This is a genomic window from Polaromonas sp. P2_G11, assembly GCF_056403595.1.
In genome coordinates, this window is the sequence record NZ_JBFUFE010000003.1 from 113,231 (window position 1) to 225,714 (window position 112,484).

The following is a 112,484-nucleotide window of genomic DNA, read 5'->3' on the forward strand; positions in this document are numbered from 1 at the left end:
CTGTCGATGCTGATGCTGGCGCCGCTGGTGATTCCCGGCGTCATCCTGGGTATTTCGATCCTGGCCTTTGCCAGCCGCCTGGCGCAGTTTGCCGACGACTGGTGGGGGCTGGAGCTGGATTTCCTGCGACCAGGGCTTCCGCTGGTGGTGCTGGGCCAGTTTTCCTACATCGTGTCCATCGCCACGCTCATCATTTCGGCCCGCCTGAAACGTTTTGACATCACCCTGGAAGAAGCCGCCTACAACCTGGGCGCCTCCCGCGCCGCGGTCTTCGCCACCATCACCCTGCCTTACCTGAAACCCGCGCTGATCGGCGCTGCAGCGATCTCGTTTTTGATGTCCTTCGAGAACTTCAACACCACGCTGATGCTGGTCGGCTCGGACGCGCCGTTGACCGTCATGATGTACGGCCGCATGCGCGAGGGCGCCACGCCGGTGCTCAATGCCGTCAGCCTGTTCCTGATGCTGGCCTCGGCGGCCCTGGCGCTGACCCTGCTGCGCAAGCCCGCCGACAGCCCTGGCGCCTGAAGCGCCTGAAACAGTCCAGGCCGCCCCAAAATCGGGCTCGAATCGAGCCCAGACTGCGCAGTAACAGGCGCTTTACAAAGCCCCCTACGCCTATACCCAAATCACGTGCACGGATGCACAAATCGTGATACGGTGCAACTGTAAATACGGGGCCTGAAGCAGGTTTTCACGCCCGGTGGTATCAGCCCGGTTTTGACATTGACCTCACAGGTGAACGGATGCGCAGGCCAGCCCTTTACAGCAGTTCAAACCGTCCGGCGCAGGGCGCGGGTGATGCCCAGACGCAACCGCCCGAGCAGGCTGCCGGCCCAGACGGCGCCATTCCAGCCCCCGCACCTTCCCGCTTCCCCCGCGCCTCCCGCCTGGCCAAACGGCTTGCCCAAAACCAGCTTTACCTGCTCTGGTCGGTCGTCGGCCTGCTGGCCCTGCTGCTGGCCATCAGCTTTGCCTCCCCGCTGCGGCCTGCGGCCCGCAAGCTGACGCAGGAAGACATCAACGCGGCCGTCCTCAAAACGCTGGAGACCACAGTCCTGCCCTCCCCCGGCACCCGGGCTTATGACACCATCATCCCCTCCGTCGTGCGCATCGTGGGGCTGGGTAAAGACAAGGACGGCAAGGAAGATGGCGAGCGCAGCGTGGGCACCGGCGTGGTCATCGTCGACAAGGGCATCATCCTGACCAACCTGCACGTGGTGCAGGGCGCAACAACCATCAAGGTCACATTCGCAGACGGCCTCGAATCCACCGCCAGCATCACCGGCGTGCAGCCCGAGAACGACCTGGCCGTGCTGCAGGCCCACAAGATCCCCGACGACCTGATTGCCGCCACCATGCGCTCCACCGCCGACCTGGCCCCCGGCGACCAGGTCATGGCCGTGGGCTACCCCTTCGGCATAGGCCCCTCGGCCTCGCAGGGCGTGATCTCCGGCCTCAAGCGCAACTTCCGCTCGCCCGAAGGCAAACAGATGATGAGCAACCTGATCCAGTTCGACGCCGCCGCCAACCCCGGCAACTCCGGCGGGCCGCTGGTCACCATGGACGGCGAAGTGGTCGGCATCGTGACCGCCATCTTCAACCCCAACCAGCAACGCACGTTTGTCGGCATCGGTTTTGCGGTGCCGATTGAAAACGCGGCCTCGGCCGCCGGCATGCCCCCCTTCTGAAGACTTTAAGGACATCGACGCATGGAACAGCACACGCCCGAACATTCCGCCACCGGCCATGACGCCACCGCGCTGCTGATGGAGCAGATCCTGTATGAAGTCAAACGCGTGGTGGTGGGGCAAGACCGCTTTCTTGAACGCGTCATGGTCGCCATCCTGGCGCAGGGCCATTTGCTGGTGGAAGGCGTTCCCGGCCTGGCCAAGACGCTGACCATCAAGACGCTGGCCAACACTGTGCAGGGCAACTTCAAGCGCATCCAGTTCACACCCGACCTGGTACCGGCCGATCTGGTGGGCACACGCATCTACAACCAGAAAACCGGCGAGTTCACCACCTCGCTCGGGCCGGTGTTTACCAACCTGTTGCTGGCCGATGAAATCAACCGCGCGCCCGCCAAGGTGCAGAGCGCGCTGCTGGAAGTGATGCAGGAGCGCCAGGTCACGATTGCCGGCATCACCCACAAGGTGCCCGAACCCTTCCTCGTCATGGCCACGCAAAACCCGATTGAAACCGAAGGCACCTACCCGCTACCCGAAGCGCAGGTCGACCGCTTCATGATGAAGGTGCTGGTGGACTACCCGACCGACGAAGAAGAATTCGTCATCGTCCAGCGCGTCACCGGCCCGGCCGTCGCCGTAAGCGCTGTCGCCACCACCGAACAGCTGGCCGCGCTGCAGGCCGAATGCCGCCGCATCTACGTCGACCCCTCGCTGGTGCAGTACGCCGTGCGCCTGGTCTCGGCCACACGTAACCCGACCAAGCATGGCCTCAAGGATTTGCAGCGCTTCATCACCTTCGGTGCCAGCCCGCGCGCCACCATCAACCTGACTGAAGGCGCCCGCGCGCTGGCCATGTTGCGCGGACGCAGCTACGCCCTGCCCGAAGACATGACCGACCTGGTGCCCGACGTGCTGCGCCACCGGCTGGTGCTGTCCTACGAGGCGCTGTCTGAAGGGTTGTCGGCCGACGGCCTCGTCGCGAAGATCATGGCCAAAATCCCGCCTCCAGCAAAACCACTAGAGCATGAAAAACTCGCCGCCTAGAAATGTGAGCCCCCACGCTCCGCCGCTTCGCGGGTCGCTGCCCCCCGAGGGGGCCGCCCGCCTGCGGCCCGGCAAAGCCGGTTCCGCGGCTCATGCTGGTTTCGGAGGATCGCCATGAGCGCACCTTCATCCAACGCAGAGCAGTTGCTGCGCCGGCTGGAGTGGACCGTGCTGCGCCGGCTCGACGGCCTGCTGCAGGGCGACTACCGCACCTTGCTGCGCGGCACCGGCATGGACCTGGCCGACCTGCGTGAATACCAGCACCACGACGACGTGCGTCACATCGACTGGAACGTCACTGCCCGGCTCGAGCAACCCCATGTGCGCGTGTTTACCGAAGACCGCGAAATGAGCGCCTGGTTCCTGCTGGACCTGAGCCCCTCGATGGACTTTGGCTCCAGCGAGCTGCGCAAGCGCAATGTGTCCGCTGAATTTGTCGCCGTGCTGGCCCGCATGCTGACGCGCCACGGCAACCGCGTGGGCGCCATGCTCTATGGCTCCGGCGTTGATGCCGTGATTCCCGCACGCGGCGGCCGCCACCACGTGCTGCATTTGCTGCACACCCTGCAGGCCCGGCCCGAAACCACAGACCTCGGCCCTACACGCCTGCACGAGTTGCTCGAGTCCGCGGCCAGCTTCATACGCAGGCGCTCCACCGTGTTTGTGGTGTCCGACTTCATCAGCGAACCCGGCTGGGAAAAGCCGCTGGGCCAACTCGCCCGCCGGCATGAAGTGGTCGCCGTGCGCCTGCTCGACCCGCTGGAGCTGGACTTGCCCGACCTGGGCCTCATTCCCATCCGCGACGTCGAAACCGGCGAGCAACTGCTGGTCGATACCCACGACGCGGGCTTTCGCAAACGCTTTGCACGCATCGCCGCCCAGCGCGAGGCCGAGCTGCGCCAGTCGCTGGCGCGTGCCGGCGTGGACACGCTGGAGCTTTCCACCGACGACAACCTGGTTGACGCCATCCTGCGGTTTACCGAGCTCCGCAAACGGCGCAGCCGTACATCAGGCGCCAACGCAGCAGGCGGCAAGCTGCCGGCCCACCTGAAACACGCCGCCTGAAGAAGCCGCCAAGGAACATCCATGAACTTCAGCTGGTTGACCTCTTTCATGTCAAAGCTTCCCCTGCCGACTTTCCTCTGGCCGGAATTTTTGTGGCTGCTGCTGGCCATTCCCCTGCTGGTGGCCGTGTATGTGTGGCTGCTGCGCCGCAAGAAAAAAATGGCGCTGCGCTACGCCAGCCTCTCCATCGTGCGCGAAGCCATGGGCCGCGGCCAAAGCTTTCGCCGGCATGTTCCGCCCCTGCTGTTTCTGCTATCCGTCGCCGCCATGCTGGTGGCGGCGTCACGCCCCTTTGCCGTGATCAGCCTTCCCTCGCAGCGCGAAACCATCATCCTCGCCATGGACGTCTCAGGCAGCATGCGCGCCACCGACGTGCAGCCCAACCGCCTGGTCGCCGCCCAGAACGCTGCCAAGGCTTTCCTGGCCGACCTGCCGCGCAATGTACGCGTCGGCATCGTCGCGTTTGCCGGCACCGCTGCCGTCGTGCAACAGCCTACCCTCAGCCGCGAAGACCTGACGGCAGCCATTGACAAATTCCAGCTGCAGCGCGGCACCGCCATCGGCAACGGCATTGTCGTGTCGCTGGCCGAACTGTTCCCCGACGCAGGCATCGACATCGCCTCCATGCAGTACGGAAGGGAAAAGCCCCGCGGCACATCGCTGGACCAGGCCCTGAACCCCGACAAGAACGCGAAGAAAGAATTCACCCCCGTCGCTCCCGGCTCCTATACCTCGGCCGCCATCATCCTGCTGACCGACGGCCAGCGCACCACGGGTGTGGATTCCATCGACGCCGCCAAGCTCGCAGCAGACCGCGGCGTTCGCATCTACACCGTCGGGGTGGGCACGGTGGATGGCGAAACGATTGGCTTTGAAGGCTGGTCCATGCGCGTCAAGCTCGACGAGGAAACCCTCAAAGGCATTGCCCGGGCAACACAGGCCGAGTACTTTTACGCAGGTACGGCGGCCGACCTGAAGAAGGTGTATGAAACCCTCAGTTCGCGCCTGGCGATTGAGAAAAAGGAAACCGAGGTCTCGGGGTTGCTGGCGCTGTTTGCCGCCGTGCTGGCACTAGTGTCTGCCAGCTTGTCGCTGCTGTGGTTTAACCGGATTCTTTGAAGGCTCCGGGCGTTCCCTCGGAGGGGAAACAGGGAAGCGGCGCCACTTGCATCTGACGTGCAAGCGAGCCACCGCATCCAGGACTTAACTTACCTCTTCGGTTTGGTGACCTCATGCCCTATCACACCGCCGACCGCGGCGCCGCCTACAGTCCCCAAGGCACTGCCACCCGTAAGAGCCGCGCCAGCCACACCGCCTACACCGGCGCCGATGGCGGTGTTTTTCTCCTGAGTCGTCATGCCGCTACAGCCCGCCAGGCCGGCAAGCACTACCGCACAAAGTGCAGTTTGTTTGATTCCAATCATTTCAGTCTCCTTGAGAACGTTAATGAAAGTGAAGAGAAAATGCCGCTTGATCACGCCGCCAACTCCTCTTCACGTGAATGAATCGCACACGGTTACCGGCTGCACGCCGGGGTGGCTTTTCATTGCTGGTGTCTTCATGCTAGGAGGCTGCGGGTTCGGTGGTGTAGGACGAACTCCCGATATCGGTACGTACTACGCCCGGTACCTCCGGAGGAAATTTCGCATGCAAATCACGTCCGGACCACTTCTCAAGCCTGAACAGGAGCGCACGCGCAGCGGGACGCAAACGCGCGTCATCCCATCAAGCGTCTCAGCCCCGGCGCGCCGCCTCTATCGCGGCGACGTCAATCTTTTTCATGGTCATCATCGCGTCGAACACGCGCTTGGCCACCTTGGGATCGGGGTCGGCTATACCGTCAGTGAGCGCGCGCGGAGTGATCTGCCATGACAGGCCCCACTTGTCCTTGCACCAGCCGCATTCGCTTTCCTGCCCGCCATTGCTGACGATCGCGTTCCACAAACGGTCGGTTTCGGCCTGATCATCGGTGGCAATCTGAAAAGAGAATGACTCGTTATGCTTGAAGAGCGGGCCACCGTTCAGCCCGATGCAGGGAATGCCGGCGACGGTGAACTCGACCGTGAGCACGTCACCCTGCTTGCCGTCGGGGTAGTCACCCGGTGCATAAAAGAGTTTGCCGACAGTGCTGTCGGGGAATGTTTTGGCATAGAAGTTTGCGGCCTCGACGGCACCACCGTCGTACCACAGACAGATCGTGTTCTTGCTGGTCTTTTTGCTGGCCATGTCGTGTCTCCTGAAAGGTTGGGTATTCGGCACCCGGCGCCCGCCACGGTGCAAAGAACCCCCATGGTATCCATCCTGCATACCTGATTTGTCGGATGGGACTGATGCCCTTGTAGGGATACGCCGATGCCCCAATGACAGCTGTGTGTTTGCCTATGCTCGTTCATATTGAGGAGGCGGTTGGCAGACTGGCCGCCTAGAATCAGTTTGCAGGCTCAGGCCCTTCCTTTCTTATCAAACTGAAACCCAAAGAATTCTTCATGCGTTACGCAGTCATCCTGTCAACATTGCTTCTTTGCTCCGCCTGCAGCAAAACATCGTCCCCACCCGCCGCCGTCATCCCGCCCAGAGTGCCCGCCACCACACCCGCCGCTACCACTGCCAATGCCACTGCGCTCGTATTACCCGACACAAAAGAGGCGACGCAAGCATTCCTTCTGATGATGGAGATGCAAGAGTACAAAACCGCTGAACTCAAGCTCGGCACCTGCATCCCGGCTGTTGATGCCAAGTACTCAGGTCAAATCGCCTGCACGGTGTCACTAAAAATTGGGGCTGGAAGTTCTGAAACCCAGGCAGATTTTTACCGTCGTGGTAATAAATGGGTGGCCCAACCGAGCAGCTCGCAAGATAGGTTGCCGTTTCCGGATCCCAAGCTTTGAACGTGATGACTAACAGTGTCGCTCTGCGGCCGAGTCTGGCCGCCGGCCATCTTCAACGCCACGCCTCAAGATGAAAATTTGCGCCGAATGTCAGTCGCCTGCCCCAGATGCACTTCTGGCGTGTTCCGCCTGTGGCTGCGGCATCTTCGTTGAACCAGATGCCCCGAACACCGAGAAGCGTGCTGATTCAGATTTCGTCGTGCTGCTTAAATGGTCGCTCGGCTACTTGCTATCTGCGGTGCTGTTGGGCGTGGTCACATCCATTTTGGCGAACATGCTGTTACGCAGCGGTCTCAGAGCGGCGGCAGAGGGAATGGTCACATCGCCCATCATGTTAATTCCTGTTCTCACGATACTGTTCTTTGCGTTCTATTCAAGTCGCTATCACAACCCCATCGCCCGGGCCGGCGCGCTGTACCTGGCAATCTCGGTTCTTGGACTCGGTGTGCACTTGCTAAGCTCCGGGCGCCCGGCCGAGTACATTGCCGCCGCGGCAAGCACCCTTTTCTTTGGACTGATTGGCACTGCCATCGCCTTCTTCTTCAGGCGGAAGGAGCCATAAGGCAAAACCCGCGCTCCCACCACCCCAGGCACAAACCGCCTATTGCACGTGGCATTCCCGCCGCAGTAAGGCCAGCGCGTCGTGTAGCGCATGAGCGGCATCGCTTTGCAGCGTGGCCTGCGCCTCTTCTACAAAGTCATCCCACAAGCTAGCGTAGGCGTCCTGGTGCTGCACCGGCGCGTGGTCCACGATGTACTCGTGGGCCAGCGCGGGCTTGAACCCGGATTTGCGGATCTTGCGCAGCAGGGTCGCGGCGCTTTTCTCGGTCAGCAGGGTCTTGGGCGCGGAGCCGGCGGCCACGCACAGGAACAGGGTCAACAGCGAACCATCGTCCGCATTGCCGCCGGTCACCTTGCTCCACACAGCGGATGCCTGACGGTCATGGTGATCGACCTCGTTCAGGCCGTCTTCAACCCAGAAATACCGGCCCATGAAGGCCGGGCTGCGGTCAAACAGCTGGCGCGGCGGCAAGGTCGCGTCGAGTATTTTTGGCGCGTCGGCCATCACGGACTGACGCACTGCCTCCACCACATCCCGCAGGTGGGCAGGCAGCTTTTTCGGAACGGCGAGCGGTAGCGCCGCCGGATCAGCCTCGTGTTTTTTGCGCAAGGCGGCAATCATCTTCTCGAACGCGACCCAGTCGGGCATCTCGGTGCGGCCCGTCGCCAGCACCAGCAAGGCGGTGCGAATCACCGCTTCGGCATCCTTGCCCGCGTCTTCGAGTTCGGCGGCGTCCATGCCCAGCTCTCCGGCAAGCCAGATGGCCGAATCCACAACCTGCGCCACATGGCTGCGCCTGGCAAGTTCGGCCTGGTAGTCGGCCAGGTTGCGCAGCGACCATTTGGCCAGCAGCGGAATGTGCCCGTCGGTGAAGCCGCCGCGTTCATTCATGCCGAAGTGGCTGTTTTGCGGCATGGCGATCAGGGCTTTGAGCATGTCCGAGCCACCCTTGGAGCGCGACAGCAGCGAGAAATCGCGCAGCGATTCAGCCGCTTGGTGGAGGTCCCCCTGGCAGGAATGTTCGAGGTACAGGCTGATCAGGTTCACCATGCGGTCACGGGCTTTTTCAAGGTCCGGGCGCAGGAACTCATTGCCGAAATAACGCGCAATCTGCACCATGCCCTTGGGGCCTTCGACCCGCATGGCTTCGATTTTTTCGGCATCGATGATGCCGTGCTGCACGCCGTATTGCAGTGCCTTTTCAAAAAAGGCGCGCGTATCGTAGAGCGAGATGACGGAAGGCGACGACATGGGCGTTTGCAAATTCAGATCGCCGATTCCTCGTCGGACTCACGCGCCGTCGGCGTGGCCTTGCCGCGATCGGTGTCGCCGGTCTCAACCTTGCCGTCGTCGTCCTGCACATCGTCCTCATTCTCTTCATTCTCCTCATCGGAAGCCGCCTTGTGCGCACTGCCCTTGGCGCGCAGCACCATCAGCGTTTCAATGAACAGGTCAGGTAGTTCGTAACGCAGCAGCCAGGCGAGCTGCATCCAGTCCTGGTCGGCGATCTCATCCAGCTGGACACGTGGCCTTTCGTAGGCCGAGGCCAGCAGCGCGGACTGGGACAGCATCTTGCCGTACTCGTCGGCCAGCTCAAAGCTGCCGCTGCGCGCAAAGGCCTCGACGCGGCTCCACTGGTCGGAAAAGTAATCAGCGAGGGCTTCGCTGCCACCGTCCAGGTCGCCAATCGCGGTGAGAAATTCCAGCGGGTCAGCGTCCTCCCGGAAGATCACCGCATTGACCATGCCACGCAGGTGCGTGCGGGTCAGGTCCTTGTAGAGCTTTTCAATCACCACGGCACGGGCAAACTGCGCGGGCGTGACCAGCAGGCTGACCACCGACTCCTTGGAGTTGTCGTACTCGCGAATGACGGCCAGGACGTCCTTGGGCGGCAACTGCTCCAGCACCACCATCAGCGCTGCATCACCTTCGGCGTCGGCCAGCCCGACCAGTGCAGCCTCGGCGCCGACGATGTCGCCGGCCGCAATCAGGCTTTGGGTTTTTTCGATCAGGGCGAGATGTGTTGTCATCAGTGTTTTACCTTCCAGGTCATGCTTGCTTGCGTCAGTCTTTGGCGTCAAAGCCCTGCTGGACCAGCCAGTCGGAACCTGCCTCGTGGCGTGCCCGGGCATCGGCGCTTTGCTCACGATCGTCATCGCCCTCAAACATCACCAGGGCGCCGTCACCGTTCTCATCACTGTCTTCGTCGTCATCGCCGTCACCATCTGCTTCGGCGCTCACGATGGACGCGGCCACCGGCAGACCGGCCATGTATTCCAGCCCCGCCGTCAGCGTCAGGAATTTCTCCCCGCCGGGCGCCTGCAGAACGATGTGCGCCAGGTCCTGAGCCCAGGGCGCCAGCACAAAGCCATCCGCCAGGCTGGCCCAGGCCGGAAAGCCGTCGGTCTCGACATCGTGGGTGAGCAGGTGTTCCATCACGTTTTTTTCCGTGAAATCAAACCCCTGGTGAAACACCACCGCCACCATCTCGGGGCTGGTGTCCATCATCTGGACCAGAAAGGCCATCTCCTGGCGTTTGCCGGCCAGGCGCTGGTGCAGCACGTCACGCCCCTCGGAGTCGAATCGCAGGTCGTCCATCTCGGACTGGTAGGCCGAACGCAGGTCGAGGAAATAGGGGGAGACACTCATGCTGCCGGGTTTTTCATGGGGTGTTCTTCTTTCGGTCAGCGAGGGTCACAGCAGTGGGTTGAAATAATCGGCCCAGATCACACGCGCCGTGTCTATCGGGCTGTCGAGCAGGTTGCGACGGCGGTTGTCGTCATAGGCCTGGCGCTTGTCCGCATCCGACAGCACCTCATAGGCCTGCTGCACCGCCCTGAAACGCTCAGGCGCCTCGGGGTTGGCATTTTTGTCCGGGTGCCAGAAGGAGGCTTTCTGGCGAAAGGCTTTTTTGACATCGGCCAGCGTTGCTGCGCTGTCCAGGCCGAGGGCGGTGTAGTGATCAGTCATGCAAAGGTGGCTGTGTCCTGGACCGCAGACAGGGAGCTGCACGGCATGTTGAAGACTCACGAAGTGAGGGGGAGTCGCCGGCGCGCGCGGCGGAGGGATCAAGGATTATGCCTGTCTGGCGGCGTGCAGGCTGGCGGCGGGAAAATGGCCTTGGTTCGCACTTGCCGCCAGCCCGATCAACATCTATTGCTTATCAATGCAGCCAGCCTCACCTTGGACGCGGCGATGCGGGCCCCGAGCTGCGTCGGATCGGGTATTCTCTGACGGCGCCGAGTCCAGCAACTAGTGTTCTTGTCGAGCGCTGGAATAACGACCACGCAATCCCCACCCGCAAGATGCCCCATACGCAGAAAAATTTTGTGAGGGAAGCTCTTTGAGCGACTATAGACCTGACATTGACGGGCTTCGCGCCATTGCAGTCCTGTCAGTCATCAGCTTTCACGCCTTCCCGACGTGGCTTGAAGGAGGCTTTGTAGGCGTTGACGTTTTTTTTGTCATCTCGGGATACCTGATCTCCCGCATCATCCTCACCTCCCTCCATACGGGGCAATTCAGCATCCTTGGTTTTTATCAACGGCGAGTGCTGCGAATTGTGCCGGCGCTGACGGTCGTCCTGATCGCCGTATTTGCCGTTGGCATAGCCCTGCTGTTGCCCTCCGACCTTCGAGACCTAGGCGCGCACACCCTTGGAGGAGCGGGATTCTTCTCAAACCTCCTGCTCTGGCGGGAGACAGGTTACTTTGACACCTCGTCATCGGCTAAGCCGCTCCTTCACCTTTGGTCGCTCGGCGTGGAAGAACAGTTCTATTTGCTGTGGCCCGTGTTACTTTGGACCGCTTACAAGCGCCGGGGCGGTGTTGTGGCACTCCTGGCCGCAGTCGGACTTGGGTCGTTTGTGCTCAGCGTCATGACGCTTGAATCTAATCCTGCGGCCGCGTTTTATTCGCCTGCAGCCCGGTTCTGGGAGTTGCTTGCCGGAGCAGCTCTCGCGCAATCCAGCTCAAAATCGAACGCTGGTCGCATTCAACGGTGGCAACGCATCGTCAGCGCAGATATGCTATCAACTCTTGGAGGGTTAACCCTTGCGCTGAGCATATTCTTTACTTCGGAGCTCCATGGATTTCCAGGTTGGTGGGCTATTCCTCCGGTTGTCGCGGCCTTTTTACTCATCGCGGCCGGGCCCGTAGCCTGGCTCAACCGAATGGTGCTTTCACAGCCACTATTAGTATGGATCGGCCGGATCAGCTTTCCGCTTTACCTCTGGCACTGGCCGCTCCTCGCATTTCCGCATATTCTTGGTGGCGCCAGCGCATCTATGACAACGCGCGTTGCGGCGGTTGCAGCTAGCTTTGTTCTTGCCTGGCTAACTTTTGCCTTTATTGAGCGCCCAGTCCGCTCGGCCAGAAGGCTTTCTCAACCACGTCTCGCCGGTTTTCTCCTTGCTCCGCTGATCCTGGCCGGCATGGGCGGCTTCCTTGCATTGCAAACGGAAGGCTTGGGCCAGCGTCCCTGGATTCAGTACTGGGCTCGTTTCGATAAGAGCATCGCGATGAGTCCGCAGGCTAAGGACTGCTTCGACCTTCCCTCAGCGCACACGGCAGAAACGTGGATGTGTACCTGGGGCAAATCCGGGCCAGTCTCGACATTCGTCATAGGCGACAGCCACGCGCTCAGCGTGCTGCCCGCGCTTGAGGCGCTATCGACAGAAAATCGTGAGCGGATCGCCTTTGCTGGCGCATCCGGTTGCCCACATTTGCTTGGCATCCAGTCGGTACGCGACAAGGAAGGTGCGGTAGATTGCTTGCTCTTGAACGAGCGCGCTTTCGACTATGTAGTGAAGAATGGCATCCCGGCCGTTTTTCTCTTTGCCAGATGGACTTACTACACCGGGGGCAAGACCCGGCCTTGGGACCTCAACTTTCTATCGACGAACATGCGCTTGCCTAACTCGAAAGCCATGTCACGCGAATCATTTGTCGTCGGGCTTAGTCAAACCGTGGAGCGCTACAAGCGTGCGGGTGTCAAGATTTTCATCTTCAAGGACGTACCACAACAGCTGGTCGATCCAAAGAAAGTGCTACGGCGATTACGCTACAACACTGATTCCATCAATGACGCGGCAGTTCCAACCGATACACATCTTGCAGATCAGCAGTGGGTAAACGCACAGATTGATCGAGAGGCGATGAATGGTGCTGAAGTTTTGTCATTCAACGACCTGCTATGCAATGCTGCTGTCTGCCCTCTGGTCGACCGCGAGATGTTCCGGTATTTTGACGACGACCACCTCAGCGTTCACGGTGCAATGCTTGTGCTGCCGCGTATCCGGCAAGCCTTGCAAGCTGACAGCTTAACGGCTCACCACGCGAAACTGAAGCCCGTCAAAGACTCGCTCGCCATACGAAGCCTACCAGCACCATCGCAGATTGATGCTGCAAATTCCCCCGTCAGATCGGGCAGACCTCGAAGCATCATGGAGTCCGTGGACCAACTACCCAACTAGCCTCGCAATCGACGCGGTCACTTGGCATCGATGCTGTCGCTCAACCCCACTCCGACAAACGCCCCGAGACCAACCTGAAACGCCGCCCGCAACGCGAAGCCAGCGTTTCATCATGCGTGACCAGCACAAAGGCTGTGCCGAAGTCGCGCGCCAATTGCAGCATCAGTTCAAACACGCCGTCGGCGGTTGAACGATCCAGGTTGCCGGTCGGCTCATCAGCCAGCACGCACGCAGGCTGCGTGACCAGCGCACGCGCAATCGCGACGCGCTGGCGTTCGCCGCCTGAGAGTTCTGCTGGGCGGTGATGGATGCGGTCTTGCAGGCCCACGGCGGCCAGCATCTTGGTGGCGACGCGCGCGCATTCCGCAGGGGACTCACGGCGGATCCACAGGGGCATGGCCACGTTGTCGAGCGCGCTGAATTCGGGCAGCAGGTGATGGAACTGGTAGACAAAACCCAAGTGCTTGTTGCGCAGATCGCCTTGTTGTTGGGGTGACAGCGACGACAGCATCTGGCCCTTGAGTTCAACCTGGCCGCTGGTGGGGGCGTCGAGCCCGCCCATCAAATGCAGCAACGTGCTTTTGCCGGAGCCTGAGGCGCCGACGATGGCCAGCGTTTCACCGGCGTGCACTTGCAGGTCTACGCCATGCAGCACGGTCAGGTCGATCAGGCCTTCGTGGAAGCGTTTGGTGAGGCCCTTGGCCTTGAGCACCACTTCGCCGTTCGCGTTGGTGCTTTGCAGCGTATTCGTCATGTCGTTCTTGAGTTCACTCATAACGGAGGGCCTCCGCGGGGTTCACGCGGCTGGCGCGCCAGCTGGGGTAGATGGTGGCCAGGAAAGACAGCACCAGGGAGATAACCACGATCGGCATGATGTCGGCGTATTGCGGTTCACTCGGCATGCGGCTGATGAGATAAATGTCTTTGGGCAAAAAGCTGGCGTTGAGCGCGCGTTCAATGGCCGGCACGATGACGTCGATGTTGAAGGCAATGCCCAGGCCCAGAACGAGGCCCGAGAGCGTGCCGATGACGCCGACCAGTGCGCCCTGCACCATAAAAATTTTCATGATGCTTTTGGGGCTGGCGCCCAGCGTGCGCAGGATGGCGATGTCGGCGCGCTTGTCGGTCACCGTCATCACCAGCGTGCTGACGAGGTTGAAGGCCGCGACTGCCACGATAAGCGTGAGGATGATGAACATCATGCGTTTTTCAAGCTGCACGGCGGCAAACCAGGTTTTGTTCTGGCGCGTCCAGTCGCGAATCAGCAAATCACCGCTCAGGCTTCTTGACAGCTCAAACGCGACTTCGCGCGCCTGGTGCAGGTCTTTCAGCTTGATGCGGATGCCGGTCGGCCCTTCGAGGCGGAAGATCCGCGCGGCGTCGTCCTGGTGCATCATGACCAGGGCCGAGTCGTATTCAAAATGGCCGGAATCAAAGGTGCCGACCACTGTCATTTGCTTCAGGCGCGGCACCACACCCGCCGGGGTGACCTGGCCGCTGGGCGCGATCAACGTGACGCTATCGCCCTCACGCACGCCCATGGCGCGGGCCAGCTCGCCGCCCAGCACCACGCCGAAATTGCCGGGCACCAGCTTGGCTAGCGTGGGGCCGGACGTCACGGCGAGGTCGGTGACCTGGCCTTCGAGTGCCGGGTCTATGCCGCGTACGACGGTGCCCTTCATGTCTTCGCCGCGCGCCAGCAGGGCTTGCGCGGCGATGAAGGTGGCGGCGCCGGTGACCTGCGGGTTGGCCTTGATTTCAGCCAGGGTTTTTTCCGGATTGGGCAAGGCAGCGCCGTTGGGGGCGAATACCTCGATGTGCGAGATCACACCCAGCATGCGGTCGCGCACTTCCTTCTGGAAGCCGTTCATCACGCTGAGCACGATGATGAGCGCGGCCACACCGAGCGCAATGCCCAGCATGGACACGCCTGAAATAAAAGAAATAAAGCCGTTGCGCCGGGTGGCGCGGCCGGCGCGGGTGTAGCGCCAGCCCACTATCAGCTCATAAGGAATTTGCATACTCAACCTGGTAGTCGTTGCGGGCCACGGGTGGCCAGCTCGAACGGATTCTTATAGGGTGCGATTTAAGCGCGCAAATTGAGCGCCCAAATTTGAACGCCAATTGTGGCATCCCGGACAATAGCCCCATGTCAGCCAATTCCCCCACTCCTTTCACAGGCCCGAAGCTGCTGATTCCCTTTGCGGCCTGCAGTACGGAAGCCTGGCTGCCCACCATGAAGGCGCTGCCAGTGCAAGGCATGCGCAACCTGAGCCAATTGCTCAAAGGCATGAAGTCAGTACACACTGATACGGCAGATGCACACACGCTGTCGCCGCCGCACGAGCGAGCCTTGGGCCAGGCGCTGGGCCTTGCCACTGCGGACACGCCTGACGGGTTGATTCCGTGGGCGGCGCTGGATGCTGCTCAGCACCTGCAGGCCGGCACCGGCAAGGCCTGGGCCTGGGTAACGCCCTGCCACTGGGCCATGGGCCGCGAGCATGCCACGCTGACTGACCCGGCTGCGCTGGGCCTGAATGAAACGGAATCCCGCACCTTGCTGGCGGCGATGCAGCCTTACTTTGATGGCGACGGCATCACGATGCACTATGTGCCGGCGCTGGGGCCGGCGCGCTGGCTGGCCGAAGGCGAGGTGTTTCGCAGCCTGCCCACCGCATCACTCGACCGGGTGATGGGCCGCAACGTCGACCCGTGGCTGCCCAAGCAGAACAAGGACGACGCCCAGGGCATAGCTCGCAAGATGAAGCTGTTGCAAAACGAAATGCAGATGCTGCTGTACACCCACGCGCTGAACGATGAACGCGCTGCGCGCCGCCAGTTGCCGGTCAATTCTTTCTGGCTGAGCGGCAGCGGCGCCCTGCCCGCTGGGTATGAACCTGCCAGCCAGGCGCCGACCGCACCACGCAGCCTGGCGCAAGCCGTTTTTGCTGATGACTGGCAGGCCTATGCCCAAGCCTGGGCCGCACTGGATGCCGGCGAGATGGCGCAGCTGCTGGCCCGCCAACGCGCAGGCGAGGCCGTGCGGCTGACGCTGTGTGGCGAGCGCGGCTGGCAGACGTTTGAAACGCACCAGGCCGGCCTGTTGGCCAAAATTTCGAACCTTTTGATGCCGCAGCCCTTATGGTACTTGCGCGAGCAGCTATAAAAAAGATAGTAGACACACATGAAAATACAGGTACGCGATGTGCCCCCACGCAGCGTCTGGGCGCTGCAGCAAGCTGGCATTCACCCGCTGCTGGCGCAGCTGTATGCCGCGCGCGGCGTGAACGCGGCAGACGAGCTGGACGACGGCCTGGCCCGGCTGCTACCGCCCGCTTCGCTGCACGGCGCCGCTGAGGCGGCGCGCCTGCTGGCCGACGCGATGGCGGCCGGCAAAAAGATTTGCGTGGTGGCCGACTACGACTGTGACGGCGCCACCGCCTGCGCTGTGGCGCTGCGTGGCCTCAAGCTGCTGGGTGCGCAGCATGTGAGCTACCTGGTGCCTGACCGCGTCACTGATGGCTACGGCCTCACGCCTCCGATTGCCGAGCGGGTGAAGGCCGCTGGCGCCGACGTGCTGGTGACGGTAGACAACGGCATCGCCAGCATCGACGGCGTGGCGCGTGCGCGCGCGCTGGGCATGCAGGTGCTGGTGACAGACCACCACCTGCCCGCGCTGAGAGACGGCGAAGTGGTGCTGCCCGAGGCCGACGTGATCGTCAACCCAAACCAGCCTGGCTGCACGTTTGAAAGCAAATCGATTGCCGGCGTGGGTGTGATGTTTTATGTGCTGCTGGCGCTGCGTGCCGAGTTGCGTGCGCGTGGTGTGTTTGACGCCGCCACACAACCGAAGCTCGACGCACTGCTGCCGCTGGTGGCCCTCGGCACCGTAGCCGACGTGGTGAAGCTGGACGCCAACAACCGCCGGCTGGTGGCGCAGGGCCTCAAGCGCATACGCACGGGCCATTTGCCCGCGGGCCTGGCCAGCTTGTTCAAGGCAGCGGGCCGGCAGGCGCCGGTAGCCACCACGTTTGACTTTGCCTTTGCGCTGGGCCCGCGCATCAATGCGGCAGGCCGACTCAGCGACATGACACTGGGCATTGAATGCCTGCTGACCGACGACCCGGCGCGCGGCGACGAGCTGGCGCAAATGCTGGACGGCATCAACCGCGAACGCCGCGACATTGAGGCCGGCATGCGCGAGCAGGCGCAACTGGCGGCTGACGCAATGATTGACGAAGATGAGGAGCCGCCGCCGGCGATTGCCATCTTCGACCCGGAGTTCCACGAAGGCGTGGTCGGCATCGTGGCCTCACGCGTCAAAGACAAGCTGCACCGCCCGACGTTCGTGTTTGCCGCCAGCCAGGCCGACGGCAAAGAGCACGAGCTCAAGGGCTCGGGCCGCTCGATTCCCGGCTTTCATTTGCGCGATGCGCTGGACCTTGTGGCCAAGCGCCACCCCGGCGTGCTGCTGCGCTTTGGCGGCCACGCCATGGCAGCCGGCTGCACCATTGCCGAAGAGCACTTTGAAGTGTTTGAAAGTGCGCTGCAGCAGGTGGCGCACGAATGGCTGGATGCCGCCACGCTGACGCGCCGCATGGACACCGACGGCCCGCTGCCGGCCGAATATCGCCGCACCGACGTGGTCGACACGCTGCACAAGGAAGTCTGGGGCCAGGGGTTTGCAGCCCCCACCTTCAGCGAAGTGGTGGAAGTGGTGTCGCAGCGGCTGGTGGGTGAAAAACACCTGGCGCTCAAGCTCAAGCACCAGGGCCAGCCGGTCGACGGCATCTGGTTTGGCCACACCGAATCACTCCCCGCACGGGTCAAGCTGGCCTTCCGGCTGGATGCGGACGAATGGCAGGGCGTGAAGCGGGTGCGGTTTCTGGTGGAAGCGGCTGAGCTCTGACGGCCCGCTACCTCAAAGCCCTGGGTTTCTTAAGCGAATCGGGGTTTTGGCCAATAAGGGTGTGCGCAAGCAGCTCCTGAATTGATAGCAAATAGGGATACTTCAAGGGTTTCATCTGTTTACCCAAAAAGGCATAAGCCCTTACTCCAATTGAGAGTAATTCTCATTTAAGATGGGTTTTGCCCTTTTATCGGCTGATGCTTCGGTTGCCTCTTCGATTGCATATCGTTCGTTTGTTGACGGGGGCGCCTTCATCTTATGGAGCCCCGACATGCAAGGACCCTGTACCTCTCTGCCCGGCCTTGACCGGGAACACCGCGCCCTGCTCGCCCAGTACGGCGAGATCCAGAAGCGCTGCAGCACGGTGATTGCCGTGCAGGCCGCGGAAATCTCGCGCCTGCAATCCCAGGCGGTGCGCCTGCGCGCGGCGGCGATGGTGCGGGAGACGGCGCTGGCCTGGGAGCGTGAAGACCGGCAGGCCGTGGAGGCGGCCATCCCCGGCCTGCCCAAACGGCTGACGCTGGCGCGCCGGGTGGAGTGGCTGATGGGCCGTGTCCATGACTTGCAGGGTTTGGTGCGGGAACGCCTGGGCCGGCAAAAGAACACGGCGGCCCCGGCCACGCTGGCGGCGGCTTTACCAGCTTCGCAAGCCACAGCCGCCCTGCATGAAAAGTCGGTGCTGTGCGTGGGCGAGCAAGGCGCCGGCACCACCGCAGCCCGGCGTGTTGTTGAAATGGCTGGCGGGCACTTTTTGCACCATGCGGGTGACGACCTGCAGGACGCAGCCGCACTGGAGGCCAGCCTGGTCGCCGCCGACCTGGTGATCTGCCAGACCGGCTGCGTGAGCCACGACGCCTACTGGCGCGTGCAGGACCACTGCCGGCGCACCGGCAAGCAGTGTGTGCTGGTGGGCCAGCCGCAGGCCATGCAGTTTGTGCGCAGCCGGCAGGCGCCTGGCCTGCCAATCACTCCAGAAACCCAGAATATCAAGTCAAAAACGGCTCCAGCCCTTTAAGAGTTTGCGCGAGCAGCTATTGATTTAATAGCACCTCAGCAAGTTCTGCCGATGTCACTGCAACGCAAACTCACCGCCACGCGCAATCGCACGCTGGTAGGCGGGCCTGGCGTGGATGCGTGCCAGGAAATCCATCAGCCTGGGCCGGCTCTCGTTAAGCCCGCCGCGCGCGGCAGCCGCCTCCAGCGGAAAGCTCATCTGGATGTCTGCGCCGCTGAACTCGGCGCCGGCAAACCAGTCGCTCTGGCCCAATGACATTTCCAGGTAATCCAGGTGCTGGCGCAGTTGCGGCTCGATAAAGGTCTTCTTGACCTTGCCGGCGATGGCGCGGGCAATCGGCTTGACAAAAAACGGCATGGGAGAGTTCTCTACCTTGTCGAACACCAGCTTGAGGAGCAGCGGCGGCATGGCCGAGCCTTCGGCGTAGTGCAGCCAGTAGGTGTAGCGCAGGTGCGCAGGCGTGCCGGCCTCGGGCGCCAGGCGGCCGGCGCCGTAGCGCGCCACCAGGTATTCAATGATGGCGCCCGACTCGGCCAGCGTGAACTCACCATCCGTGATCACCGGCGACTTGCCCAGCGGATGCACCGCGCGCAGTGAAGGCGGCGCCAGCATGGTTTTAGGGTCGCGCTGGTAGCGCTGGATTTCATAAGACAGGCCCATCTCTTCCATCAGCCAGAGGATGCGTTGCGAGCGGGAATTGTTGAGGTGGTGCAGGGTGATCAAGGACGGCTCCATAAGACGGAAGCGCTGATGGTAGGCCATGGACTGCTGGCTTCAAGCCCCGGCGGCGACAGGAAGAAAACCTGAAAAGAGGACACGGGGGCACACCCAAACCTGACAGTCGGAAGTTTCAGGAACTTCTGGTTACAGCATGCACCAGCATGGCAGGCAGGCACGGCTTGCTCGGCACCAGAATCATGCATTTTGTACACAATATGGCCATAGATCGCATACAAAGCTGGCACAAGCCTTGCACAGAAGCTTGGCATGAACGCTCTTGCCAGCCCGCCCCCTGTCGCCATTGAAGCCATTGCGCTGACCAAACGGTACGCGCAGCAAGACAAGCCAGCGGTTGACGGCATCAACCTGCGCATTGCCAGCGGCAGCTACTGCTGCCTGCTCGGGCCTTCGGGCTGCGGCAAAAGCACCACGCTGCGCATGATGGCGGGCCACGAGTCCGTCACCAGCGGCGACATCCTGCTGGAAAACCGCAACATCACCGACCTGCCCGCCGCCGGCCGCGGCACGGCGATGATGTTCCAGAGCTTTGCGCTGTTTCCGCATCTTTCAGCGCTCGACAACGTGGCCTTCAGTTTGAAGATGAAAGGCGTGGACAAGGCGGCCCGCCGCCAGCAGGCCAAAGACTTGCTGGAGCGGGTGGCGATGGGCCACCTGGCCGAACGCAAGCCGGCCGAGCTTTCGGGCGGGCAGCAGCAGCGCGTGGCGCTGGCGCGCGCGTTGATCACGCAGCCGCGTGTGCTGCTGCTTGATGAGCCGCTGTCGGCGCTGGACCCTTTCCTGCGCATCCAGATGCGCGCCGAGCTGCGGCGCTGGCAAAAAGAGCTGGGGCTCACCTTTATCCACGTTACGCACTCGCAGGAAGAGGCGATGGCGCTGGCCGACACCATGGTGGTGATGAACCACGGGCTGATCGAGCAGGTGGGCTCGCCGCACGAAATCTACAACCGTCCCGCGAGTGAGTTTGTGGCGCGCTTCATGGGTGGGCACAACGTGCTCGACACGCCCACCGGCAAGATAGGCGTGCGCACCGACCACATGCAGATCACCCCGGCCGGCGATGCCGCGCCTGACGCGCCGCACAACCGGCGCGCCGTGGTGACCGACGTCGAATACCAGGGCCCGTATGTGCTGTTGGGCCTGCAGAACCCGGGCGTTTCACCGACGGCCCACAGCACCGCCGAGTTGTCGGTGATGGTGCCGGAGGCGGCGTTTGCGGCCCGGCCTTATGCGCCGGGCGACAGCGTGCAACTGTCATGGGCGCCCGAAGCGGCGCACACGCTGCAGGCCGCCCCTCCTGCCGTCATTAGTGCCTGATCCGTAAGGCTCACAGAAATACAGATTTTTCAACCGTCCCTTCGCAAGAAGATTTCCACCCAAGCCACCAGGAGTTTTTCACCATGTCCGACGCTCTTCCTGATCAAAAAGACACCGCCATCGACACCACCGTGGGCGGCGTGCCGCGCCGCGCTTTGCTCAAGGGCACGGCCGGCATTCTGGCCACGGGCCTGTTTCCTGCCGTGCACGCGCAGGAAAAAATCGTGCTGCGCTACCTGGGCACCGCCGTCAACCAGGACAAGGCCATCGCCGAGAAGTTCAAGGCCGACACCGGCATCACGATTCAGTACGTGGCCGTGACCACCGACGACGTGACCAAGCGCGCCGTGACCGCGCCCAACAGCTTTGACCTGATCGACACCGAGTACTTCTCGCTCAAGAAAATCGTGCCCACGGGCAACCTGAAGGGCATTGACACCAAGCGCATCAAGAACGCCGACAAGATCACCACGCTCTTCACCACCGGCACCGTGGCCGGCAAGGCCGTGGGCGACCAGGGCACCGCGCCCAAGAAAGTGATTTACCTGGAAGGCGAAAAGAGCAAGGTCTTCGCCAAGAGCCCGACGCAGTTCATGTCGCTCATTCCCACGGTCTACAACGCCGACACGCTGGGCATTCGCCCCGATTTGATCAAGCGCCCCATCAGCTCCTGGGCCGAGCTGCTGAACCCCGAGTTCAAGGGCAAGGCCGCCATCCTGAACATTCCGTCGATCGGCATCATGGACGCCGCCATGGTGGTAGAGGCCAAGGGCATCTACAAGTACCCGGACAAGGGCAACATGACGAAGAAAGAGATCGACCTGACGATCGCCACGTTGATTGAAGCCAAGAAGGCCGGGCAGTTCCGCGCGCTGTGGAAAGACTTCAATGAGTCGGTCAACCTGATGGCCTCGGGCGAAGTGGTGATCCAGTCGATGTGGAGCCCCGCCGTGACGGCCGTGCGCACCAAGGGCATCGCCTGCAACTTCCAGCCGCTGAAAGAAGGCTACCGCGCCTGGGCCGCCGGCTTTGGCCTGCCCGCTACGCTGTCGGGCAAGAAGCTGGACGGTGCCTATGAGTTCATCAACTGGTTCCTCGACGGCTGGGCCGGCGCGTATCTGAACCGCCAGGGCTATTACAGCGCCGTGCTGGAAACCGCCAAGGCCAAGATGGAAGCGTATGAGTGGGCCTACTGGATGGAAGGCAAGCCGGCTTCGCAGGACATCAAGAGCCCGAATGGCGATGTGCTGGCCAAGACCGGCGCGGTGCGCGACGGCGGCAGCTATGAAGCCCGCATGGGCGGCATCGCCTGCTGGAATGCGGTCATGGACGAGAACAATTACATGGTGCAGAAATGGAATGAGTTCGTCGCTGCGTAAATAAGTACCCCCCTGTGGTCGCTCACTTCGTGTAGCGGCCTCTCCCCTACAGGGGACGACACTGCGGCCCGGCTAAGCCGGTTCCGCGTGTCCTGGAACGGGCTTCGCTTCGCTTGCCCTTGATACCGGACGCCGGCGGTAAGCGCAACTCAACCATTTGGATTTTTATGAGCACACCTGCAATCACTGCCCATTCGAGTCCGGCCAAGGCGCCGGGGCGCAGCCTTGCGGCCTGGTGGCAGGCTACGCCGTTGACGGCGGTGTTTGTGGTGTTCTTTCTGGTGCCACTGGCGCTGGTGTTGATGGTGAGCTTTTGGGACTTCAATGAGTATGAGTTGCTGCCCGGCTTTACGCTGAAGAATTACTTCGCCGTCTTTGAAGGTTGCGGCAACACGTCGGAGATGTGTGTCACCTTCAAGACGTATCTGTCGACCTTCAAGTTCAGTTTCCTGGTCTGGCTGATCACGCTGGTGACGGGGTTTTCGGTGTCGTACTTTCTGGCTTTTTATGTGCGCTCGCAAAGCGTGCAGACGCTGCTGTTCGTGTTGTGCACGATCCCGTTCTGGACGTCCAATGTGATCCGCATGATTTCCTGGGTGCCGCTGCTGGGCCGCAACGGCCTGGTGAACCAGAGCCTGACGGGCCTGGGCATCGTGAACCAACCTGTGGAGTGGCTGCTGTTTTCTGATTTTTCGGTGGTGCTGGCGTTTGTGCACCTCTACACCATGTTCATGATCGTGCCGATCTTCAATTCGATGATGCGCATAGACCGCAGCCTGATCGAAGCGGCGAATGACAGCGGCGCCTCGGCCTGGCAAACGCTGTGGAATGTCATCGTGCCGCTGTCGCGCACGGGCATCATCATCGGCTCGATTTTTGTCATCACCATCGTGATGGGCGACTTCGTGACCATCGGCGTCATGGGCGGCCAGCAGATTGCCTCCATCGGCAAGATCATCCAGGTGCAGACCTCTTACCTGCAATTTCCGCTGGCGGCGGCCAATGCGGTAATCCTGCTGGCCATCGTGCTGATGATCATCTGGGCTTTAACGCGGCTGGTCGACATTCGAAAAGAGCTATGACCCCCACGCTTGTCACTTCGTGTACTGCGCTGCCCCCCGAGGGGGCTGGCCTTGCTTGGGGCGGCCCGGCGCTGCGGCCCCTTCTGCGAAGGTTCTAACTATGTCCGAAAAACGCTCCGCCGGCTTCTGGTTCCTGGCCGCATTCTTTGCGCTGTTTGTGCTGTTCCTGTATGGCCCGATGTTTGTCATCGTGGTGCTGAGTTTTCAGGGGCCTGAAGGCGGGCTGACGTTTCCGCTGCGCGGCGTGTCGCTGCACTGGTTTTACAAGCTGGCCGAAGGGCTGGGCGTGGTCGACATCGGCGCGGCGCTCAAGCGCTCGCTGGGCCTGGGCCTGGCCGTGATGGCTTTCACGGTGCTGCTGTCGGTGCTGGCCGGCCTGGCTTTTCGCAAGAAACTTGCGGGCGGCAACACGCTGTTTTTTGTGGTGGTGGCCAGCCTGATCATGCCGTCGATCATCGTGTCACTGGGTATTGGCCTGGAGTTCCGCCTGCTCGACACCGGCGTCAAGAAAGCACTGGAGGCTTTCGGCATGGCCGATGCGCTGGAGGGCTACGGCACATCGCTGGGGCTCTTCACCTCGGCGCTGGGTGCGCACCTGACCTGGACGCTGCCCTTTGGCCTTTTGATCATGTTCGCGATTTTCAACCGCTTCAACCCGGCTTACGAAGAAGCCGCGCGCGACCTGGGCGCCACGCCGTGGCAGGGCTTCCGGCATGTGGTGATGCCGCTGATCGCGCCGTCGGTGGTGGGCATCGGCATGTTTGGTTTTACCCTGAGCTGGGACGAAATCGCCCGCACCTCGCAGGCTATCGGCGACGTAAACACCCTGCCGCTGGAGCTGCAGGGGCTGACCACCACCGTCACCACGCCGTCCATTTATGCTCTGGGTACCGTCACCACTGTGGTGTCGTTGCTGGTCATGGCGCTGGCACTGGGCCTGGCCTGGTGGCTGGGCCGCCGGCAAAAGAAAGGCACCCGATGAGCGAGGCAACGCCCGTAACCCAGGCAACCCCCCTGACCGACAGCGAGATGTATGAGCGCGTGATCTCGGCCATCCTGGACCACCGCCTGCCGCCGGGCACCAAGCTGGTCGAAGACAAACTGGCCGGCGCCTTTGGTGTGTCGCGCACGCGCATCCGCCCGGTGCTGGTGCGTCTGGCCAATGAGCAGGTCGTTACCCTCATTCCCAACCGCGGCGCCACCGTGGCCCAGCCCACCGAGCAGGAGGCGCGCGAAGTTTTTGAGGTGCGCCGGCTGATTGAACCCACGCTGGTGGAGCTCTTCATTGCGAAGGCGAGCGAGGCCGACATGCAACAGCTCAAACGCTGCATTGACGACGAAGAGGCCGCGCGCCTGGCCGGCGACATGCACCGCGCGATCCGCCTGTCGGGCGACTTTCACCTGCAGATCGCCGAACGCGCGGGCCACCAGACGCTGGGCCGCATCCTGCGCGAGCTGACCTCGCGCACGTCGCTGATCCTGATGACCTACAGCACGTCCCACAAGGACAGCCGCGACGAAGCCGCCGCCTGCGGCTGCCGCGAGCACCGCAAGCTGCTGGACGCAATTCGCCTGCGCGACGTCCAGGAAGCCGCGCGCCACATGCGCGAACACCTGACGCGGCTGGAGTCGCAGCTGCAGTTCACGCCGCCGGCCGACGATGCGCCCGACCTGTCCACTCTGTTTGGCTGACCGAGGGTGAATTCCTAACCGTGCGCAGACTACTAGTCATTAACCCCAACACCTCGGCTTCGGTCAGTGCGCTGCTGCAGACCCACGTGCAAGCCGCCGCCGGGCTGCATGTGAACGTGCGCACCGCCACCGCGCGTTTCGGTGCACCTTATATCTCGGATGAAGCCAGCTACGCCGTTGCCTCCCACGCCACACTGGACGCCTGGGCCGCTGCGCTGGCCGGCACAGGTGAAACGGGTGGCGCACCTGAAACGCCTGATGCGGTGCTGATCGGCTGCTTTGGCGACCCTGGCCTGCTGGCGCTACGCGAAAGCAGCCCGGTGCCGGTGACCGGCCTGGCCGAGGCGGCCTTCATCGAGGCGGCGCGCCATGGACGCTTTGCCATCGTCACCGGGGGCGAGCGCTGGGGGCCAATGCTGCAGCGGCTGGCCCAGGCGCTGGGCCATGCGCCTTCGCTGGCCGGCATCCACACCGTTGCGCCGACCGGCGCGCAGCTGGCGGCCGACCCTGCCGCCGCGCGCACCCTGCTCGCCCAGGCCTGCCGCGACGCGGTGCGCCAGCTGGGCGCGCAGGCCGTCATTCTGGGCGGCGCGGGCCTGGCAGGCATGGCCGCGACCCTGCAACCCGGGGTGAGCGTGCCGCTGATCGACAGCGTGCTGGCCGGCGCCCACTGGGCCCTGCGCAGCCATGCACCGCCACCGCAGCGCAGCCAGCCAGGCTTTGATGTGCCGTGGGAGAAACTCTCGCCGGAACTCACTGCCTTGGGGCTTTAAGGCTGCAGCCCAACAGGAACAGGCGCAAGCAGCTATATATTTCATAGCAACCGGTCATTTCAAGCGTAGTGACGCATATCCGGCGAGGCAGAGAACGCTATTAAATTTATAGCTGATCGCGCTTGCCTATATTGGGCTGGCGGCCTGAAACATCTCAAAACCGCCTTCAGTGCAAGGGCATCGCGCACACGCGCAAAGCGAGCCTTCTGGGGTCAGGGAGATTGCAGCCGGCCTGCACCAATACCCTGCAAAGCCTAAAATGGCTCAGTGACTCCCAAAAACATCCTGAATGCCGACCTGCACTGCCACTCTGTGGTGTCAGACGGCACGCTGACACCGGAGGCACTGGCTGAACGGGCCAAGGCCAACGGGGTCGAACTCTGGGCCCTGACAGACCACGACGAAATAGGCGGCCAGCACCGCGCCGCCGCCGCTGCCAAAGCGCAGGGCATGCATTACCTCACCGGCACCGAGGTGTCCGTTACCTTCGCGGGGCAAACGGTCCACATCGTCGGACTGGGTTTCGACGCCGACGACCCTGCGATGCAGCAAGGCCTGCGCAATACGCGCGGCGGCCGCGAACAGCGCGCCATGGAGATGTCGGACTCGCTGGCCAAGGTCGGCATCATGGGCGCTTACGAAGGCGCGCTGAAGTTTGTCGGCAACCCCGAACTCATTTCACGCACGCACTTTGCCCGCTTCCTGGTGGAATCCGGCGTGTGCCGCGAAACACCTGAGGTCTTTCGCAAATACCTGACCGAAGGCAAGCCCGGCTATGTGCCGCACCGCTGGGCCAACCTGCGCGACGCCGTCACCTGGATCACCCAGGCCAAGGGCATTGCCGTGATTGCGCACCCGGGCCGCTACAAGTTCACCCCCAACGAGGAATACGCCTTGTTCACCGAGTTCAAGTCCCATGGCGGGCGTGGCGTGGAGGTTGTCACCGGCAGCCACACGCCGCAGGAATACCTCAAATACGCCGATACGGCCAAAGAGTTCGGCCTGGCCGCTTCGCGCGGCAGCGACTTCCACAGCCCCGACGAAAGCCACACCGACCTGGGTACCCTGCCATTCCTGCCGGGCGAACTGACACCGGTGTGGGAGCTGCTGGTGGACCGCATCCAGTGATGGCCGGCCCCGCGAGAAAAACCTCTCCTGCCCTGACCGGCATTGCGCTTCTGGTAGCCGCCATGGCCTGCTTCGCCGCGCTGGACACCACCACCAAACGGATATCCCTGAGCGTGCCCATCCTGATGGCGCTGTGGTTTCGCTATGCGTTCCAGGCCGTGGCCACGACCGTGGTGATGCTTCCTGCGCGCGGGCGAACGCTGTTTCGAACGGCGCATCCCAGGTTCCAGCTTTTACGCGGCGTACTGCTGCTGACCAGCAGCGGGTTGGCGTTTTTCAGCCTCAAATACATGCCCGTGGGCGAGTTCACGGCCATCATCATGATCACGCCGCTGGTCATCACCCTGCTGGCATCGCTACAGCTGGGTGAGCGCGTACCGGCGTTGCGCTGGGGGCTGGTCCTGGGAGGCTTTGCCGGTGCGCTGATCATCATCCGGCCGGGAAGCTCCGGCTTTGACTGGACGCTGCTGCTACCGCTGAGCCTGGTGGTGTCCAATGCCTGGTTCCAGATTTTGACCAGCCGCCTGGCCCGTACCGAAGACCCGGCAACCATGCACTTCTACACCGGCTGGGTGGGCACGCTCATCGCCTCGCTGGCCCTTCCCTTTGTCTGGACTTCGCTGGATTCCTGGGTGCTTTGGGCCTGCCTTTGCCTGATGGGCTTCCTCGGAGCCGTCGGGCACTTCATGATGATTCTTGCCTATGCGCGAACCACTGCATCAACCCTGACGCCGTTCCTTTACGCCCAAATCGGTTTTGCCATGCTGGGCGGATGGCTGATCTTTTCCCATGTTCCGGATCAGTGGTCGCTGCTCGGCATTGCCATGATTACCGTGTGTGGTGCCACTGGCGCCTGGCTTGCGGTACGCGAGAGCCGCATCATCATTGAACCCACCGAATCCTGAAACCCAAGCCGGCGACAAACCTGTATGTCACAGTTTTTTGAAGTTCACCCCGAGAACCCGCACACCCGCCTGCTCAAGCAGGCGGTGGCGCTGCTTGAACGCGGCGGCATTGTGGCCGTGCCAACCGACTCCAGCTATGCCCTGGTATGCCACCTCGACGACAAGGCCGCGGCCGACAGCCTGCGCCGTATTCGCGGCGTCGACGACAAGCACCACCTCACCCTGCTGTGCCGCGACCTGAGCGAGCTGGCGAACTACGCGCGGGTGGACAACAAACAATTCCGGCTGCTCAAGGCCGCCACGCCAGGGCCCTACACCTTCATCCTCGAAGCCAGCAAGGAAGTGCCGCGCCGCGTGAGCCACCCGTCGCGCAAGACCATCGGCCTGCGCGTGCCGGAGCACAAGGTTTTGCAGGCGCTGCTGGAGCTGCATGGCGCGCCGCTGCTGGCCACCACGCTGATTCCGCGGGACGGCACCGAGCCGCTGAACGATGCGCACGAGATCCGCGAGCTGCTGGAGCATGAGCTGGCCGCCGTGATCGACGCAGGCGCCTGCCACCAGGAGCCGACCACCGTGATCGACCTGACGGCCATGGGCGACGGCGGCGAGCCTGTCGTGGTGCGACAGGGCCGGGGCGAGCTGGCTGCATTAGGCCTTTAGCGAGCGGACTCCCCTTCAAGCAGGGGCCGCGGAACCGGCTTTGCCGGGCCGCAGGCGCAGCAGCCCCCTTCGGGGGGCAGGGAGCTACACGAAGTGAGCGACCGTGGGGGTCATAATTCGGCATGGATATCGCCAACCTGATTCAAACCGTCGCCATCTACGCGCTGCCAGTGCTCTTCGCCATTACCGTGCACGAAGCTGCGCATGGGTATGTGGCTCGCTATTTCGGTGACAACACCGCCTGGATGCTGGGCCGTGTCACGCTGAACCCCGTAAAGCACATCGACCCCCTCGGCACCATCGTCATGCCGCTGCTACTGTATTTCGCCACCTCAGGCACCTTTCTGTTCGGCTACGCAAAACCGGTACCCGTCAATTTCGGAAATTTGCGCAAACCCAAACGCGACATGATCTGGGTGGCACTTGCGGGCCCCGCCGCCAACTTCATACAGGTCGTACTTTGGGCCGTGTTGTATGCGGTGCTGATCAACGCCGGTGTCCAGGAGCCGTTTTTCCTGGTCATGTGCCAGGCTGGCGTACTGGTCAATCTCGTGATGTGGGCCTTCAATCTTTTTCCTTTGCCTCCGCTTGATGGCGGCCGCATCCTGGTGGGCCTGCTGCCGTGGAAGCAGGCTCAGTTTGTCGCCCGCCTCGAACCATGGGGGTTTTTCATCGTCATGGGGCTCGTTCTCCTTGGCATCGTCAGCGCTTACTGGCTCTGGCCACTGGTGGTGCTGGGATACAGCTTGCTGGATCTGATCAACCTCCCCATTTCATTGCCCCCAAGATTGTCATGAATACACCGTTCCCCACCCGTTTCCTCACCGGCATCACGACCACCGGTACGCCCCACCTGGGCAACTATGTCGGCTCGATCCGGCCGTCGGTTCAGGCCAGCTTTCGCGACGATGTCCGCAGCTTTTACTTCCTGGCCGACTACCACGCACTGATCAAATGCGATGAACCCGCGCGCATCCAGCAGTCCACACTCGAGATCGCGGCGAGCTGGCTGGCCGCCGGGCTGGACCCGGAGCGCGTGACGTTCTATCGCCAGTCCGACATCCCGGAAATCCCTGAACTCACCTGGCTGCTGACCTGCGTCACAGGCAAGGGCGTACTCAACCGTGCCCATGCCTACAAGGCCTCTGTCGACAAGAACGAGGCAGCCGGCAACGACCCTGATGCCGACGTCACCGCCGGCCTCTTCATGTACCCGGTGCTGATGGGCGCGGACATCCTGCTGTTCAAGACGCACAAGGTGCCGGTGGGGCGCGACCAGATCCAGCACATCGAAATGGCGCGCGACATGGCGCAGCGCTACAACCACCTGTACGGTGAGCACCTGGTGCTGCCCGAAGCGGTGATTGAAGAGTCCGTCGCGCTGCTGCCCGGACTGGACGGTCGCAAGATGAGCAAGAGCTACGACAACACGATTCCGCTTTTCACCCCACGCGAGCAGATGCGCAAGCTGATCGCCGGCATCCTCACCGATTCACGCGCACCGGGCGAACCCAAGGAAGTCGAGGGCTCGGCGCTGTTCCAGATTTACCAGGCCTTTGCGAGCGCGGACGAAACCCAGGCCCTGCGCAAGGCCTATGCCGAAGGCATTGCCTGGGGCGATGCCAAACAGTTGCTGTTCGAGCGCATTGACCGTGAAGTAGTGCCCATGCGCGAGCGATACCACGACCTCATCAGCGACCCGGCAAAGATCGAGGCGACCTTGCAGGCGGGTGCGCAGAAGGCGCGCGCGGAGGCCACGCCTTTCATGGGCGAGTTGCGTCGCGCCGTTGGTTTGCGCAACCTCGCGATAAAGCCGGCTGGCACGTCGAAAGGGAAGTCAGTCAAAAGTGTTGCTCCGGCCTTCAAGCAATACCGTGAGAAGGACGGCCAGTTCTATTTCAAGCTGCAGGATGCCGACGCCAAGGTGCTGCTGCAGAGCCATGGCTTTGAATCTCCCCGGGAAGCCGCGCTGATAATTTCCACCCTGCAGAACGAAGGGACCGGTGCGCTTGCTGCACTGCAAGATAAGCTTCAAATCTTGCCCGGTATCGAGGCAGCCGAGGTCGAAACAGCGCTACGTTTTTTTGCACCTGTAACTCCCTGAGTTGCGGGATTAAGCAATTTGGGCCAGGGGCTTTGGCCGTGCGCGGTGGCCTTCGACAGAATCACATTGGTACGAAAGACTTATTCATTGTTGTTTTAGGGTATTACCACCCTGAAAAAATACCGCAATTTCAAGTTTATTAGTGCCCCAAAGTTGACATTCACCAGTTATGCTCGATAGCTGACAGGAACGATACTTCAGACGTGAACTAATGAGTATTTTTGTAATAGATGACCATCCGCTGATGCGCGAAGCGGTTGTCATGTTGATTCGCCGCCTTAGCAGCAAGGCCACTGTGACCGAGCTGGACCGGCTCGCCGCGGTAATGCCTGCCGTGCAGCAACACGGTGTCCCCGAACTCATCTGCCTCGACTTGAGGTTGCCTGACACCAATGGTGTTTCGGGCGTGCGTGAGCTCAAACACCAATTCCCCAACGTGCCCCTGGTGGTGCTGTCGGCCGCGCCGGCCCAGGACTACGAGGACCTGTCCATTGAGGCAGGTGCCGATGCCTACATCCAGAAGTCTGCGGGGGCCACCGAGATATCGAACGTCCTGCGCGTCTTCCTGAGTGAAGAACTCGACCCGGAGCCATCCACCCCAACGGAAAAACTGTCCAAGCGGCAAAAGCAGTTGCTGGTCATGCTCGACAAAGGCATGAGCAACCGCGACATCGCCGAAGAGCTGCAGATCAGCGAGCACACAGTGAAAGTGCATTTGTGGCGGCTGTTCCGGCGCCTGAATGTCAAGAGCCGCTCACAGGCCAGCCACCTGGCGCGCACCCAGGGCTTGCTCTAGCAAGACCGGGCAACACCGGGCCGGGTCACTGGCCTGGCGTGCGCAACTCCACCCAGAAGACACTGCCACGCCCGCTCCTGGAGGCAAGCCTCACAGGATGCCCAAGCGCCTCGCTCAGGCGCGAAACGATGGCCAGGCCCAACCCAAAGCCTTCTTCGGTACCCTGCAGGGGAATCCGGTAGAACTCCTGAAAGATCGCCTTCTGGTGTTCTTTCGCGATGCCCACACCGGTGTCCCATATCTCGATGCATGGCACTCCGCGCCGCCGGCGCACAGCCAGCAGCACACCGCCTCGATGCGTGTTGCGCAGCGCGTTCGACAGCAGGTTGCCGACCAGCCGCTGAAGCAGCACTGGGTCAGACCTTACCTGTCCCACTGCAGGGCGAATCCTGAGGCGCAGGTTGCGCTCCCGCGCGAAGGGTGCGTATTGCGCCTCCAGATCCTGCACCAGCCCCGCCAGGTCTACGGCCTGCAGGTTGACCCGCAGCGGACTGGACTCCAGCCCCGCCAGGTCGAAGAGGGAGTTGAACAGGTCGTTGACCGCCTTGGTGGACCGGACGATCTTGGGCGCTATCTGCGCCACGAATTCTGGCTCGGCAGCCAGCCAGCCGGCGTACAGGTCCAGGGCATGCACCGGCTGACGCAGGTCATGCGCGGCGCTGGCGATAAAACGGTTCTTGATCTCGATGGCCTCAAGGGCGGCACGGCTTTTTTCAGTCAACGATCTGATCAGTTCGGAGTTGTCGTACTGCAGTTCGAGGTTGGCACGCTGCACCTGGTGAAAGCGCTGGCCCGACACGCGAATGACCACCCAGTAAATGACGATCAGCACCACCATGCCCCAGGTATTGAACGTGGAAGAAATTCCTCTTTCCAGCATCAGCTGGTAGAAAAATACCGTCAGGGTGGAAATGCCCAGGCCGTTCACATAGCCTTTGAAGCAGGGAAGCCAGGAGGAAAAGGTGCCCACCGCAAACCCGGCCATTCCGACCAGGACGATCATGCCGAGGAACTGGTCATACACGGGCGCTTTGAGGAAGTACACAAACATCGACGCACCCCAGACCATGGCACTCATGGGCCACGTCCACGTGTAGCGCGCCATGAATGCGCGCAACGCAGGGCCGCTGACGCCCAGCAGCGAACGCTGGTAAATGCCGATGACGCGATACCGCACCAGGGTCACCAGCGTCGCCGCCGTTGCCCAGATGCCCAGACTGAGCAGGTCTACATGGCGGTAGAGAATCACCACCATGGACACGATCAGGACCAGTGCAGAATGCAGGGCCGGGCGGGCATACCGCATGAAGATGTGGATCAACCGCATTTCCACCCAATCCTCGCGCGAGATATCTGGCGCGCCCTGGATAGGCCGGATCGCTGTGGGGTGGTCCATGGAATGCGAGTTTACGTTGCATCCGGGGCCGCAATGCCATCCGCGGCGCACGCCTGTTGCGTTGCGGTCTAGGGACTTACGCTCAGTTAAAAGTCACGCCGGCCCAGCGCACGCGGCCAAGCACGGCAAAATCCCGGTCTGTACTTTCGTAGCCCTGGATGTCAAACGGTTCATACGCCGGGTTGTAGCTGCTGACGCGCAATATCTTGCCGGGCAGGCGCTGCAGTTTTTTGACCAGCAAGGCGCCGTCAAGCCGTACCATGTGCACGCCCTCCGTCAGGGCATCGCGATCCCGCAAGTCAGTCAGCACTGCGTCCCTGGAATGCAGCCACGGCTCCATCGAGGCGCCCGCCACCGTGGACATGACAATGTCGTTATGGTCAATGCCCAGGTCATACCGGATGAACTGCACATCAAAGGGTCGCATCGCCACGACCGACCCAAGGTCGTTGAATACATCCCGGCCCGGCGAAGCGCGGAGGTCAAACAGGGGCGCATAGACAAACGTGCCGGTCTCGACCGCGCGCACGTCGCGCGCCACTGCCGCAGCAGCCCGGGTTTCGTCTGGAGCTTCCCGGCCCAGTAGTTGCCCAGGCGTCAACCGGTATTCCCTGGCGAGTACTTCCAGCTCGAACGCATCCGGCAGGCTGTCGCCACGCTCTATGTTCCAGATGGTGTTGCGGTGAACCCCGACCGTGGCCGCAACCTCATTGATTTCCCTTGTACCCCGGGCCATGCGGCAGCGCTGGCCAAACTGGCGCATGAAAACCGACCTGGCTTCGGTTCGCACAGACCTGGCACCCGCCTTGTCGACGGCTGCTGCGGCCTCATGCAGGTACCACGCAATGGGCTCTTCCGCCTTGACCGGCGTTACGGCGGTAAAGGAATAGTGCTGGAGCTTGCCAGATCCCCCCGCCCCTGATGCTGCTTCTTTTGTGTTCATGAACACTATTTTGTTCCCCCCAGCACAAAATGAGCAAACATAACACTCATTTAATTGGTAAAAAATACAATAAAAGTAGCACAAATTGAAACAGGCAGAAAAAAATGTTTGACTTGGCCTGTTTTGTGCTCAAAATATTAGATATGAGCACAATTAAATCGACACCCGCACAGGAAGATATGCACCCCGCCGATGTCATTGCTGCCCTCCGCAAACGCGGTACCAGTCTTCGAAAAATTGCCATGGAAAACGGTTACAGCCACATACAACGCGTGCTGACCAGCCCCTGGCTGGCGGCCGAGCAGCTCGTGGCACGCGCCCTCGACAAAAGGCCCGAGGATCTCTGGCCGTCGCGTTACCTCAATCCCGCCAGCCGGGCGCTGGCCTTTCAGCAGACGCGCAAGATCACGGTCACCATGCCGCATCAGCGCAATCAGGCCCAGCGCAAACTGGCACACGAGCTGACCGCCAACAACGCCCTCACGGATGGGCCTCCGTACTCCCAACCGTAAACGTCGTCAGAGCGCCTGAGCGAGATCGCGACCAATCATGGGCGACCTTATCACCCACGATGTACGTGCCCTGTGGTTGCGGTTGCGCGCCACCGGCGGCTGGTGGACGCTGGCCTCGCTTCACCCTCACTGGAAACCCACGTATGAACCCAACGATGTCCAGCAAGCCATGGACATGCTGGAAGCAGGCGGCTTTGTGGAAAGCCGTCACCAGACGAGCCGGCTGAGCTACGGCGTCACCCCCAATTGCCAAATTCCGCCCGGACTTGAGCCTGTCAACGACCAGGAGCCCGCCAACCAAGCGGTGGCGAAATGGTCCGATTGGCCCATTCGCCGATGGGTTGACTGGCAGGCAGCCAGAAATGAATTCATCGAAAGACGGACGGCCGGCGTCGTGCTATGGCGGCCACCTCCACACCGACACGACATCCAGTCAACCCGATTACAAAGGAATCACATGCTGCTATCCAGCACCGGAATCAAGTTACGCGTTCATCTACGTACCCACGACGGTGAAAACGTCTTCGTAGAACTCGAAAACGAAGACATCGAGAAAGCGGCAATGGCCAAAGCCAGCGTGACCGAAGCCGAAGTTCATCCCATCAGGATGATGTGCGTTGAATTCGTGCAGGCGATGACCAGCCCACTAAACAGCGGTGACCGCCTGAAAGCGTAACCGTAGCCCGGAAAGCCTTCCATCCTTCGCCGGTGCTGTCCTGAGGGAGCGGCCACCGGCGCCGCTGCGGCAGCCGCCTTCCTGGGCGCAGCGGCAGTGCCAGTGACCAGCACTGCGCATCCGTGCCGCCGGCGTGAGCAGCAGCAAACCCAAAATCCACAGCAGCATGAGCGCATGGAACGGTTTCATGGCATCGGCCTTGTCACATATCGTGACATGTGTTCCTGCAAACATCTCCTCTAATTGAAGGATGTGATATTCATCGAAATATAGGAAAGTGCACAGGTAAAGCGTGGTCGGTGCAATATGGCATGATTTTTTGCACCAATTACTTACGACAAGTCCGCACTGCCACGCTTCAGTAGGGCTCCATGAAATGTCCCATTTGAAGGGGGTACATCATGTCACAAAAATTTCCTGACGCAGACAGCACGACCAACCGCATCAGCCTGACTAATCCGCGCGTCGTGGAGTCGTGGTGCTCCGAGTTGAAATGCACAGAGTATGAATTGCGTGTGGCGGTCTATGCGGTAGGCAGCGAACCCGACGAGATCCGCAGTTATTTTCATCGCAGCAGAGACACCTGCCAGCAATGATTGCGAGCTGAGGCATAGCCGTCAGTATCGGGAGCCGTCCCAGGCTTCAGCCAGCTGGTCAGGTATCCCGGTCTTCATTCTGCGAAACGCAAGGCGATGCTCAACATCTTCGCACCACCGCTGAAATGCCTCGGGAGTCGGCGCAGGTCCAACTCCCTTTTGAAAGGCCGCCATCTTTTGCATAAACGCCATACAACGCCGCGTGCGCTCGAGCTCTTCATGCTGCTCAACTCTTACAGCGGCGCGTAGCGTTTCCATCATTCTGGAGTTAGCCATACGCCCTCCTGGGCAGTTAAGAAAGCGGATCAATACCTCTCCTGGCTCTCTGAGCCCCGCCGAATACCGAGAGAGTATTGAATTTACGACATAAACCAGTCCAAGTATTTATCCGCACCCCAGTGGGTCAGATCTGGACGGAATTCAACAGCTAGGCGTCAGCCTAAGAGTAAAAGCGTGCCCTACACACCTGGGCTATGGATAGACTTTGACGCTCGGCTTGCGGGCGTGCTTACTGCTGGGATCGTCGTCTTCTCTCCAAAGCTCCATCCGCTCTCCGTAGAACCTCAATCGCCAATTTGCAATCTGGTCACTACTCGAAAGCTTTCCCTTCAGTGGAATGATCACTTCTTGAGGCTTTCCCGTTGCTATCCAGGTCACAACCATCTGCTCTGGAATTGGCATTGGTGCATTCCAAAGACTTCCGCTGCCCGGCACTGAAACTCCCGAGAACGGCACCACCACTTTTCCATAAGTAATTTTGAGATCGTCAATCGGAGTTTCATATACCCGAAACGATAGGCCGTGCTCGACAAAGCCGCGGTGTGCACAGGCGGCAACAAGCAGTACCGCCAGGAGAGCAGTGAACAAGATGACGATGCGTTTGACGATGAATTTCATCATTGGAGTTTAGCCATGGGGTCTTCATGATGATTGACGTGCTCAGCCCAACAGAGGCGGATTTCTTTCGCGGCTTATTCCTCAGAGACCACAGAAATGAGGGGTTAGCCACCGACACTTGCCGGCTGCGCCGGTACGCAACAGAGCGGCGGTTTCGCGGGGCTGGGACTAGGTTGATTTTCCCATGTCAAATATATTGCGACGAAAACCGCGGCTTGCGCAAAGAGATGAAACGCTATTACCCCGCAGACAGGCGCTGATTTAACTGTGATGCCCTGCTTTGGTTCGTCCTGCTCGCCAGCCACAGAATTCAAGAGCTTTGCGAATTGCTCACACTCCCGCTGAGTGAGTTGGAGTACCCAAAGATTGGATAAGGAGAACACAAGATAGCTCCCTCCAATAACGAGAAACATTTCTGGTGCCCACGACACCTTATCTTTTCCAATCGTGTACCCAAGCACTGCGAGGCTCACTGCGGAAAAGTACGTCCATAACTTGTGGGCTGAGTCGGTGTGCTTGCTATACAAATCGTAGGCTTCTTTAAGGCCGAGTTTTGTAGGAACTGTGGTCATATGCATGCTCCACGCAGATAGACTGAGGCGAAGCTCCGCGGTCGTTCGTACTTAAGGGTTCACCGGCAGACGTATTGGCCAGAGCTCGTGTAGCCACAGTGTTGCTGCGGGCGGATGGGCGCTGGTGCCGGCGCATAGTTGGGCTGCACTGTGCCGGCCTGGCCAGTGTAGGGATTCGTGTTGCCCTTAGTGCTGTAATTGTCAAGGTTCGTGCTATTCGGCGCGGTGCGAACGTGCCCCTCAACATAGGTGCCGTTCTTAGTGACGTGCGGTTGAACGTAGGTTTGAGCAAAGGCAGTGCCCACTGCAATGGTGGCCACGATAAAAACAATAGCTGATTTCATGTTGTCCCCTTAGAAGTCCCACGGGCCGCGTGGGCGCGGTATCCAACACCAAGCTATTCAGTCGGGGCCCTTTGAGGCGCCGGCGATCCCGAACCAATGCCAACAGGAGCGACCCAGGGTGTTCCCACGGGCGCAGCGTCATTCTTGAGCGAACGTATGGCATCTAGTAATGCTGCTGCATCTTTGATACTCCTAGCTCGGTCGGCGCTGATCTGCAAGCATCGCGAAAACACGTACGGAATGACCGCCAGAGCAATTGCCAGCGCCGCGGCAGCAGCCTCTTGTGGAGCGCTCTGCGCACCACTAAAGCCAAAGATCAAGACAAGAAGCCCGAAGCAGGCACTGATTAAAGTAATGATGTAGCTAATCTGAACCATGGATTCCTCGCTTCGTTGACTTCAACAGCCGGTGTAGTTCTTCCGGCCGCTCTTGGTAATCGTGTACGTCCCACCGCGCGGGCCGACATAGCAGGTAGGTCCACCGCCCTTCGCTGAGGCTACTGGAGCTGCGGCCGGAGCCGTCGGAGCCGCCGCAGCCGTTTTCTTGCCACCGTGACAGTGATGGCCACCGGTCTTGCGGTTCGTGTGGCAGCCCTGCGCATCCGTACCACCCGGGTGAGCGATAGCCAACTCGCATGCCAGTAGCAGCGCGGGGACACAGAACGATTTCATGATGTTCCTTCAGCCCCGTGGCCTAGCCGACCTACTTGCTTATGTTGGGATATCCCTTGCCACCTTTTCCGTCATAAATATGTATCTCCGTCTTTGAGGGTGGAGGTACTTTCTTTGCCGCTTCCGCTGCCCTTTGAGCTGCGACCGCCTGGTCGTTGGCCGCTTTGGCTTTTGCCGCCTTTGCCCAGGCGTCCTCCTGGGCCTCTTTGGTCGTCATTTGGGCATGCGCCAAGGAGACGGTCAAAACCAGAATCATGGTCAGCGCGGTTTTCATGTGGCCTCTTTGGTGTAGTAGAACTTGTAAGAAGCACGTTACATGAGGGAATCAGACTTCACCTCCTCTAAGTGGGGGAGGCAATGCCGCGAAACCGTGGCCCGTCATACAGCCCATGTAGCCCATCCGGTACAAAGCGCCCAGAATGGCGTTGTTACTCACCGGCTTCTCTGGGTCCTGCTCACCGGGCCAGGCCGCGTAACGCCTATATGTCGCCAATACCACTTGAGCCGGCTTGGAAAGCTGCAGGATATGCGGCGTTCGTACCTTCATGCACGCAGCCAGAATGCACCACTCTGTCAAAGACCAATCTGGACGACCAGAAACAAAAAAGCCCCGATTTACGGGGCTTTCAGGGCATTTCTCAGATCAATCTGGATTTCTCTGGATGCAATTTTGGCGGAGAGGGTGGGATTCGAACCCACGGTACCTTGCGGTACGCCTGATTTCGAGTCAGGTACATTCGGCCACTCTGCCACCTCTCCAGTGTGGACTGGCGATTCTAGCAGGCTTGAAAAGGGCCCCCACGGTCGCTCACTTCGTGTAGCTTCCTGCCCCCCCGAGGGGGCCGCCCGCCTGCGGCCTGGCAAAGCCAGTTCCGCGGCTCGGACTGTGCTGAAGATTTATTTCCCCGCCGCCGGGGCCAGCACCTTGATGCCGCCCATGTACGGTTGCAGCACTTCCGGCACGGTGACGCTGCCGTCGGCGAGCTGGTAATTTTCCAACACGGCGACCAGGGTGCGGCCTACGGCCAGGCCGGAGCCATTGAGGGTGTGCACAAACTCGTTCTTGCCTTGCGCGTTCTTGAAGCGGGCCTGCAGGCGGCGGGCCTGGAAGGCTTCGCAGTTGGAGACCGAGCTGATTTCGCGGTAGGTGTTTTGCGCGGGCAGCCACACTTCCAGGTCGTAGGTCTTGGCGGCGCCGAAGCCCATGTCGCCGGTGCACAGCAGCATGACGCGGTACGGCAGGCCGAGCTTTTGCAAAATGGCTTCGGCGTGGCCCGTCATGGCTTCCAGCGCTTCGTAGCTTTTGTCGGGGTGCGTGATCTGCACCATCTCGACCTTGTCGAACTGATGCTGGCGGATCATGCCTCGGGTGTCGCGGCCGTAGCTGCCGGCTTCTGAGCGAAAGCACGGCGTATGGGCGGTGTACTGAAGCGGCAAGTCAGCCTCGGCGACGATTTCATCGCGCACGAAGTTGGTCAGCGGCACCTCCGACGTGGGGATCAGGTACAGCGCAGTGCTTTCGGCTTCGGCTGCACCCTCTTGCCCGCCCTTTTTGGCGGCAAACAAATCTTCTTCAAACTTGGGCAACTGGCCGGTGCCGCGCAGTGAATCGCCATTGACGATGTAGGGCGTGTAGCACTCGGTGTAACCGTGCTCGGCGGTTTGCACATCAAGCATGAACTGCGCAAGCGCGCGATGCAGGCGCGCCAGCGGGCCTTTCATCACGGTAAAACGCGAACCGGTCAGCTTGGTGCCGAGTTCAAAGTCCAGCCCCAAAGGCTGGCCCACGTCGACGTGGTCTTTCACTTCGAAGGAGAACGCGGCCGGCTCGCCGCCCAGGCCTTCGATCGGGCTCCATTTGCGTACTTCGACATTGCCGGCTTCGCCCGCGCCTTGAGGCACGCTTTCATGCGGCAGGTTGGGCACAGCCAGCAGCAGGGTTTGCATGTCGGTCTGGATCTGATCCAGCCGCGCAGCGGAAGATTCGAGTTCGGCCTTGGAAGCGCTCACCTGCGCCATGATGGCGCTGGCGTCTTCGCCCTTGGACTTGAGCTGACCGATCTGCTTGGACAGCGTGTTGCGCTGGTTCTGCAGCTCTTCGGTGCGGATCTGCAGGGCCTTGCGTTCGGCCTCCAGCGCCTGGAAGGCTTCCACATTGAGGAAGGCTTGCGGGGTTTTACGGGTTTCCAGCCGGGCAATAGCCGAAGGCAGGTCTTTGCGAAGCAGGTTGATATCTAGCATGGGGCCATTGTATTTTGTAGGGCTGCGGTGGACAGGGCCCGTTCAGCTCAGTTCAGGCTGGCCGGGTCCAGGTTGGCACCGCAGATGATGAGGCAGACTTTTTCGTCGGCGCGCGGACGGTAGCGGCCGCTTTGCAGCGCGGCCAGCGGCAGGGCCGCCGCGGGCTCCACCGCCAGTTTCAATTCTTTCCAGAGCCATAGCTGCGCGGCGCGTATCGATTCGTCAGTCAACAGCAATGCATCGCGCACATGTGCCTGGGTGGCGTCCCAGGCCAGGCTGCCGATGCGTTTGGCACCCAGTGAGTCGGCGGCGATACCGCTGACGGCCACGTCCACCGGCTCACCAGCCTCGCGGGCTTTGTACAAGGTGGGCGCCAGCTCAGGCTCCAGCGCCACCACACGGCTGCGCTGCTCAAACCAGCTGGCCACGCCGCCAATCAGGCCGCCGCCGCCCACGCTGACGAGCACGGAATCAGGCACGCCACCCTGCTGCTCAATCTCTGCCGCCATGGTGCCGGCGCCGGCCAGCACTTCTGGCTGGTCATAAGCGTGTGTCAGCAGCGCGCCGGTTTCCTGCTGGCGCGCCAGGCAGGCTTTCAGCGCGTCGGAGTACGCCGCTCCCGTCACCACCACATCGGCACCCAGCGCGGCCAGCTTGGCGCGTTTGGCGGGCGTCGACACTTCAGGCACAAAGACTTCGCAGCGCACACCCAGCTCGCGGGCCGCGGCGGCTGTGGCAATGCCCGCGTTGCCGCCGGAAGCCACGATCACTCCGCTGGCCGGGATGGGATTGGACAGCAGGCGGTTGAGCATGCCGCGCGCCTTGAAGCTGCCGCCGGTTTGCAGGTGTTCGAGCTTGAGCCAGACCTCAGCGCATTCCACGCCCAGCGCCTTGCCAGGCAGCTTCCACAGCGGTGTTTTATGAATAAAGTGGCTGTAGCCCGCTTCGAACGTGCGCAAGCAGCTCTCAATTTGATAGCGATTAGTCATATTGGAAAAAAGAAAAATCAGGTCAGAGCTGATGCAGCTGGCTGTCATTGACTTCCAGCATCTGGCCCTGCGCATCGAGCTTCAGGCCCTTGGGCAGCGGGAACTTGATGGTTTCCTCAATGCCTTCCATCTTGCGCACCGACACGGCGCCCAGCGCCTTGATGCGGTCGATCACCTGCTTGACGAGGATTTCCGGCGCCGAAGCACCGGCCGTCAGGCCGACCCGGCCCTTGCCCTCAAACCAAGACTCCTTTAACTCGCTGGCGTCGTCCACCATGTAGGCCTCGGTGCCCAGCTTGGCGGCCAGCTCGCGCAGGCGGTTGCTGTTGGAGCTGGTCGGGCTGCCGACCACGATGAGGATGTCAACCTGTGGGCTCAACACCTTGACAGCGTCCTGCCGGTTCTGCGTGGCGTAGCAAATATCCTGGTGTTTGGGTTCGCGCACCTGCGGAAAGCGCGCCTTCACGGCTGCGCTGATCTCGGCCGCGTCGTCCACGCTCAGCGTGGTCTGCGTGACGACTGCCAGGCGTTCGGTCTGGGCCGGGCTGATGCGCCAGACGTCGGCCACGTCTTCCACCAGGTGGATGCCGCTGTCGAGTTGGCCCATGGTGCCTTCGACCTCGGGGTGGCCCTTGTGGCCGATCATGATGAACTCGTAGCCTTCTTTGTGCAGCTTGGCCACTTCCACATGCACCTTGGTCACCAGTGGGCAGGTCGCGTCGAAAATCTGGAAGCCGCGGCGCTCGGCCTCTTTCTGGATGGCCTGGCTCACGCCGTGCGCGCTGAACACCAGCGTAGCGCCCGGGGGCACGTCATCGAGCTCTTCAATAAAGATCGCGCCTTTTTGCTTGAGGTCGTTGACGACATAGGTGTTGTGCACGATCTCGTGGCGCACGTAAATCGGCCTGCCGAATTTGGTCAGGGCACGCTCGACGATTTCGATGGCGCGGTCCACACCTGCGCAAAAACCGCGCGGCTCAGCGAGCAGGATTTCCTGAGGAAGCACTTTGGATTCAGTCATAGAACGCCTATTACTTGCACTTCAAACACCACTGGCTGGCCTGCCAGCGGGTGGTTGAAATCAAACTGCACCGCGTCGCCGCCCTCTTTGACCTGCTGAACCGCGCCCGCGTATTGCCCCGCGCCATCCGGCGTGGGGAACTGCACCACATCGCCCACCTTGTACTGTTCATCCGGGTCGCCCAGCTCGTTGAGCAGCTTGCGCGCCACCCACTGCACCAGCTCCGGATTGCGGTCGCCAAAGGCAACGCCTGCGGGCAACTCAAACGTTGTGCGCGTGCCTTCGGGCAGGCCGATCAGCCGCTGCTCAATGGCCGGCGAGAGCTCGCCCGTGCCCAGACTCAGGGTGGCGGGCTTGCCGTCAAAGGTGTTGATGATGTCCGCGCCCGGTTTGCCGTCCACGGAGGGCCCGGCCATGCGGTAATGCAAGGTCAGGAACGAGCCTTGCTGGACGAGGGTAGTGTCGGGGGATTCCACGGTGGACATAAGACTTTCTGCGGCCGGGCTGGCGCCGGGCAAGTGTTTGTAAACTGCCTCTATTGTAGAAAGTACGGCTTGACCGGGCCAAATCAGGCTTAATCCGGTTTTTTAGCCTCACCGGCACCGGCTTTCCTCCCAACACAGACTATCCATGCTCCTGAAAGACCTCCCAGAAGACGCCCGCCCCCGCGAAAAACTGCTGGCCCGCGGCCCCGGCGCGCTCAGCGATGCCGAGCTGCTGGCCCTGCTGCTGCGCACCGGCCTGCCCGGCAAGAATGCGCTGCAGATGGGGCAGGAACTGGTCGACACCTTTGGCGGTGTTGCCGGGCTGCTGCACACCGGCCCCGAAGCGCTGAAAAGCGTCAAAGGCCTGGGCCCGGCCAAACGCGCCGAGCTGGTGGCAGTGCTGGAGCTTGCCCGGCGGGCGCTTGCCGAAAAGCTCCGTGAAAAGACCCTGTTCGACACGCCGCAGGCGGTACGCGACTATTTGCAGCTGCAGCTGGGAAGCCGGCCGCACGAGATTTTTGCGGTGCTGTTTCTCGACAGCCAGCACCGGCTGATCGTGCTCGAAGAACTGTTTCGCGGAACGCTGACGCAAACGTCCGTCTACCCGCGCGAAGTGGTGGTGCGCGCCCTGGCGCTCAACGCCGCCAGCGTGGTGCTGGCCCACAACCACCCCAGCGGCACCGCCAAACCTTCGCGCGCCGACGAGGCGCTGACGCAAACGCTGAAGTCAGCGCTCGCGCTGGTCGACGTGCGCGTGCTGGACCATTTTGTGGTGACCAGCGCACAGGCAGTGTCGATGGCCGAGTTGGGCTTGCTGTAGAAGTCGAAACGCTTTCTAGATCGCCTCTTTTTTAACAATTTCCGGATTGATGGAGAGAAAGGGGTTGGACTTCCCGAATGCCTTCACAGCGGCATCGATTTCGGGTTGCCTAAACGCGGACAGGCCCTCCGATTTAGGGTCGAGGTAAAACAGCATCGCCAAGGCCCGCCTGCGCTCGGCAGGGTTCCTGGTCAACCTGGCTTCCAGTGCATAAGCCCAGGATTGCCAGGGTTCGAACTTCTGGCTTTTCTGGGCCCACTCCAGCGCCAAGGCCCTGATCTTGCTGCTGCCGGTCATTTCCGCCACCAGTTCGGAGATCTCTCCAAAGGTGTACTGCGTCAGCAAGGCCCTTTTCTCAGTGTGCGGACGCAGGTGCCGCGCGCGTTGAAGAAATTGCAACGCTTCCTCGTTTTTGCCGGATGCTGCGGCAAGAATCGCCATGGTCAGCTGGTAGTCAAAGTCCTGTCTGGAGACCTCGGTGCCGCTTACCATCTTCTCAATAGTTGAGGTGTCTCCCGCCTTGACAGCCGCATAAGCGTAGTAAGGCAAATAGCAGGTCAACGTTGAATTGACCTGGTAATCGGTCAGGTCGTAAAACTTTGCAGACTCGGAGAAAATTGCCTTCGCACCGGCAAAGTCCTTGAGTTTGATGGCCCGGTAAGCCTCCACAAAATACGCGTGCATGGATTTCACGCGCTCTTTCACTGGCGCTTTCAGCAGGATCGAATGCCCTTCATAAACCGGCTGGGGGTATTCGGGTAATTTCCATCGCGGCAAATCCAGTGCGTCTACTGCCTGAGACAAGCCGCTGGAAGGCGTGCGGTCCGTGGTTGCAAAGCGCACAAGGTGAATGGCTGCGGCGATCTTGTCCTCTGTTGTGCCCCCGAATTTCCCCTGTTGCGCCCAACTCACGACCTCCGCTTCAGGCTGTCCGGAAATGTGATGCCCGACCAGCGCGGACTCCCAAATGTGAGGAGCGCGGCTTTGTTTCGCCAGCATTTCAAAGCCGGCCCAGGCCTCTTTGGAATGGCCGCTTGCATGAAGAAGCCCCAGATAGTCCCGGTAAGCATACGACTCCTGGTAACGTTGCGCACGCCGCAAGGTGCCGGCCATCGCGCCCTGAATATCGCCGGCAAGAAGCTTCAGACGCGCATCGCTCGTGATTTCACCGGACGACCCCGACCTCTGAGACGCGGCGATTTGATAAAACGGCCTGGCAAGGTCGAAATAACCCGCCCAGTAAAAATACGACCCGGCCTCATAAGCAAGGTTCGCGGTGGCAACCCGGCCGTCTTCGGACCCCTTCCTGAAGCCCTCGTAAGAATGGAACATCTTGGCGGCGGCCTTGACGTCACCCGCCGCGAACAGCATCCATGCCACATCGCTATAGGAAGTCCACCGCGTGGGTGCCAGCTTGAGGTTGTCGCGATAGTAAGCCTGCGCTTTCCCGGTGTCTCCCTGCCTCGTAGCCTCGGCGCCGAGGATGCTATTGAGTTCCGGGGAGCCCACAAAACGCCCGGCGATTGACGCCAAAAGATCGGTGTCCCGCCCCTGGTCGGGGAAAAACTGACGGTATAGCCCGTGCAGCTGCGAGAAGGTTCCGATTTCCGAAGTGGCATTCTTCAAAGCGGCAATTTCGTTTTCAACATGCGTCTGCAAGTTGCCGCCGTCTGCCCAGGTCCAGTAATAAGGACGGAACGGAACATCGGCATAGTAAAGATTGTCGTAGTGTCCATAGTACTGACCGCCGTCAGCATTGAAATGATTCAGGGCCCTTACTGCGACGAGCGACTGGCCTTGCTCCCAGTAGGCTGCGTCGAACGCGTTTTGGTGCGCGGCCTTGAGCAATTGCTCTTTTTCGGCTCCGGCGGACTTTGCAGCGAGCCTTGCCTCCACTCTTGAGCGCTCATACGTGTAGTACGGGTAACCCTTGTAGGTTGCGTCAATAGTGTTCGCAAAAACCAAGGCCTGATTCGGAATGCCCTGGACGTCGGACAGGAAATTGATGCGGCTCATCAGGTTGTCATGGCCAATAGCCTGGAGCAAGTCCAGATAGTCAAACGGGCCCGGCTTGCCAGGTGTGAGCCCACAGCACAAAATGGCCGTGTTGGCCTCGATGAACTTGCGGCCGTGATGAAACACCGACAGATTCACCATGGCCTGAACCTTGTCGGGGTCGGCAAGGGGCAATGCCGCGCGTGCCATGTCCGCCATCGCGTAACCTTTGACCGGCAGTTCATAGTCAAGAAGCATTTTCAGGGAAGCATTATCGTTCTGAACCCACGGGTCTGTTTCTACAAAAACCCGCGTCACGATGAACGGCCATATGGTTCCGGGCAGCTTCAACGCCGCCACTTCGGCGACTGCCTTTTTGGTTGTCATCGTGCCGTAGGCTGTAGCAATCCTGTTCTCATCGATCTTTTGCAACAGGCGTTTTAAGGGATTCTTTTCAAGCGCCGCCATTGCACGCACTTCCAGGATATTTCCGTTCAGCGCGCCAAGCAGTTCTTTTTCCTCGACAGTTTGCGCGTCGCCCAGTGCCTTGATGGCAGCCATACGCAAACCCAATGCCATGTAGGTCCGCGCCCGAAGCGCCCGGTAGTCTGGCGACTGCGGTGACAAGTCCAAAAGCGCCAGATACGCCTTTTCGGCAAATATCTCTTTCGTTCTTTCGACGGTTGTGGGCGCCAGTGCGCTGTACAGCAGAAAAGCATATGCATCCTGCGCCGGGTTGCCGGCCGGTGCCACCAAGCCGAGCGGAGATGACGGCAGCGCTTCCAGCTCCAGCCGGCTGGCTGTCTTTTCGTCAAGCGGCGACGGGGGATAGGCGCCTACGGACTTGAGGATTTCCGGCAACACGGACTCATAGGCCTCGATGGCCGGGACTTCATCGCCAAATGGAATATTCTCAAATTTCTTCGTCTGAACAGGGCCGGTCCAGGCAGCGCCATTGCGCGTGGCGCCTGCGTGGTCCTGGGTCAGGATGGCGATCGCCATTTTTCCTTTCCGGTCATGCCCCGCGTAGCCCCGGACAATGCGTTTTGCACCAATGGCGTCGGCAAGTTTGTAGATTTCTTCCTGCTTGAGCTGGCGCTGTCCCTCACCAAGCGCTTTTGCCACCAGGTAAGGGTCAGGAATTTTCACTTTCTGTGATTTGGCGACGCCTGCGGCGAGCTCCGCTGTCATGATGGACCGGCTTGCCCTGTCGACAGCCCAGCCCCCAACCTGGAACGGCACAACGAGCACATCAAACTTTCCGCCCGACAGCAGCTGGCTGTAGAAGAGCTTTTCCTTGCCCTGCCAATCGGAAGCCTGCGGTGAATAGCGCTGCGGCAGGAACCGGGCCATTGCAATATCCGCAGACCACGGATTCATCTCGATCCTGTTGAACATGTCCACTCGAGCCTTTTCCGGAGAGGCTTCCCATCGAGCCTTTTCCGGAGAGGCTTCCCATTTCGCCCTCGCCTCTTTCTCGGCGACCGCGATGCGAAATTCCTGGATCTTGTTGACAGCCAATACACCCATGCAGAGCAACAGGACTCCGCAAAGCACGGCGGTGGACCGTTTCATTTTTTCTCTCCCTCAATTCAAAATCCGGATCTGGCAGAACGCGCGTCGATGACCTGATATCGCTCAGCAAGTTAGCGGAACATCGTAACGTAGCCATCGCCAGATCCGCCGCTGAATGACCCGACGCGTGGTTTATCTACATCGGTGAGTACTGAAGCACTACGATAAAGTAAGCATCATGAAAGCGCCCGCACTCAAAAGCCTGCAGGACCTCAAGGCCGTCAAGCGGGACATTGAAGCCCGCGCGAAGCTTGAAAAAGAACAGGAAGCCGCGCGCGTGGCAGCAGCCGCCAGGGCCAAGGCCGAGAAAGAACTCTTCTCGCGCGCGGTCGGCCCCGTCAAGGCCCTGCCGGCCAAACACCTGCCGGGCCACAAGGCGGCGTTGCCGGCGACGCAAGCAGCACCCATCCCCGTACAGCAGCAGCGCGATGAACTCGCGGTGATGCGTGAAGCCATCTCGGACGAGTTCGACGTGGAAACGCTGCTGGACACCGATGAAGCACTGAGCTTCAGGCGGCCCGGCATGGGGCCTGACGTGGTGCGCAAGCTGCGCCGCGGCGGCTGGAGCATCCAGGGCCAGCTGGACCTGCATGGCCTGCGCCGCGAGGATGCGCGTGAAGCGCTGGCTCACTTCATCAAGGATGCGCACAAGGTGGGCTGGCGCTGCGTGCGCGTGGTGCATGGCAAAGGCCTGGGATCGCCGGGCAAGACACCGGTGCTCAAGGGCAAGGTGCAGAGCTGGCTGATCCAGAAGCAGGAGGTGCTGGCCTTTGTGCAAGCGCGGCCCGCCGAAGGCGGCGCCGGGGCGCTGGTGGTGTTGTTGGCACAGGGCTAAGGCATGGCGTCGAACACATGGAAAGACTAAAAATGCTTCGGTTAAGAATTTGCATCACCTTGAGCTTGCTTGTGTCCTTTCACATGGGGGCGTTGGCAGCTCCCGCTGACGAGGTATGCGCCGGGCTTTCCGGCTTGGTTAACGCCAAGGCTGCGGGCCGCTTCGTCGACCCTGCCCGGCCGCTGACGAAGGCTGAGACCGCCGCCCTTGACGAGGCAAAACTGGAAATTCTTGGCTTTAATGACTATTCGCAGGGAAGCCAAATTGTTGATGCTGATAACGACGGCGTTGATGATCTCCTTGTCTGGAATATTCAAGGCTCGGGGCGGTTTACCTATGCCGAGGTCTACGACATCAACATGGCGGCCAGTCGACCGTCAGACAAGCTGCGGCTGAAAGCGAACCTGGGCAATATTGGCACCTTGAGCGACCCGCGTTTTGTCAAATACGCAGGCGTGAATTACCTGATCACTGACGATGGTGACCTGGAAAGCCTTGCGGTCCATCGCCTGGAGAAATCCACTTCAGACGGCCATAACTTGCGGACGGCCTGCCGCGCAACGGTTCGTCTGGACCCGATCACCAAATGCCGCCACCCTGCCTGCAAGGCCTTGGCGGGCGACATCGCCAACCCCAGCACGAACGCCCCGTTTGTTCAGGTTGAATGGCCGCACAAATACTTCTTCCCGGCAGGCCTTTCCGTTTTCTTTGGACCCAACGGCGAAGCGAGCGATTTTGACAACACCGGGCTGCCGGCGCGTATCTGGAAATTCGGCCGGGAAGGCTACGCGAACCAGCACATCTACTGGAGCCTGCTGGGGCTGGGAGAAGAAGCGCCTGTTGTCCCGGCCGCGCAAAGAGCCGCGTTTGACGACAGGAAAAACCCCCAAGTGCTTCAAGGGCAGCAGCACGACCGCTTAAGGCGCGCGCTGGCGCAGCAAAGCCAGATGCTGGGCGAGCAACTCAATAAAAACTTATCGCTGCCAGGCGCGGGCCAGTTCTTTTTGCTCCATGCCAACGACAGGACCTACTGGGTCTGGGATTTCGGCGGACCGCCCTACGGTGAAGAAATGCATATCACCTACACAAGAGGACTCAAGTCGGACTACATCGGCGCGGTGGGAATCAGGCGAACCTTGGGTTTGGCCCCCTGCGCATCCCAATGCTCCAGGATCGCCGAGAAATAGTGCTGACGCTGCTCGCACAGGACGGAGGCGCGGGAATTCACATCAGTTGCTATTAATTTAGTAGCTGCTTGCGCTCATCCTGATTGGGCTACAGGCCTATTTAATGCCTGAAATTGGCCCAAAATACCCCCAGCGTGAGCCGTTTTTTTTCCTGGGACGCGCAAAAAAACCAATTTGATGCTGCAAAGATCCATTTTTTTACGCAAAAAAATGCCTGTAGCCCAATAAGGGATGGCGCCAGCAGCTATATTTTTAATAGCAAGTTGCACATCGAAATTCGCCCCGAAAGCAGCCGCCAAATCGATTTAAAGCCCGAACCCCGCTCGCCCGGCAGCGGCGCATTCATAACCGTGCCTGAACACAAGCTCGTACATCGGCAGCGGCACTTTCTTCAGTGAGGTCGGGTAGGCAGCGGCCGCCCTGACGCTGTTTGCGTCCAGCCATTCGCCGGCCGGGCAGTCGGCGCCGGCGCGTTGGGCGACCTCTTGGGCGGTGGCGCCTATGCGCAGGTAAGCTGCGCGGCCGGGCTGGCGCGCAGCGTAGGCCATGAGCCCCCTGGCGCGCAGCGCGCGGACCTGGTCGGACATGATGTCGGCCACGTGCTTGAGACGAAAGATGCTAAGGGGGCCCATCGCAAAACCCACCGGCAAGGGCGCGCCTGCGTCAGACGCGATGATCACGCCGTCGATTTTCGGCTTGGGGCCAAAGCCGGCGTCAAGAAACGGCTCCAGCCCGAGGTTGTCGTACACACCCCCGTCGTAGAGGTGGATGCGGGCAAAGCGGTCTTCGGCCGGCCGGGCGTCTTCGCCGGAGGCAAACATCGGCAGGTTCCAGTCAAAGCTGTCGGTCGGCAGGACATAAGGGCCGATCAAGCCCGGAAAAGCCGCCGACACGGCCATCGCGTCACGCAGCGGCAGCTGCTTCAGGCGCGTGGAGCCCAGCATCCAGTCGCGCAGCGCGTCGCCTTCAATGCTGGCGCGTTTGCCGGTTTCGGCCGTGGTGGCGTTGACCAGCCAGACGGGTGTCGCCGGAACATCCTCCATCAGCGCATCGACACCCCAGGCGCTGCCGATGGCCGATGCCAGCACGTTGGCACGCGACAGCGCAAAGCGCCAGTTGCGCGGGTGCAGCATGGCGCGCATGGCGGCGTTCTGCAGGTCTGTGGTGGTCAGCAGTGTTTTCACGCGCGGCAGCAGCACCTCCAGGCATTCGTTGCTGCCGGGCCAGCGCATCCCATTGAGCTGCAGCAAGAGGCCCACCAGCAGGCTGCCGCCCGAAACAGTAGACACCTTGCTGACCCGCTCCAGCGCCTGGTGTTCCGCCAGGAAGCTCAGCACGCCGCAGTGAAACACCATGGCGCGCGTGCCGCCGCCCGAAAGGGCCAGGTACACCGGCTTCATGCCGCAGCCTTGCAGCGCACATATAGAGGAAGCGGGCGATGCGCAGTGATCGCTGTGGAGAAGCCGTGTTGCATGTTATTTGCCGTGGATGGGTAGCAGGCCCGATTCTCCTATGCTTGCCGACTCGAGTCCTGCGGCGAGTCCGGGCCGGCCGCTGGTGCCAGCGTTTGCAGTCGTTACCCCAGAGCCGAAGTCACCAAGATATCAGAGGGGACCGGTGCAGCCAGGCATCCGCCTGCACCTGATCCAGGACGAAGTCCGCGACGTCCTGTCTCGCAATGGTTCCTCCGTGAAAACCGGACAAGTCCGTCAAGGCGCGGATCTTGCGCCGCGCTGGCTTGTCGTTCAGCACGGAAGGGCGCACCAGAACCCAGTCCAGCCCGCTGGCGCGGACGGCAGCCTCCTGCCGGTTCTTGTCGGCGTAGACCTTGCGCAACAGCACGGGATGGATCAGCCGGTCGAACAGGAACCCGCCATGGCCGGCGCTGTCGCCTGCGCCCATGCCCGTGATGCACACAAGGCGCGAGACCTTCTCCGCTTTCATGGCGCTCACGAGTGCCCGTGTGGCCGAGGAGAGCACAGTCACCTCGCGCAGCGGGCTGACCGGTGTGCCCAGGGCGCTCACGACGGCATCCCGGCCTCGCAGGGCCTCACGCAGCGCACTTTCGTCGAGGGCATCTCCGATGATGATCTCGGCGCCCTCCAGGCCGCTTGCCTTCCCCGGGGAGCGCACGAGCGCGCGAACGTCGAACCCCCGTGCAAGCGCTTGCCTGACGATCAGCCGGCCCGTGCCGCCGGTGGCGCCAAGAACCAGAATCTTCGGGCGAGCCGGCGAGATGCCGTCAGTGTTCAATGTGTTCATGGTCTGGCCTTTAAAGTTCGCCCTGCGCGAGCAGTTCCCGGGTGCGTTTGAGCGTCGAGACGAGTGCGCTTTTGTAGCCTTGCTCGCCGTCCATCCAGGCTTGCTCGGCCCGCTCTTCCGGGCCGCCCGGCGTCTTGCCGCGAAGGCCGAGATAACCGTAGAAGCGCAGCTGGAGCTCTCCGGATTCGTCTTCGAACAACTCGTTGACGACCGCGCCTTCGCGCGGGCCGGTGGCCTGGAAGAAGGTCACCTTGCTCTCGGGCTCGAACGCGATGATCTCGCGCAGGTCGGCGCCGGCGATGGTGGCTTCGCGCACGATATGCGTCGCGCTTTCCTCGACGACTTCGCAGCGCGTGCATAGCGCTGGCGGCAGGAAGCGGCGCGCGTCACGCGCCTTGAGAACCAGGCCGGCCCATGCCTGGGCGCGTGTGAGCCTCACCTCGCCCGCTGGATTGACGGGCACTGTAGCGGTCGAATACATCATGATGAGTTCCTTTTTTGGTGGATTGCTGTACGTGTAGTTCTTATGCCGATGCCGACGCGGCGATCTCGGTAGCGAACTCGCGGTAGGACCGCAGCGGGCGACCGAGCAGCGTCGTCAGGCGCTTGACGTCACCCGATTCGGGAACCATTCCCACCGTGAGGAAACGCTCACTCATGAGGCGCATGTCGTACGCCATCCACGGCGGCATAAAATTCAGCAGGTTCTTCTCAAAGCCAGCGGTGTCGTCTCCGCCATAGGTGATTGGGCGGTCCAGCACGGCCGACCAGATGGCGGCGACATCGTCGCCTGTCAGCGTGTCGGGGCCGACGAGGTTGATGCGCTCCAGCGGCAGCGGCTTCGAAGCCTGCTCGCGGCGCAGCAGTTCGATGGCCGCGATCTCGCCGATGTCGCGCGCGTCGATCATGGCCAGGCCCTTGCTGCCGATGGGCATGGGATAGACGCCGTAACCGGTGACCACGTCCCTGATGGTGAGATCGTTGTTCATGAAATAGGCGGGACGCAGGATGGTGGCGGCAAAACCCATCTCTTCGAGCATCCGCTCGACACCGAATTTGCCCGCGAAATGGGGAACGTTCAGGTAGCGGTCGCTGTGGATCACGGAGAGATAGACGACGCGCTCGACGCCGGCTTCACGCGCCAGATTGAGCGTGAGCAGGGCCTGGGTGAACTCGTCGGGAACCACGGCGTTGAGCAGGAACAGGGTGGACACGCCTGTGAACGCGCTCCGCAGGGCTGGTACGTCGAGCAGGTCGCCTGGAACGACTTCGACGCCGGCCGGGAAGTTCGCCTTTGCCGGGTCACGGACCAGTGCGCGTACTTTGGCGCCACGCTGGACGAGCTGCTGGGTAACCTGGCGGCCGACGTTGCCAGTTGCGCCAGTAATGAGGATGGTCATGAAATTACTCCGTTGTGTGTTGAAGGAGCCTCAATCTTGATCGATCCACCCAGTATCCGATAGACGTTATATTTAGACACTTCGTCTCACTGGTGGAACATATGGACTTACTTGCCCTTGCAGACTTCAACCTCGTGGCCCGGTATGGGGGCTTTGGGCGGGCCGCCCGCGAATCAGGGCGCCCCAAGGCGACCCTGTCACGGCGGGTGGCCGACCTGGAGAGCGGCCTCAACCTGCGTCTCTTCGAGCGGGGAGCGCGGATCCTCAAGCTCACCGAGGAGGGACGCTCGCTGTACGAAAAGACCTCTGTTTTGCTGGCCGAACTCGACGAGACGGTCGCCACGATTACCTCTGGCGGTGAGACGCCGCGAGGCACATTGAGGGTGAGTGCGCCACTGCTCTTCTCGCAAGCCGCCATGGGCAAGCTCGCCGCCCGGTTCGCGCTGAAGCACCGCGAGGTCCGGCTTGAGGTCATCCCCGAAGACCGTGCAGTCGATATGGTGGAAGAGGGGTACGACCTGGTGATCCGCGTCAACCCCGACCCGGACGAAAACCTGGTGGGGCGGATCTTCCTGAGAGATCGCCTGGTGGTGGTGGCAAGCCCCCAACTCAGCCCACCCACAGGCAAGGCGCCTGTTCCGGTCGTGATGCGGGCAGGCGGGGCAGGAAACCCGAATGAACCCTGGGAAATGACGGGACCAGGCGGTGAACAACGGTTTGCGGTGGACCCCGTCCTGCGCCTGTCATCGCTGTTCATGGTCCGTGATGCAGTCCGGGCAAATGTCGGGGCGGCGCGCATTCCCCTTTCGCTGATCTCCCACGATCTCACAGCCGGAACCCTGGTCCATTGGGGTGACGTGAAGGGGCCGGAGATTGCCCTCTGGGCGCTCTATCCATCACGCCGCCTGCTGAGCGCCCGCGTATCCGCTTTCCTGGACTGCCTGAAGGAAGCCTTTCCCAACGGGTCACCGGAGGAATTGGCGGACTACATCGGGAGATGAGGTCTGCACAAACGCCCGACTCTCTCGATGCGGAGACGAGCCCGACACCGCTCTCGAGCCTGACGATCCGGAGCGAGCCGCCATGGATGTGAACGAATGCTCATTTCCGTTGGCCTCAGACCACTGGCCTGTGGAATAAACCGCCGACCCCTCCTTTAGTTGCCAGGGGCATCCGCGCAATGCGTCACATCTCGTTAGAGTCGCCTTACTAAAAACAAAGAGGAGTTGTCTGGATGAATGCGCTGCACAGGAAAAAACTTGGCATTGAAGATGGCCACCGGATCGTCCAGAGAGACATCAAGGTGGAAGCCAGTGAAACCCACGTGACGTCGGTGTACTGGTATGACGAAATTGACGGGCAGGGAGATTTTGTGCGCGGCCATGTGCTCAGGGAAACCAACTTCATCCAGAAAGACAGGCAACCCGAACCCGCCAAGGCAGCAGAAGCCCCGCGCAATCGCGGTGAGGATCACCCGGATGATTTGTCGGCCAACTCGCTACGGGCACACATCCGTGAGCGCATGTGGCTTCACAACGTGCTGCCTCACGGCCGGCGCCGATACGCCATCTAGCGAGTATCAATACCGGCCGCAGCCCTTTGCAGTCGGGCGCGAACAGCTATATTTTTGATAGCATTCAGTGACCCGGCATTGCACCGGGGCGCTGCATCATCACTCGCCCCTGTTTCGCATCCAGTCGGCCGTCTGGAAAAACGACGCATTGAGCCGCGTGCGCAGCGCTTCATCAACACCGGTTTCACGCATGGCCTGGTCCATGCACGCCAGCCACTGGTCACGCTCGGCAATGCCGATCGAGCCGCCGCCGGTTTGCTGCGGCATGTGGCGCATGCGCAGGCGCGGATGGCCGAAGCGGTCGGTGTAGTACTGCGGCCCGCCCAGCCAGCCGCATAAAAACCAGAAGAGGCGCTGGCGGGCGTTGTCCAGGGTGCTGCCGTGCGCGGCGCGCAGGGCTGTGTAGCCGGGCTCCAGGTCCATCAGGTCGTAGAAGCGCTCGACCAATGCCTTGACGCGCTCTTCGCCGCCTATCCAGGCGTAGGGAGTTTCGAAGGGAGGGTTTCCTGGGGGCTTTTCTTCTATCTGCATTTTGGGATTATCGAATGTTGGGGTTTGGGGTTGGTTGAGAGGGGCTTTTTTGGGTTGCTGCTGATTCGATGGGGTGTGGTCGTTGATGAGTTCTGCTGGCCGGGGGTTGCCCGGCATGCAAGTAACTTTCTTTTGCTTCGCCAAAAGAAAGTCACCAAAGAAAAGGCGACCCTGGTTCCTGCGTCCCTACGCTTCGCTGCGGGCAACCTGCGGTGCTCGGTCCAGCCGGGGTCAAAAACAACTCGCTTCGCTCAAACAAGTTTTTGCCCTGGTCCGTCTGGACCTCCGCTCCTCGGCGCATCCACAAGGGCCAATCGGGAACGGGGACCGAATACCAAAGACAAATACCAACCAAGACTCGCCAGGGCGAGTCCTGGTTTCTTCTGGTATTCCGGGTTCTGTCTTCGGCTGTTGGGTATTTCTTCTCCCCACCCCTTCTGTCTGCGCCGAGGAGCGCAGGGTCAGGCGGATCAGGGATCGCGATTGTCTGAGCCGAAGGCGAGTTCGAGCGAGACCCCGCCTGAACCGAGCACCGCAGGTTGCCCGTAGCGAAGCGTAGGGTCGCAGACAGCAGGGTCGCCTTTTCTTTTGCTTACTTTTCTTTTGGCGAAGCAAAAGAAAAGTGAGTAGCTGCCGGGCTACCCCCGGCCAGCAACCCTCAGCAAAAAACACGTCCTGAAAATCAACCCAGCCTCAGCAAAGAGGGGAATTGGAAGAGCCGTTATTGCGCCTTCCGCAAAGTCTCCACCACTGGCGTATTCAAAACCGACCTCAACCCCCACCACCCCGCCGCCAGTGCCAGCAAAGCCCCCGCCAGGCTGCCCACCAAAGGCACCGTCCACGAACCAGTCCAGCTGAAGTCAAACACAAAGCGAGCCAAACCCCAGCCCACCGCCAGCGCAACGATGGAAGCCAGAAAGCCAGCCAGCAAACCAACGCCCGCCAATTCAGCCCGCTGCACCTGCCGCAGCAGCGAAGCACGCGCACCCACGGCCCGCATGATGGCGAATTCACGGGCGCGCTCTTCACGCGTGGCAGTGATGGCGGCGAAGAGCACGACCAGGCCCGCGGCCAGCGTGAAGCCGAACAAAAATTCCACCGCGCGTATCACCTGGTCGAGCACGCGCTGCACCTGCGCCAGGGTGCTGCTCATGTCGACATTGGTAATGTTGGGAAATGCCCTGACCAGCGTGTTGTCAAAACTCTGGGCATGCGGCTGGCCAGGCACGGCGGCTGGCGGCTCGGGTGCGCGAAAAGCGCTGATGAAGGACACAGGCACATCGGCCGGGAGCTGCGCCACCGGGTACATCACAAAGAAATTGACGCGCATGGAGCCCCAGTCGACCTTGCGCAGGCTGGTGATCTTCGCTTCACTGAGCTGGCCGCCGATGTCAAACCGCAGTGAGTCGCCTAGCTTGAGGCCCAGCGTTTTGGCCAGGCCGTCTTCCACGCTCACGGCATCTTTTTCGCCGCCTGTCCAGCGCCCGCCGGTGACCTGGTTGTGACCGGGCATGTCGGCACTGTTGGACAAATTGAATTCGCGGTCCACCAGGCGTTTGGCGCGATCGTCTTCAAAGTCGTCGGGCGTGACGGCCTTGCCGTTGACCGCCACCAGACGGCCGCGGATCATGGGGTACCAGTCGAACTTCTTCACGCCGCCATCGCGCAGCGCTTTCTGGAAAGCCTCGCCCTGCTCCGGCTGCACGTTGATGACAAAACGGTTAGGCGCATCGGGCGGCGTCGCCTTGCGCCAGCTGCTGATGAGGTCGGTGCGCAGCAGCACGAGCAGCATCAGGGCCAGCAAGCCGACCGCAAGGGCGCTGGTCTGCACCACGGCATACATGGGCCGGGCAGACAGCTGCCGCGTGGCCAGCACCAGCCAGCGCGGGGCGGTGACTTCGTTGACGCTGGCGCGCAGCAGCTTGACGGCGGCAAAACTGGCCACGGCAAACACCAGCACCGCGCCGGCAAAACCACCGACGGCAATCAGGCCCAGCTTAAGGTCGCTGCTGGCAGCGACCAGCAGGGCCGCAAAGCCGGCCACACCCACGCCCAGCACCGCCATTGACGCGGGTTTAAGGTTGCCGACGTCGCGGCGAATGACGCGCAGCGGCGGCACCTGCGCCAGCTGCAGCACCGGCGGCAGACCAAAGGCCAGCAGCAGCGTCAGGCCCATGCCCATGCCGAACACGACGGGCCACCAGGTGGCCGCCGGCAACGCGGTTTCAACCAGCCCGGCCAGCAGCAGCACAAAGGCGTAATGCACGGCGAAACCCAGCGCCACGCCAAGCGCGCTGGCCAGCATGCCGGCGACGACAAACTCAAAGGTGTAGGCCAGCGCAATGGTGCGCTGGGGCTGGCCCAGCACGCGCAGCATGGCGCAGTCGTCCAGGTGCTTGGTGGCGAAACCGCGCGCGACGATGGCCACGGCCACCGCGCTCAGCAGGGCCGCCAGCAAGGCCACCAGGTTGAGGAATTTTTCGGCGCGGTCCAGCGTCTGCCGCATCTCGGGGCTGCCCGATTCGAGCGACTCCAGCCGCACGCCGCGGATGCCGGACTCTGCACCGGGTTTCTTGATCTCGTCTGCGGCCCATTTCACATAGGCCTTGACGGCCTTGTCGTCGCCGGCCACAGCAAAGCGGTAGTTGGTGCGGCTGGCGGGCTGGATCAGGTTGGTGGCGGCCACGTCGGCCTGATTGATCATCACGCGGGGAGAAAAGCTGATGAACCCGGCGCCGCGGTCGGGCTCCTGCACGATGACGCGGGTGACCTTGAAGCTGGCGTCGCCCATCAACAGGGCTTGGCCGAGCTTGAGGCCCAGCGCGTCGAGCAGCGAAGCGTCGGCCCAGGCCGTGCCAGGAGCCGGCACCTCCCGCGTGTCTTCGCCGGGGCCGTCCAGGCTGTCGGCGATTTTCATGCTGCCGCGCAGCGGATAACCTTCCGGCACCCCCTTGAAAGCCACCAGCTTGCTGGCGCCGCCATCAGCGTCGGTGGCGCGGCCCATGGTGGGAAAGGTGACGGTGGAAATCGCCTTCAGGCCCAGCGCCTGCGCCTTGGCTATGAAGGCTTCCGGTGTGATGCCGTCACTGCGGATCACGGCGTCACCGCCCAGCAGCTGACGGGCATCGCGTTGCAGGCCGCCCTTGAGGCGATCGGCAAAAAAACCGACCGCGGTGAGCGCAGCAACCGCCAGGGTCACCGCGACGATCAGGAGGCGCAGCTCGCCGGCGCGCAGATCACGCAACAGGGTTTTCCAGCCGAGCTTGAGGAAAAGGGTGTTCATGCGCAGACCATAACGCAAAGTCCGCATCCCGGCATCATGGCCGGGATTTGCCAGGGATTTAGCGGAGGGTTATGGAGACGTTTTGAAGCCGGGTCCCGCCACCACCGGGGCTGGAGCTGGGGCCGAAACCGGAGCGCCCGGCAAGGCATCCAGCCGCTGCTCCAGCGCGCGCAGCACGGGCCCGATGCCAGTTCCCGCCCTGATCTGCGGGTTGGAAAAGCCGTCATCCTTGCCGGCGTCGATTTCGCGCTGCCTGATCACCGGAACGGCACGGGAAAAAGCCTGCTCAAAAGAATGTGTCTTGCGCAACTGCTCGTCAAACATGGCGCGGCCGAAGAAGGTGAGTTCGGACAGGCGCCCACAACCGTAAGAGGTATGGGTGGCGTCGGCCGCCGTCATGACCAGGGTGGTGTCGCTGGCCAGCGCCTCGATCCAGCCGCCGGAATAGCAGGCCGATATCGCGATGACGCGGTGGCGGATACCGGCGTTGTCGAGCGCCTCGCGCAGCTCGCCGGGACTGAGCGGCGGTACCTGCAGCGGCCAGTGGGAGGCGGCCAGCTTGAAGTCGCTGGCGCCGTGCGAAGTCATGTAGACCACCAGCACGTCGTTGTCGCGATCCATGCGCTGGGCCAGTGCGTCGATGGCGCGCTGCAAATTCAGCGTGGTGGCCCAGGGATGGGTTTGCACGGTGCTGGCATGGTTGACCAGGTGCATCACGCGGCCTTCGGCATCGAAGCGATCGGCAAGCACACGGCTGACCATGCTGCTTTCCCGCAGGAACACATCTTCCGCGGCATAAGGAGCAAACACCAGGCCGTAGACGTCGGTGATACCGCGGCGCTGCGGCTCGATGGCGGCCATCGTCTTTTCCATCAGCGCCTGCTGCTCTTCAAAAACCTGCTGGCTCAGCTGCAGGCGGGGCCGGCTGTCTTCAGTGGCCTGGCTCGCGTAGTCCACCCCCCAGGTACGCGCCTCGAATTGCCAGGCGGACACGCCTGTGGTTGCCAGCAGGACCAGCGCAAATACGGCAGTCCGCCAGGTCCATCCGGCGAAACGCACGAAGAGGAAAAGGCTCACGCCAAGCGCCCAGGCTGTCACCGCCGCATACAACGCCCAGTAAAACCAGGGAGCGGAAAACACCGCCGCCTTGATCCAGCCGTGCGCAATCGCAGCAACCACGCCCTGGGCGAGCAGCACATTGGGCAGCCCCGCTGCCAGCCACAGCGCGAAAAAGGCCGCCACACCGCGAGGCGGTTGGTCACCGGGAACCGGCTCGTCCGCTTCAGGGGCAGGCACAACTGCCGAAGCAGGAAAAGCCCACCACGCCAGGCCAACGCCCAACCCGATCGTCCACCATGTCGACAACCAGGCCTGCAGGTTAAACACCGCGGGGCCTGCAATTTCCAGCCGCATCAACGCAACTTCCATGGTTGCGGCCAGCATCACAATGCCCATCACCTGCAATGGCGTCGGCGTTTTCCCCGCCACGCGGACAGATAGGAAAAACGCAGCACGAACTCCCTCCAGTATCCAGCGCAGTGTGCTCAGCCGGCCAGAGGTATCAGGACGGCCGCAGTCCACCGGGCTCAGCAAGGGTTCCGGGATGCCAGGCGAGGTGTGTTGGACGTGGGCGTCGTGCATGGCGGCATCATGCCACGGCAGATTCAGGGCTCAGCGCCCACATTGCGAGGGCGGGGGCCAGCCAGTTCTGGCTGCAGCTTGAGCCGCTGCGGGTTGGCATAACAGACAAAACGCTTGTTGGTGGCGCGGCCAATCGCGCACAGGCCGACTGACTGCGCGACCTGATGGCCCATCTGCGTGATGCCGCTGCGCGAGACCACAATGGGCACCCCCATCTGCGCGGACTTGATGACCATTTCGCTGGTGAGGCGGCCTGTGGTGTAGAAAACTTTGTTCGCCTCATTCACCGATGGGCTGTCTTGCATGGACATCCAGCCAGCGATGGTGTCTATGGCGTTGTGGCGGCCCACGTCTTCCACGAAGAGCAGCATTTCAGGGTCGCCCGCCGTCATCGCAAACAATGCACACGCATGCACCGAGCCGGCGGATTTGTACGTCGTTTCCTTGAGTCGTATGGTGTTGACGAGGGAATACAACTGGGCCTGGGTAATACGTGCATCAGCGGGCAGCACGATGCTGTCGACTTCGTCCATCAGGCCGCCAAACACACTGCCCTGCCCGCAACCCGTGGTGACCACACGGCGCGAGGTTTTCTCTTCAATGTCTTCAATGCCGTGGTGTGTCTTGACGGCAGCCGCGCCCACGTCCCAGTCGACGGTGATGGACTCGATATCGGTCACATCCTTGACCAGCCGCTGGTTGCGCAGGTAGCCGAGCACCAGCAACTCGGGGTGAGCGCCCAATGTCATGAGCGTCACAAGCTCGCGCTTGTCGACATACACCGTGAGGGCGCGCTCGGCGGGGATGGCGACCTTGTGCGCCTCGCCATATTCATTGACGGCATCAACCTCGCAGGTCAGGGGCGCCTGGGCGTTGGTCAGCCGGGGCAGGCTTTGCGGACGTGAAAGAGGGGGTGTCGAGGCGGGCATGAGGGAAGACTACAACAAAAAAGCCGGCCCCTCGCGGGGTCGGCTTTTTGGGAAACGAAACGACTCAGCAGGATGGCTCAAGACTTCTTGGCGGGGTTTCCAACCGCATCGGGCTGCTTGGTACTGGGCGGGCTGGTAGCGTTGCCTGCGGGTGAATGCGCGCCGGCCGCTTCGATCGGCTTTGCTGCAGGCGGGGTGTAGGCGAAGGGGCCGGGGTCCGCGCAAGCAGGTGCCGGCGTCGGCGGTTTGGTCTCTTTGCCGGTGGCCTTGGCCGTTTTGTAATAGCTGGCGGCGACCTTGTCTTGCGATTTGCACAGCTGGTAGGCCTCCAGCTTGCCGGTCCAGGCGGTCTTGGCGGCCGCTTCTGCGGCCTTGGCCTTGGCTTCGTCGCTCAGGGCGGGCAGTTTGGCCAGCGACGCGGCCGATGCGGCGGCCAGCAAGCTCATGATCAGAATTTTTTTCATGGGATTCCTCACTACAACTCTTCGGGGCTTATGCCTGCGCCGTCTGGCCGGGCGGGTCAACAGGCTTGCTGCGTTGGGCCGGAATGTTCCCGGCTTTGACATCGTCATACCAGTATTCGTGGTGCTCACGGGCCCAGGTCTCATCGACGTAACCTGTACGCATGGCCTTGTAGGCGCCCTGCATGCCGATGGTGCCGAGGTAGATATGACCGAGGAACAAACACATCATGAGCACGGTGGCCACGGCGTGCACCATGTGTGCGACCTGCATCGTCGAGCGCTCATAGATCAGGCCGGGCAGCAGCTTGTCGAGCACAAAGCCCGACGACACCACCACGATGCCCAGGAAGAACACGCCGCCCCAGAAGATGAGTTTTTCGCCGGCGTTGAAACGGTTCGAAGGCGGTTCTTCGCCGCCCGTGATCAGGCCACCGCCTTTGGCCAGCCAGTGCAGATCGCCCTTTTGCGGCCAGTTGTCGCGCAGGAAGGTCAGGAACACGATCACCAGCGACACCGCGAACAGCGGGCCGGCAAAGTTGTGCATGGTCTTGAGGGTCCAGGTCAGCCAGCCGAAGAGCGCGCCACCGATCACGGGCAGCAGAAAGAATTTGCCAAACGCCATGACCAGACCTGAGATGGCCAGGATGCAGAACGCGATCGCGTTGGACCAATGCGCGGCACGCTCAAACGGCGTGAATCGTTCGATCTTGCGGCCGGTGTCGACGCCGTGGATTTTGATCGAACCCTTGCTGAAGTAAAAAATCGCGATGGCCAACAGCACGATCAGGAACAGCGAGCCCCCATAGGGAATGATCCAGTTGTTGCGCACCTGTCGCCAGGCTTCGCCGGCGTTGGTCAGGCGTGAGCCGGGGTACTGCACAAAGGGCTGAATCAGGTTGCCGGCTTCGGGCGCTTCGCTCTTGGGCAGGCTGCTGTAGCCGGTGACGCCCTCGCCCACCTGGCGCCACATGGGCGCGTTGTTGCCCGGTTGCACTTTTGCGCGTTCACCATTGGTCTGCTTGGCGTAGTTGGGGTCGGCGCTGGCCTCGGGCTTGACCTCAAAGATGTTCTGGCCCTGGATGCCGCCGGTGGCGGCGGGAGCGGTAGCAGGCGCGGCGGTGGCCGGCGGAGCCGCAGGCGCCTGCGCGCAGGCAAGTCCCGCCAGGCTGGCCGCTATGAAAAATATAGCTGTTCGCGCACGATACATAAGGCCTCCGGTCACTATTTCGAGCTACCGATCTTGTTGTACTCGTTCTGGCTGTTCTGCGCGCGGGCCTTCAGGCCTTGCTCCCAGCTGGTCTTGTCGCCGGCCTTCCAGCCTGGCGCCGCAAACTGGGTTTGCACGCCCTGGTAGGCGGCGCCGTCGCTTTTCACACCGCTGCCCAGGGTTTGCGGTTTTTCGCCGCAGGCCGACAAAGCCGACAAGGAGAGGGTCCAGACAAGAAGGCGCATCATGATTTGGCTCCTGCGGGCGGCTGACCGGCCTGTTTGGATCCGTAGGCCGTGCCCCAGCCCCAGACTTCGGCGCCCTTGCCGCGTTGCACCACACGGTTGCGGAAGATGTCGGCGACCACATCACCGTCGCCGGCGAGCAGGGCCTTGGTTGAGCACATTTCGGCGCAGGCCGGCAGCTTGCCTTCGGCCAGGCGGTTGCGGCCGTACTTTTCAAACTCGGCCTGGCTGCCGTTGACTTCAGGGCCGCCGGCGCAGAAGGTGCACTTGTCCATCTTGCCGCGCACGCCAAAGGTGCCGGCAGCCGGGAACTGCGGTGCGCCGAACGGGCAGGCGTAGGAGCAGTAGCCACAGCCAATGCAGACGTCCTTGTCATGCAGGACCACGCCTTCGTCGGTGCGGTAAAAGCAGTTGACAGGGCAGACGGCCATGCAGGGGGCGTCGCTACAGTGCATGCAGGCCACCGAGATGGATTTCTCGCCGGGAACACCGTCGTTGAGTGTGACCACGCGGCGGCGGTTCACACCCCACGGGACTTCATTTTCGTTTTTGCAGGCGGTGACGCAGCCGTTGCATTCGATGCAGCGCTCCGCATCACAAACAAATTTCATGCGTGCCATGACGTCTCCAGAGAAAACCGTTTGATCGGAAGCTTGCGCGGGGCTCTGCCCAAGCAGGGGCCGCGGAACCGGCTTTGCCGGGCCGCAGGCGCAGCGGCCCCCTCGGGGGGCAGCGCATTACACGAAGTGAAAAGCGTGGGGGTCATGTTTATGCCCTTTCGACGTTGCAGACCGTCGTTTTTGTTTCTTGCATCATCGTGACGCTGTCGTAGCCGTATGTTGTTGCCGTGTTGATTGCCTCGCCGCGCACAACCGGTGCCGCGCCATTCGGGTAGTACGCCAGCATGTCGGCGCCTTGCCAGCGGCCCGAGAAGTGGAAAGGCATGAACACGGTGTCAGGCCCCACGCGCTCGGTCACCAGGGCCTGCACATTGAGGCGTGCGCCGGTGGGGGTGCTGACCCAGGCGCGTTCGCCGTTGCGTATGCCTTTTTCGGCTGCGACCTTGGGGTTGATCTCGATGAACATCTCCTGCTGCAGTTCGGCCAGCCAGGGGTTGGAGCGGGTTTCTTCGCCGCCGCCTTCATATTCCACCAGCCGACCGGAGGTCATGACCAACGGGAATTTCTCATGCACCTTGTCGGCGATGTTCTTTTGCTGGATGGTTTTGTACAGCGTGGGCAGGCGCCAGAAGGCTTTCTTGTCGTCGTGCGTCGGGTACTTGGCCATGAGGTCGGCCCGGTTGCCGTAAAGCGGCTCGCGGTGCTGCGGAATGGCGTCGGGGAAGTTCCAGACCACGGCGCGCGCCTTGGCATTGCCGAAGGGATGGCAGCCATGGTTCTTCATGACAACGCGGATGATGCCGCCCGATGAGTCGGTCTTCCAGTTCTTGCCTTCGGCGGCGGTTTTCTCGGCATCGGTCAGCTCGTCCCACCAGCCGAGTTTTTTGACCAGCAGGTGGTCGAACTCGGGGTAGCCGGTCTGGATGTCGGCACCCTTGGAATGGGATCCGTCTTCTGCCAGCAGGTTTTTGCCTTCGCGTTCCACGCCGAAGTTGGCGCGGAAGTTACCGCCGCCTTCCATCACATGTTTGGAGGTGTCATACAGGTTGGGCGAGCCCGGGTGTTTCATCTCGGGCGTGCCGTAGCAGGGCCATGGCAGGCCGAAGTAATCGCCCGTGGTGTCGTAGCCGGTTGCCTTGTCAACGCCGCCTTTGGACTTGAGGGTCTTGACGTCGAACAGGTGCATGTTGCGCATGTGCGCCTTGAGGCGCTCCGGGCTCTGGCCGGTGTAGCCGATGGTCCAGCAGGTCTTGTTGATCTCGCGCAGGATGTCTTCGGGCACGGGCTCGTCCATGCCCTTGACCTTTTGCATCTTGTAGTTCTTGGAAAGCTCTCTGGCAAAGCCGAGCTTTTCGGCGAACTGGTGCATGATCATGTGGTCGGTACGGCTCTCCCAGAGCGGCTCGATCACTTTTTCGCGCCACTGGATGGAACGGTTGGAAGCCGTCACCGAGCCGCTGGTTTCAAACTGCGTGGCGGCCGGCAGCAAATACACCGCGCGGTTGGGGTTGAGGTCTTCGGCCTTGCCGGGCATGGCCGCCATGGCGGCGGTGGCCGATGGATACGGATCCACCACCACCAGCAGGTCCAGCTTGTCCATCGCGCGTTTCATTTCCAGGCCGCGCGTCTGTGAGTTGGGCGCGTGGCCCCAGAAGAAGACGCCGCGCAGGTTGGAGTCCTGGTCGATGAATTCGTTTTTCTCCATCACGCCGTCGATCCAGCGCGAGACCGTGATGCCGGGTTTTCCCATCATGGCGGCGGAGGCATAACGCCCCTTGATCCAGTCGAACTCGACGCCCCAGATCTTTGCGAAGTGCTTCCAGGAGCCCTCGGCCAGGCCGTAGTAGCCGGGCAGCGAATCGGGGTTGGGGCCGACGTCGGTGGCGCCCTGCACGTTGTCGTGACCGCGGAAGATGTTGGTACCGCCGCCGGAAACACCGACATTGCCCAGCGCCAGCTGCAGGATGCACGAAGCACGAACCATGGCGTTGCCGATGGTGTGCTGGGTCTGGCCCATGCACCAGACGATGGTGGACGGCCGGTTCTTGGCCATCATCTCAGCAGCCATGTAGACACGCGCCTCAGGCACGCCACAGGCTTCTTCCACCTTGTCGGGCGTCCATTTGGCCAGCACGTCTTCCTTGACCTTGTCCATGCCGTAGACACGGTCGTTGATGTACTTCTTGTCTTCCCAGCCGTTCTTGAAGATGTGATACAGCATGCCGAACAGGAAGGGGATGTCGGAGCCGGAGCGGATGCGGATGTATTCGTCGGCCTTGGCGGCAGTGCGGGTAAAGCGCGGATCGACCACGATCATCTTGCAGCCGGTTTCCTTGGCGTGCAGCATGTGCAGCAGGCTGACGGGGTGGGCCTCGGCCGCGTTGGAGCCGATGTACAGGGCGACCTTGCTGTTTTGCATGTCGTTGTACGAATTGGTCATGGCGCCGTAGCCCCAGGTGTTGGCGACGCCGGCCACCGTGGTGGAGTGGCAGATGCGGGCCTGGTGGTCGCAGTTGTTGCTGCCCCACAGGCTCATCCACTTGCGCAGCAGGTAGGCCTGCTCGTTGTTGTGTTTGGACGACCCCACCACATACACCGAGTCAGGGCCGCTGGCCTTGCGCAGCTCCAGCATGCGGTCGGTGATTTCCTTCAGGGCGACGTCCCAGCTGATGCGCTCGTATTTTCCGTTCACCAGCTTCATCGGATAGCGCAGGCGGTATTCGCCGTGGCCGTGCTCGCGCAGGGCAGCGCCCTTGGCGCAATGGGCCCCAAGGTTGATGGGCGAATCAAACACCGGCTCCTGGCGGACCCAGACGCCGTTCTCTACTACGGCGTCGACCGCACAGCCGACAGAGCAATGGCTGCAGACGGTGCGCTTGACTTCGATCTTTCCCGTGCCGTCGCCAGCGCCCGGTGTGGCGGCCTTGGCCTTTTTGACCAGGGTTAATTGCGTAGCGGCCAGGCCGACGCCGACACCCAGGCCGGAGCGGCGCAGGAAGGCGCGGCGGTCCATGGTGGGCAGCGCATTGGACAGGCCCCGCGACAGGCTTTGCACAAAGCGCGCGGAACCCGCGCGATGCACGGGATGGACATCAGAAGATTTTTTCGTGAGCAGCATGAAGCTCTCCGTAGAAGGTGAAATCGGGGGGGCCGGTCGGGCGGAACTGGAAGCCAGGGCTATCTAGATGCGGGTGGTCTTGTAGTAGCGCTTGACGTGTTCCGAGAGGCTGTAGCCGCCGCCTTTTTCAGGGGCCGGCTTGGGCTCTGGAAGCTCGGCTTGAAGCGCAGGTGCGCCGGGCAACGCGACGATGGCCGCGGCTGCCGCGCCTGTGGCGGCTGCGCCGAAAAAGAATCCCCTGCGTGAGGGTTTTGGCTGGCTGTCCTGCATGGTGATCTCCAGGGGAAGGCTTGCTGGCTATGTAACCGTTTGCATAGTACTGTAAGGCAGAGCGCTGCGCACCACAATGGTTAGCGCCGCTCAACGTCCAAGTCTAGGGAAAACGATAGGCGATCTTATTGTCAGACTCGGCGGCTCTGGCCGGCTGGCCATTCAAAAGCTGTCTCATTTTGAGAAAAAAAAGTTCATGCATCCCTCAGGCCAGCATGTCGAAGCCCTGCGCCTCAACGCTGATGAAGGTCTGGGTAAAGGCCGCGAGCGCGGCATAAAAACGCGCCTTGGGATGCGCCGTGATGGCATCGCACATCAGCGGCACCCAGGGCTGGACATGACGCGCGAAAAATTCTCGCTGGCGTGTCAAATTGGCTACCTCGACATCGTCGCCGGCGATCAGGTAGCGCATGACTTCGCACAGGTAGGCCACATGGTCTTCGGTCTCGGGCATGGTCTCGTCACGTGCCAGGCCTAACGCGGCGATGTCGGTGCGCAAGGCCGCCAACGGCTTCTCATTGAGGAAACCGCTGAGGTAGTGCGAACCAAAGAGGTACACCTCGGGTTTGCCGACGCCGCCGAACAGGGCGTCGTGTTCGCGAGTGATGTCGGCCAGGCTGTGTGCGCGGGCGGCTGCGACGAGTTCGCCCCACGAACTTTCGAGCAAGCCTCCTGCGGCGGGTGCCTCAGTCACGGCAACGCGGAGGTTTTCATGCAACTCTGCGGAGGGTGCCGAATAGTAAAGCGCGGCCAGCAAGCCATAGACTTCGGCCCGCGCGGTTTCTTCGTCCAGGGTAGAGGCGGTAAGTTGGGCTTGCGTCATGGTGGCGTCTGGTTCTTTGGGCTCACCGGATGTCGGTGATCTTGAGCTCGTTGTCGGCGGAATAAATGTCGATGACGCGGCAGTCACTGCACATCTTGAGGCGGTCGGCGGCCGCACCCTGGAACATCGCGTGCCCCGCGAGCTTGCCGAGCATGGACTCGATGGCCTTGAGCGTGCCGAAGGGTTTGCTGCAGCGTATGCACTGGTAGGGCTGGCTCTCGTTGAGCACGCGCGCCTCTTTGCGTAGCGGTGTGAGCAACAGGCGCGGCTGCAGCGTGATGGCATCCTCAGGGCATGTGGTGGCGCACAGGCCGCACTGCACGCAGTTTTTTTCGATGAACTTGAGCTGGGGGCGGTCCGGGTTGTCTTGCAGTGCGCTGGCGGGGCAGGCGCTCACGCAGCTCAGGCACAGCGTGCAGGTGTCGGCGTTGACGGTCAGGCTGCCGAAGGGCGAGCCTTTGGCGGGCAGCGCGATCGCCTCGGGCAAGGCGGCGGGCGCCTGGCCCATGAGGTGGTCCAGCGCCATGTCGAGCGTGCTGCGCTTTTCCTGCGCCACAGCAAAACGCGCCGCAGGGGCGGGCACTGTGGGACGGCCTCGCGCCAGCGCCTGAAGGCTGGCATCGAGCCCGGCCACGGCGTCAGCGCCTTCGCCGGCGTGCATCAGATGAAAGTGAACGCCCGCATAGCCCAGGCCATTGAGCAGAGTTTGCGCGACCCGCATTTGATCCGCCAGGCCTTCGAGGTAAGCAGGCGCCTCTTCGCGCGTCACCAGCACGGCGACCTGGGACGCACCAAAGGCAATGGCGCTGAGCCACAAATCCAGGCCCACGCTGGCCGTGTGCCACAACGCCTGCGGGATCACATTGGCCGGAACGCCCCGCACGGTTTTTTGCAGCCGCGCAGTGCGGCCCAGAGCCTCGACCGCCTGCTGGCCGCTGTCCTGGCTGTGAAACAGCAGCACCGGTTGCGTGCCGCCGGCTTTGGCATATGCCGACAGCAGGGTCTTGATGCGCACGCCCTGCTCACTGGCACGCGGGTAGGCGTAAGTGAGCGCCCCCGTCGGGCACACGGTGGTGCAGGCGCCGCAGCCCACGCAGAGATTGGGGTTGACGACGATCTGCTGCCTGCTTTTCTCGCTGCTAACGGCACCTGCCGAGCAAATGTCGATGCAGGCATTGCAGCCCACGGTTTCATTGCGGCTGTGGGCGCAGAGCTTTTGCTTGTAGGCGAAGAATTTGGGCTTTTCAAACTCGCCGACCATGTCGCGCAGCTTGACCACCGTGGCCAGCAGGCCGGGTGAGGCCAGGCCGGCGGATACATTCAGGGCAAAGTAGCCTTGGGGTGGCGCGTGCAGCGCGACCAGGGGTTTAGCAGCAAGGTCGAGCACCAGGTCAAACGCTTCCGCGAGTGTTTGCGATGCGCGGTTGAAGTCAATGGCACCGGCCACCTTGCATACGGCTACGCAATCACGGTGGGATGTGCATTTGGCTGCATCGACCTGGTAGCTCAGGTCGATGGCGCCTTCGGGGCACACGGCGACGCAGGCATTGCATCGTGTGCAAAGGTCCAGGTCGATAGCGTTGGTCTTGTCCCAGCTGGCCTCAAACGCACCCAGCCAGCCTTTGAGCGCGAGCCGCTCACCGCTGATCACAGGATATTTGCGTTCTTGCGAGGGAAACCCGGCCTGCGCCTGGGACGAAACGCCCTGGGCGAAGATGGTCACGTCCAGCGTGTCGGCCACAAGCGCCGCCACCTGCTCTGCCTGGTCGAGTGCGCCCACGATGAGCAGGCGCCCGGCGCTTTTGTAGGTGACGGTGGACACCGGTTCGGCGTCCGGCAGGTGGGCCGCGGCCAGCAGGGCCGCGATTTTCGGCGTGGCGCCGGCGGCGTCTTTGCTCCAGCCGCCGGTCTCGCGGATATTGACGAACTTCACCACCGAGGTGACGCCCTGGGTCTGCTCGCCCACTTCGGCAAACAGCCGCTTCTCCTGGGTGCAGGCTACGACAACATCGTCGCCGGACTGCGCGGCCTTCTGGAAGGCGCCCACCTCGCGGCGGCACAGCGCCGAATGCAGCGTCAGGGTCTCGTTAAGTGCCGTGCCCAGCGCCTGTGGCTGGAGCGGCATGGTCTGGTTGCAGTCGCAAATCAGTGTGGGCATGGTCTTCTTGGCTGGCACCGGCCGGGTCGGGCTGGGATTGGCTGGTTGATAAAGCGCCTGGCGTTTGCGAGGGGGCTATGTCCGGATTTTCATAGGACTGTGCCACGGTTTCGCCCGTGGGGTTATTGGCGCTTTCCCGTGGCAGGTTGACGGGGTCGTCTTGCGGGCCGGCAGCCTTCGCTTGGTCTTCGCCTGCCGCGTCCTCTGCGCTGCTTTTGTTTTTCTCTTTCTCCTTGTCCTCATCGTCATCAAAGAGATTGAGAAACTTCGCACTCGTCATCTGCCGCAGCATGCCCTCGGGGATGGGGTCGGACTTGGAGTAGTCATCGATGTAGATGTCCAGGCCGTCCATCACATTGAAATGCGGGTCGGCAAAGAGCTGCTTCATCGCCGCGTTGCGCACGTCGGGCGTCACATCGCCGGCCATAAAAGGCTTGAAGTCGGAATCTTTGGTGAGCAGCCTGGCGTCGGCCAGCGTGAGCGCTTTCTTTTCCGGCGGATTTTCCGGTGATTTTTGCGCCGGTTCCTGGGGTGTCTGGACTTGCAGGGCGGGCGCGTTGGCATCCGTTGCCGGTGGTGCAGCCACAACCGGTTCTTCCAGTGGTTTGCCCATCACAGCGTCGGCCTTGCGGCGGGACCATCGCCCCAAAAAGCCCTTCGGTTCGTCAGCCATGCTGGCCTCCGCCGGCTTTCTTTTCCGTGCTGACCCGCGCCGGATTACCGAAGCGGTCCGTCAGCGGCTTAAAGCTCTGCGGGCGCTGCCGGCGCTTGGCCTCCAGCACGTAATGCTGGTCCACAAACTGCTGCAGCCACTGCACGACCTGCGGCGGCGCGGGCACCTGCTCCACCGTTTCCTGCGCATCCAGCCACCGCCCGGCATCGTGGTAACTCAAGGTGACGATCTGCGGAATCGCGATGGGTTCATCGGCCAGCAGGGCCTCTTCTTCCATGCGCCAGACCACCCAGAAGCAGGGCTGCCCGGTGCTGGCATTGAGGTAGTAGCCTTCGGCGTCGTCGGTGAAAAGCTCGACCTTGAAGCCGGGGTGCAGCCAGCGCTCTTCGCGCTCGTCTTTCAGCAAGAGGCGCGGCGCGGCGCCAAAGGCGTCTTCGTGGGGGACGATGTCGGCCAGTTCCCAGCGCCAGGGCTGCCAGCGGTTGTCGATGCGCTCGCGGCGCATGACAACGGCGACCGCGGTGCACGGGCGGTGCAGCATGGCATCTGTTTCAGGGGACTGCAGCAGGAAATCCGACATGCCCGCAGTGTACGGCGGGCAAATAAGGCGCTTGTAATAACCTCAATAACCTTCTAAATCAGTAGGGAGCGGTGCTCCAGCGCGGCACGGCGCACCACGTCGCTGATCCCTTCGCCGCCATGGCTCTCGATCAGCTCCAGCAGCGCCTTGCGCATCCGCGGGTCCCAGAATTTCTTGAGGTGCATGGCCAGTTCCTGCAGGGCTTCCGTGCGGTCAGGCATGGTTTCAAAGAATGCGCCGATCTGGTTGACCATGCGGATCAGGTTGTCGTTGTTCACAGGATGTACTCCAGGTTGACACGCTCCTTGTGGCTGTACACGGAAAGATCCTCCCCGCGCACAAAACCCAGAAGCGCCACGCCGGCGGTTTGCGCCACATCAATCGCCAGACCCGTCACGCCCGACACGGCCGCCAGCAACGTCACGCCGGCCATGGCTGTTTTGTGCACCATCTCGTAGCTGGCGCGGCTGGTGACGACGATAAAACCCGCATCGGCCCCTACGCCGTTCATGCGGCGGCGCTGCAGCGCGCCAATCAGCTTGTCCAGCGCGTTGTGCCTGCCGACGTCTTCGCGCAGCACCACGATATCGCCTTCGGCATTGCACCAGGCGGCCGCGTGGGTGGCACCGGTGGCGCTGAGCAGCAATTGCTGCTCGCGCAGGTTGATCAGGGCGCGGGTGATGGCGCCCGCTTCAAACTCCCCGCCGCCCTGCACGCGCGGCGGCAGGCGCACCGCATGCTCGAGGCTTTCCGTACCGCACAGGCCGCAGCCGGTGCGGCCGGTCATGCTGCGGCGACGGTCTTTCAAACGCGCAAAGCACGATGCCGCAATGGTCAGGTGCAGCGTCTCCCCTTGCTCACTGCTGGTCTGTTCAATGTCGTGAATCTGCGTGTAGTCGTCCACGATGCCTTCGGTGACGGAAAAGCCGAAGGCAAAGTCTTCGAGGTCGGAGGGGCTGGCCAGCATCACGGCGTGCGAGATGCCGTTGTACTCCAGCGCCACAGGCACCTCTTCGGCTACCCAGTCCGACCGGTCAAACGGGCGATGTGCCCGCACCCCCGTCACAGGGGCTTCACGGCAACCTTCAACCACCTGCATGAGCTGCCTCCGCTGCACCGGCAAGCGGACCGCCCGCCGGTTGTGACGCCGCATCCAGCAACTGCAGTTGCTGCTTGTTGAAGCGCGAGTAGGATTTTTGCCATTCCGACGGCTGCGCCACCGGCATAACCTGCACCGCAGTGACCTTGTATTCCGGGCAGTTGGTGGCCCAGTCGGAGCTGTCGGTGGTGATGACGTTGGCGCCCGATTCGGGGAAGTGGAAGGTGGTGTAGACCACGCCCGGCTGCATGCGTTCGGTGATCACTGCACGCAATACCGTTTGCCCGGCACGGCTTTCAATGCCCACCCAGTCGTCAGGCTTGATGCCCCGGTCTTCCGCGTCGTGCGGATGAATCTCCAGCCGGTCTTCGCTGTGCCACTGGTTGTTGTCGGTGCGGCGCGTCTGGGCGCCGACGTTGTACTGCGACAGGATGCGGCCGGTGGTGAGCAGCAGCGGGAATTTGCGCGTGACCTTTTCATCCGTGGCGACGTACTGCGTGATGATGAAGCGGCCTTTGCCGCGCACAAACTTGTCCTTATGCATGAACTCGGTGCCGAGCTCTGCCGTGTCTTCGTTGCAAGGCCACTGCACGCTGCCGTGCTTTTCGATCTTGGCAAAGGTCACGCCGCGAAAAGTCGGCGTCAGCGCCGCGATCTCGGCCATGATGTCGCGCGGATGCACGTACTTCATCGGATAGCCCAGCGCATTGGACAGCTTGACGGTGACTTCCCAGTCGGCCAGCCCCGCCTTGGGCGGCATGACCTTGCGCACGCGCGAGATGCGCCGCTCGGCATTGGTGAAGGTGCCGTCTTTTTCCAGGAAGGAAGAACCAGGCAAAAACACATGCGCGTACTTGGCGGTTTCGTTCAGGAAGATGTCCTGCACCACGATGCATTCCATCGAGGTGAGGGCCTTGGCCACGTGCTGGGTGTCGGGGTCGGACTGCACGATGTCTTCGCCCTGGCAATACAGGCCCAGGAAGCTGCCGGCCACGGCCGCGTCAAACATGTTCGGGATGCGCAGGCCGGGCTCTTCGTTCAGCGTCACGCCCCAGGCTGTTTCGAATTCGGCGCGCACCGTGCTGTCGGACACATGGCGGTAGCCCGGCAGTTCATGCGGGAAAGAACCCATGTCGCAGGCGCCCTGCACATTGTTCTGGCCGCGCAGCGGGTTCACACCCACACCTTCGCGGCCCACATTGCCGGTGGCCATGGCCAGGTTGGCAATGCCCATGACCATGGTCGATCCCTGTGCGTGCTCCGTCACGCCCAGGCCGTAGTAAATGGCAGCATTGCCGCCTGTGGCGTAGAGGCGGGCGGCTGCGCGAACGTCTGCCGCGGGCACGCCGGTGACGGCTTCCATGGCTTCAGGAGAATTGTCGGGGCGGGCCACAAACTCGCGCCATTCGCGGAATGACTTTTCGTCGCAGCGCTCGGCAATATAGTCGCCGGCCAGCAGGCCTTCCGTCACCACCACATGGGCCAGCGACGAGATCATGGCCACGTTGGTGCCGGGTCGCAACTGCAGGTGAAACTCAGCCTCCACGTGCGGGGAACGCACGATGTCGATCTGGCGCGGATCCACCACGATCAGCCGTGCGCCTTCTCGCAGGCGCTTTTTCATGCGCGAGGCAAACACCGGGTGGCCGTCGGTCGGGTTGGCGCCGATGATCAGGATCACGTCGGCCTTTTCAACCGACTTGAAGGTCTGTGTGCCGGCGGAGGTGCCATAGGTCTGGCTCAGTCCGTAACCGGTGGGCGAGTGGCAGACGCGGGCGCAGGTGTCGACATTGTTGTTGCCGAAAGCGGCGCGCACCAGCTTTTGCACCAGGTAGGTTTCTTCGTTGGTGCAGCGCGACGAGGTGATGCCGCCAATCGAATCCTTGCCGTGCTCGGCCTGGATGCGGCGGAACTCGCTCGCGGCGTAGTTGATGGCCTCGTCCCAGCTCACTTCCTGCCACGGGTCGCTGATGTTTTTGCGGATCATGGGCTTGGTGATGCGGTCCTTGTGGGTGGCGTAGCCCCAGGCAAAACGGCCCTTGACGCAGGCGTGGCCTTCGTTGGCTTTGCCGTCTTTCCACGGCACCATGCGCACCACTTCATTGCCCTTCATCTCGGCCTTGAAGGCACAACCCACGCCGCAGTAAGCGCAGGTGGTGATCTTGTTGTGCTCGGGCTGGCCCAGCATGATGACGGTTTTTTCTTGCAGCGTGGCGGTGGGGCAGGCCTCGACGCAGGCGCCGCAGCTCACGCATTCGGATTCCATGAAGGGCTGGTCTTGTCCCGGCGACACGCGCGACTCAAAGCCGCGGCCGCTGATGGTCAGTGCAAACGTACCCTGGGTTTCTTCGCAGGCGCGCACGCAACGGTTGCACACAATGCATTTGGAGGCGTCGTAGCTGAAGTAGGGGTTGGAATTGTCGATTGCCGGCTTGCTCTCGTTGCGGAAATGGTTGGCGCCCTCCATGCCGTAACGTACTTCGCGCAGCCCGGTCACGCCGGCCATGTCCTGCAGCTCACAGTTGCCGTTGGCCGAACAGGTCAGGCAGTCCAAGGGGTGATCAGAGATGTAGAGCTCCATCACGCCCTTGCGCAGCTCTTGCAGGCGCGGCGACTGGGTACGCACCTTCATGCCGGCTTCTGCCGGTGTGGTGCAAGAGGCCGGAAAGCCCTTGCGTCCATCAATTTCAACCATGCACAAGCGGCAGGAGCCAAAAGGCTCCAGACTGTCGGTGGCGCACAGCTTGGGCACCTGGATGCCTGCATCGACCGCGGCGCGCATGAGCGAAGTGCCTGCGGGAACCGTGACGCTTTCGCCGTCGATCTCCAGCGTGACTTCCTGGGTGGACTCGCGTTTGGGGGTGCCGTAATCGGTTTCTTTGAGGTGTTCGAGCATGGGGGTCTCCTGTGCGTCTTGTTGGGGTGCTGCCGTTGCTGTCGGTTCAGGCGGCTTTGCGATCCGGCACGGTCATGCCGAAGTCCTGCGGGTAATGGTCGAGTGCCGAAAGCACCGGGAAAGGCGTCATGCCGCCCATGGCGCACAGCGAGCCGTGAACCATGGTGTCGCACAGATCGCGCAGCAGCTTGATTTGCTGCGGACGCTGCTCCCCTGGGCCGTTGGCGATGCGGTCTATCACTTCCACGCCGCGGGTGGAGCCGATGCGGCAGGGTGTGCATTTGCCGCAGGACTCAATCGCGCAAAACTCCATCGCGTAGCGCGCCAGGCTGGCCATGTCGGCCGTGTCGTCGTGCACCACGATGCCGCCATGGCCCACCACTGCGCCCACGGCCGCATAGGCTTCGTAGTCAAGCGGCGTGTCCCATTGCGATTCAGGCACATAGGCGCCCAGCGGGCCGCCGACCTGCACCGCCTTGATGGGCCGGCCTGAGGCCGAACCGCCACCGTAGTCGTACATCAGCTCGCGCAAGGTCACGCCGAAGGCTTTTTCGACCAGCCCGCCGAATCTGATGTTGCCGGCCAGCTGGATGGGCAGGGTGCCCCTGGAGCGGCCCACACCATAGTCTTTGTAAAACGTGGCGCCGCGCGACAGGATGATGGGCACCGAAGCAAAGGTAATGACGTTGTTGATCACGCTCGGCTTGCCGAACAGGCCCTGGATGGCAGGAATCGGCGGCTTGGCACGCACGATGCCGCGTTTGCCTTCCAGGCTTTCCAGCATGGCGGTTTCTTCGCCGCAGACATACGCGCCCGCAGCCTTGCGCACATGCAGGTGAAAGCTGTGGCCCGAGCCGAGGATGTTGTCGCCCAGAAAGCCGCCCGCCTCGGCGATGGTGATGGCCTCGCGCATGGTCGCCACCGCGTGGGGATATTCAGAGCGGATGTAGACATAACCCTGCGTGGCGCCGGTGGCCACCGCGGCAATCGTCATGCCTTCGATCAACATGAAGGGGTCACCCTCCATGGTCATGCGGTCGGAGTAGGTGCCCGAGTCACCCTCGTCGGCGTTGCAAACCACGTACTTTTGCGTGGCTTTGAGGCCCGCGACGGTTTTCCATTTGATGCCGGCCGGGAATGCCGCGCCGCCGCGTCCGCGCAGGCCGGCGTCCAGCACCTGCTGCACGATCTCTGTGGCGGGAAGCCCCAGGGCATGGCGCAAGCCGGCATAGCCTTCGTGCGCCTGGTAGTCGGCCAGCGACTGCGGGTCCGTCACGCCCATGCGTGCGAAAGTCAGGCGCTCCTGCCTTTTCAGGTACGGAATCTCTTCGGTCAGGCCCAGCTGCAACACATGCATGCCGCCCAACTGAAAGCCAGCGTCAAAAAGGCCGGCCACGTCCTCAACCTCCACGGGCCCGTAGGCGATGCGGCCTGCACCGGTCTGCACCTCGACCATGGGCTCCAGCCAGAACAGGCCGCGGGAGCCATTGCGCACCAGCTCAATGCCGACACCGCGTTTTGCAGCCTCGGCAGAGATAGCTGCAGCCACCTCATCAGCACCCGCAGCCAGTGCGGCGGAGTCGCGGGGCACGTAAATCTTGATGCTCATGCGGCGCTCCCTGCTTGCGCCACCAGGCGATCGAACTTTTCAATCCCGACGCGAGCATGGACCTTGTCGTCCAGCGTCATCGCGGGGGACTGCGCGCACAAGCCGAGGCAATACACCGGCTCAACCGTGAAGGCGCCATCTTGGGTGGGCCCATGGCCGTCGCTGCCCAGGTGGGAGCAGGCATGCGACCAGAGGGCGTCTGAGCCCATGGCTTTACAGCTCTCGGCGCGGCAGATCTGCACCACATGGCGGCCGGGCGGTTCGGAGCGGAAGTAGTGGTAGTACGTCACCACGCCATGAACCTCAGCCCTGGACAGGTTCAGGGCATCGGCGATGGGTGGAACAGCGTCAGGCGGGATGTAGCCGAGCGCATCCTGAATGCCGTGCAGTATCGGCATCAAGGCGCCGGGCATGTGCTTGGTCGACGCAATGACGCGTTCGACGGCCTGGCTTGCAACTTCATTCATCGTGTGGGACCCCTATCTCTGTCTATGCACAAAGTATGTGCAAGGGACAGGGGCTACGTCCAATTGAATCGGGACACTGCCCTATTCACGGATTGAATGTATGCAAACGCTTGCCTAGGTTGGCTTGTTTCCCATGCTCTCTGGGTGTGCGCTGTAGTCAGCCGCGTGGCGCAGCCAGGCGGGCTCGGCTGCCAGAGCCATGGCCGCCTCCAGCGTGCGGGAGGGCCGGTCGCTGGCCTGCATCATGAAGCCGACAGGCGTCTCCACATCCGGCGTCAGGGGCAGGGCTTCGAGTTCGCGGTAACCCTGAACGGCGCACACCAGCGCGCCTGCCAGCACGCTGCAAACCTCGCCAACGACGACGGTCAGGGCCAGCGTCAGCATGGAATTGGTTTCCATCACGGGCTTGACGGTGACTCCCGCAGCGGCAAACGCGGCATCCACCCGGGTGCGGCTGTGCATGTCGGGTGTCAGCAGGCACAGCGGCAACTTCGCGGCATCGGCCCAGGTCATGGGCGAGCCGAAGCGTAATACATCCGGGCTGGGTTTGGCAGCACGGCGCACCAGGAAATAGCGCTCGATGTACTGCGGCAAGGTGGTCAGCCGCGTATTGCGCGCGCTCAGACGCTCGGTGTAGCCCAGCGCCATGTCCAGCGACAGGTTTTCCAGCCGGGTTTCGATGTCGTGTGAATTGAGGGACAGCACCACCGGTGTGATGCCCGGATGCCGGACGTGCAGCATGGCGGCAAAACGCGCGGCGATGGAGACCGCCGTGGGAACGACGCCAATCGTCAAATGCCCGCGTGGGCTGTCCACTGAGCTGTCGAGCTGTTGCTTGAGGATTTCGCGCTCATGCAGCATGCGCCGGGCGCTGGCGAGGACGCGTTCACCCTCCTCTGTGAACCCAACAAACGCACGCCCGCGGACCACGATGGCAGCGCCGAACTCGTCTTCCAGCGCGCGCAGGGCGTTGGACAAGGCGGGCTGCGTGATGTTGCAGGCCTGCGCCGCGCGGCCGAAGTGCTTGTGCTCGTCAAGCGCGGCCAGGTAACGCAGGGAGGCCAGCAGGTTCATGGCAAGAACGCCTTAAGTGTTCTTGGAGATCGTGATGGTCGGAAACTTGGCGGAGAAATCCTTAGCCTTCGCGGCCACGGTAATGGCCATCTTGCGCGCCACGGCCTTGTAGATGCCGGCGACCTCGCCGTCGGGATCGGCCACCACGGTGGGACGGCCGTTGTCGGCCTGCAGGCGGATCTGGATGTCCAGCGGCAAGGCGCCCAGGTAGTCCATCTTGTAGTCGGCCGCCATTTTCTTGCCGCCGCCTTCGCCAAAGATATGCTCGGCATGGCCGCAGTTGCTGCAGATGTGCACCGCCATGTTTTCGACGATGCCCAGGATGGGCACGCCGACTTTCTCAAACATCTTGATGCCCTTCTTGGCGTCCAGCAGCGCGATGTCTTGCGGCGTGGTGACGATGACGGCGCCCGTCATGGGCACCCGCTGCGAGAGCGTGAGCTGGATGTCACCGGTGCCGGGCGGCATGTCGACGATCAAATAGTCCAGGTCTTTCCAGTTGGTCTGGCGCAGCAGCTGCTCCAGCGCCTGGGTGGCCATGGGGCCGCGCCAGATCATGGCTTCGTCCTGCGCGACCAGGAAGCCGATGGACATGACCTGGATGCCGTAGTTCTCCATCGGCTCCATGTTCTTGCCGTCCACGCTTTCGGGCCGGCCTTCGATGCCCATCATCATGGGCTGGCTGGGGCCGTAGATGTCGGCGTCGAGCAGGCCGACGGTGGCGCCTTCAGCCGCCAGGGCCAGGGCCAGGTTGACGGCGGTGGTGCTTTTTCCGACGCCGCCCTTGCCCGAGGCCACGGCGATGATGTTCTTGACGTTGGGCAGCAGCTGCACGCCGCGCTGCACGCTGTGGCTGGCGATCTTGACCGTGACGTTGACGGAGACATTGCCGACGCCCGGCACCCCCTTGACGGCGGCGATCAGGCTTTTGCGCAGGCCGGCGATCTGGCTTTTGGCGGGGTAGCCCAGCTCGACATCAAACGAAACGTCGCTGCCGCTGAGCTGCAGGTTTTTCAGGGCCTTGGTGCTGACGAAATCTTTGCCCGTATTCGGGTCCAGCACGGTTTGCACGGCGTTCAAGACGGCCTGTTGGTCCAGGGACATGGGGAAATACTCCGTTGAAACTCGTTGAATCTGGGGGCGGCGGTTGGCATGAAGTCTAACGCCGCGCCGCCAGCCCTGGGGTCATGGGGACTTGCCGGGGCAGCCCCAAGGCTGGGCGACTTAAAATCGCGGGTTACCTCTCCCCTAGCCAAAAAGCACCCTTATGTCCCAGCGCCGCCTGTTTGTCACCACCGCCCTGCCGTATGCCAATGGCAATTTCCATATCGGCCACATCATGGAATACATCCAGGCCGACATCTGGGTGCGGTTCCAGCGCATGCAGGGCCACGCGGTGAACTTTGTGGGCGCGGACGACGCCCACGGTGCACCCATCATGATCGCGGCTGAAAAAGCCGGCAAGACCCCCCAGCAGTTTGTGGCCGACATCGCGGCGGGCCGCAAGCCCTACCTGGACGGTTTTCACATCAGCTTTGACAACTGGCATTCGACCGACGGCCCGGAAAACCACCAGCTGGCGCAGCAGATCTACCTGGACCTCAAAAAGGCCGGGCTGATTGAGACCAAAACGATTGAGCAGTTCTTTGACCCTGAAAAAAACATGTTCCTGCCGGACCGCTACATCAAGGGCACCTGTCCCAAGTGCGGGACCAAAGACCAGTACGGCGACAACTGCGAAAACTGCGGCGCGGTGTATGCGCCCACGGATTTGATCAACCCGTATTCAGCTTTGTCGGGCGCGACGCCCGTCCTCAAAAGCTCCGATCACTTTTTCTTCAAGCTGTCCGACCAGCGCTGTGTGGACTTTCTGGAGAAATGGACGCAAGACGGCAAGCTGCAGCCCGAAGTCGCCAACAAGGTCAAGGAGTGGTTCAGCGTTCGTACCAACCCCGACGGCACCCAAAGCGAAGGCCTGGGCGACTGGGACATCAGCCGTGACGCGCCCTACTTCGGCATTGAAATCCCGGACGCGCCGGGCAAGTATTTTTATGTCTGGCTGGACGCGCCGGTCGGCTACCTCGCGTCGCTGAAAAATCTGCTCGAAAAACGCGGCGAAAACTACGACGCCTACATGGCGACGCCGGGGCTGGAGCAGTACCACTTCATCGGCAAGGACATCGTCACCTTCCACACGCTGTTCTGGCCGGCGATGCTGCACTTCAGCGGCCGCAAGACGCCTGACAACGTGTTTGTGCACGGGTTCCTCACGGTGAACAACGGCGAGAAGATGAGCAAGAGCCGCGGCACCGGGCTGGACCCGCTCAAGTACCTGAGCCTGGGCATGAACCCCGAATGGCTGCGCTACTACCTGGCCGCCAAGCTCAATGCGAAGAACGAAGACATCGACTTCAATGCTGACGACTTCATGGCGCGGGCCAACAGCGATTTGATTGGCAAATACGTCAACATTGCCAGCCGCGCGGCGGGATTCATTGCCAAACGATTCGACGGGAGAATGGGCCTCATTAAAGGCGATTCCAAGCACTTGCTGGAAACGCTTATTAGCGAAGCTTCGAGCATTGGTGATTTGTATGACACCAGAGAATTTGCAAAAGCCTCTAAAGAAATCATGTTCTTGGCTGATCAAATTAACGCGTATGTGGATGCAAACAAGCCGTGGGACTTGGCGAAACACCCTGATCAACGCGAAAAGTTGCACGAGGTCTGCTCTACCTGCGTCGAAGCATTTCGCCTGCTCACCATTTACCTGAAACCAGTGTTGCCCGCTCTCGCAACAGATGTAGAGGCGTTTCTGCGAATAGAGCCGCTTCAATGGACGGATCAGTTCAAACCACTCCCGCATGGCCACCTGATCGGCGACTACAAGCACCTGATGCAGCGCGTCGACATCAAACAACTTGAAGCACTGTTTGAGCCTCCAGCCCATGCGGAGTCTGGACAAGCCGCTCCTGATTCAATAGCAGAAGCCACCGTACCCGGCGGCGAGGCCATCGCGCCCGTCATCACCATCGACGACTTCGCCAAAGTCGATCTGCGCATTGCAAAGATCGTCAATTGCGAACCGGTGGAAGGCTCAACCAAACTGCTGCGCCTGACGCTGGATGCCGGCGAAGGCCGCATGCGCAATGTGTTCAGCGGTATTGCCTCGGTCTACAAGCCTGAAGACCTGGTCGGCAAACTCACGGTGCTGGTGGCCAACCTGGCGCCGCGCAAGATGAAGTTCGGCATCAGCGAAGGCATGGTGCTGGCCGCCAGCCACGCGGATGAAAAAGCCCAACCCGGTATCTATGTGCTGGAACCCTTGCCGGGCGCTACACCGGGCATGCGCATTCACTGAGTTTGCTGCGCAACGCCGCCTGCGTCAGGCCGGTGCCGAATTCCTGGCATCCGCCGCCCCGGCCGCAAAGCGCAGGCCGGTCCCCGAACGGCTGGAAAGCTCGCCAAGCACAAGGCCCAGCGAGTGCAGCAATTGCGTTGCATCGCCTTCCCTGAAGGGCGCTTCGGCCACCGCGACCTTGAACTGCAGCACAGTGTTGGGCGGCAGGCTGGGGCTGTCGGCCAGTCCGCGGGCAATCAGCCGCTGGCCGATGTCGGTAAGCGCCCCGCGCGTCAGGTGCCCCTGCAGGATCAGCACAAAGTCTCCATCGCGATGACGGGCAACCGTATCACCCTCTTGCGCAACACTTGTGACACAGGCGCCGGCCTGGACTACCGCGCTTTGTGCCGTCTCCATGCCGTAGTCCTGCCGGATATCCAGGGCGTTGCCCAGCCGGATGCGCACCACCGCGCCCGCACCGGGGTCGCGCTGCTGGCGGATCAGCAGCGCGTCCAGCCGCTGCAGCAGCACGCGGTGGTTGCCCAGGCCGGTCAGCGGGTCGACGCGTGTCAGCGCACCGACGCGCGCCTGGTTGTCGCGCTTTTCCCGGCTGCGCAGGTACAGGGCCATCAGCAGGAAAAGGATTTCCAGGGCGGCACCGATTTGCGCGCCGAACTGCGTGGCCGTGCCCAGGGGCATCAGGCCCTGCGTGCGCAGGATGGGGAAGATGGAGCCCACCGTGAGGCACACCATCGCGGCCATGATCCAGATACCCACCGCCGGCCGGCGCCAGGTGTACCAGGCGGAAACAAAAAGGTAGACGGCGATGCTTCCGATGTAGTAAGGCGTGGCCAGGTTGAAAGACGACTTGTTCCCCAGAGCCAGGAAGGCCAGCACGATCGCAAAGCCCAGAACGGTCATGGCCAGCAACCCGCGGGAAAGCCAGGGCACATCGCGGTCAACCACCATCTGGCGCAGCACAAGATGCAGCAATGCGGCAGTGGCAAGCGACAGCGCCACGGGCGCGCAGTCGTTCCACCAGGCATTGCGGGGCCAGAAAAATTCTCCCGCCAGGCCGGTCAGCGACAACTGGCCGAGCGCCACGACCAGCACATAACCGGCATACAACAAGTGGATGGAATCACGCCACGAGACCGCGTGGAAAGCGCTCATCAACGCCATCAGCAACACCAGGCCGATGTAAACCCCCAGCAGGAGGTGCCATTGCTTGGACTGTTCGTGAAAACTGCCCGGGTCGGACAGAACCCAGTGCATGCTGATCGGATAGTTGTGGGTGACCCGAAGGTAAGTGGGCCGCGTCTCACCGGGGCGCAGCAGCATCTCGAACGCCGGTGTCAGGTGGCGCACCGGCCACTCGGCTACGGGGATGGAATCACCTGAGCGCCTGATTTGCCATTGCCCCGCTGCGAGAGGGTCTTGCGAGGGGCGGTACAGCGAGACGCTGTCCATGTTGGGATGCGGTGTCGTGAGCATGACCCGTGTGGGCTGGCTCACCGCAGGCAGCGTCAACCGGTACCACAAGGCACGCCCGTCGCCAGTCGGCATGATCTGTTCCGGCCTGGCCGGCTCGCCTTCACCGGCTTCAAAGCGGCCGTGGGCCTGCTCAAAGGTCAGCGAGCCGGTGCTGTCGAGCAGCACCAACCCCTGGCCAACCACATCGTAGCCCGCGGACGGCACGTTTTGTGCAGCAACAGCCGCGACGGGGGAAGGCGGGGCGGCCGTTTCCTGTGCAACAGCTGCAGCGTGGGCCAACAGCAAGGCCGCCAGGCAGGCGGACAGGCGCGACGGCATTGCAGACAAAAAACTTAAAAGGCCAAACAATCACTTCCCCAAAAAACCATACGCAGATGATCAAAACGGGACGACACTGATGATTCGACCCTGAAATCACACGAAAAGTAACTATTTCTACCTAACAAAACCTTCTAATGTACCGAATGTTGAGGCTTCGAACAATGGAAAAAAGTCATATGGGACATTCAATGCCTATGCCGTTGCCCGCACCACCAGCCGCGCAAATCCCACGACCCACGCCCGCCGCATGATGCATTTACCGGCCTATCTCGCCCCATTTCGCCCGCGCCTGTTTTCAGCGCTTGCCGGCTACACCCGCGAGCGTTTTTTCAAGGATGCCGGGGCCGGCGTCACGGTGGGTATTGTGGCTTTGCCCCTGGCCATGGCTTTTGCCATCGCTTCCGGCCTCAAGCCCGAGGCCGGCATCTGGACGGCCATCATCGCCGGCGCATTGATCTCTGCGCTGGGCGGCTCGGCAGTGCAGATAGGCGGCCCGGCCGGCGCCTTCATCGTCATCGTCTACGGCATTCTTGAACGCTACGGCCTGGCCAACCTGCTGATCTCCACCGCCTGCGCCGGTGTGCTGCTCTTTCTGCTGGGTTTTTTCAGAATGGGCACGCTGGTGCGTTACGTGCCGGTGAGCATCGTGGTGGGTTTTACCAACGGCATCGCAGTGCTGATCGTGCTGTCGCAGGTCAGGGACCTGCTGGGGCTGGTGGTGCCCAAGATGCCGGCCGATTTTTTTTCGCAGCTGCGTGTGATCGGCGAACACCTGGACAGCTTCAACCCTTACGCGCTGGGGCTGGGGTTGGCCTGCCTGCTCGGCCTCTTTGTGTGGCCCAAGCTGTTTGCCGTGCACACGCGAAGCGCCGGCGGTTTCACCACGCGGCTGATCAGGCTGATGCAGGCCGTCGAGGGCGTGCAGCTCAAGCGGGCCACGCGCATGGCGTCGCGCATGCCGGGGCCGATTGTGGCGCTGGTGACGCTTACCGCGTTTGCCTATTTGCTGAGCCTGCCGGTGGAAACCATCGGCACGCGTTTTGGCGGCATACCCCGTGCCCTGCCTTCCTTTGCGCTGCCTGACTTTTCATGGGAGACGGTGCGGCTGCTGGTGGCACCCACCATCACCATTGCACTGCTGGGTGCGGTGGAATCGCTGCTCTGCGCCCGCGTGTCCGACCAGATTTCCGGCCTGCCGCGTCATGACCCCAACCAGGAGCTGATGGCCCAGGGCGTGGCCAACTTTGTGGTGCCGTTCTTTGGCGGCATGCCCGCCACCGGCACCATTGCCCGCACGGTGACCAACGTGCGCTCGGGCGCCACCTCTCCCGTCTCGGGCGTGGTGCATGCCCTCACGCTAGTGGTGGTGGTGCTGGTAGCCGCCCCGCTGGCCGTCCATGTGCCGCTGGCGGTGCTGGCGGGCATCCTGCTGTATGTGGCCTGGAACATGGGGGAATGGCGCGAATTCGCCCACCTGCGCCAGGCCAGCAGCCATTACCGGCTCATCATGCTCGGCACGTTTTTGCTGACCGTAGTTTTTGACCTGACGGTCGCCCTGCAGGTCGGCCTGATCCTGGCCTGCGTGCTGTTTGTACGACGCATGAGCACCCTGTTCCAGGTGGTGGAGGTCTCACGCAGCGCCGACGGCGCCAGCTTCCAGCTGTACGGCTCGCTGTTTTTTGGCGCCGTCGCCAAGCTCGACCCCATCCTGAACGTGGTGGAAAGCGCGCCCAAAGGCCTGGTGGTGCGGCTGGACGTGCAATCGCTGCAATCGCTGGACACCTCCGGGCTCGATGTGCTGGAGCAGCTGCACAAGGCCATCGTGCTGCGCGGCGGCCGGCTGGTGCTGGCGGGGCTCAATGCCCAGCCGCTGGCCGTGATGGAACGCTCAGGATTTCTTGAAAAGATCGAGCGAGTCTAGACTGTATAACCTTCTGCGGTCACTATTCCGCGCCATGCGTACTTCGACGACGCTCAGCTACCTGCACCCAGTCCAGGAAGACCATCGACGGATAGTAAAACAGCCCTGCCAGAACAACCAGAAACGCCAAAAAATAAAGATGGGACCGGCGCTCGGCGGCGATTTTTTCCTGTGCGTCCTGTTCAGAAAAAAGGACTTCGCCCGCCACAGCTTCTATCCGCGACGGCCTTTTCACAGAACCCGAAAGATAACCGGAAGGCTGCTCGCTCCAATAAACCTTGACCAACTTTCCGTGATGGGACGACTGACCGGGGAAACAAGCCGTAATGCGGGATGTCAGACTTGGTGAAGCGCAACTAAACGCCAGCGCAATGCCGTCGGCCCGCCTCACTACCATTGGAGCGGTCAATTGAGGACGTAAACACCATCGGCAAGACAAAAAGTCTGTCTTTAACGGCAGGGGCTCGATGGTTCCGACAAAAACACTGGCCTGTCCTCGACCTGGCACCTGCATACCGTGCAATCCCAGCAGGGGAACTCCGACAAAAAGCACGCCCATCGTCAAGATGACCGCGATATACCAAAAGCGATGAGACTTCAGGTAATCGACCAATTTACCGCGGCTGACAGCCACCATCACCGCATCCCACCCGCAGGATTGGCGCTTTCATCGTCCACCGAACCCGTGCTGACCACCTTCAGGTCCCGGTCAAACACCACGGTAAAAATACGCGCCGCAGACGGCGGGTTCAGGTAACGCCAGTCGTAGTGGGTTTCCTGTTTCAGCGCATAGGGTGTGACCTTCATTGGCTTGCCCAGCATTTTGCGCACCTGCTCCATGCGCATACCGGGCTGCACCTTGGCAAAATTTTGCGGTGTCAGCACCTGCCGCAGCGCGCTCATCCTGCCGTCTGCACCTATCGTGATCATGTAGTTGACCTTGCCCTCCGGCTGGCGGTTGTATTCGAAGGTGCGGGCGCCCGGCGCCGCCGCAGCGCCGGGCTGCGGCGTTTCGGCCATGTCGGCCGCTTCCCACACCTTCTCGGGCTCGCCAAAGCGGGCGCGTACATCGGCTTCCGTGGCCACGCCTTCTTCCAGTTCGGCAATGCGCTGCGCGTCGCACGCCACCAGGCCCAGGACAAATGAGAGCAGACCCGTACAGATGAACGTCCTGACGGAAAAAAGTGCTGAAAAGCCCGTTCGGGCCGGTGCGAAGGAGGGTGGGAAAGGTGGTAACAAGGAGCGCAAGGCAGACCCCGGTAAAATCAGCCAACTATACGATTCAGGCAGTTTAGACCCATGTCCCTCCTCAACTTCTTCCGCCGCTCCGACTACACCTCCGATACCACGCAGTTCATCGACCAGCTGAAGGCCAACAAGCCCACGCTGGAAGCCGAGCAACGCGCCGGGCGCGCGCTGTTGTGGGACAAGAACCTGAACCGCACCGAGCAGGCGGAATACGGCGAGGCCAAGGTTCCCCAGCAGCCTTACGTGTACGGCACCAGCAGCCACCCGAACGGAAAATAAGGGCCGAACAGGCTTTCAGCCCTTGCAGGACGAGCGCAAGCAGCTATCTTTTTCATAGCAAATCTTTAACGCGCACCGCTTCGGCCTCTTTCATGTCTCAAACCCCCTTTTCACCGTCCCCCCAGGAGCTGCCGCCGGCCGCCGGGCAGGAGCTGTCCGCAACCCTGAGCCCGGACATGCCCGCCGTGATCGACCAGGTGGCGCTGGCGCGCCTCTATGGCGAGCCGCTGTTTGCCATGCCGCACGACCTGTACATCCCGCCGGATGCGCTGCAGGTCTTCCTGGAGGCGTTTGAAGGACCGCTGGACTTGCTGCTGTACCTGATCCGCAAGCAGAACTTCAACATCCTCGACATCCCGATGGCGGCGGTCACGCGCCAGTACCTCACTTATGTCGACGAAATCCGCAGCACCAACCTGGAACTGGCGGCCGAATACCTGCTGATGGCGGCCATGCTGATTGAGATCAAGTCGCGCATGCTGCTGCCGCCCAAGAAGGTGGCGGAAGGCCAGGAGCCGGAAGACCCGCGCGCCGAGCTGGTGCGTCGCCTGCTCGAGTACGAGCAGATCAAGCTGGCCGCCCACAAGCTCAACGAAGTGCCGCAGTTCGGCCGGGATTTCCTGCGCGCGCAGGTGTATGTCGAGCAATCACTGCAGCCGCGCTTTCCCGATGTGCACATCGTGGACCTGCAGGACGCCTGGCGCGACATTGTCAAACGCGCCCGCCTGGTGCAGCACCACGTCATCTCCAGAGAAGAACTCTCGGTGCGCGAGCACATGAGCATCGTGCTGCGCAAGCTGCAGGGCCGAAAGTTCCTCGAATTTGAAGACCTGTTCGACGCCACGCGCGGCATGCCGGTGCTGGTGGTGACCTTTATCGCGCTGCTGGAGCTCTCCAAGGAAGGCCTGCTGGAAGTCACGCAGGCCGAGGCTTTCGCACCCATCTATGTGCGGCTGGCTTACACCCCAGCCTAAATATTGCCCCCACGGTTCAATGGAGCCCCACGGTCGCTCACTGCGTGTAGCTCCCTGCCCCCGAGGGGCCGCTCCGCCTGCGGTCTGGCAAAGCCAGTCCCGCGGCTCCTGCTTGGCTGGATAGTCCACTCCGCCAGGACCTGATTTCATTTCAACGATGAATGAGTTTCCATGACCGCTGAGAGCCTGGGTTCACACAACTTCGACGTCCTCATCATCGGCAGTGGCCTGGCGGGCCTGTCTGCCGCGCTGCTGCTGGCACCTGGCCGGCGCGTGGCGGTGGTGACCAAACGTGCGCTTGGCGACGGGGCCAGCGGCTGGGCACAGGGCGGCATGGCTGCCGTGCTGGCCGAAGGTGACACGCTGGAGCAGCATGTGAGCGACACGCTGGTCGCAGGTGCGGGCCTCTGCGACCTGCCCGCCACGCGCGCTGTGGTCGAAGGTGCGCCCGAAGCCATTACCTGGCTGCGTGCGCTGGGCGTGGCCTTTTCCGAAGACGCCGGCCACCCCGGCGAGCTGCACCTGACCCGCGAGGGCGGCCACAGCCAGCGCCGCATCGTGCATGCGGCCGACGCCACCGGCGCTGCCGTGCAGCGCACGCTGATGGAACAGGTCCGCAAGACGCCCGGCATCACGCTCTATGAGCACCACATGCTGGTCGACGTCATCACCGACCGGCATCTGAAACAACCCGGTAACCGCTGCCATGGTGCCTATGTGCTCGACACCGCCAGCGGCGAGGTGCTGACCTTCAGCGCCGGCCACACGATCCTGGCCACCGGCGGCGCGGGCAAGGTGTATCTCTATTCCACCAACCCCGACACCGCCACCGGCGACGGCATTGCCGCGGCCTGGCGCGCGGGCTGCCGCGTGGGCAACATGGAATTCATCCAGTTCCACCCGACCTGCCTCTACCACCCCGACGCCAAATCGTTTTTGATCACGGAAGCCGTGCGCGGCGAAGGCGGCAAGCTGCTGCTGCCGCCCTCAGCCGGGGGCGGGCGCTTCATGCCCGCGCATGACGCCCGCGCCGAGCTCGCGCCGCGCGACGTGGTGGCCCGCGCCATCGACTTTGAAATGAAAAAGCACGGCCTCGACTGTGTCTACCTGGACATCTCGCACCAGAGCCCGGCCTTTTTGCAGGAGCACTTCCCCAACATCCTCAAGCGCTGCCTTGAGCTCGGCATTGACATCACGCGCCAGCCCATCCCGGTGGTGCCGGCCGCGCACTACACCTGCGGCGGCGTGGTGACCGACCTGGCCGGACGCACCGATGTGGCGGGCCTCTATGCGGTTGGCGAAACCGCCTGCACCGGCCTGCACGGCGCCAATCGCCTGGCGAGCAATTCACTGGTGGAGTGCGTGGTGCTGGCGCGCGCCACGGCCCACGCCATCGAATCCCTGGCACCCGCCGAAGTCCCCGCCCTGCCCGCCTGGGACGAAAGCCAGGTCACCGATGCCGACGAGGCCGTGGTGATCTCGCACAACTGGGACGAGCTGCGCCGCTTCATGTGGAACTACGTGGGCATCGTGCGCACCACCAAGCGGCTCGAGCGTGCGGCGCACCGCATCGCCCTGCTCAACGCGGAGATCCAGGAGTTCTATGCCAACTTTCGCGTCACACGCGACTTGCTGGAGCTGCGCAACCTGGTGCAGGTGGCGGATCTGATCGTCCGCTCGGCGCACGGCCGGCACGAAAGCCGCGGCCTGCATTTCAGCCGCGACTTCCCAGGCACCGCTGAACAGGCCATTCCTACCGTGCTGGTACCGCCCGGAAGTTAATCTTTCCCGAATCCTCTTTATCCGTTTCTTGCCACTTTTTATTCAGAACCCACATGCCTCACCTGATCGTTGAATACTCCAGCAACCTGGCCGGCTTTCCCAGGGCCGAAGCGCTTCAGGCGCTGAACCAGGCCGTCGCCGGCAGCCCTGAAATACAGGATGAATCCGACCTGAAGACCCGGCTGGTCGCGCTGGACGATTTTGAAATCGGCACGGCACCGGCCTCACGCGCTTTTGTTCATGCCCAGCTACGATTGCTGTCGGGCCGCACGCCGGAAGCCAAGAAGGACCTGGGCGCGCGCATCGCTGACGTGCTGCGCCGCCTGACCCCGCGGCCAGCGGGCGTGATGGTGCAGCTGAGCGTGGAGATGGTGGACATGGACCGCGCTTCCTACGTCAAGGAAAAGCTTTAACGGTTTTATACGAGCCGGGCTCAGACAAGGGTCGCGCCTATCCAGCCCCTGAGGCTGTTCACAAAAGCCCAGGCCTCCACCGTTGCCAAGGCGTCGACCCGCACGACAGCTTCGCTGAGTCGGCCTTCCTGCAAGGCCAGCGCGCGCCCCACGCCCGGCAGCAGCCCGCAGGCCAGCGGCGGCGTGACCCAGCGGCCCGCCACCCGCATCGCGATGTTGCCGCGTGTGCATTCGGTGATCTCGCCCTCAGCATTCCAAAGCACGCTGTCAAACACGTCAGGTGCTGTGGGCGTGAAGGCGTCGTAATGCGCGCGGCGTGTTGTTTTAAAGCGCACAAATTCGCCGTGAGCCACCTCCAGCGGGCGGCGGGCCAGTTGCAGGCGCACCTGGGGCGGCGACGGCTCCATGGCATAAGCCTGGCCAGTGAAATTTCCACTGGCACCGAGCAGTAGCCGCACGCGCCAGAGGCCCTGCGGGTGCGCCTCGGCCAAGGCCTGCAGGCACGCATGGGCTTGCGTCGCATCCCATCGGTGGCCAAAGTGGGCAGCAGAAGCGGCCATGCGCGCCAGGTGCACATCCCTGTGGCGCAGCTGGCCGGCGTCCAGCGCCAGGGTTTCCAGAATCTCGAAGGGCATGCTGGCTCGCTCCAGAAAGGCCTGCTTGTGGTGCCACTCCTGCCATTCTCCTTCAGCCACGGAGCCCGAGGTGATGCCGCTGCCGATACCGCAGCAGGCCTGGGCGCCGCGCAGGCTGACGGTGCGGATCGGCACATTGAAAGTCGCCGCGCCGCCGGGTTGCACCACGCCGATGGCCCCGCAATACACGCCGCGCGGCCCGGCTTCCAGTTCACGAATAGCCTGCATGGCGTGCACCTTGGGTGCGCCGGTGATCGAACCGCAGGGAAACAGCGCGGCAAACACCTCGGCCAGGCTACAGCCGGGCCGCGTGCGCGCCTCAACGTCGGAGGTCATCTGCCATACCGCAGGCAGCGCCTCGATGTGAAACAGGCGCGGCACGCGCACGCTGAAAGGCTCGGCGATGCGCGACAGGTCATTGCGAAGCAGGTCCACGATCATCACGTTTTCGGCACGCTCCTTGACTGACGTTCGCAGCGTCTCGGCCTGGGCGGCGTCACTCTCGGGGGTCGTGCCGCGCGGCGCCGTGCCTTTCATCGGCCGTGTCAAAAGCTGGCCGTCGCGCCAGTCAAAAAACAACTCGGGCGACACCGACAAGATCTGCTCATCACCCGTATCCAGGAAGGCCGCATAACCGCCGGGCTGCGCGCGCTGCAGGGCGCCAAACAAGGCATGGGCCGGCGCGGCATTCTGGCCTGCCGGCAGCCGGCCAGTCATCTGGGCCGTGAAGTTAACCTGGTAGTACGCGCCGTTGGCAATCGCCCGTTGCAATGTGTCGAGCGCCTCGTCAAAAGCCGGGCGATCCAGCCCCGGTTGCCATTGCACCTGCACATCGGCGCCTGGCACGGTCTGTGGCCATGGCAAGGCTTCGTCATATACCGCAAACCAGGCTAGCGGCCCGTCCGCATCGTGCGCGGCCAGCGCAGCGTCAAAAGCCGGTGCGGCTTCATAACGCAGGTAACCCACACACCAGGCGCCCTGCGCGGCAGCGGCCTGCACGGCATCCAGCACCGGCCGTACCTCATCGAGCGTGCGCGCCACCAGTACCGCACGCGGCGCACCAAAGGCACGGCGCAGGCGCGGGGCTGTATTGTCATGCGGGTCTGAAAAATCAATGCATGCGGTAATAGGGGTCATTCAGGCCTCTAACGCATACCTGGCGGGCGCAAGCAGCTATCAAAACAGTAGCATCTAGGTGCCGGAACCCGGCGTCAGGCCGCACCGATATGCGGCACCAGGCCTGCGGTGGGCCGGCCGTTTTTCAGGGCGGCGGTGAAAGCCAGCATGCGGTCAATCGGCAGCCGGGCACGCAATCCCAGCGCGGGGTCAATCTTCACCTCATGCGCACCGGTTTCCAGCACATGAGCCAAACCGGCCAGGCCATTCATGGCCATCCACGGGCAGTGCGCGCAGCTTTTGCAGGTGGCGCTGTTGCCGGCGGTCGGCGCTTCAATAAACACTTTACCGGGGTTGAGCGTGCGCAGCTTGTGCAGCATGCCGTTGTCGGTCGCCACAATGAATTCGCGCGCGTCCATCTCACGCGCCGCCTTCAAAATTCCCGAAGTTGAGCCCACCGCATCGGCCAGCGCCACCACATCCGCAGGGGACTCGGGGTGCACCAGCACTTTTGCGCCGGGGTGCTCTTTTTTCAGGGCCTGCAGTTCAAAGGCCTTGAATTCGTCGTGCACGATGCAGGCGCCATTCCAGAACACCATGTCGGCACCGGTTTCGCGCTGGATGTAGCTGCCCAAGTGCCGGTCGGGCGCCCAGAGGATTTTTTGGCCCTGGTCTTTGAGCGCACGCACGATGTCGAGCGCGCAGCTGGATGTCACCACCCAGTCTGCCCGCGCCTTCACAGCGGCACTGGTGTTGGCATACACCACCACCGCGCGGTCCGGGTGGGCATCGCAAAACGCGCTGAATTCATCCACCGGGCAGCCCAAATCAAGCGAACAGGTCGCGTCGGGGTCAGGCATCAGCACGCGTTTTTCAGGTGAAAGTATTTTCGCCGTCTCGCCCATAAAGCGCACACCCGACACCACCAGCGTCTGTGCCGCATGGTCACGACCAAAGCGCGCCATCTCCAGCGAGTCCGACACCAGGCCGCCGGTTTCTTCGGCCAGGTCCTGCAGGTCGGGGTGTACGTAGTAGTGCGATACCATGACGGCGTTGCGGGCCTTGAGCAGTTCGCGGATGCGGGCCTTCAGCACGGTGCGCTCGGCCTGCGTGGGCTCGGCCGGCACACGGGCCCAAGCCTGGTGCGTGCTGCAAGCCGCGCCCTCGGGCTGCTCGTAGTCCACACGGATGACGGGCAAAACCACGCTCATGCCGCCACCGTGCTCTCGGCGTCAAAGCGCATGGAAAAATCAATCGCCCGCACGTCCTTGGTCAGGGTGCCGATGGAAATCCGGTCTACACCGGTTTCGGCCAGGGTGCGCAGGCCCTCCAGGGTGACACCGCCCGAAATTTCCAGAATCGCTCGCCCGTTGTTGATGCGCACGGCTTCTTTCAGGTCGGGCAGGCTCATGTTGTCGAGCAGCACCATGCGCGCACCGGCATTCAGCGCCTGCGCCAGCTCGTCCAGGTTCTCGACCTCAATCTCCACAAAATCGGCCTGCGCGGCGACATCAGCGGCGCGTGCCAGCACCTGCGCAATGCCGCCCGCGGCCGCGATGTGGTTTTCCTTGATGAGCACGGCGTCGTACAAACCCACCCGGTGGTTGGTTCCGCCGCCCGCGGCAACCGCGTACTTCTGCGCCAGCCGCAGGCCGGGAAGAGTTTTGCGCGTGTCCACGATAGCGGCCCGCGTGCCTTTCACGATGTCAACATAAACAGCCGTTTTACTCGCAACGGCGCTTAACAGCTGTAAAAAATTGAGGGCTGTGCGTTCAGCCGACAGCAGGGCACGGGCCAGCCCGCGCACCTCAAACACCACCTGGCCGGCTTCGCAGCGCTCGCCATCCAGCACATGCCATACCAGTTGGGCCTCCGGGTCCAGCTGCCGCATCGTGGCTTCGACCCAGGCGCTGCCACACACCACTGCGCTTTCACGTGCCACCACCTGCGCCCGTGCCTGGCGGGTCGGGTCAATCAGCGCTGCGGTCAGGTCGCCGCTGCCGATGTCCTCGGCCAGCGCGCGTGCCGCATCCGCCCGGGCCAAGGCGCCCAGCGCTTCAGTCGTGAAATCAAATGACTTTTTCATAAGTAATCTAAGAAAGAAACCGCGCAGTACCCTGCACTAAACTATTGAGTAGACCTCAAAACTGCCGCGAATGTTACAGCGCCCCTGCCGCTGCCCGCCGCCGGCCCCCTTTCGCCCACCCCGGCGTTTTCCTTTTGCCTGAGTACACCCTCCACACACCATGTTCAGAACACTGCTCAAGTCCAAGATTCACCGCGCTGCGGTGACCCACTGCGAACTCAACTACGAAGGCTCCTGCGCCATCGACGAAGACCTGCTGGATGCCGCCAACATCGCCGAGAACGAACAGGTGCACATCTGGAACATCAACAACGGTGAACGCTTTATCACCTACGCCATCCGCGCTGAGCGCGGCAGCCGCATCATCTCGGTCAATGGTTCCGCCGCGCGGCGGGCTGCCGTGGGCGACCTGGTCATCATTGCGGCGTTTGCGCAGGTGCATGAAGAGCATGTCGCGGGCTTCAGCCCCAAGCTGGTGTTCGTCAATCCGGACAACCGCATCAAGGAGGAGCGCTCGACCATTCCGGTCCAGAAGCCCTGACCCGCACCCGACTCGCGCTTTAGCACCGGCTTGCAGCGCACGCCTGAGCTTTCGCCCTTTCCTCCTCACCACGGGTCTTCATGGACAACCTCTCAATGATCCAGCGCAGCCTGCGCCATGTGTGGCACCCCTGCACGCAGATGAAGCTGCACGAGTCGCATCCCCCGGTACCCATCGCCAGGGCCGAAGGGGTCTGGCTGTACGACTTTGAAGGCCGGCGCTACCTGGACGGCATCAGTTCCTGGTGGGTCAACCTGTTCGGCCACGGCCATCCGCACATCAAGGCGGCGCTGCGCGACCAGCTGGACCGGCTTGATCACGTCATGCTGGCCGGTTTCACGCACCAGCCGGTGGTGGAGCTGTCTGAGCGGCTGGGCGCATTGACCGGGCTGGGCCATGCTTTTTACGGCAGCGACGGCGCCAGCGCCACAGAGATCGCGCTGAAGATGAGTGCGCATTACTGGCGCAACACCGGAAAGCCTGAAAAGTGCCGCTTCATCGGGCTGGCAGGCGGTTACCACGGCGAAACCGTGGGCGCACTGGCCGTGACGGACATTGCCATTTTTCGTGAAGCCTATGCGCCGCTGGTGCGGCTGGCAGCCACCGTGCCCAGCCCCGACGCACGCGGCGCGCAGCCCAGTGAAAGCGCTGCAGACGTAGCACGTCACGCAGCCGCAGACCTGCAAAGCTGGCTGGAGCAGCATCATGCGCAAACCGCCGCGCTCATCCTGGAGCCCATGGTGCAATGCGCGGCCGGCATGGCCATGCACGATGCCGCCTACCTGCGCGAAGCGCGCGCACTGTGCGACCGCTATGAAGTGCATTTGATTGCCGATGAAATTGCCACCGGATTTGGCCGCACCGGCACCATGTTCGCGCATCAGCACGCAGGCATACGGCCTGACTTCATCTGTCTATCGAAAGGCCTCACGGGCGGCACGCTACCACTGTCGGCCGTGCTGACCACCGATACCGTCTACGAAGCGTTTTACGACGACGACGTGGCGCGCGGCTTTTTGCATTCGCATTCCTACACCGGCAACCCGCTGGCCTGCCGCGCCGCGCTGGCCACGCTGGAGCTGTTCGGGCAAACCGATGTACTGGCAGACAACGCAGTCCTGGCCAACACCCTGGACCTGGCCTTCACACCGCTGACTCAGCACTCTGCTGTACGGAACGCGCGCAGGCTGGGCATGATCTGGGCTTGGGACATCGAGCCCACGACGGCGCCCCACTTCGCACGCCGCTACACGCAGCACGCCATGGCCAACGGTGTCTTGCTGCGCCCAATCGGCCACACGGTCTACGCCATGCCTCCGTATGTGATGGACGAAGAGGCGATGGATCACCTGGCGCGCGGCGCCCTGGCAGCGCTTGATGCGACCCTCGCCGAAGAAGAGGGTGCCCATGGCTGAAGCGGCGCACAGGACGGTTTCGATGTTTGTGACCGGCACCGACACCGGCGTAGGCAAAACGCTGGCCAGCACTGCACTGTTGCATGCGCTGGCCCGCCGGCATCTGCGTGTGGTGGGCATGAAACCCGTGGCGGCAGGTACGATGCAGATTGACGGTGTCGACGCCAATGAAGACGTGCTGGCCCTGCGCGCCGCCTCCACCTGCCGCGTACCGCCCGAACTCGACAACCCGGTTCTGCTGGCCGACCCGATGTCACCGCACATCGCCGCGGCGCGCGTCGGTGCACACATTGACATTGCCCACCTGGCGGGCTGCCACCGCCGGCTCGCACAATTGGCCGACGCCGTGGTGGTGGAGGGTGCGGGAGGTTTTCATGTGCCGCTCTCGCCGACCGAAACCGGTGCAGACCTGGCCGAAGCACTGGGCCTGCCCGTGGTGCTGGTGGTGGGATTGCGGCTGGGATGCCTGAACCACGCACTGCTCACTGCGGATGCCATACGCGCACGCTGCCTTACGCTGGCCGGCTGGGTGGCCAACCACATTGATCCCGCCATGCTGGCGCAGGATGACAACATTGCTTTTTTACAGCGGCAATTGCAGGCGCCCCTGCTGGCCACCATCGGCTGGCAGCCCGGCATAGACGCGCGCACAGTCGCCATCAACCTTCCCGACGAATGGCAATAAACATCACTACCACCTTGTCTTCCGCCTCCTGGCTCGACGAATTTCCGGCACGTGTGGCTGAACTCGACCGCGCCCACCTGCGCCGCCAGCGCCGCGTCGTCATGCCTGAAAGCGGCGCACACCTCTCGATTGACGGGCAAAGCATGCTGGCCTTTTGCAGCAACGACTACCTGGGTCTGGCCACACACCCGGCCCTGGTGCAGGCGGCTTGCACCGGCGCACAAGCCTACGGTGTCGGGTCGGGCGCGTCGCCACTGGTCAGCGGCCACAGCGCCGCCAACGAGGCGCTGGAACGCGAACTCGCGGCCTTCGTCGGCCTGCCGCGCGCGTTGTATTTTTACGCGGGCTACGCCACCAACATCGGCATCGTGCCGGCGCTGGTGGGCGCAAGCGACGCGATCTTTTCGGATGCGCTGAATCACGCCTGCCTGATTGACGGCGCAAGGCTGTCGCGCGCAAAAATCCACCGCTACGCACACACCGACCTGGACGCGCTGGATCGCGAACTTGCGCAAAGCGACGCGCCGCGCAAGCTGGTGATCAGCGACGCGGTGTTCAGCATGGACGGAGATAGCGCCGACATTCCCGCCCTGCTGGTGCTGTGTGAGCGCCATGACGCCCTGCTGCTGCTGGACGATGCACATGGCTTTGGCGTGCTGGGCCCGCAAGGGCGCGGCAGCCTGGCCGCCGCGGGGTTGTATGGCGCCAAGGCCTCGCGCCGCGTGCTCTACATGGCCACGCTGGGCAAGGCGGCTGGTGTGGCGGGCGCGTTTGTGGCGGGCGACGAGGCCCTGGTTGAATGGCTGCTGCAAAAAACCCGAAGTTATATTTTTGCGACTGCCGCGCCGGCGCTGCTGGCCAGCGCGCTGCGTGCCAGCCTTGCGCTGATTGAACAGGATGACTGGCGCCGCACGCATTTGCAGCAACTCATTGTGCGGTTGCGCAGCGGCTTGCTGGCGGGCCTGAAAGGCAGCCACTGGCAACTGCCGCCCTCGCAGACGGCCATCCAGCCGCTGCTGATCGGCCGCAACGACGAAGCCCTGGCCGTGATGGAGGGCCTGCGCGCACGCGGCATCTGGGTGCCGGCGATTCGCCCGCCTACCGTGCCCGAAGGCACGGCACGCCTTCGCATTGCGCTGTCGGCCGCGCACACCGAAGCCGATATCGACCTGCTGGTCGAAGCCCTGACGGCCCTGGCAAAGCATCCGCTGCCAGGCTGAAGCAGGCTTCAGAAAAACGCATCAGATAGACTCAAAAACCATTCCCCGAAAGGAAAGAGAACCATGTCCCACGTTGCAGAACAAACCATCACGCTCCACCGCCCGCGCCCTCAGCCATCGCCAGCTGAAAAGGCCGGCGCCGAACGCTGGAGCGTAGACGCCATCGAAGCGCTGTTCAATCTGCCTTTTCCGGAACTGATGCACCGCGCCCAAACGGTGCACCGCGAAAACTTCGACCCCACGCACATCGAATTCGCCACGCTGCTGTCCGTGAAAACCGGCGGCTGCGCCGAAGACTGCGGCTACTGCCCGCAGGCCGCGCGCTACGACACCGGCGTGGAAGCCAGCAAACTGATGGAGCCGGCCGAGGTGCTGGCCGCAGCCCGGCGTGCACAGGCCGCGGGCGCCACACGTTTTTGCATGGGCGCCGCGTGGCGCTCGCCCAAAGACCGCGACATTGAAAAAGTCGCCGAGCTGGTGCGCACCGTGAAAGCGCTGGGCCTGGAGACCTGCGCCACGCTGGGCATGCTGGAAGACGGCCACGCGCAAACACTGCAAAGCGCGGGCCTGGACTACTACAACCACAACCTCGACAGCGCGCCTGATTTTTACGGCGACATCATCACCACGCGCGACTACCAGGACCGCCTGGACACACTGGCGCGCGTGCGCAGCGCCGGCGTCAAGGTCTGCTGCGGCGGCATCGTCGGCATGGGTGAGACGCGCCGCCAGCGCGCCGGCCTCGTGGCCGAACTCGCCAACCTCACGCCCTACCCTGAGTCGGTGCCCATCAACAACCTGGTGAAAATTGAAGGCACGCCGCTGGCCAACCAGGCCGACCTGGACCCGTTTGAATTCGTGCGCACGATTGCTGTGGCGCGCATCACCATGCCGACGGCGCGCGTGCGCCTGTCGGCCGGCCGCCAGCAGATGGGCGACGGCGTGCAGGCGCTGTGCTTCCTGGCCGGCGCCAATTCAATTTTTTACGGCGACAAGCTGCTGACCACCGGCAACCCCGATACCGACGCCGATGTAAAGCTGCTGGAACGCCTGGGCATGAGCCGGTCTGCGCCCGAAGTGCGCTAATTCGTTCGCGAAACCATCCGTTTCCCGGCCTTTGTCCGGCCTCTCTAAACCGCCGGCAAAAAAGCACGGCGAAGCTGGTTAGACTCTCGCTAAATTCCGGACCTGCCCCATGACGATACCTGCCAATACTTCCGTCACGCCCTACGGCACGCTGCCGCCTTCGTCTACGCCTGCCACGCCGCCTGCGCGCAAGCCGGTCAGCCTGCCGCGCCTGCGCGAAATGCAGGCGCATGGCGAAAAGATCACCATGCTGACCGCCTACGACGCCACCTTTGCCGCCGTGGCCGATGCGGCGGGCGTGGAATGCATCCTGGTGGGCGACTCGCTGGGCATGGTCTGCCAGGGCCTGACCAGCACCGTCGGCGTGACCCTGGAGACCATGCGCCACCACACCGAATGCGTGGCCAACGGCCTGCGCCGCTCGCAGGCCACGGCCTGGCTGATCGGCGATTTGCCGTTTGGCAGTTACCACGAGTCCAAAGAGCAGGCGCTGCGCAGTGCCGCGGTGCTGATGCAGGCCGGCGCCCACATGGTCAAGCTCGAAGGCGGCGGCTGGACGGCCGAGACGACGCGTTTTCTGGTCGAGCGCGGCATCCCGGTCTGCGCCCACCTGGGGCTGACACCGCAAACCGTGCACGCGCTGGGCGGCTACCGCGTGCAGGGCAAGGGAGACGAAGCCGCTGCCGCGATGACGCGCCACGCGCGCGAGCTGCAGGACGCAGGCGCCGCCATGATGGTGCTGGAAATGGTGCCCGCAGCCCTGTCGGCCACGCTCACTCAGGAGCTCACGCATTGCGCCACCATCGGCATTGGTGCGGGCAACGGCACTGCCGGCCAGGTGCTGGTGCTTCACGACATGCTGGGCATGAACCTGGGCAAGATGCCGAAGTTTGTACGCAACTTCATGGAAGGCCCGGACAACAAGACCGCCAGTGTGCGCGGCGCCATGGAAGCCTATGTACGCGCCGTGAAAGACGGCAGCTTTCCGGTGAACGCCACCCACGCCTGGTAGCCCCACGCGCCCCTTTCAGGAGACAAGATGCAGATCGTCCACACCATCCCGGAGCTGCGCGAGGCCCTCAGCCCGTTCAAACGCCCTTCCTTCGTGCCCACCATGGGCAATCTGCACGACGGCCACATCGCGCTCGTCAAGCAGGCCAAGCCGCTGGGCGACGTGAGCGTCTCCAGCATCTTCGTGAACCGCCTGCAGTTCGCGCCGCATGAAGACTTCGACAGCTACCCACGCACGCTGGACGCCGATGCCGAGCGCCTGAAAGAGGCCGGCTGCAACGTGCTGTTTGCCCCGCTGGAAAAACACCTTTACCCCGAGCCGCAAAGCTACAAGGTGCATCCGGCCACCGACTTGAGCGACATCCTTGAAGGCCACTTCAGGCCCGGTTTTTTCATCGGTGTGAGCACCGTGGTGCTCAAGCTGTTTTCCTGCGTGTTTGCCGGCATGCCCACGGGCGTGGCGGCTTTCGGCAAGAAGGATTACCAGCAGGTGATGGTGGTGCGCCGCATGGTGCAGCAGTTTGCGTTGCCGATCGAGATCCTGGCCGGTGAAACCCAGCGCGCCGAAGACGGCCTGGCGCTGTCGTCACGCAACGGCTACCTGAACGCCACCCAGCGCGCCGAAGCGGTGGAGCTGTCCAAAGCGATACGCGCATTGGGCGAGGCCGCCCGCGCCAGCGGCACGCCTGACCTGCCAGCCCTGGAAGCGCAGGCCATGCAGGCGCTGGCCCGGCGCGGCTGGAAGCCCGACTACCTCACCGTGCGCCGCCGCGCCGACCTGCTGGCACCGCAAGGCCCGCTGGCCGATGTGCCGCTGGTGGTGCTGGGTGCGGCCAAGCTGGGCAGCACCCGGTTGATTGACAACCTGGAAATCTAGGCACGGGCCAAACCCCGGCCAACCCCGGCCACCGCCGGAGGCAACCCGGCGGGCTGCCACGTTGCTCCATTTTTGATAGCTGCTTGCGCTCGCCCCGCCTGAGCTGCAGCCATTTTTCTCTAACAAAACCGGTTCGCCACCTGACGGCGGATCTTTTGGCTTTTTTAACAGCTCAACATGAACACCCCTTCCGTACGCCTTGCCACTTTGGACGACCAGCCTGCCGTGGCTGCGCTGTTTGACGCCTACCGCCAGTTTTACGAACAGCCCGCCGATGCCGCGCTGGCGCTGGACTTCATCGGCAACCGGATGCGAAACCGCGAATCGGTCATCCTGGTGGCCGAGCCGGAAGGTGCGCCCGGCACCGGCGCGCTCGCCGGCTTCTGCCAGCTGTATCCCGGTTTCTGCTCAGTGATCGCCCAGCCCATCTACACGCTGTATGACCTGTATGTTGCGCCCGCATCACGCAAGAGCGGCGCCGGCCGCGCGCTGATGCAGGCCGCCCACGTGCACGCAAAACAGCACGGCTTTGCGCGGCTGGACCTCACCACCGCCAGGACCAACCACACCGCGCAGGCGCTGTATGAGTCCCTGGGTTGGGTTCGCGACGACATCTTCCTGGCGTACAACAAGGTGGTCTAGGGCCCAGGCGGGCCTTGGGGTATAACGCTTTCAGCTGGTTCAGGCACATGCCGCCACCTTTGCAGGAGTTTCACCATGGCCATTCCCCACGCCGCCTCCGGGCAACTCATCGACGTCCAGCCGCTTGCGGGCAAGCTCCTGGAGGCACGAACCGTCGCGCTGTTCAAAAGCGATGAGCTGGAAGTCATGCGCCTCATCGTGCCGGCCGGCAAGCTGGTGCCCTCGCACCGGGTCAAGGGCGAAATCACCGTGCAATGCCTGGAAGGTGAAGTGGCCTTCACGGCAGAGGGGCAAACCCAGCGCATGAAGGCAGGCCAGCTGCTGTGGCTTGCGGGCGGCGTGGAACACGGCCTGACTGCCGTGAAGGATGCATCGCTGCTGGTGACGCTGCATTTGCGAAAGTAGGTCGGCCCCTGCTTCGCGGATTAATGATGTTTCAGGGCTTTAGCCCAATAGGGGTAAGCGCAAGCAGCTATTAATTCAATAGCAAAAACGGGAACCGGAAAAATCGATCGCGTGGTCAGGCCAGTTCGGCAGTCGGATCGCGCCCCATCAGCGCCGCCACAGCCTCAGCCGGCCTGAGCTTGCCGTCCAGCAAGGCCACCACGCTTTGTGCAATCGGCATCTCGATGCCCAAACCGGCCGCGCGCTGCACTACGGTGCGGGCGCAATACACGCCCTCGGCCACATGCCCCAGCGAGTCCACGGCCTGCGCCAGCGTCTTGCCCTCGGCCAGCAACAGGCCCACCTTGCGGTTGCGGCTCAGGTCGCCGGTGGCCGTCAATACCAGATCGCCCAGGCCCGAAAGACCTGTGAAGGTTTCGGCCCGCGCGCCCAGCGCGACACCCAGCCGTGTCATTTCGGCCAGGCCGCGGGTGATCAGCGCAGCGCGGGCGTTCAGCCCCAGCTGCAATCCGTCGCAAAGCCCCGTGGCGATGGCCAGCACGTTCTTGACGGCGCCGCCCACCTCTACCCCCACGACATCGTCATTGGCGTAAACACGCAGGGTGGCGCTGTGAAAGGCGGCCACCAGCGCTTCGCGTACTTCGGGATGTTCACTGGCGGCCACCAGCGCGGTCGGCTGGCCGCGGGCGACTTCGAGGGCGAAGCTGGGCCCGCTGAGCACGCCCGCTCTTAAATTGATAGCAGCTTGCGCCCGTATTTCATGGACCATCAGGCCAAATGATGCGGAAGGAGGGGCAGAGGCAAGAGGTGCCTCAAAACCTTTGCTCAACCAAGCCACTGGAACGCTGGCGTGCTGCAGGGACTGCAGCATGCTGCGCGCCGCTGAGACGGGCGTTGCAAGGATGATGAGGTCCTGCCCTTGAATCGCCTCTGCCAGGGGTACATCGCCGCCTTGCAGCCGCAGGCCGGCAGGCAGGGGAACGCCAGGCAGGTAGCGGGTATTGACGCGGCTGGTCTGCAAGGCTTTGGCCAGCGCAGCATCGCGCGCCCACAGGGTGACATCGTGCCGGGCGGCGCTGCTCACGGCTACAGCCGTGCCCCAGGCGCCGGCTCCGATGACCAGGATTTTCATGCGTGGATGAGCGAGAAAACAGACGCCGGGAAGCCCCGGCAGCCCATCAAACGATGATCTGGGGAGCGGCCGATTCGGCAGCGGCCTGGACTTGCTGCTGTTCGTACATGGCCTGGAAGTTGATTTCAGCCATGTGCACAGGCGGGAAGCCGCCGCGCTGGATCACGTCAGCGACATTGCCGCGCAGGTAGGGGTAGACGATTTGCGGGCAGGCAATGCCCAGGATGGCGCCCATCTGGTCTTCGGGCACATTGCGGATTTCAAAAATGCCGGCCTGCTTGGCTTCCACCAGAAACACGGTTTTGTCGCCGATTTTCGTCTGCACGGTGGCCGTCACGGAAACCTCAAAAAGGCCGTCTGCCACGGGGGTGGCGCCCACGCCCAGCTGGATGTCCACCGCAGGCTGCTCCGGGCTCAGCAGGATTTCGGGCGAATTGGGCTGCTCCAGTGACACGTCCTTGAGGTAAACGCGCTGGATCTGGAATACGGGGTCAAGATTGGCTTCAGCCATGGTGCTCTTTCGGGTGCTTGGAGGGAAATCGGATGATTATAGGGAGCCGTGGACGTGGCCCCCACGGTCGCTCACTTCGTGTAGCTCCCTGCCCCCGAGGGGGCCGCCCGCCTGCGGTCTGGCAAAGCCAGTCCCGCGGCTCATGCTGGCTTGAAGAGTTCTGTGGGTGCGACCAGTGATGGAAGTATTTCACCAGTGGGGGCCGCGGGTCCGGCTTTGCCGGCCCCAGGCGCCGCCCCCTGGAAGGGGGGAGCAGGCTACACGAAGTGAGCCTGAACGGGGGTTAGCGGTCCAGCAACGGCATCAGGCCGCCACGGCTGTCCAGGGCCATGAGGTCATCACAGCCACCAACATGGGTATCGCCGATAAAAATCTGCGGCACGGTGCGCCGGCCAGTGATGTCCATCATTTTCTGGCGTTCACCAGGCACCATGTCCACACGGATTTCGTCAAGCTCGGTGACGCCGCGCTGCTTCAATATCTGCTTGGCCTGGATGCAATAAGGGCAGGTACCTGTGGTGTAAATTTTGACGGTTTGCATGGTTCCTCCGGAAGAGCTGGTCTACGCGCAGCGCAGGAAAAATGGATGGCCAGGGCGAAAGCCGGGCCAAAGCCCGGTAGCCTCGGCGTTGCAGCTTTCGTGCCTGCCAAAAACCGGATCGGGAAACTGGTCAGAACTGAACTGATCAGGCCTTCTCAAGTGGCAGGTTAGCTTCTTTCCACGCTTTCAGCCCGCCGCCCAGTGATTGGGCCTGCTCGTAGCCGAGCTTTTTGGCGACGGCGACGGCGCGGCCGGCGCGGGCACCCGTGGCGCACACCAAAATCAGCGGCAAAGCCTTGTTTTTGACGGTGGCGGGGAGTTTTCCTTCCAGCTCGCTGAAGGGCACGTTTTTGGCGCCTGTGACATGGCCGGCAGCGAATTCTTCGGCCTCGCTGACGTCCACCACCACCGCTTTTTCGCGGTTGATCAGCTGTACGGCGCCGCTCGCCGTGAGCGCGCCAGCGTTCATGGCGCCGGAAATCATGGGCCAAACCAGCATGCCGCCCGAGGCGACCGCTATCGAAATCAGCATCCAGTTATCGATCAGAAATTTCACGTTGTACCCTTTGTGTGTCTTGGAGCGCTTTTTCAGCGAACCCATGATTTTAGAATAGAGGGAGAAAACGCCCTGCCGGCGGCCCTCCTTATTCCCTTTTTTCCACTCCTCACCCTTCCCACCATGTACAAACTCGTGCTCATCCGCCACGGCGAATCGATCTGGAACCTTGAAAACCGCTTCACCGGCTGGGCCGACGTTGACCTCACCGAAACCGGCATCGAACAGGCCAAAAACGCCGGCAAACTGCTCAAAACCGAAGGTTATGACTTTGACGTGGCCTATACCAGCGTGCTCAAGCGCGCGACCCGCACGCTCTGGCACACGCTGGACGAAATGGACCGTACCTGGCTGCCCGTAGTGCACAGCTGGCGTCTCAACGAGCGGCATTACGGTGCCCTGCAGGGACTGAACAAGGCCGAAACAGCGAAAAAGTTCGGCGACGAGCAGGTGCTGATCTGGCGCCGCAGCTATGACACGCCACCCCCGGCGCTTGATGCCTCCGACGAGCGCAGCGAACGGAACGACCCGCGCTACGCGAAGCTGCAGCCCGGCCAGGTGCCGCTGACCGAATGCCTCAAGGACACGGTGGACCGCGTCCTGCCGTTCTGGAATGAGTCCATGGCGCCGGCGATCAAGGCAGGCAAACGCATTGTGGTGGCCGCCCATGGCAATTCCATCCGCGCCCTGGTGAAGTACCTGGACAACATCTCCGACAGCGACATCGTGGGACTCAACATTCCCAATGGCATCCCGCTGGTCTATGAGCTGGACGCCGAACTGCGGCCCTTGCGCCATTACTACCTCGGTGATAGTGAGGCCGCTGCCAAGGCGGCAGCGGCCGTGGGTGCGCAAGGCAAGGCTTGAGGGGCAATTCAGTGACTCCCGGCAGTCCTGCGGGAGCCATTCTTGTAAAAGTCCTGTAAAAGCTGGCTGATTTGGCTCTTTTGCGGCGCCAGGCCGCACGAATGGCGGAACTGTGGCGACCGGCCTTTCTCCAAGGTGTATATTGCTTCACATAGGGGGAGCAGGGGCTCTCCAACAGGTTTACGAAGGTATTTTCTATGGGTCAGAAGCTCAAGATAGCAGGCTGGATTTCAATTGGTGCCGTGGCTGGAGCCCTCACCACCGTACAGCTGCAAGCCGTGGCCCGTGGCGGCCTGGCACCCCTTCCGCTGGAAGAACTGCAGCAACTCGCAGCCGTTTTTGGCATGGTCAAGACGGACTACGTGGAACCGGTGGACGAGAAAAAACTCATCACCGACGCCATTTCCGGCATGGTGGCCAGTCTTGATCCGCACTCGGTTTACTTCGACAAAAAGTCGTTCAAGGAATTCCGGGAAGGCACCACAGGCCGTTTTGTCGGTGTCGGCATCGAAATCAGCCAGGAAGACGGCCTTGTCAAGGTGGTGTCTCCCATCGAAGGCTCCCCTGCGGACCGCGCCGGCCTCAAGCCGAACGACCTGATCACACGTATCGATGACACGGCAGTCAAGGGCCTGAGCCTCAACGACGCGGTCAAGAAAATGCGCGGCGAACCCAAGACCAAGGTGCTGTTAACCATTTTTCGCAAGGACGAAAACCGCACCTTCCCGGTCACCATCACGCGCGAAGAAATCCGTACCCAGTCGGTTCGCAGCAAAGTGGTGGAGCCCGGCTATGCGTGGATTCGCCTGAGCCAGTTCCAGGAACGCACGGTCGACGACTTCGTGACCAAGCTTGAGCAGATTTACAAGCAGGAGCCCAACCTCAAGGGCCTGGTGCTGGACCTGCGCAATGACCCGGGTGGCCTGCTGGATGCGGCAGTCGCTGTCTCGTCAGCTTTCCTGCCTGAAAACGTCACTGTGGTGTCCACCAACGGCCAGCTGGCCGAAAGCAAATTCACCTACAAGGCTGCGCCGGAGTTCTACCAGCGACGCAACGGCGCCGACCCGCTCAAGCGCCTGCCGGCTGCCCTCAAGAACGTGCCGCTGGTGGTGCTGGTCAATGAAGGCTCGGCCTCTGCCAGCGAAATCGTCGCGGGTGCTTTGCAGGACCACAAGCGTGCCACCATCATGGGCAACCAGACTTTCGGCAAGGGATCGGTGCAAACCGTCCGCCCCCTGGGGCCGGATACGGGTCTGAAGCTCACCACGGCACGTTACTTTACGCCCAGCGGGAAATCCATCCAGGCGCGCGGCATCGTGCCTGACGTCATGGTCGATGAAACCGCTGAAGGCAGTCCTTTTGCCGCATTGCGCACCCGCGAAGCCGATCTTGAGAAACACCTCAACAGTGGCCAGGGCGCTGAAGTGAAAGACGCCGGCCGCGAGAAGGCTCGCGAAGAGGCCCTGAAGCGCCTTGAAGAAGAAGCCAAGAAGACACCTGAGCAGCGTCGCCCGCCTGAACTGGGTAGCGACAAGGACTTCCAGCTGGCCCAGGCGATCAACAAGCTCAAGGGACGTCCCGTGCTGGTCAGCAAGACAGCCGTGGTCGAACCGAAAAACGAGAAAAAAGACAACTAGGCCGATGCGCAGAGCGGAGCCGGCTTGCGCCGGATCCCGCCCTGCCCCTTCCGGGCCAGCCCGTCCTGCAGCTTGAACGGTTTCCCATCATGAACGACGAACAGCTGCTTCGTTACTCGCGGCACATCCTGCTCGACGAGATCGGCATCGAAGGTCAGGAAAAAATCCTCCAGTCGCATGTGCTGATCGTCGGTGCGGGCGGACTGGGCTCGCCCGTCGCGCTTTATCTGGGCAGCGCCGGTGTCGGCCACATCACCATCGCCGACCATGACCGGGTGGATGCCACCAACCTGCAACGGCAAATCGCCCACAACCTGTCTCGCATCGGAACGTTCAAGGCAGAATCCGTTGCCCAGTCCATCGCGGCCATCAACCCCGACGTCGTGGTCACCCCGGTTACCCGGCGCGCAGAAGGCGCGCTGCTCGATCAGCTGGTCCGGGACGCCGATGTTGTGCTGGACTGCACGGACAACTTCTCCACGCGCCATGCCATCAACCGCGCTTGCGTCAAACACCGCAAGCCATTGGTATCGGGTGCAGCCATCCGCTTTGACGGCCAGATCGCCGTCTACGATTCGCGACGCGAAGATTCACCGTGCTATGCCTGCGTGTTTCCCGAATCAGACCAGCTGGAAGAAGCCCTTTGCGCGACGATGGGCGTTTTCGCGCCGATGGTCGGCATCATGGGCAGCACGCAGGCTGCCGAAGCCCTGAAGCTGATCTGCGGCATCAGCGGGTCGTTGACCGGGCGGCTGTTGATGCTGGACGGCAAACACATGGAATGGAGCGAAATGAAAATTGCGCCCCATGCGGCATGCGCAGTGTGCGGCGGCGGGGCCAAAAAAATTCCCTGAAAGAATCCGGCTGAAAGGCCGCGGGAAAACCTTATCTGGTGGCCGATGCCGGCATCCGCGAGCCGGCAGCAGACGCTGCGGCCTTCGCAAGAATCGCTGCACAGTTTTCATCCTGGCCCGGTCCGGTTTCAATGGTAGCGGCCAATGCCAGCAAGGGATTGATCACACCCAGTCCGATAGCAACGGCTGCACGTCCCGCGAGGGCTCCCTTGTCAGGGCCGGCCGATAGGGAGGCGAAGGTACCGCCAATCTTCAGGGGAGACCGCAAGCTCAGTATGCTGCGGTCTTTGGGCGCCGGATCCAGAACAAGGTCCAATGTCTCATCGGCAAGGTTGATCGTGCCGCGACCGTTGATGACCGTATCTGCCGTATCCAGCACAATCGTTTTGGTGGTCATCAGGCCTTTGTTCACTTCAAAAGCCGCAGCAGCACAGCGCAACTGCACATTGCGGTCACCACGAACCAGGAACTTGATCACCTCTCCGCCGTCCAGGCCCATGAACTCGAGCAGGATATTGCTGATCTCGCCCTTACCCATCAGCACGGCGACGTCGCCGGATGCCGATCCCAGCATTTGCGCCAGTGAATTTCCGCGCCCTTTCAGGTCCAGCTGGCCGCTAACCTTGCCCAGGCTGCTCCTGGTCGTTTCAACGGCAGGAAAGAGCTGGTTGAGCTGCACGGCCCGCAGGTCCAACCGTGTCGTGAAAACCGCGGGCACAGGGTTGGAGTCGATGCGGATACTCCCTGCCACCGTACCGCCTGCAATGCCCAGCGAGATCGGGTCGAGTTGCAAAACACCGGATTTCAGCTGGACATGAACGCTGCCCTTGTCGAGCGGCAGTACTTTCACATGCCGTATATCAGCCGCAGAATAAATCACGTCGGCGTTCATCGCCTGCAGCCGCGTCACATCAAGCGCTGCGACAGGCAGAACCTTGCGCGCAGTGGGCACCGTTTTTCTGCCTGGCGCCGCCGCCGAATCGCTGTCAGTCCTGGCAACAGGTGTGTCGGCACTGGCAGGCGTGGCTTTCCCTGATGGAGCCAGGCCGATCACGGGGGCGAGGTCGGCGAAATCAAGCAGCCTGGACTGGACCTTGCCGGTCAGAAGCGGCACGGCAGCAGACTGGTCAAAACTGAGCGCCCCATTGATATCCGAACCTCCAAGAACGCCCTGCATCTGGGTGGCCGCCCACACCTTGCCGTGCCTGGCCAGCTTGCCCCGGACTTTGTAGGGTGGTGTTGAAGGCAGCACAACGCCCACCAGCTTGTAGAGTTCTTCCAGGTTGCGTCCCTGCAGGTCAAAGGTCGCGTTGATGCCGGCCAGCTCTGCGAGATTGGAGACCGAGCCTTTGGCCTTGAGGCTGGTCTTGCCGGCTACGGCGTTCACTTCTACCGGAAACGGCGCTTCGAGGTCTTTACTCAGCTGGAGTACGCCGCCGGTGCGGCCAGTCGCATTGAAGGACTCGTTTTTCCATTTGCCGGTGGCCTTGTAGCTCAGGGGCAACTGCTCATTTGCTTCTTGTGCCAGTGAGAACTGAACATGGATATTGGCGCCTTGCGCTGCAGCCTGGTAGTCAACCGTGCCGCGGTCAATGACCAGCGCGTCGATCCGTGGAACGGATCCTTCGTCGGACGTATCCCGCGACAAGGCCCAGGTCCGGCGGCCATCGGGCTCTATTTGGAGCCCTATCTGCGGCTCGGTCAGCACAATCCGGGGCAACTCTACCCGGCCAAAAAGAAGCGGCAACAGCCGGATATCAAATTCTGCGGCGGTTGCCGTCACCAGATAGGGTTTGCTGGCCCATTCGGGGTTGGCTATTTCCACCCCGTCGGCCTTGACCGTGGCAGTACGTCCGAGCTGCACCGACAGGTGCCGGGTAATTTCAAAACGCCTTCCGAGTTGCTCGGATACGTGACGATTGATCGGGCCACGAAGCACGTCCCAAGGGAAAAACACCGCAACCAGCACCAGAATCACCGCCAATACGGCAATGCCGATGAGTGTTCTACGCAGAAGAGGCGATGAGGACAAGACGTTGTTCATGTGCTGGAGAGGAATCGTTCAAACCATTGCAAGGGCAGTCTGTAATGGCCAACAATGCGCGGCTGCCAGCAATGTCCATCACCCTTACAAGCGCGTTGAACTACAGTGAATCAAATGTGCGTCAGCTCACCCCACAGGACAGTCGGCAAGCGCCATAAGACGCTGTGGGCATGTGCCTACAGTTTTTTCGAGCGGGTCGTAGGAAACCTCCTACAGGCACTGCCCTTGGTCACTGGCAGAATGGGCCACAATAAAAAGATACATTAGGAAACAAGGACACCGCGTTCTTGAGCCTTTTGTAATATTTCCGAGAAGCACGTAGCCTTCCCACCTGGACCCGAGCAGTGAGACTGAAAACGTACATCGTAGAAGACAATCCCACCATTCGAGAGAATCTGATCGGGACGCTTGAGGAATTGGCAGGCATTGACGCGGTAGGCACCGCCGAAACTGAAAACGAAGGCAAGGCCTGGCTTGTCGAGAACAGCGGCGATTGGGATTTGGCGATTGTTGACCTGTTTCTGAAACAGGGAAGCGGTTTGGGTGTGCTGGCTGCCTGCCGTGACCGCCCCGCCACGCAAAAAGTCGTCGTCCTCAGCAATTACGCCACTGCAGACATCCGCCAGAGATGTGCCCAGCTCGGTGTCGATGCCGTTTTTGACAAGTCCAACGAAATCGATGCCCTGGTGGACTATTGCATCCAGCAGAGCACCATTTCAGATTGAACTCAATCGATCAGCTTGTTCTTGAGCGCGTAGTAGGTCAGGTCGCTGTTGGAGGACAGGCTCATTTTTTCCATGACACGCGTCCTGTAGGTGCTCACGGTTTTCACGCTCAGCGAAAGCGCCTTGGCAATGTCGCCTGCGGTTTCACCCTTGGCCAGCTTGAGAAAAACCTGGAACTCCCGCTCGGACAATTGTTCGTGGGAAGCCACGTCGTTGGGCCGGTTCAGCTGCTGCGCAAGGAGCTCTGCCACCGCCGGGGTAATGTAGCGTTTGCCAAGAGAAATCACACGAATCGCATCCACAATCTCGGATGGATCGCATTCCTTGTTCAGGTAGCCGCTGGCGCCCTGGCGAATCAGGTTGACCGCATAGTGCTCTTCAGGATAGCCGCTCAGAATGAGGATGCCGACATCAGGCGCCTTGGCGCGAATCATGGCCAGCGCATCGATGCCGCTTTGCCCAGGCATGGACAAGTCCATGACCAGAATATCCAGCTCAACGTTACGCACCAGATCAATTGCCTCACGGCCACTGCCGGCTTCTCCCACGACACGCAGGTCCACCTGGTCGGAAAAAAACTGTTTGAGTCCAGAACGCACAATGGCATGGTCGTCCACAATTCCAATTTTGATCATGTCGCTGTCTTTCTATAAGGTCTGCGCAAGCGGGCAACGCAATGAAAAAGATGGCCTGCAGGACATCCGCATTGATTTTCAGTGTTCATTATTGACGAAATTTTCACCAAATGACTGAACGGAGTTTGCCGTGAAACGATTTGCGATCCCAAAAATGGCCATCAGCCTGCCCCTGGCGGTGCTGGCTGCCGCCATTCTTATCTTCATTAACGAGGCTAGCTTCCAGAAATCCACAGAGGCGGCCGCCAGTATTGAAGAGGCCCAGCAAACCCGCGGCGCCATCAACCGGTTGATGCAGCACATGCTGGATGCGGAAACCGGGCAGCGCGGCTACCTGCTGACCGGCGACGTTCGATATCTCGAGCCCTACAACTCCGCCCTGGCCGATATCGACCAGAACCTGGATGCCTTGCGCCGGCTGTTCACCCCTTACCAGGATCAACTTTCAGAGTTCGGCGTCATGTCCAGGCATGTTTCGCGCAAGCTGGCCGAAATGGACCTGAGCGTGCGCATGCGCAAGGAAGGCAACGAGGACGCCTGGAAATTTGTCCTGACCACGGACGTAGGGAAAGAGCATATGGAGGCGATTCGCGCGCAGTCCGCGAAACTGGCCTCCAACAGCGTCAGCAAAATGGAGCAGGGGCAGGTTCAGATCAAGAAGGCGCTGGAGCTCTCCCGCATCGGCATTGCGGCCATGGCTTTGGCGGGCTTGCTGGCTTTTTACATGTACCTCCTTCAAACCAAGGCGCTGCTTGCTTCCGGCCGGCGCGAGCAGGAATCCCTGCAACGCGAGCGCGACTTCCTCGAAATACAGGTACGTGAAAGAACCGCCAACCTGGCCGAGCTGGCTACCCACCTGCAAAATGTGCGCGAGGACGAACGCGGCCACCTCGCGCGTGAACTGCATGACGAACTGGGCGCGCTTTTGACCGCCGCGAAACTGGATGTGGCCCGATTGAAATCCCGCCTGGCAGGCAATCTGCCGGAAGCGGCTGAGCGGCTGACGCACCTGACCAACACGCTGAACAGCGGCATTGCGCTGAAACGCCGCATTGTCGAAGACCTCCGGCCGTCCTCGCTGTCGCATCTGGGCCTGGTCGCCTCTCTCGAGATCCTCGCACGCGAGTTTGAAGAACGCTCCGGACTCTCCATCACCACCGATCTGGAGCCTGTGGAACTCGGCGGCTCGGCGCAGCTGACCATCTACCGGCTGGTGCAGGAGTCACTGACAAACATCGGCAAATACGCAGAAGCCAGGCAAGCCGAGATCAGCCTTCACAACTTCGACAGCTACATCACGGTAGAAGTCAAAGATAACGGCAAAGGCTTCAAGCTTGAGAGCGTGGGCCCGGGAAGCCATGGCCTTGCCGGCATGCGCCATCGCGTCGAAGCCGCAGGCGGACGGCTGACGGTGTCCAGCACCGAAGGCGATGGCACGCGCATTTCAGCGGTGCTGCCCAAAACACTTTGACCGGTCTCTGAACGTGGCGCGGGGCAGGTCACCTGCTGCTGCGCCCTGCCCGCCAAAGGGCTCAACACCCCTCAGCTTTTCGAGGCATGCGCTGCGCTGCCAGCGTAACAAAATGTCGGCCA

Annotated in this window: 110 protein-coding genes and 1 tRNA gene (1 of these 111 cut by a window edge); 51 read left to right on the forward strand and 60 right to left on the reverse strand. The window is 62.1% G+C overall.

What is annotated here, in order from left to right:
• From AC1DWQ_RS11210 to AC1DWQ_RS11230, 5 genes are all read left to right on the forward strand, one after another.
• On the forward strand, positions 1-528 hold the 3' portion of the coding sequence (locus AC1DWQ_RS11210) for an ABC transporter permease (RefSeq protein ID WP_477669716.1). 333 nt of this gene lie to the left of the window's left edge; 528 of the gene's 861 nt are visible here — the last part of the coding sequence; its start codon lies off the left edge, out of view; its stop codon occupies positions 526-528.
• Positions 529-746: 218 nt separating this feature from the next.
• Positions 747-1,691 carry a S1C family serine protease gene (locus AC1DWQ_RS11215; RefSeq protein ID WP_477669717.1) on the forward strand — a complete coding sequence of 315 codons (945 nt, stop codon included), beginning with the start codon at positions 747-749 and terminating at the stop codon, positions 1,689-1,691.
• Positions 1,692-1,712: 21 nt separating this feature from the next.
• Positions 1,713-2,735 carry an AAA family ATPase gene (locus tag AC1DWQ_RS11220; RefSeq protein ID WP_477669718.1) on the forward strand — a complete coding sequence of 341 codons (1,023 nt, stop codon included), beginning with the start codon at positions 1,713-1,715 and terminating at the stop codon, positions 2,733-2,735.
• Positions 2,736-2,849: 114 nt separating this feature from the next.
• Entirely contained in the window at positions 2,850-3,800 is a 951-nt protein-coding gene (locus tag AC1DWQ_RS11225) for a DUF58 domain-containing protein (protein WP_477669719.1), read from the forward strand.
• A 21-nt stretch (positions 3,801-3,821) separates the two neighbouring features.
• Entirely contained in the window at positions 3,822-4,919 is a 1,098-nt protein-coding gene (locus tag AC1DWQ_RS11230) for a VWA domain-containing protein (RefSeq protein ID WP_477669720.1), read from the forward strand.
• Between the two features lie 89 nt (positions 4,920-5,008).
• Here the strand turns inward: AC1DWQ_RS11230 and AC1DWQ_RS11235 are convergent, their stop codons facing one another.
• A complete protein-coding gene (locus tag AC1DWQ_RS11235; RefSeq protein ID WP_477669721.1) occupies positions 5,009-5,224 on the reverse strand; it encodes a glycine zipper 2TM domain-containing protein in 216 nt (71 codons plus the stop codon).
• A gap of 310 nt (positions 5,225-5,534) precedes the next feature.
• Positions 5,535-6,026, reverse strand: coding sequence for a VOC family protein (locus tag AC1DWQ_RS11240; protein WP_477666150.1), 492 nt, complete (start codon positions 6,024-6,026; stop codon positions 5,535-5,537).
• Between the two features lie 260 nt (positions 6,027-6,286).
• On the opposite strand from AC1DWQ_RS11240, the gene AC1DWQ_RS11245 reads away from it, so the two are divergent.
• Positions 6,287-6,688: a hypothetical protein gene (locus AC1DWQ_RS11245; protein ID WP_477669722.1), complete on the forward strand. Its 402-nt coding sequence runs from the start codon at positions 6,287-6,289 to the stop codon at positions 6,686-6,688.
• A 70-nt stretch (positions 6,689-6,758) separates the two neighbouring features.
• Positions 6,759-7,250, forward strand: coding sequence for a hypothetical protein (locus tag AC1DWQ_RS11250; protein ID WP_477669723.1), 492 nt, complete (start codon positions 6,759-6,761; stop codon positions 7,248-7,250).
• 39 nt (positions 7,251-7,289) lie between these two features.
• Here the strand turns inward: AC1DWQ_RS11250 and AC1DWQ_RS11255 are convergent, their stop codons facing one another.
• From AC1DWQ_RS11255 to AC1DWQ_RS11270, 4 genes are read right to left on the reverse strand one after another with little or no spacing between them, the layout of a single operon-like run.
• The gene (locus AC1DWQ_RS11255) at positions 7,290-8,501 is read right to left on the reverse strand and encodes a hypothetical protein (RefSeq protein ID WP_477669724.1); all 1,212 of its coding nucleotides are present in this window, start codon (positions 8,499-8,501) and stop codon (positions 7,290-7,292) included.
• 14 nt (positions 8,502-8,515) lie between these two features.
• Positions 8,516-9,280 carry a hypothetical protein gene (locus AC1DWQ_RS11260; RefSeq protein ID WP_477669725.1) on the reverse strand — a complete coding sequence of 255 codons (765 nt, stop codon included), beginning with the start codon at positions 9,278-9,280 and terminating at the stop codon, positions 8,516-8,518.
• 34 nt (positions 9,281-9,314) lie between these two features.
• Positions 9,315-9,899 carry a hypothetical protein gene (locus tag AC1DWQ_RS11265; protein WP_477669726.1) on the reverse strand — a complete coding sequence of 195 codons (585 nt, stop codon included), beginning with the start codon at positions 9,897-9,899 and terminating at the stop codon, positions 9,315-9,317.
• Between the two features lie 45 nt (positions 9,900-9,944).
• Entirely contained in the window at positions 9,945-10,220 is a 276-nt protein-coding gene (locus tag AC1DWQ_RS11270) for a DnaJ domain-containing protein (RefSeq protein ID WP_477669727.1), read from the reverse strand.
• 373 nt (positions 10,221-10,593) lie between these two features.
• On the opposite strand from AC1DWQ_RS11270, the gene AC1DWQ_RS11275 reads away from it, so the two are divergent.
• Complete coding sequence (locus AC1DWQ_RS11275) at positions 10,594-12,723, forward strand: acyltransferase family protein (RefSeq protein WP_477669728.1); 2,130 nt, start codon at positions 10,594-10,596, stop codon at positions 12,721-12,723.
• A 40-nt stretch (positions 12,724-12,763) separates the two neighbouring features.
• Here AC1DWQ_RS11275 and lolD read toward each other — a convergent pair whose 3' ends face one another.
• On the reverse strand, positions 12,764-13,498 hold the full coding sequence (gene lolD / locus AC1DWQ_RS11280; protein ID WP_477669729.1) for a lipoprotein-releasing ABC transporter ATP-binding protein LolD: 735 nt from the start codon (positions 13,496-13,498) through the stop codon (positions 12,764-12,766).
• The gene (locus AC1DWQ_RS11285; protein WP_477669730.1) at positions 13,491-14,744 is read right to left on the reverse strand and encodes a lipoprotein-releasing ABC transporter permease subunit; all 1,254 of its coding nucleotides are present in this window, start codon (positions 14,742-14,744) and stop codon (positions 13,491-13,493) included. Before AC1DWQ_RS11285 ends, lolD begins: the two co-directional genes overlap by 8 nt.
• A 128-nt stretch (positions 14,745-14,872) precedes the next feature.
• Between AC1DWQ_RS11285 and AC1DWQ_RS11290 the strand changes: the two genes are divergently transcribed.
• The 3 genes from AC1DWQ_RS11290 (at position 14,873) to AC1DWQ_RS11300 (ending at position 18,647) form a co-directional block, all read left to right on the forward strand.
• Positions 14,873-15,889 (forward strand): hypothetical protein, encoded by a 1,017-nt coding sequence (locus tag AC1DWQ_RS11290; RefSeq protein ID WP_477669731.1) that lies wholly within the window; start codon positions 14,873-14,875, stop codon positions 15,887-15,889.
• Positions 15,890-15,907: 18 nt separating this feature from the next.
• Positions 15,908-17,632 (forward strand): single-stranded-DNA-specific exonuclease RecJ, encoded by a 1,725-nt coding sequence (recJ, locus tag AC1DWQ_RS11295; RefSeq protein ID WP_477669732.1) that lies wholly within the window; start codon positions 15,908-15,910, stop codon positions 17,630-17,632.
• Between the two features lie 433 nt (positions 17,633-18,065).
• The gene (locus AC1DWQ_RS11300) at positions 18,066-18,647 is read left to right on the forward strand and encodes a DUF2325 domain-containing protein (RefSeq protein ID WP_477670203.1); all 582 of its coding nucleotides are present in this window, start codon (positions 18,066-18,068) and stop codon (positions 18,645-18,647) included.
• Between the two features lie 54 nt (positions 18,648-18,701).
• Here the strand turns inward: AC1DWQ_RS11300 and AC1DWQ_RS11305 are convergent, their stop codons facing one another.
• Positions 18,702-19,370, reverse strand: a complete 669-nt coding sequence (locus AC1DWQ_RS11305; RefSeq protein WP_477669733.1) for a glutathione S-transferase — start codon at positions 19,368-19,370, stop codon at positions 18,702-18,704.
• Between the two features lie 264 nt (positions 19,371-19,634).
• Here AC1DWQ_RS11305 and AC1DWQ_RS11310 point away from each other — a divergent pair, with 264 nt between their 5' ends.
• From AC1DWQ_RS11310 to AC1DWQ_RS11365, 12 genes are all read left to right on the forward strand, one after another.
• Entirely contained in the window at positions 19,635-20,702 is a 1,068-nt protein-coding gene (locus tag AC1DWQ_RS11310; RefSeq protein ID WP_477669734.1) for an ABC transporter ATP-binding protein, read from the forward strand.
• Between the two features lie 83 nt (positions 20,703-20,785).
• Positions 20,786-22,081, forward strand: coding sequence for an ABC transporter substrate-binding protein (locus AC1DWQ_RS11315; RefSeq protein WP_477669735.1), 1,296 nt, complete (start codon positions 20,786-20,788; stop codon positions 22,079-22,081).
• Between the two features lie 167 nt (positions 22,082-22,248).
• The gene (locus tag AC1DWQ_RS11320; RefSeq protein ID WP_477669736.1) at positions 22,249-23,163 is read left to right on the forward strand and encodes an ABC transporter permease; all 915 of its coding nucleotides are present in this window, start codon (positions 22,249-22,251) and stop codon (positions 23,161-23,163) included.
• A gap of 100 nt (positions 23,164-23,263) precedes the next feature.
• Entirely contained in the window at positions 23,264-24,145 is an 882-nt protein-coding gene (locus tag AC1DWQ_RS11325; RefSeq protein ID WP_477669737.1) for an ABC transporter permease, read from the forward strand.
• A complete protein-coding gene (locus AC1DWQ_RS11330) occupies positions 24,142-24,855 on the forward strand; it encodes a GntR family transcriptional regulator (RefSeq protein ID WP_477669738.1) in 714 nt (237 codons plus the stop codon). Before AC1DWQ_RS11325 ends, AC1DWQ_RS11330 begins: the two co-directional genes overlap by 4 nt.
• A 20-nt stretch (positions 24,856-24,875) precedes the next feature.
• Positions 24,876-25,628, forward strand: coding sequence for an aspartate/glutamate racemase family protein (locus AC1DWQ_RS11335; RefSeq protein WP_477669739.1), 753 nt, complete (start codon positions 24,876-24,878; stop codon positions 25,626-25,628).
• 267 nt (positions 25,629-25,895) lie between these two features.
• Positions 25,896-26,756, forward strand: a complete 861-nt coding sequence (locus AC1DWQ_RS11340; protein WP_477669740.1) for a 3',5'-nucleoside bisphosphate phosphatase — start codon at positions 25,896-25,898, stop codon at positions 26,754-26,756.
• Complete coding sequence (locus tag AC1DWQ_RS11345; protein ID WP_457279560.1) at positions 26,756-27,661, forward strand: DMT family transporter; 906 nt, start codon at positions 26,756-26,758, stop codon at positions 27,659-27,661. Before AC1DWQ_RS11340 ends, AC1DWQ_RS11345 begins: the two co-directional genes overlap by 1 nt.
• 24 nt (positions 27,662-27,685) lie before the next feature.
• Entirely contained in the window at positions 27,686-28,321 is a 636-nt protein-coding gene (locus AC1DWQ_RS11350; RefSeq protein ID WP_477669741.1) for an L-threonylcarbamoyladenylate synthase, read from the forward strand.
• 122 nt (positions 28,322-28,443) lie between these two features.
• Entirely contained in the window at positions 28,444-29,118 is a 675-nt protein-coding gene (locus AC1DWQ_RS11355) for a site-2 protease family protein (RefSeq protein WP_477669742.1), read from the forward strand.
• The gene (locus AC1DWQ_RS11360; RefSeq protein WP_477669743.1) at positions 29,115-30,425 is read left to right on the forward strand and encodes a tryptophan--tRNA ligase; all 1,311 of its coding nucleotides are present in this window, start codon (positions 29,115-29,117) and stop codon (positions 30,423-30,425) included. The genes AC1DWQ_RS11355 and AC1DWQ_RS11360 overlap by 4 nt, the downstream gene beginning before the upstream one ends.
• A gap of 211 nt (positions 30,426-30,636) precedes the next feature.
• Positions 30,637-31,221 carry a response regulator transcription factor gene (locus AC1DWQ_RS11365; RefSeq protein WP_457279564.1) on the forward strand — a complete coding sequence of 195 codons (585 nt, stop codon included), beginning with the start codon at positions 30,637-30,639 and terminating at the stop codon, positions 31,219-31,221.
• Positions 31,222-31,246: 25 nt separating this feature from the next.
• On the opposite strand, the gene AC1DWQ_RS11370 is transcribed toward AC1DWQ_RS11365, so the two are convergent.
• Together AC1DWQ_RS11370 and AC1DWQ_RS11375 are read right to left on the reverse strand one after the other, a co-directional pair.
• Positions 31,247-32,617, reverse strand: coding sequence for a sensor histidine kinase (locus AC1DWQ_RS11370; RefSeq protein ID WP_477669744.1), 1,371 nt, complete (start codon positions 32,615-32,617; stop codon positions 31,247-31,249).
• 82 nt (positions 32,618-32,699) lie between these two features.
• On the reverse strand, positions 32,700-33,560 hold the full coding sequence (locus tag AC1DWQ_RS11375; RefSeq protein WP_477669745.1) for an XRE family transcriptional regulator: 861 nt from the start codon (positions 33,558-33,560) through the stop codon (positions 32,700-32,702).
• A gap of 143 nt (positions 33,561-33,703) precedes the next feature.
• Here AC1DWQ_RS11375 and AC1DWQ_RS11380 point away from each other — a divergent pair, with 143 nt between their 5' ends.
• The 3 genes from AC1DWQ_RS11380 (at position 33,704) to AC1DWQ_RS11390 (ending at position 35,344) form a co-directional block, all read left to right on the forward strand.
• Positions 33,704-34,072, forward strand: coding sequence for a helix-turn-helix domain-containing protein (locus tag AC1DWQ_RS11380; RefSeq protein ID WP_457279567.1), 369 nt, complete (start codon positions 33,704-33,706; stop codon positions 34,070-34,072).
• Positions 34,073-34,109: 37 nt separating this feature from the next.
• Positions 34,110-34,748 carry a hypothetical protein gene (locus AC1DWQ_RS11385; protein WP_477669746.1) on the forward strand — a complete coding sequence of 213 codons (639 nt, stop codon included), beginning with the start codon at positions 34,110-34,112 and terminating at the stop codon, positions 34,746-34,748.
• A gap of 401 nt (positions 34,749-35,149) precedes the next feature.
• Positions 35,150-35,344: a DUF3606 domain-containing protein gene (locus AC1DWQ_RS11390; protein ID WP_477669747.1), complete on the forward strand. Its 195-nt coding sequence runs from the start codon at positions 35,150-35,152 to the stop codon at positions 35,342-35,344.
• A gap of 471 nt (positions 35,345-35,815) precedes the next feature.
• Here the strand turns inward: AC1DWQ_RS11390 and AC1DWQ_RS11395 are convergent, their stop codons facing one another.
• The 10 genes from AC1DWQ_RS11395 to AC1DWQ_RS11440 all read right to left on the reverse strand — a co-directional run bounded on the left by AC1DWQ_RS11395 (position 35,816) and on the right by AC1DWQ_RS11440 (position 42,564).
• Entirely contained in the window at positions 35,816-36,241 is a 426-nt protein-coding gene (locus AC1DWQ_RS11395) for a hypothetical protein (RefSeq protein WP_477669748.1), read from the reverse strand.
• 104 nt (positions 36,242-36,345) lie between these two features.
• The gene (locus tag AC1DWQ_RS11400; RefSeq protein WP_477669749.1) at positions 36,346-36,813 is read right to left on the reverse strand and encodes a hypothetical protein; all 468 of its coding nucleotides are present in this window, start codon (positions 36,811-36,813) and stop codon (positions 36,346-36,348) included.
• A gap of 59 nt (positions 36,814-36,872) precedes the next feature.
• Complete coding sequence (locus tag AC1DWQ_RS11405; protein WP_477669750.1) at positions 36,873-37,157, reverse strand: hypothetical protein; 285 nt, start codon at positions 37,155-37,157, stop codon at positions 36,873-36,875.
• Between the two features lie 398 nt (positions 37,158-37,555).
• Positions 37,556-37,828 carry a YHYH domain-containing protein gene (locus AC1DWQ_RS11410; RefSeq protein WP_477669751.1) on the reverse strand — a complete coding sequence of 91 codons (273 nt, stop codon included), beginning with the start codon at positions 37,826-37,828 and terminating at the stop codon, positions 37,556-37,558.
• 31 nt (positions 37,829-37,859) lie between these two features.
• Positions 37,860-38,102, reverse strand: coding sequence for a hypothetical protein (locus AC1DWQ_RS11415; RefSeq protein ID WP_477669752.1), 243 nt, complete (start codon positions 38,100-38,102; stop codon positions 37,860-37,862).
• A gap of 397 nt (positions 38,103-38,499) precedes the next feature.
• A tRNA-Ser gene (locus tag AC1DWQ_RS11420) sits at positions 38,500-38,587 on the reverse strand.
• Positions 38,588-38,725: 138 nt separating this feature from the next.
• On the reverse strand, positions 38,726-40,069 hold the full coding sequence (gene serS, locus AC1DWQ_RS11425; protein WP_477669753.1) for a serine--tRNA ligase: 1,344 nt from the start codon (positions 40,067-40,069) through the stop codon (positions 38,726-38,728).
• A 47-nt stretch (positions 40,070-40,116) separates the two neighbouring features.
• On the reverse strand, positions 40,117-41,058 hold the full coding sequence (locus tag AC1DWQ_RS11430) for a threonine/serine dehydratase (protein WP_477669754.1): 942 nt from the start codon (positions 41,056-41,058) through the stop codon (positions 40,117-40,119).
• A 22-nt stretch (positions 41,059-41,080) separates the two neighbouring features.
• Positions 41,081-42,079: a 4-hydroxy-3-methylbut-2-enyl diphosphate reductase gene (ispH, locus tag AC1DWQ_RS11435; RefSeq protein ID WP_477669755.1), complete on the reverse strand. Its 999-nt coding sequence runs from the start codon at positions 42,077-42,079 to the stop codon at positions 41,081-41,083.
• Complete coding sequence (locus tag AC1DWQ_RS11440) at positions 42,076-42,564, reverse strand: FKBP-type peptidyl-prolyl cis-trans isomerase (protein WP_477669756.1); 489 nt, start codon at positions 42,562-42,564, stop codon at positions 42,076-42,078. Before AC1DWQ_RS11440 ends, ispH begins: the two co-directional genes overlap by 4 nt.
• Positions 42,565-42,709: 145 nt before the next feature.
• On the opposite strand from AC1DWQ_RS11440, the gene radC reads away from it, so the two are divergent.
• On the forward strand, positions 42,710-43,384 hold the full coding sequence (gene radC / locus AC1DWQ_RS11445) for a RadC family protein (protein WP_477669757.1): 675 nt from the start codon (positions 42,710-42,712) through the stop codon (positions 43,382-43,384).
• Positions 43,385-43,399: 15 nt separating this feature from the next.
• Here the strand turns inward: radC and AC1DWQ_RS11450 are convergent, their stop codons facing one another.
• Positions 43,400-46,954 carry a tetratricopeptide repeat protein gene (locus AC1DWQ_RS11450; protein WP_477669758.1) on the reverse strand — a complete coding sequence of 1,185 codons (3,555 nt, stop codon included), beginning with the start codon at positions 46,952-46,954 and terminating at the stop codon, positions 43,400-43,402.
• Positions 46,955-47,132: 178 nt separating this feature from the next.
• Here AC1DWQ_RS11450 and AC1DWQ_RS11455 point away from each other — a divergent pair, with 178 nt between their 5' ends.
• Positions 47,133-47,789, forward strand: a complete 657-nt coding sequence (locus AC1DWQ_RS11455) for a Smr/MutS family protein (protein ID WP_477669759.1) — start codon at positions 47,133-47,135, stop codon at positions 47,787-47,789.
• Positions 47,790-47,848: 59 nt separating this feature from the next.
• On the forward strand, positions 47,849-48,976 hold the full coding sequence (locus AC1DWQ_RS11460) for a hypothetical protein (protein WP_477669760.1): 1,128 nt from the start codon (positions 47,849-47,851) through the stop codon (positions 48,974-48,976).
• A gap of 74 nt (positions 48,977-49,050) precedes the next feature.
• Here the strand turns inward: AC1DWQ_RS11460 and AC1DWQ_RS11465 are convergent, their stop codons facing one another.
• From AC1DWQ_RS11465 to AC1DWQ_RS11485, 5 genes are all read right to left on the reverse strand, one after another.
• Positions 49,051-49,245 (reverse strand): hypothetical protein, encoded by a 195-nt coding sequence (locus AC1DWQ_RS11465; RefSeq protein WP_477669761.1) that lies wholly within the window; start codon positions 49,243-49,245, stop codon positions 49,051-49,053.
• A gap of 36 nt (positions 49,246-49,281) precedes the next feature.
• Complete coding sequence (locus tag AC1DWQ_RS11470) at positions 49,282-50,376, reverse strand: patatin-like phospholipase family protein (RefSeq protein WP_477669762.1); 1,095 nt, start codon at positions 50,374-50,376, stop codon at positions 49,282-49,284.
• 193 nt (positions 50,377-50,569) lie between these two features.
• Complete coding sequence (locus tag AC1DWQ_RS11475; RefSeq protein WP_477669763.1) at positions 50,570-51,238, reverse strand: NAD(P)-dependent oxidoreductase; 669 nt, start codon at positions 51,236-51,238, stop codon at positions 50,570-50,572.
• Positions 51,239-51,248: 10 nt separating this feature from the next.
• On the reverse strand, positions 51,249-51,722 hold the full coding sequence (locus AC1DWQ_RS11480; protein WP_477669764.1) for an AtaL-like protein: 474 nt from the start codon (positions 51,720-51,722) through the stop codon (positions 51,249-51,251).
• Between the two features lie 40 nt (positions 51,723-51,762).
• Positions 51,763-52,638 (reverse strand): SDR family oxidoreductase, encoded by an 876-nt coding sequence (locus AC1DWQ_RS11485; protein ID WP_477669765.1) that lies wholly within the window; start codon positions 52,636-52,638, stop codon positions 51,763-51,765.
• Between the two features lie 101 nt (positions 52,639-52,739).
• Here AC1DWQ_RS11485 and AC1DWQ_RS11490 point away from each other — a divergent pair, with 101 nt between their 5' ends.
• Both AC1DWQ_RS11490 and AC1DWQ_RS11495 read left to right on the forward strand, forming a co-directional pair.
• Positions 52,740-53,639, forward strand: coding sequence for a LysR family transcriptional regulator (locus tag AC1DWQ_RS11490; protein WP_477669766.1), 900 nt, complete (start codon positions 52,740-52,742; stop codon positions 53,637-53,639).
• 233 nt (positions 53,640-53,872) lie between these two features.
• Complete coding sequence (locus AC1DWQ_RS11495; protein WP_477669767.1) at positions 53,873-54,211, forward strand: hypothetical protein; 339 nt, start codon at positions 53,873-53,875, stop codon at positions 54,209-54,211.
• A 99-nt stretch (positions 54,212-54,310) separates the two neighbouring features.
• Here AC1DWQ_RS11495 and AC1DWQ_RS11500 read toward each other — a convergent pair whose 3' ends face one another.
• The 21 genes from AC1DWQ_RS11500 to apbC all read right to left on the reverse strand — a co-directional run bounded on the left by AC1DWQ_RS11500 (position 54,311) and on the right by apbC (position 79,002).
• Positions 54,311-54,742, reverse strand: a complete 432-nt coding sequence (locus tag AC1DWQ_RS11500; protein WP_477666112.1) for a group II truncated hemoglobin — start codon at positions 54,740-54,742, stop codon at positions 54,311-54,313.
• Positions 54,743-55,463: 721 nt separating this feature from the next.
• A complete protein-coding gene (locus AC1DWQ_RS11505) occupies positions 55,464-58,025 on the reverse strand; it encodes an ABC transporter permease (protein WP_477669768.1) in 2,562 nt (853 codons plus the stop codon).
• Positions 58,026-58,094: 69 nt separating this feature from the next.
• Entirely contained in the window at positions 58,095-59,666 is a 1,572-nt protein-coding gene (locus tag AC1DWQ_RS11510) for a C13 family peptidase (RefSeq protein WP_477669769.1), read from the reverse strand.
• Positions 59,667-59,689: 23 nt separating this feature from the next.
• Positions 59,690-60,595 carry a formate dehydrogenase accessory sulfurtransferase FdhD gene (locus AC1DWQ_RS11515; protein WP_477669770.1) on the reverse strand — a complete coding sequence of 302 codons (906 nt, stop codon included), beginning with the start codon at positions 60,593-60,595 and terminating at the stop codon, positions 59,690-59,692.
• Positions 60,596-60,672: 77 nt separating this feature from the next.
• Positions 60,673-61,059, reverse strand: coding sequence for a hypothetical protein (locus AC1DWQ_RS11520; RefSeq protein ID WP_457279595.1), 387 nt, complete (start codon positions 61,057-61,059; stop codon positions 60,673-60,675).
• 28 nt (positions 61,060-61,087) lie between these two features.
• The gene (locus AC1DWQ_RS11525; RefSeq protein ID WP_477669771.1) at positions 61,088-62,266 is read right to left on the reverse strand and encodes a formate dehydrogenase subunit gamma; all 1,179 of its coding nucleotides are present in this window, start codon (positions 62,264-62,266) and stop codon (positions 61,088-61,090) included.
• A gap of 14 nt (positions 62,267-62,280) precedes the next feature.
• Positions 62,281-62,514, reverse strand: a complete 234-nt coding sequence (locus AC1DWQ_RS11530; RefSeq protein ID WP_477669772.1) for a hypothetical protein — start codon at positions 62,512-62,514, stop codon at positions 62,281-62,283.
• The gene (gene fdh3B, locus AC1DWQ_RS11535; protein ID WP_477648455.1) at positions 62,511-63,131 is read right to left on the reverse strand and encodes a formate dehydrogenase FDH3 subunit beta; all 621 of its coding nucleotides are present in this window, start codon (positions 63,129-63,131) and stop codon (positions 62,511-62,513) included. Before fdh3B ends, AC1DWQ_RS11530 begins: the two co-directional genes overlap by 4 nt.
• A 148-nt stretch (positions 63,132-63,279) precedes the next feature.
• Entirely contained in the window at positions 63,280-66,249 is a 2,970-nt protein-coding gene (locus AC1DWQ_RS11540; RefSeq protein ID WP_477669773.1) for a formate dehydrogenase subunit alpha, read from the reverse strand.
• Positions 66,250-66,312: 63 nt separating this feature from the next.
• Complete coding sequence (locus AC1DWQ_RS11545; RefSeq protein WP_457279600.1) at positions 66,313-66,519, reverse strand: formate dehydrogenase; 207 nt, start codon at positions 66,517-66,519, stop codon at positions 66,313-66,315.
• A 205-nt stretch (positions 66,520-66,724) separates the two neighbouring features.
• Positions 66,725-67,342 carry a TorD/DmsD family molecular chaperone gene (locus AC1DWQ_RS11550; protein WP_477669774.1) on the reverse strand — a complete coding sequence of 206 codons (618 nt, stop codon included), beginning with the start codon at positions 67,340-67,342 and terminating at the stop codon, positions 66,725-66,727.
• 22 nt (positions 67,343-67,364) lie between these two features.
• Positions 67,365-69,500, reverse strand: a complete 2,136-nt coding sequence (locus AC1DWQ_RS11555) for a 4Fe-4S binding protein (RefSeq protein WP_477669775.1) — start codon at positions 69,498-69,500, stop codon at positions 67,365-67,367.
• Entirely contained in the window at positions 69,430-70,173 is a 744-nt protein-coding gene (locus AC1DWQ_RS11560; RefSeq protein ID WP_477669776.1) for a DUF3306 domain-containing protein, read from the reverse strand. Before AC1DWQ_RS11560 ends, AC1DWQ_RS11555 begins: the two co-directional genes overlap by 71 nt.
• Positions 70,166-70,753, reverse strand: coding sequence for a DUF3305 domain-containing protein (locus AC1DWQ_RS11565; RefSeq protein WP_477669777.1), 588 nt, complete (start codon positions 70,751-70,753; stop codon positions 70,166-70,168). Before AC1DWQ_RS11565 ends, AC1DWQ_RS11560 begins: the two co-directional genes overlap by 8 nt.
• Before the next feature lie 53 nt (positions 70,754-70,806).
• On the reverse strand, positions 70,807-71,031 hold the full coding sequence (locus AC1DWQ_RS11570) for a formate dehydrogenase subunit delta (protein WP_477669778.1): 225 nt from the start codon (positions 71,029-71,031) through the stop codon (positions 70,807-70,809).
• Positions 71,028-71,852: a formate dehydrogenase accessory sulfurtransferase FdhD gene (gene fdhD / locus AC1DWQ_RS11575; RefSeq protein WP_477669779.1), complete on the reverse strand. Its 825-nt coding sequence runs from the start codon at positions 71,850-71,852 to the stop codon at positions 71,028-71,030. The genes AC1DWQ_RS11570 and fdhD overlap by 4 nt, the downstream gene beginning before the upstream one ends.
• Positions 71,839-74,748, reverse strand: a complete 2,910-nt coding sequence (gene fdhF, locus AC1DWQ_RS11580; protein WP_477669780.1) for a formate dehydrogenase subunit alpha — start codon at positions 74,746-74,748, stop codon at positions 71,839-71,841. The genes fdhD and fdhF overlap by 14 nt, the downstream gene beginning before the upstream one ends.
• A 46-nt stretch (positions 74,749-74,794) precedes the next feature.
• Positions 74,795-76,357, reverse strand: coding sequence for a formate dehydrogenase beta subunit (locus AC1DWQ_RS11585; protein ID WP_477669781.1), 1,563 nt, complete (start codon positions 76,355-76,357; stop codon positions 74,795-74,797).
• On the reverse strand, positions 76,354-76,824 hold the full coding sequence (locus AC1DWQ_RS11590; RefSeq protein ID WP_477669782.1) for a formate dehydrogenase subunit gamma: 471 nt from the start codon (positions 76,822-76,824) through the stop codon (positions 76,354-76,356). The genes AC1DWQ_RS11585 and AC1DWQ_RS11590 overlap by 4 nt, the downstream gene beginning before the upstream one ends.
• A 114-nt stretch (positions 76,825-76,938) precedes the next feature.
• Positions 76,939-77,898, reverse strand: a complete 960-nt coding sequence (locus AC1DWQ_RS11595) for a LysR substrate-binding domain-containing protein (RefSeq protein ID WP_477669783.1) — start codon at positions 77,896-77,898, stop codon at positions 76,939-76,941.
• 12 nt (positions 77,899-77,910) lie between these two features.
• The gene (apbC, locus tag AC1DWQ_RS11600; RefSeq protein WP_477669784.1) at positions 77,911-79,002 is read right to left on the reverse strand and encodes an iron-sulfur cluster carrier protein ApbC; all 1,092 of its coding nucleotides are present in this window, start codon (positions 79,000-79,002) and stop codon (positions 77,911-77,913) included.
• 163 nt (positions 79,003-79,165) lie between these two features.
• Between apbC and metG the strand changes: the two genes are divergently transcribed.
• Positions 79,166-81,259: a methionine--tRNA ligase gene (gene metG, locus AC1DWQ_RS11605; protein ID WP_477669785.1), complete on the forward strand. Its 2,094-nt coding sequence runs from the start codon at positions 79,166-79,168 to the stop codon at positions 81,257-81,259.
• A 24-nt stretch (positions 81,260-81,283) separates the two neighbouring features.
• Here the strand turns inward: metG and AC1DWQ_RS11610 are convergent, their stop codons facing one another.
• The gene (locus AC1DWQ_RS11610) at positions 81,284-83,050 is read right to left on the reverse strand and encodes a sensor domain-containing diguanylate cyclase (protein ID WP_477670204.1); all 1,767 of its coding nucleotides are present in this window, start codon (positions 83,048-83,050) and stop codon (positions 81,284-81,286) included.
• A 253-nt stretch (positions 83,051-83,303) separates the two neighbouring features.
• Here AC1DWQ_RS11610 and AC1DWQ_RS11615 point away from each other — a divergent pair, with 253 nt between their 5' ends.
• Positions 83,304-84,974: a SulP family inorganic anion transporter gene (locus AC1DWQ_RS11615; RefSeq protein ID WP_477670205.1), complete on the forward strand. Its 1,671-nt coding sequence runs from the start codon at positions 83,304-83,306 to the stop codon at positions 84,972-84,974.
• Between the two features lie 22 nt (positions 84,975-84,996).
• Here AC1DWQ_RS11615 and AC1DWQ_RS11620 read toward each other — a convergent pair whose 3' ends face one another.
• Both AC1DWQ_RS11620 and bamE read right to left on the reverse strand, forming a co-directional pair.
• Positions 84,997-85,611 (reverse strand): hypothetical protein, encoded by a 615-nt coding sequence (locus tag AC1DWQ_RS11620; protein WP_477669786.1) that lies wholly within the window; start codon positions 85,609-85,611, stop codon positions 84,997-84,999.
• Complete coding sequence (gene bamE / locus AC1DWQ_RS11625) at positions 85,611-86,138, reverse strand: outer membrane protein assembly factor BamE domain-containing protein (protein ID WP_477670206.1); 528 nt, start codon at positions 86,136-86,138, stop codon at positions 85,611-85,613. The genes AC1DWQ_RS11620 and bamE overlap by 1 nt, the downstream gene beginning before the upstream one ends.
• A gap of 135 nt (positions 86,139-86,273) precedes the next feature.
• On the opposite strand from bamE, the gene AC1DWQ_RS11630 reads away from it, so the two are divergent.
• From AC1DWQ_RS11630 to AC1DWQ_RS11645, 4 genes are all read left to right on the forward strand, one after another.
• The gene (locus AC1DWQ_RS11630) at positions 86,274-86,501 is read left to right on the forward strand and encodes a DUF3460 family protein (RefSeq protein ID WP_457279614.1); all 228 of its coding nucleotides are present in this window, start codon (positions 86,274-86,276) and stop codon (positions 86,499-86,501) included.
• A gap of 92 nt (positions 86,502-86,593) precedes the next feature.
• Positions 86,594-87,475: a segregation and condensation protein A gene (locus tag AC1DWQ_RS11635; protein ID WP_477669787.1), complete on the forward strand. Its 882-nt coding sequence runs from the start codon at positions 86,594-86,596 to the stop codon at positions 87,473-87,475.
• A 171-nt stretch (positions 87,476-87,646) separates the two neighbouring features.
• Positions 87,647-89,257, forward strand: a complete 1,611-nt coding sequence (nadB, locus tag AC1DWQ_RS11640; protein ID WP_477669788.1) for an L-aspartate oxidase — start codon at positions 87,647-87,649, stop codon at positions 89,255-89,257.
• Positions 89,258-89,310: 53 nt separating this feature from the next.
• On the forward strand, positions 89,311-89,670 hold the full coding sequence (locus AC1DWQ_RS11645) for a 5-carboxymethyl-2-hydroxymuconate Delta-isomerase (RefSeq protein ID WP_477669789.1): 360 nt from the start codon (positions 89,311-89,313) through the stop codon (positions 89,668-89,670).
• A 20-nt stretch (positions 89,671-89,690) separates the two neighbouring features.
• Here the strand turns inward: AC1DWQ_RS11645 and pabB are convergent, their stop codons facing one another.
• The 3 genes from pabB to nadC all read right to left on the reverse strand — a co-directional run bounded on the left by pabB (position 89,691) and on the right by nadC (position 93,507).
• The gene (pabB, locus tag AC1DWQ_RS11650; RefSeq protein ID WP_477669790.1) at positions 89,691-91,442 is read right to left on the reverse strand and encodes an aminodeoxychorismate synthase component I; all 1,752 of its coding nucleotides are present in this window, start codon (positions 91,440-91,442) and stop codon (positions 89,691-89,693) included.
• A 74-nt stretch (positions 91,443-91,516) separates the two neighbouring features.
• Positions 91,517-92,632: a quinolinate synthase NadA gene (gene nadA, locus AC1DWQ_RS11655; RefSeq protein ID WP_477669791.1), complete on the reverse strand. Its 1,116-nt coding sequence runs from the start codon at positions 92,630-92,632 to the stop codon at positions 91,517-91,519.
• Positions 92,629-93,507, reverse strand: coding sequence for a carboxylating nicotinate-nucleotide diphosphorylase (gene nadC, locus AC1DWQ_RS11660; RefSeq protein WP_477669792.1), 879 nt, complete (start codon positions 93,505-93,507; stop codon positions 92,629-92,631). Before nadC ends, nadA begins: the two co-directional genes overlap by 4 nt.
• 160 nt (positions 93,508-93,667) lie before the next feature.
• Between nadC and panD the strand changes: the two genes are divergently transcribed.
• The 9 genes from panD (at position 93,668) to AC1DWQ_RS11705 (ending at position 101,389) form a co-directional block, all read left to right on the forward strand.
• The gene (gene panD / locus AC1DWQ_RS11665) at positions 93,668-94,048 is read left to right on the forward strand and encodes an aspartate 1-decarboxylase (RefSeq protein ID WP_477648477.1); all 381 of its coding nucleotides are present in this window, start codon (positions 93,668-93,670) and stop codon (positions 94,046-94,048) included.
• Positions 94,049-94,128: 80 nt separating this feature from the next.
• On the forward strand, positions 94,129-95,463 hold the full coding sequence (bioA, locus tag AC1DWQ_RS11670) for an adenosylmethionine--8-amino-7-oxononanoate transaminase (protein WP_477669793.1): 1,335 nt from the start codon (positions 94,129-94,131) through the stop codon (positions 95,461-95,463).
• Positions 95,456-96,148 carry a dethiobiotin synthase gene (gene bioD, locus AC1DWQ_RS11675; protein WP_477669794.1) on the forward strand — a complete coding sequence of 231 codons (693 nt, stop codon included), beginning with the start codon at positions 95,456-95,458 and terminating at the stop codon, positions 96,146-96,148. The genes bioA and bioD overlap by 8 nt, the downstream gene beginning before the upstream one ends.
• A complete protein-coding gene (gene bioF / locus AC1DWQ_RS11680; RefSeq protein WP_477669795.1) occupies positions 96,139-97,368 on the forward strand; it encodes an 8-amino-7-oxononanoate synthase in 1,230 nt (409 codons plus the stop codon). The genes bioD and bioF overlap by 10 nt, the downstream gene beginning before the upstream one ends.
• A gap of 63 nt (positions 97,369-97,431) precedes the next feature.
• Positions 97,432-98,454 (forward strand): biotin synthase BioB, encoded by a 1,023-nt coding sequence (gene bioB / locus AC1DWQ_RS11685; protein ID WP_477669796.1) that lies wholly within the window; start codon positions 97,432-97,434, stop codon positions 98,452-98,454.
• Between the two features lie 109 nt (positions 98,455-98,563).
• Complete coding sequence (gene panB / locus AC1DWQ_RS11690; protein ID WP_477669797.1) at positions 98,564-99,466, forward strand: 3-methyl-2-oxobutanoate hydroxymethyltransferase; 903 nt, start codon at positions 98,564-98,566, stop codon at positions 99,464-99,466.
• Between the two features lie 27 nt (positions 99,467-99,493).
• Positions 99,494-100,342 (forward strand): pantoate--beta-alanine ligase, encoded by an 849-nt coding sequence (gene panC / locus AC1DWQ_RS11695; RefSeq protein ID WP_477669798.1) that lies wholly within the window; start codon positions 99,494-99,496, stop codon positions 100,340-100,342.
• A 177-nt stretch (positions 100,343-100,519) separates the two neighbouring features.
• On the forward strand, positions 100,520-100,984 hold the full coding sequence (locus AC1DWQ_RS11700) for an N-acetyltransferase family protein (RefSeq protein ID WP_477666091.1): 465 nt from the start codon (positions 100,520-100,522) through the stop codon (positions 100,982-100,984).
• 75 nt (positions 100,985-101,059) lie between these two features.
• The gene (locus AC1DWQ_RS11705; protein ID WP_477669799.1) at positions 101,060-101,389 is read left to right on the forward strand and encodes a cupin domain-containing protein; all 330 of its coding nucleotides are present in this window, start codon (positions 101,060-101,062) and stop codon (positions 101,387-101,389) included.
• A 115-nt stretch (positions 101,390-101,504) separates the two neighbouring features.
• Here AC1DWQ_RS11705 and AC1DWQ_RS11710 read toward each other — a convergent pair whose 3' ends face one another.
• The 4 genes from AC1DWQ_RS11710 to AC1DWQ_RS11725 all read right to left on the reverse strand — a co-directional run bounded on the left by AC1DWQ_RS11710 (position 101,505) and on the right by AC1DWQ_RS11725 (position 104,129).
• Positions 101,505-102,521 carry an NAD(P)H-dependent glycerol-3-phosphate dehydrogenase gene (locus tag AC1DWQ_RS11710; protein ID WP_477669800.1) on the reverse strand — a complete coding sequence of 339 codons (1,017 nt, stop codon included), beginning with the start codon at positions 102,519-102,521 and terminating at the stop codon, positions 101,505-101,507.
• Between the two features lie 46 nt (positions 102,522-102,567).
• On the reverse strand, positions 102,568-103,032 hold the full coding sequence (secB, locus tag AC1DWQ_RS11715) for a protein-export chaperone SecB (RefSeq protein WP_477669801.1): 465 nt from the start codon (positions 103,030-103,032) through the stop codon (positions 102,568-102,570).
• A 283-nt stretch (positions 103,033-103,315) separates the two neighbouring features.
• Positions 103,316-103,573: a glutaredoxin 3 gene (gene grxC, locus AC1DWQ_RS11720; protein ID WP_477669802.1), complete on the reverse strand. Its 258-nt coding sequence runs from the start codon at positions 103,571-103,573 to the stop codon at positions 103,316-103,318.
• A gap of 145 nt (positions 103,574-103,718) precedes the next feature.
• Complete coding sequence (locus AC1DWQ_RS11725; RefSeq protein ID WP_477648489.1) at positions 103,719-104,129, reverse strand: rhodanese-like domain-containing protein; 411 nt, start codon at positions 104,127-104,129, stop codon at positions 103,719-103,721.
• Between the two features lie 123 nt (positions 104,130-104,252).
• On the opposite strand from AC1DWQ_RS11725, the gene gpmA reads away from it, so the two are divergent.
• The 3 genes from gpmA to AC1DWQ_RS11740 all read left to right on the forward strand — a co-directional run bounded on the left by gpmA (position 104,253) and on the right by AC1DWQ_RS11740 (position 107,487).
• Positions 104,253-104,996: a 2,3-diphosphoglycerate-dependent phosphoglycerate mutase gene (gpmA, locus tag AC1DWQ_RS11730; RefSeq protein WP_477669803.1), complete on the forward strand. Its 744-nt coding sequence runs from the start codon at positions 104,253-104,255 to the stop codon at positions 104,994-104,996.
• A gap of 197 nt (positions 104,997-105,193) precedes the next feature.
• Entirely contained in the window at positions 105,194-106,633 is a 1,440-nt protein-coding gene (locus AC1DWQ_RS11735) for a S41 family peptidase (RefSeq protein ID WP_477669804.1), read from the forward strand.
• An 89-nt stretch (positions 106,634-106,722) separates the two neighbouring features.
• The gene (locus AC1DWQ_RS11740; RefSeq protein ID WP_477669805.1) at positions 106,723-107,487 is read left to right on the forward strand and encodes a HesA/MoeB/ThiF family protein; all 765 of its coding nucleotides are present in this window, start codon (positions 106,723-106,725) and stop codon (positions 107,485-107,487) included.
• 31 nt (positions 107,488-107,518) lie between these two features.
• Here AC1DWQ_RS11740 and AC1DWQ_RS11745 read toward each other — a convergent pair whose 3' ends face one another.
• Positions 107,519-109,531, reverse strand: coding sequence for an AsmA family protein (locus AC1DWQ_RS11745; protein WP_477669806.1), 2,013 nt, complete (start codon positions 109,529-109,531; stop codon positions 107,519-107,521).
• A gap of 344 nt (positions 109,532-109,875) precedes the next feature.
• Here AC1DWQ_RS11745 and AC1DWQ_RS11750 point away from each other — a divergent pair, with 344 nt between their 5' ends.
• The gene (locus AC1DWQ_RS11750) at positions 109,876-110,256 is read left to right on the forward strand and encodes a response regulator (RefSeq protein WP_477669807.1); all 381 of its coding nucleotides are present in this window, start codon (positions 109,876-109,878) and stop codon (positions 110,254-110,256) included.
• Between the two features lie 2 nt (positions 110,257-110,258).
• Here AC1DWQ_RS11750 and AC1DWQ_RS11755 read toward each other — a convergent pair whose 3' ends face one another.
• Positions 110,259-110,891 carry a response regulator gene (locus AC1DWQ_RS11755; protein WP_007867910.1) on the reverse strand — a complete coding sequence of 211 codons (633 nt, stop codon included), beginning with the start codon at positions 110,889-110,891 and terminating at the stop codon, positions 110,259-110,261.
• Positions 110,892-111,021: 130 nt separating this feature from the next.
• On the opposite strand from AC1DWQ_RS11755, the gene AC1DWQ_RS11760 reads away from it, so the two are divergent.
• Complete coding sequence (locus tag AC1DWQ_RS11760) at positions 111,022-112,362, forward strand: sensor histidine kinase (protein ID WP_477669808.1); 1,341 nt, start codon at positions 111,022-111,024, stop codon at positions 112,360-112,362.
• Positions 112,363-112,484: the final 122 nt, after the last annotated feature.

Coding starts and splice junctions, on each gene's coding strand:
- AC1DWQ_RS11215 (WP_477669717.1), top strand. CDS start 747: ATGCGCAGGCCAGCCCTTTACAGCAGTTCAAACCGTCCGGCGCAGGGC.
- AC1DWQ_RS11220 (WP_477669718.1), top strand. CDS start 1,713: ATGGAACAGCACACGCCCGAACATTCCGCCACCGGCCATGACGCCACC.
- AC1DWQ_RS11225 (WP_477669719.1), top strand. CDS start 2,850: ATGAGCGCACCTTCATCCAACGCAGAGCAGTTGCTGCGCCGGCTGGAG.
- AC1DWQ_RS11230 (WP_477669720.1), top strand. CDS start 3,822: ATGAACTTCAGCTGGTTGACCTCTTTCATGTCAAAGCTTCCCCTGCCG.
- AC1DWQ_RS11235 (WP_477669721.1), bottom strand. CDS start 5,224: ATGATTGGAATCAAACAAACTGCACTTTGTGCGGTAGTGCTTGCCGGC.
- AC1DWQ_RS11240 (WP_477666150.1), bottom strand. CDS start 6,026: ATGGCCAGCAAAAAGACCAGCAAGAACACGATCTGTCTGTGGTACGAC.
- AC1DWQ_RS11245 (WP_477669722.1), top strand. CDS start 6,287: ATGCGTTACGCAGTCATCCTGTCAACATTGCTTCTTTGCTCCGCCTGC.
- AC1DWQ_RS11250 (WP_477669723.1), top strand. CDS start 6,759: ATGAAAATTTGCGCCGAATGTCAGTCGCCTGCCCCAGATGCACTTCTG.
- AC1DWQ_RS11255 (WP_477669724.1), bottom strand. CDS start 8,501: ATGTCGTCGCCTTCCGTCATCTCGCTCTACGATACGCGCGCCTTTTTT.
- AC1DWQ_RS11260 (WP_477669725.1), bottom strand. CDS start 9,280: ATGACAACACATCTCGCCCTGATCGAAAAAACCCAAAGCCTGATTGCG.
- AC1DWQ_RS11265 (WP_477669726.1), bottom strand. CDS start 9,899: ATGAGTGTCTCCCCCTATTTCCTCGACCTGCGTTCGGCCTACCAGTCC.
- AC1DWQ_RS11270 (WP_477669727.1), bottom strand. CDS start 10,220: ATGACTGATCACTACACCGCCCTCGGCCTGGACAGCGCAGCAACGCTG.
- lolD (WP_477669729.1), bottom strand. CDS start 13,498: ATGAGTGAACTCAAGAACGACATGACGAATACGCTGCAAAGCACCAAC.
- AC1DWQ_RS11285 (WP_477669730.1), bottom strand. CDS start 14,744: ATGCAAATTCCTTATGAGCTGATAGTGGGCTGGCGCTACACCCGCGCC.
- AC1DWQ_RS11290 (WP_477669731.1), top strand. CDS start 14,873: ATGTCAGCCAATTCCCCCACTCCTTTCACAGGCCCGAAGCTGCTGATT.
- recJ (WP_477669732.1), top strand. CDS start 15,908: ATGAAAATACAGGTACGCGATGTGCCCCCACGCAGCGTCTGGGCGCTG.
- AC1DWQ_RS11300 (WP_477670203.1), top strand. CDS start 18,066: ATGGTGCGGGAGACGGCGCTGGCCTGGGAGCGTGAAGACCGGCAGGCC.
- AC1DWQ_RS11310 (WP_477669734.1), top strand. CDS start 19,635: ATGAACGCTCTTGCCAGCCCGCCCCCTGTCGCCATTGAAGCCATTGCG.
- AC1DWQ_RS11315 (WP_477669735.1), top strand. CDS start 20,786: ATGTCCGACGCTCTTCCTGATCAAAAAGACACCGCCATCGACACCACC.
- AC1DWQ_RS11320 (WP_477669736.1), top strand. CDS start 22,249: ATGAGCACACCTGCAATCACTGCCCATTCGAGTCCGGCCAAGGCGCCG.
- AC1DWQ_RS11325 (WP_477669737.1), top strand. CDS start 23,264: ATGTCCGAAAAACGCTCCGCCGGCTTCTGGTTCCTGGCCGCATTCTTT.
- AC1DWQ_RS11330 (WP_477669738.1), top strand. CDS start 24,142: ATGAGCGAGGCAACGCCCGTAACCCAGGCAACCCCCCTGACCGACAGC.
- AC1DWQ_RS11345 (WP_457279560.1), top strand. CDS start 26,756: ATGGCCGGCCCCGCGAGAAAAACCTCTCCTGCCCTGACCGGCATTGCG.
- AC1DWQ_RS11350 (WP_477669741.1), top strand. CDS start 27,686: ATGTCACAGTTTTTTGAAGTTCACCCCGAGAACCCGCACACCCGCCTG.
- AC1DWQ_RS11355 (WP_477669742.1), top strand. CDS start 28,444: ATGGATATCGCCAACCTGATTCAAACCGTCGCCATCTACGCGCTGCCA.
- AC1DWQ_RS11360 (WP_477669743.1), top strand. CDS start 29,115: ATGAATACACCGTTCCCCACCCGTTTCCTCACCGGCATCACGACCACC.
- AC1DWQ_RS11365 (WP_457279564.1), top strand. CDS start 30,637: ATGAGTATTTTTGTAATAGATGACCATCCGCTGATGCGCGAAGCGGTT.
- AC1DWQ_RS11370 (WP_477669744.1), bottom strand. CDS start 32,617: ATGGACCACCCCACAGCGATCCGGCCTATCCAGGGCGCGCCAGATATC.
- AC1DWQ_RS11375 (WP_477669745.1), bottom strand. CDS start 33,560: ATGAACACAAAAGAAGCAGCATCAGGGGCGGGGGGATCTGGCAAGCTC.
- AC1DWQ_RS11380 (WP_457279567.1), top strand. CDS start 33,704: ATGAGCACAATTAAATCGACACCCGCACAGGAAGATATGCACCCCGCC.
- AC1DWQ_RS11385 (WP_477669746.1), top strand. CDS start 34,110: ATGGGCGACCTTATCACCCACGATGTACGTGCCCTGTGGTTGCGGTTG.
- AC1DWQ_RS11390 (WP_477669747.1), top strand. CDS start 35,150: ATGTCACAAAAATTTCCTGACGCAGACAGCACGACCAACCGCATCAGC.
- AC1DWQ_RS11395 (WP_477669748.1), bottom strand. CDS start 36,241: ATGAAATTCATCGTCAAACGCATCGTCATCTTGTTCACTGCTCTCCTG.
- AC1DWQ_RS11400 (WP_477669749.1), bottom strand. CDS start 36,813: ATGACCACAGTTCCTACAAAACTCGGCCTTAAAGAAGCCTACGATTTG.
- AC1DWQ_RS11405 (WP_477669750.1), bottom strand. CDS start 37,157: ATGAAATCAGCTATTGTTTTTATCGTGGCCACCATTGCAGTGGGCACT.
- AC1DWQ_RS11410 (WP_477669751.1), bottom strand. CDS start 37,828: ATGAAATCGTTCTGTGTCCCCGCGCTGCTACTGGCATGCGAGTTGGCT.
- AC1DWQ_RS11415 (WP_477669752.1), bottom strand. CDS start 38,102: ATGAAAACCGCGCTGACCATGATTCTGGTTTTGACCGTCTCCTTGGCG.
- serS (WP_477669753.1), bottom strand. CDS start 40,069: ATGCTAGATATCAACCTGCTTCGCAAAGACCTGCCTTCGGCTATTGCC.
- AC1DWQ_RS11430 (WP_477669754.1), bottom strand. CDS start 41,058: ATGACTAATCGCTATCAAATTGAGAGCTGCTTGCGCACGTTCGAAGCG.
- ispH (WP_477669755.1), bottom strand. CDS start 42,079: ATGACTGAATCCAAAGTGCTTCCTCAGGAAATCCTGCTCGCTGAGCCG.
- AC1DWQ_RS11440 (WP_477669756.1), bottom strand. CDS start 42,564: ATGTCCACCGTGGAATCCCCCGACACTACCCTCGTCCAGCAAGGCTCG.
- radC (WP_477669757.1), top strand. CDS start 42,710: ATGCTCCTGAAAGACCTCCCAGAAGACGCCCGCCCCCGCGAAAAACTG.
- AC1DWQ_RS11450 (WP_477669758.1), bottom strand. CDS start 46,954: ATGAAACGGTCCACCGCCGTGCTTTGCGGAGTCCTGTTGCTCTGCATG.
- AC1DWQ_RS11455 (WP_477669759.1), top strand. CDS start 47,133: ATGAAAGCGCCCGCACTCAAAAGCCTGCAGGACCTCAAGGCCGTCAAG.
- AC1DWQ_RS11470 (WP_477669762.1), bottom strand. CDS start 50,376: ATGAAGCCGGTGTACCTGGCCCTTTCGGGCGGCGGCACGCGCGCCATG.
- AC1DWQ_RS11475 (WP_477669763.1), bottom strand. CDS start 51,238: ATGAACACATTGAACACTGACGGCATCTCGCCGGCTCGCCCGAAGATT.
- AC1DWQ_RS11480 (WP_477669764.1), bottom strand. CDS start 51,722: ATGATGTATTCGACCGCTACAGTGCCCGTCAATCCAGCGGGCGAGGTG.
- AC1DWQ_RS11485 (WP_477669765.1), bottom strand. CDS start 52,638: ATGACCATCCTCATTACTGGCGCAACTGGCAACGTCGGCCGCCAGGTT.
- AC1DWQ_RS11490 (WP_477669766.1), top strand. CDS start 52,740: ATGGACTTACTTGCCCTTGCAGACTTCAACCTCGTGGCCCGGTATGGG.
- AC1DWQ_RS11495 (WP_477669767.1), top strand. CDS start 53,873: ATGAATGCGCTGCACAGGAAAAAACTTGGCATTGAAGATGGCCACCGG.
- AC1DWQ_RS11500 (WP_477666112.1), bottom strand. CDS start 54,742: ATGCAGATAGAAGAAAAGCCCCCAGGAAACCCTCCCTTCGAAACTCCC.
- AC1DWQ_RS11505 (WP_477669768.1), bottom strand. CDS start 58,025: ATGAACACCCTTTTCCTCAAGCTCGGCTGGAAAACCCTGTTGCGTGAT.
- AC1DWQ_RS11510 (WP_477669769.1), bottom strand. CDS start 59,666: ATGCACGACGCCCACGTCCAACACACCTCGCCTGGCATCCCGGAACCC.
- AC1DWQ_RS11515 (WP_477669770.1), bottom strand. CDS start 60,595: ATGCCCGCCTCGACACCCCCTCTTTCACGTCCGCAAAGCCTGCCCCGG.
- AC1DWQ_RS11520 (WP_457279595.1), bottom strand. CDS start 61,059: ATGAAAAAAATTCTGATCATGAGCTTGCTGGCCGCCGCATCGGCCGCG.
- AC1DWQ_RS11525 (WP_477669771.1), bottom strand. CDS start 62,266: ATGTATCGTGCGCGAACAGCTATATTTTTCATAGCGGCCAGCCTGGCG.
- AC1DWQ_RS11530 (WP_477669772.1), bottom strand. CDS start 62,514: ATGATGCGCCTTCTTGTCTGGACCCTCTCCTTGTCGGCTTTGTCGGCC.
- fdh3B (WP_477648455.1), bottom strand. CDS start 63,131: ATGGCACGCATGAAATTTGTTTGTGATGCGGAGCGCTGCATCGAATGC.
- AC1DWQ_RS11540 (WP_477669773.1), bottom strand. CDS start 66,249: ATGCTGCTCACGAAAAAATCTTCTGATGTCCATCCCGTGCATCGCGCG.
- AC1DWQ_RS11545 (WP_457279600.1), bottom strand. CDS start 66,519: ATGCAGGACAGCCAGCCAAAACCCTCACGCAGGGGATTCTTTTTCGGC.
- AC1DWQ_RS11550 (WP_477669774.1), bottom strand. CDS start 67,342: ATGACGCAAGCCCAACTTACCGCCTCTACCCTGGACGAAGAAACCGCG.
- AC1DWQ_RS11555 (WP_477669775.1), bottom strand. CDS start 69,500: ATGCCCACACTGATTTGCGACTGCAACCAGACCATGCCGCTCCAGCCA.
- AC1DWQ_RS11560 (WP_477669776.1), bottom strand. CDS start 70,173: ATGGCTGACGAACCGAAGGGCTTTTTGGGGCGATGGTCCCGCCGCAAG.
- AC1DWQ_RS11565 (WP_477669777.1), bottom strand. CDS start 70,753: ATGTCGGATTTCCTGCTGCAGTCCCCTGAAACAGATGCCATGCTGCAC.
- fdhD (WP_477669779.1), bottom strand. CDS start 71,852: ATGCAGGTGGTTGAAGGTTGCCGTGAAGCCCCTGTGACGGGGGTGCGG.
- fdhF (WP_477669780.1), bottom strand. CDS start 74,748: ATGCTCGAACACCTCAAAGAAACCGATTACGGCACCCCCAAACGCGAG.
- AC1DWQ_RS11585 (WP_477669781.1), bottom strand. CDS start 76,357: ATGAGCATCAAGATTTACGTGCCCCGCGACTCCGCCGCACTGGCTGCG.
- AC1DWQ_RS11590 (WP_477669782.1), bottom strand. CDS start 76,824: ATGAATGAAGTTGCAAGCCAGGCCGTCGAACGCGTCATTGCGTCGACC.
- AC1DWQ_RS11595 (WP_477669783.1), bottom strand. CDS start 77,898: ATGAACCTGCTGGCCTCCCTGCGTTACCTGGCCGCGCTTGACGAGCAC.
- apbC (WP_477669784.1), bottom strand. CDS start 79,002: ATGTCCCTGGACCAACAGGCCGTCTTGAACGCCGTGCAAACCGTGCTG.
- metG (WP_477669785.1), top strand. CDS start 79,166: ATGTCCCAGCGCCGCCTGTTTGTCACCACCGCCCTGCCGTATGCCAAT.
- AC1DWQ_RS11610 (WP_477670204.1), bottom strand. CDS start 83,050: ATGCCGTCGCGCCTGTCCGCCTGCCTGGCGGCCTTGCTGTTGGCCCAC.
- AC1DWQ_RS11615 (WP_477670205.1), top strand. CDS start 83,304: ATGCATTTACCGGCCTATCTCGCCCCATTTCGCCCGCGCCTGTTTTCA.
- AC1DWQ_RS11620 (WP_477669786.1), bottom strand. CDS start 85,611: ATGGTGGCTGTCAGCCGCGGTAAATTGGTCGATTACCTGAAGTCTCAT.
- AC1DWQ_RS11630 (WP_457279614.1), top strand. CDS start 86,274: ATGTCCCTCCTCAACTTCTTCCGCCGCTCCGACTACACCTCCGATACC.
- AC1DWQ_RS11635 (WP_477669787.1), top strand. CDS start 86,594: ATGTCTCAAACCCCCTTTTCACCGTCCCCCCAGGAGCTGCCGCCGGCC.
- nadB (WP_477669788.1), top strand. CDS start 87,647: ATGACCGCTGAGAGCCTGGGTTCACACAACTTCGACGTCCTCATCATC.
- AC1DWQ_RS11645 (WP_477669789.1), top strand. CDS start 89,311: ATGCCTCACCTGATCGTTGAATACTCCAGCAACCTGGCCGGCTTTCCC.
- pabB (WP_477669790.1), bottom strand. CDS start 91,442: ATGACCCCTATTACCGCATGCATTGATTTTTCAGACCCGCATGACAAT.
- nadA (WP_477669791.1), bottom strand. CDS start 92,632: ATGAGCGTGGTTTTGCCCGTCATCCGTGTGGACTACGAGCAGCCCGAG.
- nadC (WP_477669792.1), bottom strand. CDS start 93,507: ATGAAAAAGTCATTTGATTTCACGACTGAAGCGCTGGGCGCCTTGGCC.
- panD (WP_477648477.1), top strand. CDS start 93,668: ATGTTCAGAACACTGCTCAAGTCCAAGATTCACCGCGCTGCGGTGACC.
- bioA (WP_477669793.1), top strand. CDS start 94,129: ATGGACAACCTCTCAATGATCCAGCGCAGCCTGCGCCATGTGTGGCAC.
- bioD (WP_477669794.1), top strand. CDS start 95,456: ATGGCTGAAGCGGCGCACAGGACGGTTTCGATGTTTGTGACCGGCACC.
- bioF (WP_477669795.1), top strand. CDS start 96,139: ATGGCAATAAACATCACTACCACCTTGTCTTCCGCCTCCTGGCTCGAC.
- bioB (WP_477669796.1), top strand. CDS start 97,432: ATGTCCCACGTTGCAGAACAAACCATCACGCTCCACCGCCCGCGCCCT.
- panB (WP_477669797.1), top strand. CDS start 98,564: ATGACGATACCTGCCAATACTTCCGTCACGCCCTACGGCACGCTGCCG.
- panC (WP_477669798.1), top strand. CDS start 99,494: ATGCAGATCGTCCACACCATCCCGGAGCTGCGCGAGGCCCTCAGCCCG.
- AC1DWQ_RS11700 (WP_477666091.1), top strand. CDS start 100,520: ATGAACACCCCTTCCGTACGCCTTGCCACTTTGGACGACCAGCCTGCC.
- AC1DWQ_RS11705 (WP_477669799.1), top strand. CDS start 101,060: ATGGCCATTCCCCACGCCGCCTCCGGGCAACTCATCGACGTCCAGCCG.
- AC1DWQ_RS11710 (WP_477669800.1), bottom strand. CDS start 102,521: ATGAAAATCCTGGTCATCGGAGCCGGCGCCTGGGGCACGGCTGTAGCC.
- secB (WP_477669801.1), bottom strand. CDS start 103,032: ATGGCTGAAGCCAATCTTGACCCCGTATTCCAGATCCAGCGCGTTTAC.
- grxC (WP_477669802.1), bottom strand. CDS start 103,573: ATGCAAACCGTCAAAATTTACACCACAGGTACCTGCCCTTATTGCATC.
- gpmA (WP_477669803.1), top strand. CDS start 104,253: ATGTACAAACTCGTGCTCATCCGCCACGGCGAATCGATCTGGAACCTT.
- AC1DWQ_RS11735 (WP_477669804.1), top strand. CDS start 105,194: ATGGGTCAGAAGCTCAAGATAGCAGGCTGGATTTCAATTGGTGCCGTG.
- AC1DWQ_RS11740 (WP_477669805.1), top strand. CDS start 106,723: ATGAACGACGAACAGCTGCTTCGTTACTCGCGGCACATCCTGCTCGAC.
- AC1DWQ_RS11745 (WP_477669806.1), bottom strand. CDS start 109,531: ATGAACAACGTCTTGTCCTCATCGCCTCTTCTGCGTAGAACACTCATC.
- AC1DWQ_RS11755 (WP_007867910.1), bottom strand. CDS start 110,891: ATGATCAAAATTGGAATTGTGGACGACCATGCCATTGTGCGTTCTGGA.